Annotated in this window: 83 protein-coding genes and 9 pseudogenes; 69 read left to right on the top strand and 23 right to left on the bottom strand. The window is 53.8% G+C overall.

Annotated features, from left to right (window positions below; all coding sequences use genetic code 11):
- Positions 1-55: 55 nt before the first annotated feature.
- Positions 56-199 (bottom strand): annotated as a pseudogene (locus tag U0004_RS28985) (ATPase, T2SS/T4P/T4SS family); the annotation flags it as partial.
- Between the two features lie 539 nt (positions 200-738).
- Between U0004_RS28985 and U0004_RS28980 the strand changes: the two are divergent.
- The 7 genes from U0004_RS28980 (at position 739) to U0004_RS28950 (ending at position 9,534) form a co-directional block, all read left to right on the top strand.
- A complete protein-coding gene (locus U0004_RS28980) occupies positions 739-1,398 on the top strand; it encodes a hypothetical protein (protein WP_070258184.1) in 660 nt (219 codons plus the stop codon).
- 502 nt (positions 1,399-1,900) lie between these two features.
- Positions 1,901-2,221 carry a helix-turn-helix transcriptional regulator gene (locus U0004_RS28975; protein ID WP_231958618.1) on the top strand — a complete coding sequence of 107 codons (321 nt, stop codon included), beginning with the start codon at positions 1,901-1,903 and terminating at the stop codon, positions 2,219-2,221.
- 147 nt (positions 2,222-2,368) lie between these two features.
- On the top strand, positions 2,369-3,658 hold the full coding sequence (locus U0004_RS28970; RefSeq protein ID WP_070258188.1) for an EAL domain-containing protein: 1,290 nt from the start codon (positions 2,369-2,371) through the stop codon (positions 3,656-3,658).
- A gap of 232 nt (positions 3,659-3,890) precedes the next feature.
- Positions 3,891-4,556, top strand: a complete 666-nt coding sequence (locus U0004_RS28965; protein ID WP_070258190.1) for a response regulator transcription factor — start codon at positions 3,891-3,893, stop codon at positions 4,554-4,556.
- Positions 4,553-6,922 carry an ATP-binding protein gene (locus U0004_RS28960; RefSeq protein WP_070258192.1) on the top strand — a complete coding sequence of 790 codons (2,370 nt, stop codon included), beginning with the start codon at positions 4,553-4,555 and terminating at the stop codon, positions 6,920-6,922. Before U0004_RS28965 ends, U0004_RS28960 begins: the two co-directional genes overlap by 4 nt.
- 13 nt (positions 6,923-6,935) lie before the next feature.
- Positions 6,936-8,183: an MFS transporter gene (locus U0004_RS28955; protein WP_081345781.1), complete on the top strand. Its 1,248-nt coding sequence runs from the start codon at positions 6,936-6,938 to the stop codon at positions 8,181-8,183.
- A 112-nt stretch (positions 8,184-8,295) separates the two neighbouring features.
- On the top strand, positions 8,296-9,534 hold the full coding sequence (locus U0004_RS28950) for an MFS transporter (protein ID WP_081345782.1): 1,239 nt from the start codon (positions 8,296-8,298) through the stop codon (positions 9,532-9,534).
- Between the two features lie 14 nt (positions 9,535-9,548).
- On the opposite strand, the pseudogene U0004_RS28945 reads toward U0004_RS28950, so the two are convergent.
- Together U0004_RS28945 and U0004_RS28940 are read right to left on the bottom strand one after the other, a co-directional pair.
- Positions 9,549-10,395, bottom strand: a pseudogene (locus U0004_RS28945) (IS5 family transposase); the annotation flags it as partial.
- A gap of 129 nt (positions 10,396-10,524) precedes the next feature.
- A complete protein-coding gene (locus U0004_RS28940) occupies positions 10,525-11,388 on the bottom strand; it encodes a LysR family transcriptional regulator (RefSeq protein WP_327076265.1) in 864 nt (287 codons plus the stop codon).
- Positions 11,389-11,485: 97 nt separating this feature from the next.
- Between U0004_RS28940 and U0004_RS28935 the strand changes: the two genes are divergently transcribed.
- Together U0004_RS28935 and U0004_RS28930 are read left to right on the top strand one after the other, a co-directional pair.
- Entirely contained in the window at positions 11,486-12,082 is a 597-nt protein-coding gene (locus U0004_RS28935) for a GNAT family N-acetyltransferase (RefSeq protein WP_070258200.1), read from the top strand.
- Positions 12,083-12,194: 112 nt separating this feature from the next.
- Positions 12,195-13,682 (top strand): MFS transporter, encoded by a 1,488-nt coding sequence (locus tag U0004_RS28930; RefSeq protein WP_070258202.1) that lies wholly within the window; start codon positions 12,195-12,197, stop codon positions 13,680-13,682.
- 18 nt (positions 13,683-13,700) lie between these two features.
- On the opposite strand, the gene U0004_RS28925 is transcribed toward U0004_RS28930, so the two are convergent.
- The 3 genes and pseudogenes from U0004_RS28925 to U0004_RS28915 all read right to left on the bottom strand — a co-directional run bounded on the left by U0004_RS28925 (position 13,701) and on the right by U0004_RS28915 (position 15,297).
- The gene (locus U0004_RS28925; protein ID WP_167468743.1) at positions 13,701-14,144 is read right to left on the bottom strand and encodes a cupredoxin domain-containing protein; all 444 of its coding nucleotides are present in this window, start codon (positions 14,142-14,144) and stop codon (positions 13,701-13,703) included.
- Positions 14,141-14,359 (bottom strand): c-type cytochrome, encoded by a 219-nt coding sequence (locus U0004_RS28920; protein WP_070258204.1) that lies wholly within the window; start codon positions 14,357-14,359, stop codon positions 14,141-14,143. The genes U0004_RS28925 and U0004_RS28920 overlap by 4 nt, the downstream gene beginning before the upstream one ends.
- A 136-nt stretch (positions 14,360-14,495) precedes the next feature.
- A pseudogene (locus tag U0004_RS28915) lies at positions 14,496-15,297 on the bottom strand (IS5 family transposase).
- A gap of 165 nt (positions 15,298-15,462) precedes the next feature.
- Here U0004_RS28915 and U0004_RS28910 point away from each other — a divergent pair.
- Entirely contained in the window at positions 15,463-16,020 is a 558-nt protein-coding gene (locus U0004_RS28910; protein ID WP_081345785.1) for a sigma-70 family RNA polymerase sigma factor, read from the top strand.
- A 613-nt stretch (positions 16,021-16,633) separates the two neighbouring features.
- On the opposite strand, the gene U0004_RS28905 is transcribed toward U0004_RS28910, so the two are convergent.
- Positions 16,634-17,560: an EAL domain-containing protein gene (locus U0004_RS28905; RefSeq protein ID WP_070258210.1), complete on the bottom strand. Its 927-nt coding sequence runs from the start codon at positions 17,558-17,560 to the stop codon at positions 16,634-16,636.
- Positions 17,561-18,385: 825 nt separating this feature from the next.
- Between U0004_RS28905 and U0004_RS28900 the strand changes: the two genes are divergently transcribed.
- The 13 genes from U0004_RS28900 (at position 18,386) to U0004_RS28840 (ending at position 34,650) form a co-directional block, all read left to right on the top strand.
- On the top strand, positions 18,386-18,928 hold the full coding sequence (locus U0004_RS28900) for a fimbrial protein (RefSeq protein ID WP_070258212.1): 543 nt from the start codon (positions 18,386-18,388) through the stop codon (positions 18,926-18,928).
- A 69-nt stretch (positions 18,929-18,997) separates the two neighbouring features.
- Complete coding sequence (locus U0004_RS28895) at positions 18,998-19,762, top strand: fimbrial biogenesis chaperone (RefSeq protein WP_070258214.1); 765 nt, start codon at positions 18,998-19,000, stop codon at positions 19,760-19,762.
- Between the two features lie 11 nt (positions 19,763-19,773).
- A complete protein-coding gene (locus U0004_RS28890) occupies positions 19,774-22,395 on the top strand; it encodes a fimbria/pilus outer membrane usher protein (protein ID WP_081345786.1) in 2,622 nt (873 codons plus the stop codon).
- Between the two features lie 173 nt (positions 22,396-22,568).
- Positions 22,569-23,723, top strand: a complete 1,155-nt coding sequence (locus U0004_RS28885; RefSeq protein WP_070258295.1) for a fimbrial protein — start codon at positions 22,569-22,571, stop codon at positions 23,721-23,723.
- A 562-nt stretch (positions 23,724-24,285) separates the two neighbouring features.
- The gene (locus U0004_RS28880; protein ID WP_070258216.1) at positions 24,286-24,846 is read left to right on the top strand and encodes a hypothetical protein; all 561 of its coding nucleotides are present in this window, start codon (positions 24,286-24,288) and stop codon (positions 24,844-24,846) included.
- Between the two features lie 79 nt (positions 24,847-24,925).
- Entirely contained in the window at positions 24,926-25,237 is a 312-nt protein-coding gene (locus U0004_RS28875; protein ID WP_070258218.1) for a hypothetical protein, read from the top strand.
- Positions 25,238-25,302: 65 nt separating this feature from the next.
- A complete protein-coding gene (locus U0004_RS28870; RefSeq protein ID WP_231958617.1) occupies positions 25,303-26,328 on the top strand; it encodes a DUF7146 domain-containing protein in 1,026 nt (341 codons plus the stop codon).
- A 175-nt stretch (positions 26,329-26,503) separates the two neighbouring features.
- A complete protein-coding gene (locus U0004_RS28865) occupies positions 26,504-27,571 on the top strand; it encodes a DUF932 domain-containing protein (RefSeq protein ID WP_070258220.1) in 1,068 nt (355 codons plus the stop codon).
- Between the two features lie 557 nt (positions 27,572-28,128).
- The gene (locus U0004_RS28860; RefSeq protein WP_217495263.1) at positions 28,129-29,289 is read left to right on the top strand and encodes a hypothetical protein; all 1,161 of its coding nucleotides are present in this window, start codon (positions 28,129-28,131) and stop codon (positions 29,287-29,289) included.
- A gap of 9 nt (positions 29,290-29,298) precedes the next feature.
- Positions 29,299-29,895, top strand: coding sequence for a tetratricopeptide repeat protein (locus U0004_RS28855; RefSeq protein WP_070258222.1), 597 nt, complete (start codon positions 29,299-29,301; stop codon positions 29,893-29,895).
- Positions 29,896-30,032: 137 nt separating this feature from the next.
- Complete coding sequence (locus U0004_RS28850) at positions 30,033-31,877, top strand: type I secretion system permease/ATPase (RefSeq protein WP_081345789.1); 1,845 nt, start codon at positions 30,033-30,035, stop codon at positions 31,875-31,877.
- Positions 31,874-33,268: an HlyD family type I secretion periplasmic adaptor subunit gene (locus U0004_RS28845; protein ID WP_081345790.1), complete on the top strand. Its 1,395-nt coding sequence runs from the start codon at positions 31,874-31,876 to the stop codon at positions 33,266-33,268. Before U0004_RS28850 ends, U0004_RS28845 begins: the two co-directional genes overlap by 4 nt.
- Positions 33,269-33,303: 35 nt before the next feature.
- On the top strand, positions 33,304-34,650 hold the full coding sequence (locus tag U0004_RS28840) for a TolC family outer membrane protein (protein WP_070258303.1): 1,347 nt from the start codon (positions 33,304-33,306) through the stop codon (positions 34,648-34,650).
- Between the two features lie 334 nt (positions 34,651-34,984).
- Here the strand turns inward: U0004_RS28840 and U0004_RS28835 are convergent, their stop codons facing one another.
- Positions 34,985-35,677, bottom strand: coding sequence for a S24 family peptidase (locus tag U0004_RS28835; protein ID WP_139144233.1), 693 nt, complete (start codon positions 35,675-35,677; stop codon positions 34,985-34,987).
- 337 nt (positions 35,678-36,014) lie between these two features.
- Here U0004_RS28835 and U0004_RS28830 point away from each other — a divergent pair, with 337 nt between their 5' ends.
- The 5 genes from U0004_RS28830 (at position 36,015) to U0004_RS28810 (ending at position 41,491) form a co-directional block, all read left to right on the top strand.
- The gene (locus U0004_RS28830) at positions 36,015-36,350 is read left to right on the top strand and encodes a hypothetical protein (RefSeq protein ID WP_139144234.1); all 336 of its coding nucleotides are present in this window, start codon (positions 36,015-36,017) and stop codon (positions 36,348-36,350) included.
- Between the two features lie 15 nt (positions 36,351-36,365).
- Positions 36,366-37,007, top strand: coding sequence for a FlhC family transcriptional regulator (locus U0004_RS28825; protein WP_071653719.1), 642 nt, complete (start codon positions 36,366-36,368; stop codon positions 37,005-37,007).
- A gap of 198 nt (positions 37,008-37,205) precedes the next feature.
- A complete protein-coding gene (gene mobH, locus U0004_RS28820; protein WP_070258230.1) occupies positions 37,206-38,963 on the top strand; it encodes a MobH family relaxase in 1,758 nt (585 codons plus the stop codon).
- A 3-nt stretch (positions 38,964-38,966) separates the two neighbouring features.
- Positions 38,967-40,877 (top strand): conjugative transfer system coupling protein TraD, encoded by a 1,911-nt coding sequence (gene traD / locus U0004_RS28815; RefSeq protein WP_070258232.1) that lies wholly within the window; start codon positions 38,967-38,969, stop codon positions 40,875-40,877.
- Positions 40,874-41,491 carry a DUF4400 domain-containing protein gene (locus U0004_RS28810; RefSeq protein WP_081345793.1) on the top strand — a complete coding sequence of 206 codons (618 nt, stop codon included), beginning with the start codon at positions 40,874-40,876 and terminating at the stop codon, positions 41,489-41,491. The genes traD and U0004_RS28810 overlap by 4 nt, the downstream gene beginning before the upstream one ends.
- Before the next feature lie 300 nt (positions 41,492-41,791).
- Here the strand turns inward: U0004_RS28810 and U0004_RS28805 are convergent.
- Positions 41,792-42,439 (bottom strand): annotated as a pseudogene (locus U0004_RS28805) (IS5 family transposase); the annotation flags it as partial.
- Between the two features lie 646 nt (positions 42,440-43,085).
- On the opposite strand from U0004_RS28805, the gene U0004_RS28800 reads away from it, so the two are divergent.
- Positions 43,086-44,777, top strand: a complete 1,692-nt coding sequence (locus U0004_RS28800) for a ShlB/FhaC/HecB family hemolysin secretion/activation protein (RefSeq protein ID WP_071653720.1) — start codon at positions 43,086-43,088, stop codon at positions 44,775-44,777.
- A gap of 138 nt (positions 44,778-44,915) precedes the next feature.
- Positions 44,916-46,631 (top strand): two-partner secretion domain-containing protein, encoded by a 1,716-nt coding sequence (locus tag U0004_RS28795; RefSeq protein WP_081345794.1) that lies wholly within the window; start codon positions 44,916-44,918, stop codon positions 46,629-46,631.
- 126 nt (positions 46,632-46,757) lie between these two features.
- Here the strand turns inward: U0004_RS28795 and U0004_RS28790 are convergent.
- Positions 46,758-47,673 (bottom strand): annotated as a pseudogene (locus U0004_RS28790) (IS5 family transposase).
- A gap of 908 nt (positions 47,674-48,581) precedes the next feature.
- On the opposite strand from U0004_RS28790, the gene U0004_RS28785 reads away from it, so the two are divergent.
- The 28 genes and pseudogenes from U0004_RS28785 (at position 48,582) to U0004_RS28650 (ending at position 80,523) form a co-directional block, all read left to right on the top strand.
- A complete protein-coding gene (locus tag U0004_RS28785) occupies positions 48,582-49,151 on the top strand; it encodes a hypothetical protein (protein ID WP_139144235.1) in 570 nt (189 codons plus the stop codon).
- A gap of 156 nt (positions 49,152-49,307) precedes the next feature.
- Positions 49,308-49,868 (top strand): lytic transglycosylase domain-containing protein, encoded by a 561-nt coding sequence (locus U0004_RS28780; protein ID WP_071653722.1) that lies wholly within the window; start codon positions 49,308-49,310, stop codon positions 49,866-49,868.
- Positions 49,865-50,575 carry an OmpA family protein gene (locus U0004_RS28775; RefSeq protein WP_167468742.1) on the top strand — a complete coding sequence of 237 codons (711 nt, stop codon included), beginning with the start codon at positions 49,865-49,867 and terminating at the stop codon, positions 50,573-50,575. The genes U0004_RS28780 and U0004_RS28775 overlap by 4 nt, the downstream gene beginning before the upstream one ends.
- Before the next feature lie 161 nt (positions 50,576-50,736).
- Complete coding sequence (locus tag U0004_RS28770; protein ID WP_231958615.1) at positions 50,737-51,117, top strand: hypothetical protein; 381 nt, start codon at positions 50,737-50,739, stop codon at positions 51,115-51,117.
- Positions 51,118-51,161: 44 nt separating this feature from the next.
- The gene (traL, locus tag U0004_RS28765) at positions 51,162-51,461 is read left to right on the top strand and encodes a type IV conjugative transfer system protein TraL (RefSeq protein WP_070258240.1); all 300 of its coding nucleotides are present in this window, start codon (positions 51,162-51,164) and stop codon (positions 51,459-51,461) included.
- A 16-nt stretch (positions 51,462-51,477) separates the two neighbouring features.
- The gene (gene traE / locus U0004_RS28760) at positions 51,478-52,080 is read left to right on the top strand and encodes a type IV conjugative transfer system protein TraE (RefSeq protein ID WP_070258241.1); all 603 of its coding nucleotides are present in this window, start codon (positions 51,478-51,480) and stop codon (positions 52,078-52,080) included.
- Positions 52,031-52,837: a type-F conjugative transfer system secretin TraK gene (locus U0004_RS28755; protein WP_070258242.1), complete on the top strand. Its 807-nt coding sequence runs from the start codon at positions 52,031-52,033 to the stop codon at positions 52,835-52,837. The genes traE and U0004_RS28755 overlap by 50 nt, the downstream gene beginning before the upstream one ends.
- A gap of 6 nt (positions 52,838-52,843) precedes the next feature.
- Complete coding sequence (locus U0004_RS28750) at positions 52,844-54,226, top strand: TraB/VirB10 family protein (protein ID WP_081345797.1); 1,383 nt, start codon at positions 52,844-52,846, stop codon at positions 54,224-54,226.
- On the top strand, positions 54,210-54,986 hold the full coding sequence (locus U0004_RS28745) for a DsbC family protein (protein WP_070258245.1): 777 nt from the start codon (positions 54,210-54,212) through the stop codon (positions 54,984-54,986). The genes U0004_RS28750 and U0004_RS28745 overlap by 17 nt, the downstream gene beginning before the upstream one ends.
- Positions 54,987-54,988: 2 nt before the next feature.
- Positions 54,989-55,651 (top strand): TraV family lipoprotein, encoded by a 663-nt coding sequence (locus U0004_RS28740; protein ID WP_070258247.1) that lies wholly within the window; start codon positions 54,989-54,991, stop codon positions 55,649-55,651.
- Between the two features lie 26 nt (positions 55,652-55,677).
- Positions 55,678-58,245 (top strand): type IV secretion system protein TraC, encoded by a 2,568-nt coding sequence (traC, locus tag U0004_RS28735; RefSeq protein ID WP_081345798.1) that lies wholly within the window; start codon positions 55,678-55,680, stop codon positions 58,243-58,245.
- A 5-nt stretch (positions 58,246-58,250) separates the two neighbouring features.
- Positions 58,251-58,595 carry a hypothetical protein gene (locus U0004_RS28730; protein WP_115057685.1) on the top strand — a complete coding sequence of 115 codons (345 nt, stop codon included), beginning with the start codon at positions 58,251-58,253 and terminating at the stop codon, positions 58,593-58,595.
- Positions 58,592-59,116, top strand: a complete 525-nt coding sequence (gene traF, locus U0004_RS28725) for a conjugative transfer signal peptidase TraF (protein WP_070258251.1) — start codon at positions 58,592-58,594, stop codon at positions 59,114-59,116. Before U0004_RS28730 ends, traF (U0004_RS28725) begins: the two co-directional genes overlap by 4 nt.
- Before the next feature lie 14 nt (positions 59,117-59,130).
- On the top strand, positions 59,131-59,823 hold the full coding sequence (traW, locus tag U0004_RS28720; RefSeq protein ID WP_081345802.1) for a type-F conjugative transfer system protein TraW: 693 nt from the start codon (positions 59,131-59,133) through the stop codon (positions 59,821-59,823).
- On the top strand, positions 59,820-60,827 hold the full coding sequence (locus U0004_RS28715; RefSeq protein ID WP_070258253.1) for a TraU family protein: 1,008 nt from the start codon (positions 59,820-59,822) through the stop codon (positions 60,825-60,827). Before traW ends, U0004_RS28715 begins: the two co-directional genes overlap by 4 nt.
- Positions 60,828-60,876: 49 nt before the next feature.
- A complete protein-coding gene (gene trbC, locus U0004_RS28710; RefSeq protein WP_070258255.1) occupies positions 60,877-61,590 on the top strand; it encodes a type-F conjugative transfer system pilin assembly protein TrbC in 714 nt (237 codons plus the stop codon).
- A 2-nt stretch (positions 61,591-61,592) separates the two neighbouring features.
- The gene (traN, locus tag U0004_RS28705; RefSeq protein WP_070258257.1) at positions 61,593-62,906 is read left to right on the top strand and encodes a conjugal transfer protein TraN; all 1,314 of its coding nucleotides are present in this window, start codon (positions 61,593-61,595) and stop codon (positions 62,904-62,906) included.
- Positions 62,900-63,313: a hypothetical protein gene (locus tag U0004_RS28700; protein WP_070258259.1), complete on the top strand. Its 414-nt coding sequence runs from the start codon at positions 62,900-62,902 to the stop codon at positions 63,311-63,313. Before traN ends, U0004_RS28700 begins: the two co-directional genes overlap by 7 nt.
- Positions 63,310-64,164: a conjugal transfer protein TraF gene (traF, locus tag U0004_RS28695; protein ID WP_115057684.1), complete on the top strand. Its 855-nt coding sequence runs from the start codon at positions 63,310-63,312 to the stop codon at positions 64,162-64,164. The genes U0004_RS28700 and traF (U0004_RS28695) overlap by 4 nt, the downstream gene beginning before the upstream one ends.
- Positions 64,165-64,174: 10 nt before the next feature.
- Positions 64,175-65,596, top strand: coding sequence for a conjugal transfer protein TraH (locus tag U0004_RS28690; RefSeq protein WP_070258263.1), 1,422 nt, complete (start codon positions 64,175-64,177; stop codon positions 65,594-65,596).
- 24 nt (positions 65,597-65,620) lie between these two features.
- On the top strand, positions 65,621-68,485 hold the full coding sequence (locus U0004_RS28685; RefSeq protein ID WP_070258265.1) for a conjugal transfer protein TraG N-terminal domain-containing protein: 2,865 nt from the start codon (positions 65,621-65,623) through the stop codon (positions 68,483-68,485).
- A 449-nt stretch (positions 68,486-68,934) separates the two neighbouring features.
- The gene (locus U0004_RS28680) at positions 68,935-69,513 is read left to right on the top strand and encodes a hypothetical protein (RefSeq protein WP_139144236.1); all 579 of its coding nucleotides are present in this window, start codon (positions 68,935-68,937) and stop codon (positions 69,511-69,513) included.
- Between the two features lie 30 nt (positions 69,514-69,543).
- On the top strand, positions 69,544-70,542 hold the full coding sequence (locus U0004_RS28675) for a S49 family peptidase (protein ID WP_070258267.1): 999 nt from the start codon (positions 69,544-69,546) through the stop codon (positions 70,540-70,542).
- Positions 70,543-70,664: 122 nt separating this feature from the next.
- Entirely contained in the window at positions 70,665-71,906 is a 1,242-nt protein-coding gene (locus tag U0004_RS28670) for an RNA-guided endonuclease InsQ/TnpB family protein (RefSeq protein WP_070258269.1), read from the top strand.
- An 895-nt stretch (positions 71,907-72,801) separates the two neighbouring features.
- A pseudogene (locus U0004_RS28665) lies at positions 72,802-73,062 on the top strand (tyrosine-type recombinase/integrase); the annotation flags it as partial.
- Between the two features lie 62 nt (positions 73,063-73,124).
- Positions 73,125-73,397, top strand: a pseudogene (locus U0004_RS28660) (hypothetical protein).
- 4 nt (positions 73,398-73,401) lie between these two features.
- Positions 73,402-73,926, top strand: coding sequence for a helix-turn-helix transcriptional regulator (locus U0004_RS28655; RefSeq protein WP_070258315.1), 525 nt, complete (start codon positions 73,402-73,404; stop codon positions 73,924-73,926).
- A gap of 21 nt (positions 73,927-73,947) precedes the next feature.
- A complete protein-coding gene (locus U0004_RS28650) occupies positions 73,948-80,523 on the top strand; it encodes a hypothetical protein (protein WP_070258275.1) in 6,576 nt (2,191 codons plus the stop codon).
- 10 nt (positions 80,524-80,533) lie between these two features.
- Here the strand turns inward: U0004_RS28650 and U0004_RS28645 are convergent.
- A pseudogene (locus U0004_RS28645) lies at positions 80,534-80,876 on the bottom strand (helix-turn-helix transcriptional regulator).
- A gap of 178 nt (positions 80,877-81,054) precedes the next feature.
- On the opposite strand from U0004_RS28645, the gene U0004_RS28640 reads away from it, so the two are divergent.
- Positions 81,055-82,227, top strand: coding sequence for a hypothetical protein (locus tag U0004_RS28640; protein WP_139144237.1), 1,173 nt, complete (start codon positions 81,055-81,057; stop codon positions 82,225-82,227).
- An 879-nt stretch (positions 82,228-83,106) separates the two neighbouring features.
- Here the strand turns inward: U0004_RS28640 and U0004_RS28635 are convergent.
- On the bottom strand, positions 83,107-83,931 hold the full coding sequence (locus tag U0004_RS28635; RefSeq protein WP_070258279.1) for a phospholipase D-like domain-containing protein: 825 nt from the start codon (positions 83,929-83,931) through the stop codon (positions 83,107-83,109).
- A 1,512-nt stretch (positions 83,932-85,443) separates the two neighbouring features.
- On the opposite strand from U0004_RS28635, the gene U0004_RS28625 reads away from it, so the two are divergent.
- Both U0004_RS28625 and U0004_RS28620 read left to right on the top strand, forming a co-directional pair.
- A complete protein-coding gene (locus U0004_RS28625; RefSeq protein ID WP_071653724.1) occupies positions 85,444-87,162 on the top strand; it encodes an AAA family ATPase in 1,719 nt (572 codons plus the stop codon).
- Positions 87,155-88,216, top strand: a complete 1,062-nt coding sequence (locus U0004_RS28620; protein WP_139144238.1) for a hypothetical protein — start codon at positions 87,155-87,157, stop codon at positions 88,214-88,216. The genes U0004_RS28625 and U0004_RS28620 overlap by 8 nt, the downstream gene beginning before the upstream one ends.
- 710 nt (positions 88,217-88,926) lie before the next feature.
- Here the strand turns inward: U0004_RS28620 and U0004_RS28615 are convergent.
- The 5 genes and pseudogenes from U0004_RS28615 to U0004_RS28595 form a co-directional block, all read right to left on the bottom strand.
- Positions 88,927-89,172, bottom strand: a complete 246-nt coding sequence (locus U0004_RS28615; protein WP_070258283.1) for a hypothetical protein — start codon at positions 89,170-89,172, stop codon at positions 88,927-88,929.
- Positions 89,173-89,175: 3 nt separating this feature from the next.
- A complete protein-coding gene (locus tag U0004_RS28610; RefSeq protein ID WP_070258285.1) occupies positions 89,176-89,946 on the bottom strand; it encodes a hypothetical protein in 771 nt (256 codons plus the stop codon).
- 407 nt (positions 89,947-90,353) lie between these two features.
- Entirely contained in the window at positions 90,354-91,256 is a 903-nt protein-coding gene (locus U0004_RS28605; protein WP_070258287.1) for a DUF4238 domain-containing protein, read from the bottom strand.
- 202 nt (positions 91,257-91,458) lie between these two features.
- Entirely contained in the window at positions 91,459-91,806 is a 348-nt protein-coding gene (locus U0004_RS28600; RefSeq protein WP_070258289.1) for an OB-fold nucleic acid binding domain-containing protein, read from the bottom strand.
- A 385-nt stretch (positions 91,807-92,191) separates the two neighbouring features.
- Positions 92,192-93,040 (bottom strand): annotated as a pseudogene (locus U0004_RS28595) (NAD(P)H-dependent oxidoreductase).
- A 94-nt stretch (positions 93,041-93,134) separates the two neighbouring features.
- On the opposite strand from U0004_RS28595, the gene U0004_RS28590 reads away from it, so the two are divergent.
- From U0004_RS28590 to U0004_RS28575, 4 genes are all read left to right on the top strand, one after another.
- A complete protein-coding gene (locus tag U0004_RS28590) occupies positions 93,135-94,040 on the top strand; it encodes a LysR family transcriptional regulator (protein WP_115057682.1) in 906 nt (301 codons plus the stop codon).
- 594 nt (positions 94,041-94,634) lie between these two features.
- Positions 94,635-94,898 (top strand): hypothetical protein, encoded by a 264-nt coding sequence (locus U0004_RS28585; protein ID WP_139144079.1) that lies wholly within the window; start codon positions 94,635-94,637, stop codon positions 94,896-94,898.
- Entirely contained in the window at positions 94,895-95,677 is a 783-nt protein-coding gene (locus U0004_RS28580) for a hypothetical protein (RefSeq protein ID WP_139144080.1), read from the top strand. The genes U0004_RS28585 and U0004_RS28580 overlap by 4 nt, the downstream gene beginning before the upstream one ends.
- A gap of 688 nt (positions 95,678-96,365) precedes the next feature.
- A complete protein-coding gene (locus U0004_RS28575) occupies positions 96,366-97,505 on the top strand; it encodes a hypothetical protein (RefSeq protein ID WP_070254244.1) in 1,140 nt (379 codons plus the stop codon).
- 387 nt (positions 97,506-97,892) lie between these two features.
- Here U0004_RS28575 and U0004_RS28570 read toward each other — a convergent pair whose 3' ends face one another.
- The 4 genes from U0004_RS28570 to U0004_RS28555 form a co-directional block, all read right to left on the bottom strand.
- On the bottom strand, positions 97,893-100,892 hold the full coding sequence (locus U0004_RS28570) for a DEAD/DEAH box helicase family protein (RefSeq protein WP_071653625.1): 3,000 nt from the start codon (positions 100,890-100,892) through the stop codon (positions 97,893-97,895).
- Between the two features lie 22 nt (positions 100,893-100,914).
- Positions 100,915-102,714 (bottom strand): phospholipase D family protein, encoded by a 1,800-nt coding sequence (locus U0004_RS28565; protein ID WP_070254245.1) that lies wholly within the window; start codon positions 102,712-102,714, stop codon positions 100,915-100,917.
- Positions 102,711-103,907, bottom strand: a complete 1,197-nt coding sequence (locus U0004_RS28560; RefSeq protein ID WP_070254246.1) for a DUF6361 family protein — start codon at positions 103,905-103,907, stop codon at positions 102,711-102,713. Before U0004_RS28560 ends, U0004_RS28565 begins: the two co-directional genes overlap by 4 nt.
- 625 nt (positions 103,908-104,532) lie before the next feature.
- Positions 104,533-104,940 (bottom strand): hypothetical protein, encoded by a 408-nt coding sequence (locus U0004_RS28555; protein ID WP_070254247.1) that lies wholly within the window; start codon positions 104,938-104,940, stop codon positions 104,533-104,535.
- A 762-nt stretch (positions 104,941-105,702) separates the two neighbouring features.
- On the opposite strand from U0004_RS28555, the gene U0004_RS28550 reads away from it, so the two are divergent.
- The 4 genes from U0004_RS28550 (at position 105,703) to U0004_RS28535 (ending at position 108,852) form a co-directional block, all read left to right on the top strand.
- On the top strand, positions 105,703-105,951 hold the full coding sequence (locus U0004_RS28550) for a zinc ribbon domain-containing protein (protein WP_327076264.1): 249 nt from the start codon (positions 105,703-105,705) through the stop codon (positions 105,949-105,951).
- Between the two features lie 184 nt (positions 105,952-106,135).
- On the top strand, positions 106,136-106,699 hold the full coding sequence (locus U0004_RS28545) for a 3'-5' exonuclease family protein (RefSeq protein WP_070254248.1): 564 nt from the start codon (positions 106,136-106,138) through the stop codon (positions 106,697-106,699).
- A gap of 364 nt (positions 106,700-107,063) precedes the next feature.
- Positions 107,064-107,912 (top strand): pentapeptide repeat-containing protein, encoded by an 849-nt coding sequence (locus U0004_RS28540; RefSeq protein WP_070254249.1) that lies wholly within the window; start codon positions 107,064-107,066, stop codon positions 107,910-107,912.
- Positions 107,913-108,528: 616 nt separating this feature from the next.
- Positions 108,529-108,852, top strand: a complete 324-nt coding sequence (locus U0004_RS28535; protein WP_071653628.1) for a hypothetical protein — start codon at positions 108,529-108,531, stop codon at positions 108,850-108,852.
- A 798-nt stretch (positions 108,853-109,650) separates the two neighbouring features.
- Here U0004_RS28535 and U0004_RS28530 read toward each other — a convergent pair.
- Both U0004_RS28530 and U0004_RS28525 read right to left on the bottom strand, forming a co-directional pair.
- Positions 109,651-110,559, bottom strand: coding sequence for a hypothetical protein (locus U0004_RS28530; RefSeq protein WP_070254250.1), 909 nt, complete (start codon positions 110,557-110,559; stop codon positions 109,651-109,653).
- A gap of 770 nt (positions 110,560-111,329) precedes the next feature.
- Complete coding sequence (locus U0004_RS28525) at positions 111,330-115,334, bottom strand: tetratricopeptide repeat protein (RefSeq protein WP_139144081.1); 4,005 nt, start codon at positions 115,332-115,334, stop codon at positions 111,330-111,332.
- Positions 115,335-115,343 lie beyond the last annotated feature (9 nt).

Raw genomic sequence — 115,343 nt, 5'->3', positions numbered from 1 at the left:
AGTTGAAGGCTAGTGTGCGGGCGAAAGTCGAGCATCCGTTTCATGTCAACCAAAGCACGGTGATCTGCGCCGTTTCGTCTTCGCAGATTTTACCGATCACGATCTTGTCGCGGTCGTGGCGCAGGATGGAGCGCAGGCCGCGCGCGAACCTCAGCCCCTGTTTTTCGTTGACGGGGATCTGCAGCACGCGCGGCAGCCGCTACTCCCGTGCCAAGGGGCAAGTCAAAAAAATGTAAGAATGCGTCGGAAATGTAAAAAATGTTTTGAATGAACCATTCGTTTTTTTGCAGAGCATTTCCCTATCCTCGCACCTAAGATCAATAAAGTTCCCTGCAATAAACAAGTGTTGTGTTTCGGACGTTTTCATATAAAACGCTGTTGCACTTTCCCAATATTGCGTTCTACACTGGGCACTTGATTGGTGTTTTTTCAAGCCTAGATCAGCAAAAAGAGCGCAGGCGGCAAAGACCGCATTCTTCTCCGCGCATCAGGAAAAAATCGGGAGTATTTCATGGTATTCATTCTTTTTACTGGCGTGTTTTTCAGTAGTGTTTTATCTCAAACACTACTGGCGCCATGTCCAACCACATAGCGCACGTCGATTCGCGCGCCACTCTGCCAAGGTCACTTTCTACAGTCTCTCGGCCGCCTCCAACGGCGTCGCCGATGGTGAAATTCGATCTTTTTTTAAGATAGGCCAAAGTTGATAACCCTACCGAGGGGAGGACCATTTGCACTATGCTTTCTATAACGACCAAAGTTGAACAAATGGTGATGGAATCGGCTTTCCTGAGCGAGGGACTGGCTCGCGGATTGCTCAATCTTTCCGAGCTGGCGCGTCAACTTCAGCCGCAGTTAGAAAAAGCGCTATGGAAGCCGGTCAGTAAAGGTGCCGTTGTCACCGCGTTATGCCGAGTCGCCGAGCGGATTCCCCAGCAGCATTCGGAGGAAACCGTTCTTGAGCAGCGCACTAGCGCACTCAGCATGCGTAGCGATTTAGTTGTGTTTACCTACCGCTACTCCGACCAGACTTATGCTTGCCAGCGTCGATTGCTGGAATTACCTCAGCCGGAGCGTGGAACTTTCATCACGATCACGCACGGGGTGAACGAAGTGATGGTGATCTGCAGCAGGACTCTGCAGTCCACAGTGGATGAGATGTTCATCGACGAGCAGGAAGTGGCACGCATACATCGCGTCTCAGCGGTCACGCTGCACCTTGCACAAGACACTTGCTACACCCCAGGCATTTATCACGCCATATTGCGGCGTTTGGCCTGGGAGCGTATCAATCTGACCAACATCATCTGTACCTTCAGCGAGCTGACCCTGCTGCTGGAAGCGTCCCAGACACAAGCAGCTTACCTGGTGCTATCGAAAATTGCTGCGATACGCTAGAGCATGACCACAGATCGGAAGTAGCGCTGGCATTCCCTGTATCAGCAAGCCAATGCCGGCATCGAGCGCGCGGACTGTGTACTTCCACATAGCGTGGAGCAAGAATGACGTGAGCCCCTTGAGCAATCGCATTGCTCCAGCCGTTTGAGTGAAGGCGTTGGACAGCGGAACAGCAAGCCTCGTCCAAATATGCTGATCGCATATTGGCGCTGCCTATTTACACCGTCACTGCCAATTTTAGGAGTGGTCTGATTTCAGTCAGAACACAGTCTGACTACACTTCCCTTTCTCAACTGTGTCGTTCACGGGAGGACATTGTTGCCTCAGTTCGTCCGTTCTTGAGCCGCTGGATACCTATGTGCGGCCGAAGTGTACAAGCTGAGCTTGATAGATCAAGAATTTTTATCAACGCATTTCACCATGTAGTGTTAGCCAAAGAAGGCAACCAATACCACTTACAGTGCGCGTTCCATGGCGCAACTATTCTTCGAAAGATGCAGCAATGACACAGCAAACACAATCAATGCCAAAAAAAGTAATAGGGCTGCGCAATCGCCGGACCGTGCGAGATGGCGGTATAGGGGCCACACTCAGAAACGCGGACCTACTTGACGGGCTGATCGACATTCTGGGGCTTAAAAATGATGCCGCGCTGGCCCGGGCCTTGGACGTTTCCCCTCCAATCCTTTCCAAAATCAGGCATGGTGGGCGCAATGTGAGCGCGAGCACCTTGATACGCATGCATGAAGTGAGCGGACTGAATATTTACGAACTGCGAGCGTGCATGGGCGACCATCGACGGCGTTTTGGCATCCCGGACTAGTCATGTCATAAGCAATTCTTTGATCGATGCCGGACATGCCGCTATCGATGAGCCATGTATTTGACCTTGTCTCAATGCGTGAGGCAATTTGATATCGCCATATTTTCAATCTAAGGAAACAGCGTAGTGAAACTCATTAGGCCATCCATGGCTAGCCAATTCCACGCCCTGCGCGTGATGACGTTGACATCCAATCCGGACAATGCGCGCCGGCTGGGAGCTGCACTGGATGCCGCTAATCTGACGAAACGTGACAATGTGCCTTCGTTGGCCATGGCAGCGGCCCGACTGCAGGAAGGCAGCGTCGATCTGATCGTTGCCGATGTTGATCATGGTGGATTAATGGTACCAAGCTTGCTCCGTTCCATGGGCTTGACGAAACGCCTCGAACGTATTCCACCTATCCTGTGGGTCGGGCTGTCGGATTTGGTTGATAGCAAGCCAAGAGTCAAAAGTAAGACCTTCAGCAAAACAGAAGGACCTCGGATCGGCCTGGTCGATGCTGCCGCGCTCATGTCGCTTGTCCGTTTAGCGCATCAAGCGGGGGTCAGTGTAGAAATGGTTTTCGGCGAAGGCAAGGTTGCATTTACCGAGGCCGTAGAAAAGCTACTACTTGCCAGGTCAGTCAATAAAAATAGGCCTTCCAACATCACGCCAGAAGCGCCCTCTGAGTCCGATGTAATTGAAGCGCTAACGACAGGAAGAAATCTTCGTGTCATGCTGCAACCACAATATGATCTGCAAACACGATGTGTCGTTGGTGCAGAGGCACTTTTGCGATGGCATCATCCGACATATGGCGAGGTGCCGCCATCCGTTCTCATTCCGATGGTAAACCGGCTTGGCTTGCATTTGTTACTTTTTAGTTTTATCGAAGCGCGTGTCATCGATGTGCTGCTTTCTCTGAAATCACACCAGGCCGCCCTGTCGATTGCCCTGAATGCATCAGCCGAAACTGTGTCTACGCCGGGCCTTCCGGAGCGATTAGCGGAAAAAATGCAGCGGGCGGGGCTACCGCCAGCGTTGCTGAAAATTGAGCTGACTGGCGACCTGGCATCAGCCAACGAACTCGACTTAGCTGCGTCCGTCCAATCGCTGCGCAGCAAAGGGTTCTTGGTTTCCCTTGATGACTTTGGACAAGGTAGTGCCTCACTGAATCTACTGACGAAAATACCATTCGACGAGATCAAAATTGACGGTTCGCTCGTACGCGATATCGAGACGAACCCAGCTGCGCGAATTGTTCTTGCCGCGACAGTGTCCCTTGCACGATTGATGAACCTGACATTGATAGTCGAAGGGATTGAAGAAGAGTCTAGTATTGCTCCTTTGCTCGATCTGAGATGCGACATCGGGCAAGGTTATGCGCTAGCACGACCGATGGAGATTCGGGATTTTTTCGCACACGTGCAACGCAACGAGCCGGTTGCGGAGTAATGAACAAACCGACTTCGGCATTGAAAGCGATTATTTTGGCAACCATAAAAAATGTAAATCCGGCAAGGAAAATGGATGCATAGAAAAGCAACACACATAATTTTATTGTTTTGTTGGGGCATTTTTTGTTAATTAGTCACATCTGTACAGCCTACGGTGGTACAAATAGGAATAATTTGAGTAGTCGCCATTTCCCCTACCTATACCTAGCATATCGCTGCTACAAATACCTATGAAACGCTTACGTATCGCCTTGCTTGATGACCATGCGGTAGTACGCCACGGTCTTGTCAACCGTTTTTCAACAGAGCACGATATTGAGGTGGTGGGTGCCTACAGCACCAGTCGCGAACTAATCGCGGGTTTGCAGGTAACTCCGGCTGACATTCTGTTGCTCGATTATGCATTGAGTCCCAATGAACTCGACGGTGTGTCACTCATCCGTGCGCTGCGGGTAAAATTTCCCGACTGCCCAATTTTAATCCTGTCCACGCACCATGAGCCAGCGACGGTCGCACTGGCATTACGCGTTGGTGCACGCGGCTTCGTCGGAAAGGGCGATGAAATGGTGGAGTTGATCAAGGCATTGCGAACAGTCGCGTCTGGTGCCGTGTATCTCAGTGCCGACATGTCGTACCGAGTCGCGGAAGCCACAATCACCCACCATGCTGACACAGACACGAGCGATGCCGAGACGCTTCTCGGTGCAGCGTTATCGGCACGCGAGCGCGAAGTCATCCGTTGCTATTTGCATGGCATGACCGTAACGGAAATTGCGGAGAAATTCAAGCGTAGTATCAAGACGATCAGCTCACAGAAGGCTAGCGCCTTTCGCAAACTGGGCGTGACCTCCAACAACGAGCTGTTCAAGATTAGGCATACCATAGGCGAGTCATGAAAGTCTGGCTTTTTAGCCTAGGGGCCGTTCTGCTGGCTGTATACTGTTGCGCTGCGCAAGGTCAGATCGATGTTAATTTATTCAGCAAGGATGAACTAGCCTGGACGCGCGCGCATCCACTATTAAAATTGGGGCTGATGCCAAATCAGGAGCCATTTAGTTTTAAGCGGCGCGGCGGCGCCTGGATGGGTATTGGACCTGAGTATATAAAACTATTGAGGCACCAAAGTGGTCTGAAATTCGAGGTGATCACGTTAAACAGTACGGATAACGGCCTTTCTCAGTTGCAAGACAAGGATGTTGATCTCGTTCCTCTGGTACGCAGCATTGGAATGCCGGCGCCGCGGGCGGGAATTCGCTATAGCACACCATACTTTTCTGTCCAGACCATTGTTGCCACCACTGCCAGGGAGCTCGCCGGTGTTGATGGCATGAGCCTGGATGCAAAGACCATTGTGCTGCCTGCAGCGGAAGATGAGCTATATCGCCCCGTCCTGCAGAAACGCTTCAAAAACGTACGTATTGTCATCAGCCGCAATATGGAGCAGGCACTGGTTCTGCTATCTAAGGGTGACGCTGATGTCGCCATTGGTAGCGAAGCACAGTTGCTACCTGATCTACGACACCAACACGATAGCGCGCTGCATTTCGTCACGTTACCAGTGGCCATGACTTCCGATGTACGCATAGCAATGCGGGAAAGTGATACGCAGCTTGCATCGATAGTAAATAAGATCTTGGCAAGTGTTGCTCCCACAAAGGTGCGACTGGTACGGCAGGACTGGCTTGGCTTACCAGAGCAAAAGCTGTCGCCCTTCCAGTTAGTCGCGCAACGCTATAGCGAAGAAGCGACTTTGGGAGCGGCTTTACTCTTCATGATCGTAGGTTTGGCATTTCAAATCTATCGCGAACATCAACGTGCCGTGCGCAGCGAACGTAAGGCAGCCATGTTCCTTGCTGTCATGAGCCATGAAATCCGTTCGCCGATGAATGCGGTACTCGCCGCAGTCGAACTATTACGCTTCACGTCACTGGACGTACAGCAGCGGTATTTTGTTGATCTGGCAAACGGTGGGGCCACCACGTTGCTGCAACTGCTCGATAACGTACTCGATATCTCGAAGCTAGAAGCCGGTCAACTGACGCTGTCTTTGGACGCAATCGATGTCGTCACACTTGCTAATGATGTAGTCGCCCTACAGCAGTTGCGGGCACGGGAAAAGGGTATCACCCTGGAGGTAGTTGTACCACAGACACCGCCAGCTCTGATGCTCGACGAATCCAGGCTGCTCCAGGTACTGCACAATTTGGTATCGAATGCCATCAAGTTTACAGACAGCGGAGGCGTAACGATACAAATCACTCTGCATGCGTCAGAAGCGAGCACTGCACAACTGGAGATTGCCGTTTGTGATACTGGTATTGGCATCGCTCCACAGGCGCAAAAGGCGCTATTCCAGCCCTTCGCTCAAGTGGCGGGCACCTACAAGCGATCTGGCGGCACGGGGCTGGGACTGGTCATATGCCGTGAACTAGCAGATTTAATGCATGGCACGCTGTCCCTTGTAAGCACCCTGGGGCAGGGAACACGCGTGACGCTAATGCTGCCTGCGGACATTGCACAAGACCATGCCATCTCCATCGAGCAACCCTGCGCGAACAACATTGTGTCCCCCGAGCCTACAAGACGCCTGAGTGTCCTCGTGGTAGAAGATTTATTGGCCAATCAGGCGGTATTACGGGCACAGCTCTCCAGTCTGTACTGCGATACTGTGATGGCGGGGGATGGCGCCACAGCATTGGATTATTTTAGCCAACGGGAGTATGACCTTGTACTCATGGATTGCGACTTGCCGGATGTAGACGGCTACAGCCTTGCGGCCGAATGGCGCAGACAGGAAGCCGGGTTGGAACAAGCGCGCTGTCCCATCATTGCCATCTCAGCGTCGACCGGCCAAGAGCATGCAGAGCGGTGTTTTGAAGCGGGCATGGATGGCATATTGAGTAAGCCCATCCGCCTAGCCAAATTGCGGAACATTATCGAACTCTGGTGCGAAATTGTAATAGCGCCGAATCTGCTACCGGTTGAGACCACGGTAATGTTTGGAACGCCGCAGGTGCACAATGAGATCGGAGGAGATATTGTCGACTTGCTACAGGCCATGATCCTAAGCGACGATAAAGCTGCGTTACGCGCAGCGCACCGCTTGCATGGTGCAGCACTGGCAATGCAATGGTCTCATCTTGCACTACAGGCAGGGGGACTGGAAAGTTTGCTACGTAACGGCACGCCGAACAGTGACGCCCAGATTCAAAATGCAGTGCAGAACACGGTTAACGTCTGGCGTGAACACAAAGAATTTTGATAAAAATAATTGAATGAATATTAAGGGCAGCATGTCGCGAATAATGAACAAGAATAGAAACGTCGCTTTTGGAATGGCAACATCCATGTTGCTTGCAAATGCCTTGTTGGGGCTGTTGAACCTGATCGATGCAAAAATGCTGCCATTGGACTCACATACCTTGCCGTTTGAGCTGGCAGACCGCATGGGTAGCTTGCCTATTACCCATCTCATGTTGGGTATTGGTGCGGGTCTCATGGGACTGATTCTGTTGGCCCTTCCCGCTTCACTATCACGAAAAAAGATGCTGTTAGCTGGACTGACGTTGCTAGCGCTGGCTACATTGTTAACAATTTTCACAAATACGGCGCTGCAATTGCTTGCGTGCCGCTTGTTGGCGGGCGTTGGATCTTGCATGTATTTTTGTGCCTGGATTAGCATAGGAGTTGGATATTTCCCGCGCCAACCCGCAATGCTGATAGCGTGCCAGAACTTTATTTCATGCGTCGGTTTGATCGTCGGCACCAAGTTGGCATCGGTTATCTATGATTCGCAAGGTTGGCAACAACTTTTATCGGTGCTGGTGCTGGGTGGCTTGCCATTGCTAGCATCTCTTTTTGTCAGTATTTTGTTTCTATTTAAGCACGCGAATAAAACACGGATGCACCTCCTTGCGTCCCCTGAAGTAGTCGATCCAGCAACGTCGCCCTGGTCAAGTGGCCCGCTGTTGCTTGCAATGGCTGCCGCGTGCATGGCTTCGGCAAGCTACTGTCTCATCATAGGATACACACGCTATTTACGGGAAATGCAAGGCCTTCCTTTCAAAGCAATTTTGTTACTGGTCACTGTAGCGGTGGGAGGTGGCGCCCTGCTATCGCCGGTCGGTGGCTGGCTCGGCGGAAAATTTGGTTTCTTTAAAACACTATTGGTTGCCGCCCCCATGACAGGACTTGTCGGCATCCTGTTATTTACCAGCGATTCGACCTCACTTCCCCTGCTATTACTCCCCACGCTCCTAGCCGGATTTGGTATTCAGGGTGTTTTCTATGTGAATCTCCTCGCAGCAGCAGCAAAGTCCGTGACCTCGGTGCAGAGTATGCGGATGATAGGTCTGTTTTCTGCTGTCGTCGCGGTGTTCGAGCAGCTAGCTCATCCCCTGTTCTTACTTGTGCAGGAGCAAGTCGGCATGAGATCGGCAATCTTGCTACAATTTTCCGGAGGTTTGTTGTTGGCCACTTGTTTTGTATGGTTGGCGCAAAGAAAACTACGCCCTACTAGCTAGGCAGTGTTAAATTATTAATTGCTGGCCCGCTTCGCCATCAAACGTTCATAGCGTTTATTCCGCTTGCATTTCTGGCTGACCTGTATGCGGAGGATCGATTTTTAGGATTACCATGTCACGTATCAAACATAGATTTGCCGCGGTGGGCATGTTTTCGACGATCTTGCTGTCGAACATCATGGTGGGGTTGGTGCAATCGATCGACTGGAAGATGCCACAACTGGCGTCGCAAGCGTTACCGTTTGGACTTGCTGACAGCATCGAGGGTCTTCCTCAATTTCCTTTTGCACTCTTTCTAGGAATGGGGATAGCCGGAGTGATCTTGGCAGTGTTTCCCTTAGCTCTGTCTCGCACAAAGATATTACTGGTGGGATTATGCGTGCTGGGCGCCGCTACCCTGCTTATGGCCTTCGTCGAAACGCCATTAGCGTTGATCTGTTTGCGACTCTTAAGCGGTATTGGCTGGAATATGCATTTTTGTGCCTGGGTCAGCCTCGCTAGCCTGCGTTTTCCACGCCACTACGGCGTCGTTCTAGGAACGCTGGGTTTTGCGATTGCCGTCGGAGGCATTCTTGGCAACGAATTCGCCTTAGCGCTATATGATGCCAAGGGATGGTACGCAAGGTTGTTCTTCGTTAGCACAGTGGGTATCCCCATCTTGCTATTTTCATTCCTGTCAATCCTACATATGTTTAAGCGAACAAGTATTGCCGCGGGGGACGATACATTTCCTCCACTATTCGACGATGCAGCGTCGTCATGTTGGTCCTTGCGGCCCATGCTACTGCTCGTGGCTACTATTTTTCTGTCATTGGGCGCGTATGCATTTCAGGGGTCCTTTGGCACTTACCTGCGCGAAATCTTGAGTTTTCCGATATCAACAGCAACGTCTGTGATGAGTTTATTCGTACTTTCCTCATTGCTGTCGCCACTGGGCGGATGGTTAGGTGACCGACTTGGATTTTTCAATGTACTATTGATGGCACTGCCTTTGACGGGCGTAATCGCTGGACTGTTGTATATGGGATGGCAAATGCCGCTGCCTATACTGATGCTGCTGATGTTTTTGGCCAGCTTTGCATTAAATGCACTACTGCTTATCAGTATATTTGCGCTGATCCTGAAGTCGATCGTGCCGGAGCAGAACATGCGAGCTATCGCGTTATATTCGACGGCTCTATCGTTTACTGCACCTTTCGCTCATATTCTGTTTCCATATCTCCAGAGTCGGTATGGCTGGCAAGGGGCCGCACTGATCCAAATTTGTGGCTGCCTGTTGCTCGCGAACTTACTGGTCTGGTTTGTACGACAATCAGCAGCATCGCACGGCAGTGGCGATGTCTCAGTTTGAGGTACTGAGATACAAAACAGATTCGTGACCACATGGAACGGATGGTCGACTTTCGCCCGCACGCTGGCCTTCAGGTGTTCCAGCTTTTCCGTCAGGCGACCCCGCTTTCATTTTGGCAACGCCTTGCGTTTGGATTGCTTCATGGCCACATCCTACGTGACCGGTTTGCCAATGTTTTCTGGCCGCTTTTCTACACCCTGATAGCCGGCATTGCCAAACGCGGCGACTTCATCGTCGTGCAGCAGCGGGTGCGCCTGGGTCATGTCGGCGACATTGCCGGCCGTGCCAACGACCGTGTGCACCAGGCCTGACGCGGCATCCACTCCGATAGGGGCATTCATGTCAAAGTGCCAGTCGTTGCTCTTCGTCGACTTGTGCACTCTGCATCTCGCTCGCCATCCTTGTTTTTGATCGACGGTGGCGTAGCGATCAACCTGGCGTCCGCGATGATGCCTTCACGCATCATCAATCCTTTCTCAGACAAGTGTCCGTTGATGGTGTCGACGATCTGGTGCGCCAGCGCGTTTGTTGCCACCAGGTCGCGCAATGCCAGCAAGGTCGTCGCGTCCGGTGCCGACTCGCGACCCAGGTCAATACCAACGAAAGCGCGGATGGCTGGCTGTCGTAGACCGCCTCCTCAATGCCATCGACCGACAGACCAAAGCACTGCTGGGCAACGTACATGCGCAGCATGCGCGCCAGCCCGGCCAGCGGGCACCGTCGACTTTCGGATAGAACGGATCGATCAGCTTGTGCAGCTTGCCCTTGCGCCGTCATGCTGTCGATTTCGGCCTGGAAGCGGTCGCGCCGCGTCAGTTCTTTCTTGGCGGCGTCTTCGAGGTCGGGGAAGCTCTTTTGCATGGCCGATGGCGGGCGGTGGCGGTACTAATATTGTCTCAGGTCGGACCGCCGCAGAAAACGGTGCCAAACGCATAAATTAGTGCTTCCTAGGTAAAATTTTCTGCACCGCAATATGTTTACCCCCGCGGCTCATCCAACAACAATTCCGCCAGCCTGGTCGTCAGCCACAAACTCGTCTCGCTCAACTTCTTGCCATGGATCGACAAGCGCCGCACTGGCAAGCGAGACAGCGCCAGGGCAGGGCACTTCCTGCAAATACCCTTTGTAGTTATCGTAATTGGCGATGTTCAGGGGCAAAATCGCCCAGCCCAGCTCATCGGCGACCATTTCCGCGATGCTGTAGAAACTGTCGGAAAACCAGACGGCGGGGTTGAAGGCGTGTTCGCGGTTCAGCTCGGAATCCATGATCAGTTGGCGATAGCGGGTCAGTTCGTTGCGGGTGACTTCCTGGCCGTGCGCCATCGGGTAGCCTTTTCCCACGAATACGCCTTGCGCCACGCTGCCGATGTGCTGCTGCTCCAGTACGGGAGATATCGGGCCGCGGTCGAAGTGGAAGGCCACGTCGGCTTGCTGCTGCTCCACGTATTGCGCCACTTCTGACGCCGTGGCGTTGAGCATCACCAGTTCCAGCGCCGGGTAGCGCGCCGCCAGCTCATTCACCAGCGTGCTGATGGCCAGATAGGGCAGGGCTTCGTCCAGGGCCAGGGTCAGCTGCACTTCGGGCGCTTCGCTCAACAGCTGGGCGCGCAGCTGCAATCGCTCGGCCTGGCGCAGCAGTTCGCACGCTTCCAGGTGCATCACCTTGCCCGCTTCCGTCAGCACGGCGCTGCGGCGCGAACGGTCGAACAGTTCCACGCCGAATTCCGCTTCCAGCATGCCGATCGAGGTACTGACCACCGATTGGGCACGGCCCAGCCGGCGCGCCGCGCCCGAGAAAGAACCGGGCGCGACGGCCGCTTCAAAGTAGCGCATTTGTTCCAAAGTCCATTGCATGGCATCAATCTATCTGTTTTACAGATGGATTTTAACTTGAATGCCATCCAGGGGCGACATAAAATGGTTTTATATTTTTAACAATACAAGATCCGACGTGAAAAACGCCCAAGCCAATTCACCCGTCATTAGCTTCAACTGGTGTCACGATGCCACCGCCGAAGATACCTTGTGCAAGCTGTATCTTGATAACGTCAGCGCCGACTATATCTCCTATTCGGAGCTGCAAGGCGAGCGCGCCGATGCGTCCGGCAACTGGCGCGCGAACTTGCCTGAGGTGATCCGTGGCGAAATCCGCGCCGCCCTGTCGCATGACTGGACGCATGGCGATTCGACCCTGCTGGCCGTCGCTACTGCGGGCGAGGCCATCGTCGGCATGGCCCTCGTTTCCAGCGATACGCGTCAGCGCGCCTCGACATCGTTCGCCGCGCTGGACGACCTGGTCTTGCTGCCCTCCGTGCGCGGCAGTGGCATCGGCAGTTTGCTGGTGGAGTGGGTTGCCGATGAGCTACATAGCCACGGCATCGCCCGCTTGTTCCTCGAATGCGGCGCGCACAACCTGACGGCGCAGACATTCTTCCAGGGCCGCGGCTTCAAGCAAGTGTCCGTCGTCATGCTGCGCGAGCTCGATGCAGCGGCAGTGACTACGGCAATGTCCGCCGCAGTGGATGACAAGGATGGCGACCGAAGCTGACGACCGCCCCCCCCCCCCACAAGGCCAGGCCCGTGGCAGCCTGGAACATCAATATTTGCGCAGCACCAAATTCATTCAAACCGTTAGTTGTTAACTAATACGTGAGTTGTTTATGCATCCAATAAAAAAATGGCTGACGTTGGCCATCGTCTCCAGCGCCCTGTTCCTGATCGTGGTCGACATTTCCGTGCTCTACACCGCCTTGCCCGCACTGACGCGCGACTTACAGGCCACTTCCTCGCAAAAACTGTGGATCATCAACGTCTACGCGCTGGTCGTCTCCGGTCTGCTGCCCGGCCTCGGCACCCTCGGTGACCGTTTGAGCCACAAACCCGTTTTCCTTGCCGGCCTGGTCGTGTTCGGTATCGCCTCGCTGTGCGCCGCGTTTTCGCCCACGCCGGAATGGCTGATCTTTGCCCGCGTGCTGCTGGCCATCGGCGCCGCGCTGATGATGCCGGCCACCCTGTCCATCATCCGCCTGACCTTTACGGACAGCCGCGAGCGCTCGTTCGCCATCGGCGTGTGGGCGGCGATTGCCTCCGGCGGCGTCGCATTCGGGCCTGTGCTCGGTGGTTTCCTGATGGAGTACTACTGGTGGGGTTCCGTCTTCCTGATCAACGTGCCCATCGTCCTGCTGGCCCTGGTACTGGCTGCGGTCGTCCTGCCGAAACGGGCCGGTAACCGCGACAAGCCGTGGGACCTGGTGGGCTCTTTGCAAATCATGATGGGACTGTTTGGTGGCGTGTATGCGATCAAGGAGCTGGGCAAGTCGCAGCCGTCGTATGCGCTGGCCGCCGCCTCGTTCGCCGTGGGCGCCTTCTTCGTGCTGACCTTCGTGCGCCGCCAGAAGCGTCAAGCCCAGCCGCTGATCGACTTCTCCATGTTCCGCGAACTGCCGTTTTCCAGCGCCGTGGCCGCCGCCATGGTGGCGTCCGCCGCCCTGATCGGCATGGAACTGGCACTGAGCCAGCACATGCAGCTGGTACGTGAACTGTCGCCGCTGGAAGCGGGCTTGCTGCTATTGCCGCTGCCGCTGGCGTCCGTGTTTGCCGGCCCGTTGACGGGTCTCATGCTGCCGCGCGCCGATAAGGCCAAGGTCCTGTGGGGTTCGCTGCTGCTGTCCGGTATCGGCATGGCATCGTATCTGCTGCTGCACGACGCCGCCGTCTCGGCCCAAGTGGCCAGCCTGGTGATCGTGGGCCTGGGCTTGGGCGCCGTCATGACGGCCGCATCGAGCGCCGTGATGCTCAACGTGGCTCCCCAGCAAGCCGGTATGGCTGCCTCGATCGAGGAAGTGTCGTTTGAACTGGGTGCCGTGATCGGCGTGACGGTGCTGGGCACCATCATGTCGGCTGTCTACAGCGCCACCCTGGTGATCCCGGAAAGCGCGGGCCTGTTGCCGAATGCCCATGACACGCTCGACGCGGCGCTACTGGCCGCCGAGCAATTGCCGGCCGAACTGGGCTTGCAAGTGTCGGAACTGGCCCGCTCGGCCTTCGACAAGGCATTTATTGTTGTGCTGGCCACGGCTTCCGCTATCCTGATGCTGGCAGCGGCCACCATCCGCCACCTGCACCTGCGGGTGCACCGCGCGGTTTGAGCGGCGCGGGCAGGGCAGCTACGCCGTGACGATGATCTTCCCGTTCATCTCCTCGTGGCCGCTGCCGCAAAAAATTGTCGCATAAAAGGCGTACTCACCGACCTTGCCGGGCGTCAGCCGCACTTGCATGAGCTGGCCCGGCAGCAGGTCGGCGCGGATTTTCATGTCCGGGATGAAAAATCCATGGATGAAATCGATGGCCGTGAACGCCAGCACGACGGGTTCATCCTTCTTCAGGATGATTTCGTTCGGCGTGTAGACGAATTTCTTTGCCTGGATACCGATGATCCTTTCTTTTGCGGCAACCGCCTTGACGCCCCGGGCATTGATGGTGTCTAACGTCAGCAGCGCGCCGACACCACAGGCCAACCTGAAACATAGCTGTCTTCTGATCAGCTTTTCCGGGTTCGTCAGCCACTGTACCGGCGTTTTCTCGCCCCACCCGATGGGGGACGCCTTCACGCCGGCGAATAGCTGTAGCCGGCGGCGCTGCCAATTTTCCGGCCAAACTCGCCCTTGTGCGCGGGTCCCGCGCCGCTGTAGTCGATCGAGTGGCAGGACATGCACATGGTTTTGTAGAGCCCCTGGCCGCGCACGGCATCGTCGGCGGAAGCCTCGCCGCCGGCAGCCATCAGCATGGCCGCGGCCAGGGCAGGGATGAAGTACGGGTATGTCATGTCGAAGTCCCATCAATTTGCAGGTATCTGGCATGCACCCGATGCAATCGGGGCCTGCAAATGCCATAACGCCGGAGGCGGTAAAAATATTCCCGTCTATGCGGTTTTTTTTTGGGGCTTGGCAAATTAAGAACGCCTAACAAAACCGCCGAATGTATCTCCAACAGATGAGTATGCAGGCAAGCGAGAGGAATGCCTGATGGATATCGGCACGGCGCTCGTAGCGGATGCGTAATCGGCGAAAGCGGTGCAGCCAGCCCAGCGTGCGTTCGACCACCCAGCGCCATTTACCTAGGCGTTCGCGACTCGATGCCATAGCGGACTATGCGTGGAGCGATGCCACGACTGCGCAACTATGCCCGATGGGCGCGCGAAGCATAGGCCTTGTCGGCATGCAGTTTGGCAGGACGCTTGCGTGGGCGGCAAGCAAGACCTGCTACTGAAGGGGCGGCCTCAAGCAGGGGAACCAGCATGCGGGAATCATGTACCTGAGCTCCTGATATGCTCGCCACCAGAGGCAGGCCGCGTTGATCGACGAGCAGATGGTGCTTGCAACCGAGCTTGCCGCGGTCGGTGGGATTGGGGCCGGTATGCTGTCCGCCGAGGGGGGATGGCACGCTGGCCGAGTCGACACTAGCGCGTTCCCACTGAATCTGGTCGTATTCCCGCAAGTGCTGCAGCATGGCGTCATGGATGCGTTGCCAGCTACCTGCCTGTTGCCATGCATGCAGGCGCCGCCAGCAACTCATGCCGCTGCCGCTGCCCAGTTCACGGGGAAGATATTCCCAAGGCAAGCCTGTCTTGAGGACGAACAGGATGCCGGTCAAAGCGGCGCGGTCGTCAATGCGAGGGCGCCCGCCTTTGGGGGAAGGACGATATGCTGGTAGCAATGGCTGAATCAGCGCCCACAGGTCGTCAGGAAGAAGGGCTTTAGCCATGGTGCGGCTCCCAAAAACAATGTCAGGTGGGTTTGACCAGCTTCGGGGCCGTTTGTTTCTCTGGACGACGTTTTGTTAGGCGCTCTAAGTCCCTGCAGCGGGAATAGATGGCAGGCTAAGCGAGTCTTATGAAGTGAGACGGTCGACAGGCGGATGGGTGTTGATTTGAACGACATCGATAAAACCAGGTTGTTTGAAAAAATTGCCATGCTTCATCTGGATTCCGCCTACAACCTGGCGCGAAGGCTCACGCGCAATAACCAGGATGCCCAGGACCTGATGCAGACAGCGTTCCTGCGCACCTACCGCTTCATGGACGGCTACCATGGTGATGGCGACGGCGCGCCCGCCTGGCTGCTGACGATCGTGCGCAACACCTACTACACGTCCCTGCGCGACAGCCGCCCGCAACACGATGACATCGGCTTTGACGAGGAAATTCACGGGCACGGTGGGGACGGATGCGGCATGCCGCGCAATGATGTCGGCGCCAATCCTGAAGACGTACTGGCGGCGCATAATGTAAAGGAGACCATCAATCATGGACTGGAAGCACTGCCGCAGCTTTTCAGGGAGGTGCTGGTGCTGAAGGAGATCGACGCTTTGTCCTACGAGGAGATCGCGGACATCGTCGGCATCCCGGTCGGCACGGTGATGTCGCGCCTGGCGCGGGGACGCAAGCTGCTGTTGATATACCTAAAACAACATATTGATGAGAAATGAAATGGAGTGCAAGGAATCCAGCGACAGGATGTCCGTCTTTGCCGATGACGAACTCGATGCGGTGGCGCCAGTACTTGTATACGGGAACGGGAAAAGCCTAGGTGTACGGCGGATGCCCGGCGATAACCTACCTGCGCCAGTGTGACTTTCCGATGCATCTGTCCGCAAAGGTATTCACACACAAAACCATTGGGGCAACCTGCCTGCCGTGCCGCAGGCGATTGCGCATGGCGGTTTCAACAGGCTCCAAGCCCTGTGTGCGATCCATGAAGTCCTGCTCAGGCACGCGCCACAAATTCTTCAGTCTGCATGAGGCGAGCCGGCAGACGTGCGCGATGACGACGTCAAAGGCTGGGTAACTCAACCGCTGGGCACGCCCGAAACGGCATCATCGTCAGCCACCGCATTGGCTGTTTCACCGATACCCACCATCCAGCCAAACGTGCCACTGCCATCTACTCGCTGATCAATACAGCACAGCTGGACAGGGTTGATCCCGAACCTTGGTGACACCGGCACCATGCGCTGGCGCATCGCCGCTCATCCGGTTGCCTGGATGAGCGGCTTCCGGCAAGGTAAGTTGCCATCTGTTCGCTATTCTCCATTGGTCACGTCACTTAACATTGAGTCTTGAGACCACGGCGTTCCCGATTTGCTGCCTCAGGAAGTGATCGCGCTCCATGGGGCGGCTTAGTACATAGCCCTGCCCGGTGTCGCAACCCATGCGCAGCAGCGATGCAATCATGGCCTCGCTCTCGATTCCTTCCGCGATCAGCTTGAGCTTCAACAGCTGCGCCATGTCGATGATGGCCGCAACAACGGCCCGAGATTGCGGATTCGAATCCATGGCGCGAATAAAGGCACCGTCGATTTTGACTTCGTCAAATGGCATCTTGGCCAGCAAGTTCAAGGTTGCCGAGCCAGCGCCAAAATCATCCAGCGACAAAGGAAATCCCTTCGCCCGTAGTGCATGCAAGCAGGCAGAAAGATGAAGCTCGTCAAGCACGGGGAGCTCCTCGGTCATTTCGATTTTCAACAGCCTTGGTGACAGGCCGGCTCTCGCCATTCGGTTCGCCAGCAGTGGCGCCAATTCGGGGGTGCAAAGCGTTTCTATCGACGCGTTGACGGCGATCGACATCTGCGGGTGAAAGTGACGCTGGCAGTACAACACATCGATCACCCGCGTGACAATAAAATTAAACAATAACATGTGCAAGCCAAGCCGATTCACCATGGGAATCAGGACCGACGGGGATACATCACCGTATTGTGGATGATGCCAACGCAGCAGCGCTTCAGCACTGACGATACGCCTCGTCGTCAGGTCGTACTGTGGTTGATACACCATGCGCAATCCAAGACCACAGGTCACGGCATGGATCGCATCGGCGTCGCTTGGCAGCAAAGGACGAAGCCCCGAGGAAGTCCCCACTTCTTTAAGCCGCGCCGGCGGTTGGTCAGCTGGCAGACCGAGCCCGCCAAGAACGGGAAACCCAGCATCCATCATCATGGATGGCTGAATGTTCACGGAGGTTATCATGGAGTACTCCACAAGGTTGAGATGACCCGAGTATAGGGACCACCTCACCTTCGAGAAATCGGATTGCGCCTAAATGCGATGCACATGTCGCAGCGCAGGAAATGGCGTCAGACAAACGACAATGAAGGAATGCCCGCCGCCGCTACATTGAGCAGTGATGCCAAGCCGCTGCCTTCCTCCGACGTATCGACATGCTAATCTTCGTGCAGAGCGCCATTTCCGGGTCAAAGCGAATCCGCTCGCACGACTATGCGCTATATCGATGGTTCGTCTGGATCCGATATCCATCCATTGCCCCGCCACAAATTGCTTCCGCGAGTGCCCAGCAACACCCCCCGCCCTCGTCATCGCGAGATAACGCTATCCGGAACGTCATCCGGTGCGGGTAGACGATGCGGCGTCGCTTGAAGAATGCCAGTCATCAGGCGATATTTCAACGCAATATCCCAGTTCGACAAACGAAAACCTCCGATGCCACGTTGCGCCTTGCCTTGACCTGGCTTGCCGGGTTATTGACGGACTCGTAAGACCAGGGCTGACAACATGGTCAACTGACTTCCCAATTGCAGTGTGATCAAAGGATCGGAAGAAAAGACTGCCGGCACCAGGGCCCCCTGCAATTCCACTCTGCATGGGGCCTGGTCACAGGCCTGACATTATCCACCGCTCGCATGCTGCTATCTTGGTGCCCCCGGGCCGGTGCGCGTTTTTAAGAGCAGTCCGATACCGACAAAAATCTCCTTGACATACAGTTCGGCTCTGTTTCAAAAGCTGTGTTCCTGCAAGAGCCAGGACGCATTACCTTTCACCCTCAGGAGTAATTCAATGCATTTCCACACCCGTATCCTCGCTGTTCTGTTGGCCGCTGCAGCAACCCAATCCGCCTACGCATCTGATGGCACGATCAATTTTTCTGGCGAACTGCTGGACTCCACCTGCACCGTTACCGTCAACGGTCAAGTTGCTCCAAGTGCCGCGACCGTAACGCTGCCAAAACTGTCGGCCAGCATGTTGAAAACCGCCAGCACTGTTGCCGGGCAGACCCCCTTCAACATTACGTTGAGCGCCTGCTCCGGCGCCACCACCACCGCCGCTGCATTTTTTGAAGGCGGCGCCGGCGTTGATACGCTGACCAGTAATGTAAAAAATAGCGGCACCGCCACGTTTGTTGAGCTGCAATTGATCGACGCCAATAACGGTAGCGCGATCAAGGCAGGCGACATTGGCCAGGTTACCGGCACCACCCGCATCACCAAGAACGCCACCGGCAATACTGTCTTGCCGTATGCGGTGCAATACGTTTCGACTGGTGTCGCTACTGCGGGCACTGTACTGGGCACCGTTACCTATTCCATCAGCTATCAGTAATCCACACGCCAGATTAGCCTGACCTCGCTGCAGCGAGGCGGGTTTTCAGCATCACTCCGGAGTTTCCGCATGTCTCGTCACCATCCATTGCACTGTCTGCTAATCCTTAGTATGGCTTCGCTGTTTTCCACCTCATCGATGGCCAGCGTGGTCATCACTGGCACGCGTCAAATTTATCCAGCGAATCAAAAGGAGATCACGGTCAAGCTAAATAATGAAGGCAGCCATCCAGCGCTGGTGCAATCATGGATCGATACCGGTGATGTCACCTCTACTCCCACCACGTCCAAGGCACCTTTCGTCCTGACCCCTCCGCTCGCTCGCATCGATCCTGGCAAGGGCCAGAGCTTGCGATTGATGTTTATCGGCACTGCAATGCCAGCAGCGAGGGAGTCTGTGTTTTGGCTGAATGTGTTGGAAATTCCACCTAAGTTACAGGAAAGCGACTCGAACACCTTGCAAATGGCATTTCGTTCGCGCATCAAGATATTTTATCGCCCCGTGGGCCTGCCTGGAAGTCCGGGCGAGTCTATTGAACAGCTCCAATGGCGTGTCGTGCACCTCCCCCAAGGGGCGGGCTTTGCACTCGAAGCCTATAACCCATCGGCGTTTCACATTTCCCTAGTCGGGGTCAGCTTGGTGACCAATGCCCAACGCAACGACAGCGAGGATGGCATGGTAGCGCCGGGTGAAACGAAACAATTTGCACTGCCAACGCTGAAGTCCTCGCCGGGTGCCGATGCACAGGTTGATTTTAGTGCCATCAATGATTATGGCGCTCAAGTACCGACCCGGCGCCCGCTGTCTGTACCGGCCGTTCGGTCCGAGCCCTGAGGTATATCTTGATGAATGCGTATTTTTATTTCCATTGCAACCTGCTGCCGCAGGATCGCGTGGGCGTGCGCCCACATGTCAGCAAAATGGCCAAAGCCGTGGCGCTCAGCTGTTGTGCGCTGGCCATGCCGCTCGCCTATGCTGATGAGATCGAATTTAACGGCGCCTTTTTGCCGGAAGGTTCGCGTAGCCTGAACCTGGCTGCCTATCAGAAGGGCAATCCAGTCTTGCCAGGCGTGTACCGCGCCGATGTCGCACTCAACGGCCAGTTAAAAAGTCGCCAGGATATCCACGTCCGCGCCAATGCCGACGGCAGCAATGCGGTCGTGTGCGTATCACGAAAACTGCTCGAGCTGCTGGGTGTCGATCTGACCCGCCTGGCACCGGAGGCCTTGGTCTTTCTCGCTGCAGGGGAATGCACTGACTTGGCCAAACTGATCGACGGTGCCACGGCCGTCTTCGTGCCCGAGACACAACAAGTCGATATCAGTATTCCTCAGATATCGTTGCTGCGCAATGCTCGCGGCTACGTGAGTCCGGACGTATGGGACAGTGGTGTCACCGCAGGCATGCTAGCCTACAATTTCAACAGCAATCACAGCAGAAGCAGCAACACCCAATATGATTCCGCGTATCTTGGCCTCGATGCGGGCATCAATCTAGGCAGCTGGCGTCTCCGCCACAAGAGTGCACTGAGGTGGCAGCCACATCGCGGTAGCCATTATCAGGCACAGGATACCTATGGCCGGCGCGACATCACTGCATTGCAAAGTCAGTTGACCGTGGGGGACGCCCATACCAGCGGCGAAGTCTTCGATACCCAATCGTTCCGCGGTGTTCAATTGGCCAGCGATGACCGCATGCTGCCGAATTCTCTGCGCGGCTATGCGCCCGTGGTGCGCGGTGTAGCACGCTCCAATGCGCGTGTCTCGATTCGCCAGGCGGGCAGTATTCTGCTTGAGACGACTGTCGCGCCTGGAGCCTTTGTCATCGACGACTTGTATGCCACTGGCTATGGGGGAGACTTGACGGTCACGGTCTTCGAAGCCGATGGCAGCGAACAGCACTTTGTTGTACCGTATGCGGCCGTCAGTCAACTGCTGCGTCCAGGAATGCTACGTTTCGGCGCAACAGCAGGCATCACACGTAACAGCTATCTGAGCCAGCAAGCACATTTCTTGCAAGGTACAGCCCAGTATGGCTTAAGCAACAGCATGACCGGCTACGGCGGAGTACAGGCTAGCTCGGACTATTTCTCTCTCCTGGGCGGCATGGCTTTTGCCACGCCGATCGGCGCCATATCGGCCGATGTCAGTCATGCTCATACGAAGCTTGTCGCCGACACCTTGAGAGGTCAAAGTCTGCGCTTGTCGTACAACAAGAATGTCTTAAGTACCGGGAGCAATTTTGCCCTGGCGGCGTATCGCTTTTCCACCCGGGGATTTCTGGATTTTACCAATGCGATGCAATCGCTCAACGCCGAACGACGAGGTTATTCCACGAGCGTTCTGGACAGGCCGCGTAACCGCCTGTCGTTAACAGCCGATCAAAGCCTTGGACACTGGGGCAATTTGAGCATGAGCGGTTACACGCAGAATTACTGGAACCGCCGGGGTCAGGACTTGCAATATCAGCTCAGCTATAGCAAGCAGGTGGGACGGATTGCCTACAGCATTGCAGCCAGCCGCGGAAGAATGTCCTATGGCGGCATGGAAGACCGCCTGTTGCTGACCTTCAATATGCCCTTGGGAAGCCAGAATAGTCTGTCGACGCCGCAATTGTCCACTCAGCTCGCGCGCAATGCTAACGGCCGTTTCAATCAAATGGCGACCCTCAGCGGTACCACTGGCGATGAACGACAATTTGGCTATGGCGCATCGGTGAACCGCGATGCGAGCAGCGGCATCAGCAGCACAGTGAGTGGTCGCTATACGGGAGGACAAGCACTACTCGGAGGATCGTTGGGGCATGGCCAGGGGTATACCAGCGCCTCGCTCAGCATGAGCGGCAGCGTGGTCGCACATCCGGGCGGCGTCACGCTGTCGCCCTACAGCGGCGAGACCATGGCCGTCGTGCATGCGCCCGGCGCGGCCGGCGCCAGCATAGCCGGCTATCCCGGGCTCAAGCTCGACGCGAGGGGTAACGCCGTCGTGCCATATTTACGTCCTTATGAATTGAATGAAGTGGCAATTGATCCAGCCGGCACATCGATGGACATCGAGATGCTCGAAACAAGCCAGCAAGTGGCACCCCGCGAAGGTGCCGTCGTGTACCTGAAGTACGGCACGAGCAAGGGGCGGGCCGTGCTCTTCCATGTACAACTGGAGACCGGCGGTGCACTGCCATTCGGCGCCACAGTCATCGACGAGTTGGGCCATTCGGTCGGAGTCGTAGGCCAGGACGGCCAGTTGTATGCCCGGTTGCAAGAAAGCAGCCGCCAATTGTCGGTGACATGGGGCGCCAGAGCGCATGAACGCTGCACGCTATCCATCCCCGCGTCAGTCATGCAAGGTGACAGCAACCAATTGCGCCAGGTAAATGCAGTGTGTTCCTCTGAAACGGACATGCGACTGGCAGCGGCTGGTAGTGAAAATATACCAGGCGTTAAGGGCCTGAAGAAGGTGCAACCATGAAGAGGCATCTCCTTGAAAAAAGGTCATATCCGCTGTGCTGTCATTGTTTGAGCGCCTTGCAATGACGGGACGCTAAGTCCGAAATTTCTCCAGGATCGCGCGATAAGCGGCCACTATGATCCCACAACCCGCCCCGCCTGTCATTGTGCGCAAACCCGGCCAAGGGGCATTTCATGAAAATTACTGTAATGATACGTTTATTTCTCTTCACCATGATTTTATGGTTTGTGGCACAGACATCGCAAGGGGCGGTGAATTGCAAATACGAAAATCCAAACCGTCCCGCAACGGCCATCATGCCATCTCAAATCAACAGTCTTGTTGTGCCTCGCGATATGCCCATTGGTACACGCATCTATATGCAAGAATTTCACCAGACCCAATCTATGGTTCGGTTCCTTTGCGACGTGCCGTCAGCGACGACAATCCGTTCTTTTCGAGCGTATGGTATGGGTGCGAAATCGAATGTCAATGTGGGGCCGTATGCTGGAAAAATCTATGATACAGGTGTTCGCGGCATCGGCGTCGCCTGGATCGCCGGACCGCCCGGAGTTGTCGCCGTCATGGGCAGTTATACTGCAGCCCCCCAGGTGGCGAACAGTTGCAATGCATCTGCAGGGCAGAATATTCCGGCAGGTAGCTGTAGCACCGGTGATCTGCCATTCGCGTCAGCAGCTGCGATGGTCCTCGTCAAGACCGGAGAAGTGCAGGGAGGCGTGATTGATGCGAATGCCTTGGGGTCATTGTCAATGTCGATGACTCTCAACAACGACAGTCCAGCTTATGTTCTCGGATCGATTGGAGTGCGCGGGAGTATTCAGGTCGTTGGCGCCACCTGCAAGACTCCCAACGTGAATGTGCCGATGGGCCGGCATGGCACCTCCGCCCTGAAGGGAATAGGTTCTGGCACGCCAAAAATCGATTTCGTGATCCGTTTGACCGACTGCCCCGGGTTTCCAGGCTATTACGGCAACACCGACAACGGGGCAATTCCGGCATCGTCTGAAACGGGGGTAAGCAATGCCGGTATCGTGGTAAAGAACAGTGTAAGCGTGCGCATTGAACCAGCGTCAGCCGCAATTGATGCGCCCAGAGGGATTTTAGGTCTGGTGGCGGCCCCCGATTCGGCAGTCGGCATAGGCGTACAACTACTTGATAATAGCGGAACGCCCAGGGCCTTATCACAGAATGTGCCTCTGCCAGATGTACTGGGAGCGGATACCCGATCATTGAACATCTATCTTGGGGCACGTTATCTGCAAACGGCCGATACAGTTAGGCCGGGCAAAGCCAATGCAGTAGCCACTTATACGATTATCTACCAGTAGCGGCATCTTCAAAAAAAACAAGTGGTTCCGTCTGTACGTCCGTTGCGTTGAGTGGCCGCTCTAGCCGCTCAACGGCTAGCGCGGCCAGAACGACACCGCGCGCACCGGCATCAGGCACGCTTGGCAGATAGCCATCGATTCTGTGTATCTCTTTTCCGCTGCCAACACGGCGAGTACCGGAGGCCAATTTCGTTGTACCTCGGTTGACATCGGGTAGTAAGTGACCTACATTGATGGACATAGTTCTGCAGCAGCTGGCCCTGCAAGCATCGGCGAGCCACCATATTTGCGCGCAGCGCGGTCCCTTTACCCTTCGATCGCTGTCGCGTCACCACTGTCCTCCTGTCGCCATCCTTTCCATCTTGAGACCTTTCGTCGCGCCGCATCGCTGCCTCATGCGCCGCGTCAAAAGGTTTTTAGGACGGTAGCTGGCAGCCCGTCATTGCGGTTCATGCCGCATCTTTAAGCCAGTCTTGTCATTGCCGGCTCAGCCGGTATTCTTTCACCCCCAGGGTCAAACAATCCCGGGGGATTGATTGTCCCTGCTCCATGGGAGGCAATCATGCATAGCACATTTAACCATTCCGGCCTGACACCCGAATCAGGCCGAAGCCTGTCACAGCCAGACATGTTTCAGATCGACAAAGGTAGTCAAGGGGATCTGAGTAGCCAGGCATTACTGCAATCCATTGATGCTGCGCCAGATGTCCTATGGGACGAGCAAGCAGTGGTCAAACTTCACTGGCTACTCCTGACGAAAATCGACGGACTTCGCGATCCACTTGCACCGCTGGAAGAGAAATTTGAATTGCTGCGGTGGATCTTTACCGATCGTGAACACGACCGGATGCCCTTTTCCTTTGCCAGCTGCTTGGAAGTGGTGGGAACAAGTCCGCTTTCTCCTACTGCCTACTTCGGCAAGCTCAACGCTGACGATATTCGCGGCTGGATTCTCAGCCATTTGAAGGCATGGTTCAGCACATCACTGCACCACTATCCGGCCTGGATACAGGCCGAAATCCTGCACGACCCCGACTGGGTCGCACACCAGCTGGAGAAAAATCCGCAATGGATCAACCAGCAGGTCAAGCAATCTACTGTCCAAACTGACCTGTTCTCCTGACACAGGGACGCATCTCGGGGAGCATGGCTCAGTCAAGCCAACAACCACTGCCATCTATTACACATGAAAGGAGAGGAATATGAAAATTGCACCCAACGATGTCACCACAAGCCGTGGCCGCATGCTCCGCGTCACAGCGATGGCGGAACTGTCCTATCTCGTCAAAGAAAGGGAAGTGGTATCCGGCCGGCCAGGCCGGGATTTCTTTGTAGGGAAGCGTCGGAACCTGGCATTTGTGATCCATGCCGAAGGCAATGGCTTCGAGATCAGGAGAGCGGACAGCAATGCTGCGAACGAAGTGCATTACGTGACGGATCAGCAAGCCACCGAAACCGTCATCGGCAGCGCACTGCGCGACGGCAAGCTGTTCACGCCAAGGCTCGCCGATTAACCCATTTCATCCACAAGCGGGGTGCAGACCCCGCCGGTCGCGCCTCGCTGCAGGGGTGCTGACCAATGGAGGAAATGATGAGGAAAGAGGAATTTGACGAAAGAATGCGCAGGATGCTGCCGCTGGCACATGGCCGGTGGACCTCCATCCTGGCGCAATGTGGCGTAGATGAGCGGCTGTTAAATCACCGCAATGGTCCATGCCCCATCGCCGGCTGTGGCGGCAGAGATCGCTTCCAATACACCGATAAATTTGGCGAAGGAAACTATTTTTGCCGGCACTGCGGCGCCGGCGGCGGCTTCAAGCTGCTGCAGCATTGGCTACGCATCAGTGCTAGCGAAACACTGCGCACCATCGAACGCATACTCAACGTACTACCTGACCAGGCTCCCGGAGGAGCACCTCAGCGCGCAGTCCACGATACCCGGCGAAGCCGGGAGAAGATCTGGAACGAAACCATCCCGATCAGGGCTGGAGATGAGGTAGACCGCTACCTGGCCAATCGTGGCATCGCTCTGGAGCTGTATCCGGCGACGCTGCGTTTTCATCCCGCACTGCCGTATTTTGTACGGGAAGGCGCGGCAGACAAGTACGTGCATGTGGCTGATTTTCCGGCCATGGTGGCTTGCCTGCAGGGGAAGGATGGCGGCATCGTGGCGCTGCATCGCACTTACTTAAAAAATGGTGCGAAGGCCCCCGTCGAGGAACCGAAAAAGCTGCTGGGAGATGCGTGGTTTGGTTCGGCCGTCCGTCTGGGAGAGCCTACGACTGAACTGTCGGTGTCGGAAGGCATCGAGAATGGCATTGCGGTGCTCAAGCGCACGGGGCCACCGGTCTGGCCTGCGCTGACGGCGGGCAACCTGGAGCATATCTGGATCCCGGATTCGGTCACCAAGCTGAGAATTTACGCCGACAACGATGCAGATAGCTGCTTCGATGGCCAGGCATCCGCCTACTTCCTGGCACGGCGCTTGAAAAAGATGCGCCGTACGACACCCATCGAGGTCGAGGTGTTTGTTCCCAAGGTACCTGGATCTGACTGGACAAATGTATTTGCAGCGACATTACGCTGCACGAGCAAGGCGGCGTGATCGGCCAATATAAATCCGAGGAACGCGCGGTATCACGCTTGCTGATGGCGCCACTGAGCTTACCTGGTGGCGAATGGACGCCGCACGATGCGTCCAGGTAATGCACTACTTTCTATTTTCACCCTGCGGGGATGTTCCCGCCCGGGTGCATCTCCGCCTTATTGAGGAGATCATCATGAGAGAAGGCCGTACCCTGAAAAATCTGGCTGTTGAACTTGAGCGTCAGCTGGCCAGCAAGAAAGACATGATCGTTCCTGCGATGAAGATGCGCCTGTCCACCAGCACGACTGGGCAATGCACTTTATTGATCGATGAAGCCGGCGGCGCGCGCGAATACCCTGTCAATGCGTTCGCCTTGCAGCAGATTGCTGATAAACATGCGATCCCGCATGGCTACTTTGAGCGCATGCGACTGGAAATGCCCATGCTGCTCGACCGGAACGTGAATGCCTGGATGCATGCGCATCCGCACATCAACCGGCTGGTACGCACGCTCGACGGCAGGGCCCGTGCATTCCTGACCGACCGCTATCGCCGCATTGACCACTGGGACTTGGCAAACTACATTTTGCCGATCCTCGACCGCTTGCCCGGCGCACGCTTCGAATCGCTGGAACTGACGGAATCGCGGCTATACCTGAAAGTGGTGACCAGCAAGGTGTGCTGCGAAGTCGCACCTGGCGACGTGATACAGGCGGGTGTCGTGGTGAGTAATTCGGAAATAGGCAGCGCCAAACTGCGTGTCGAGCCGCTGATCTATCGCCTGGTGTGCAAGAACGGCCTGATTGCCGCAGACCGCTCGATGCGCAAGACGCACCTGGGGCGCAAGCTGATCAGTGATGAGGAGCATGTGGTCGTGTTTCAGGACGACACCTTGAAGGCGGATGATCATGCCTTGTTCCTGAAGGTGCGGGACATGGTCGAAGCAGCGGTATCGGCAGCGACCTTCCAGCTGATTTCCGCGAAAATGCAAAAGACCATGGGCATCCAATTGACGGGCGATCCTGTTAGATCGGTGGAAGTACTGGCCAAACGGCTTACTTTGAATGAGGATGAACGTGGCGGGGTATTGCGCCATCTGGTTGAAGGTGGGGAATTGTCCGCGTATGGCCTCATCAATGCCGTAACCGGCTATTCACAAAACATCGCCGACTATGACCGCGCCACGGCATTTGAGGAATTCGGCGGGCACATGCTCGATTTTGAACCGCCTGAATGGAAAGCCATTGCGGCTGCAGTGTAGCCGCACCTCTCTGCGCGATAACATTTTTTTATGTTATCGCGCATGAACTTTTCCCTACACTCCAACTCATTATGTATTGCTGGAATTTTTCTTGGTTCTAGTAACCCCAAGTTCCTAGATATTGTGAAAACAGAAGCAGGTCATGTGCAGGCATTCTTTCACTCCAGAAGCATTCCCCAAACGTACACCTTAGACTTGTAAAAAACGGTAACGTTTGCCATTCCAGTCAATTTCAAAAACGATGGTCGTTGTCGCACGAAGGCGAATGCCTCCTATAATTTACCTCTTATATAAAATTACCTAAGATTTGACATGGCTTGCATAAAACGCAAAACCCCCTCATAATGATAATGATTTTCATTCACTGAACAGCAATAGGAGAGCTGTCCACATGTACAGAAATCAGCCACGCCATCCATAATTCCAGCTTACTAACTTGACATGTGGAGCAAGCACGCTCGCCCCACATGTCAAAAAAGTAACGAAGACAGCCAGTGCTCACTCACATATCAACTGTTCTATGGTCTAGCCTTTGTGCTAGGCCATAGAACTATTTAATGAAAACTGGAGAAATTATGAGTGGTAAGGATCTTGGCCTGGTGGAAAAGGATCAGCTTAGGCAATTTCATGGCACAGAAAAAGACATTTTGACGGTAAAAGTTGCACCTGCTGGTACGATTTTCACTGATGCAGACGGCAACCAAAGTAAGTCGTTGTTTGGCCATGTCTGGATTGAGTTTCAAGGTGAATCAATTGGATGGGGGCTTGGCGATAGCAAGGGGGTCGGCGGAGCAGAAAATCTCACTTTCCGTGATTCACAGGCATATGATGCGGCAAATACTTCGAGCATTAGCTATCCGCTGTATTCGCAATCCGTGATCGGCAACATTTCCAACTACATAAGCGATCTGAAATCTGGCGTATTCAATCGCGATTTTTCTTCCAACTATAATCTTGTCACCAATAACTGCATCGACTTCGTCAACTCAGTCATTCGCGTCACCCATCACGACAATGACATGCATTTCATGGATCACGTCCTTGAACTGGATGAATTGACGCCGAATGGAGTAGAGGAAAATCTCGAAGAGACTGCTGAAGAGCAGAAAAACGCGGAAACACCGTTAGTTATCGACATGACCGGCGAAGGAATTCATACCACGCTTGAAGATGGATCCATATACTTTGATCATTCGGGTGATGGAGACTCTGGAAGCACCGGATGGATTAAGAACAATAGTGCGTTCCTTGTATGGGATAAGAACAACAATGGTCTCATTGATAATGGCAACGAGATGTTCGGGAACAACACCATTCTCCAGCAGAGTGGAGAAAAAGCTGCTGATGGCTTTGCCGCGCTTGCAGACTTAGATAGCAATAAAGACGGGAAATTTGACGCTGAAGACTCTTTCTGGATGTCTTTGGGCCTCTGGCGTGATGCAAATAATAACGGCATTACCGACTCAGGCGAGCTCACTTCGCTGCACGCCTCTGGCATAGAATCCATCAATCTTTCGTACTACAATGCTGATATTTTTGATGCCAATGGCAACCTGCATGGCCAAGCCTCCAGCGTCGATTGGAATAATGGCTCGACGACCAGCATTGAAGACATTTGGTTCACGGCAAATCACCACGTAGTCGATCCAATGCAGACCGAGATCCTTCGGGGTGCCTGGACGCCGGAAAACAAAGATGTAGAGCTCTATACTGCATGAAATTAGAATATGAAAAAATCGACATTCGTTGCAGTACTGGTTCCGCTCACGTTTGCCTTGAGCTTTCCCGTTTTAGGAGGTGAGATGTCCGGCAAACCTGTACCAAAAATCGTTTTTGAGCATCCTGCCGACTATTTATCCTCCTTCAGCGTTCCAATGCCATCGAATCAGGAAGGATTTTATGATTTAGTGGAAAAAGCCGATCGAGGCAACACTGATGCGAATTGGATGCTGGCCGTGATTTATACGGCCGATAAGCAGTTCCCAGAAGCGATGGCGCGTTATCGCCTATCCATTAGTCTAAATGACAATAGAAAAGCGGCCTCTTTGTCCAACCTGGGAATGCTATACCAGCAAAAAGGGGACCACTCTACGGCTAATCAATTATTCGAAGAGGCCGGCGCCCAAGGCAATTTTTTAGGGTATAAGAACATTGCGACGAATTACTTTCTTGGCAATGGAATACCAAAAAACTATGAAATTGCTTATGCATATTTCAAAAAATCGGCTGCTCTCGGATGCGCTGACTGTCAGTGGACCATCGATCACTGGGATGATGCAGTAGCGATGAATGAAAAAAATAGCCAAGCAGCCGCCAAGAAATAGCTTCCCTCACTGGTTGATAGTCCGCGCAATTTCCCTCGGTTATATTTGGGGGAAATTGTCGCATAGTCAACCACCTGGATCACAGCAGCTAGTTCAACAATAAAAATACGTGACTGAAATCATGCCGGGCTATCGACATGGCTGGCTATTCACGTCGCCGGTTTTCCGCAAGAACTATCTCGCTTCCTGCTCAAACCTCCACCAATTTTTCGACAACAAGGATTCGTATGAGCGAATCGCGTCTACTCAATTTACTCCACCATCGCTCCTCAAGTGCAATCAGTCCAATCATGGCTGCATTGTCTCATTACCGCGCGGCATTCATATCCATCGGGTGTTTCAGTGCAATCATTAACATCTTATTGCTGGCACCGTCGATGTATATGCTCCAAGTCTACGACAGAGTACTCGCATCAAAAAATGAGATGACGCTCTTCATGCTCACTGCCATGGTCCTAGGCGTTCTCGGCGTGCTGTCATTTCTTGACTACATCCGCAACATCATTGCCGTGCGCATAGGATATCAGCTGGAACAGAATCTTGACCGCCATGTCTACACTGGCACCTACCAAGCCAATTTAAACGGATCCAACTTATTGGCTGTCAATACCTTGGGCGACTTGAGCACTGTAAGGCAGTTTATGTCAGGCCCCGGCTTTCTTGGATTTTTCGATGCGCCTTGGTTCCCGATTTATCTGGTGGTTATCTTTTTGTTCAATGTCTGGCTTGGCGTCCTGGCGGTCATAGGATCAGCCACATTGCTAACAATAGCTGTCGTAACCGAGAGAATATCTTCGAATGCCGCCCGGGAGACGGCCACTCTGTCGATACGAGCCAATGCTACTGCCACTTCTCACCTGCGGAATACCGATGTGGTAGAAGCAATGGGCATGATGCCGGCACTATTTCACAAGTGGCAACATTTGTATGCCCATTTACTACAACAACAGTGTTGTGCCGCCGAACGCACAGTGAGACTGAATTCCGCGGCACGGTTTTTTCGTATGGCATTTCAGTCGATCGTCCTTGGTACAGGTGCCTTGCTTGCTATTGCTGAACAAATCACCCCAGGCATGATGATTGCCGCCTCCATTCTGATGGGGCGCGTACTCGCACCGCTGGAACAAATGATCGGAGGCTGGAAACAGTTTACTTCCGCTCAGACGGCGTGGCGCCGGCTTGATGCAATAATTATTGGAGTAGCCGACGAAACGGATCGCATGTCGCTACCGCGCCCTACCGGCCATGTGAGCGTAGAAAGCGTGAGTGTCTGCGCACTATCGACGACCGAGGGCTCTGAGGCGCGCATGGTGTTTTCTTCGCTAAGCTGTCAACTGGCTCCTGGCGATGTAATGGGCGTGATCGGTGCATCAGGATCAGGAAAATCTACGCTAGCCAGCCTATTGGTTGGCGCAAGAAAACCTGCCGCCGGAAAGATTAGGCTCGATGGAGCAGATATTCATCAGTGGGACAAGTCTGAACTAGGACATTCGTTGGGTTATCTGCCTCAAGACGTAGGGCTCCTCAGCGGCACGCTACGTGAAAATATCGCGCGGTTCCAAACCACAGACCCTGCAGAAGTCATACGTGCCGCGCAGTTAGCAAACGTACACGATATGATTTTACAAATGCCAATGGGGTATGACACCGTTCTGGGAGACGGCGGCATCGGTTTGTCCGGTGGTCAGCGACAACGTATTGGCTTGGCACGAGCGGTGTATGGACAGCCTGCGCTAGTCGTGCTCGATGAGCCAAACGCGCATTTGGACGCAGCAGGTGAACTAGCGCTTGGGCAAACCGTACGCCATTTAGCAGCGAACGGTGTCACCGTTGTTCTGGTGACGCACCGTAGCTCACTGCTCGACCTAACGAATAAGCTGCTGTGCCTTCGCCACGCGCAAGCCGCGCTATTTGGCCCGACCGCCACTGTGCTATCAGCACTCGCAAACAATGCCAAGAACCTCAAGGCAGTAGCCTCATGATGCCCAATGAACAAAAAAAAGCCGTGCCCGGTACCTCATCGATTCACTCGGAAAAGGCAAGGATGCATGCTGGTATAAGGCATCGGAAGGACGTCGAAAACGCCAAATCATACGTTCGGACTGAACACTTTTACATTTGCCTTGGCTGGCTCGTCGTACTGATTGGCGCGTTTGGTTCCGTGCTATGGGCTGCACTAGCACCGCTCGACAAAGGGGTGTCCATCCCTGGCACAGTGAAGGTAGCAGGAAGCAGCAAAGTTATCCAAACAGCACTCGATGGCAAGGTAAAACGTATCTTGACGCACAATGGCGCGGCCGTGTTATCGGGACAGGCTCTCGTCGTACTCGACGACACTGAACTCAAGGCGACGGTGGCATCACTTCAAACGCAACTGGCCTCCGCACGGACAAGTGCATTTCGACTGAGTACGGAGGGTGCCTCACAGGACGACATGCGGCCATTGAGGCCGACGGGTGTTACGGCGGATAGCGGATCCGAATTTACACAGTTACAACGGCAATTAATGGACGCTCGGCAACAGGCACTTTCCCGTGAGCTTGAGGTGCTAGCTGAGCTATCCGCGGGATATGAAGCGGAGCTCGCAGGATTGCAGGGATCCCACGCCGCGCGCCGGCAGCAGGAAGCTGGACTACGGGAGCAGGTAGATGGACTGAGGGCACTTGCCGATGATGGATTTGTGTCCCGTAATCGTTTAATTGATAGCGAGAGGCTGCTCGCACAAACCAATGCGGCGCTGGCACAAGATGTCGGCAGAATCGGACAGCTGCAGCGTCAGATCAACGAACAGGGACTGCGCAAAAAACTAAAACGGGAGCAATTTCAAGCGGAAGTGCAAGGCCAACGGGCCGAATACTGGCTTCAGGTGGAGTCCTTGAGTGAGCGACTCAGGTCGGCGCAATACAGCTTACAAAACTCTGTTATACGGGCAGCGGTAGACGGCATCGTCGTTGGTATGTCTGTTTTTACCGAAGGTGGCTATGTGCGCTCTGGTGAGCGCTTGATGAGTCTTGTTCCGGCAGGGCGGCACAATATTATCGAAGCCCAGTTGCCGGTGCACCTGGTAGACAAGATAAAGAAAGGACTACCAGTCACCATAATGCTGACCGCATTGAATCAAAATGTGACGCCGCGCATCACCGGAATCGTGAGTGTGGTCGGTGCAGACCGTCTACTGGACGAGCGCTCAGGAAACGCCTACTACAATGTGGAAGTCGACCTCACCCCAGCATCTTTCGCGTCACTGCGATCGCAGGAGCTTCGCCCTGGCATGCCAGCAGAAGTTTTCATTCGCACAGGCGAACGTTCCCTGTTGTCGTATTTATTCAAACCCATACGTGATCGTGCGCGAAGCGCGTTGTCTGAAGAATGAAACCCATACCCAATCACAAGCGCATGGTGCGCACTATGTCATTCATCGGAGCTATTCTATTTGTGCAGGCAGTATCCGCCGCGGACTTGCTTACCCTTTACGCGATGGCGGTGGATAAGGATCCGGCTTTTCAGGCCGCTCGGGCTGATTGGGCTGCGGAGCAAGAACGCAAGCCAATTGCGCGCGCCGCATTGCTGCCAAAAGTATCGCTGAACTATCAGAATTTCCCTATCAATCATCAAGCAGCCAAGCAACCGAAAGGCAACATTGAGCCAGTAAGGACGCAACGCTCATATACAAGCTTCTCAGGAAAACTCGTGATGACACAGGCGCTATACGATAGCGGAGCCGTAGCGCGCTTCGGGCAGGCGGAAAATCAAGCATTGGCGGCAGATGAAAAATGGAAGGCAAAGCAGCAAGAGTTGCGTCTCAAAGTGACGACCGCCTACGTGGAGGTACTCTTGCTTACTGAGCAGTACAAGCTCGCCAAGGCTCAGCGGAATGCACTGGCGGAGCAGCTAGCACGCAATTCAATGGCACTGATACGAGGGGACGGAACCAGGACCGATATTGCTGATACTGAAGCCAGGTTAAGTTCCGCGGATGTTCATCTCATTGACGCCGAAGACAACATCGATATTGCCTTGCGCGCACTTCGGTCACTTACCGGTGCCGATCAGCTTGAAACGGCGAACCTGCATCCTTTACGGCCGGATTTTGCCGAAAAAATCGCCCCTGGGTTGCAAACGGAGGCATTGGAAGAATGGCAACGTATTGCGTTATCGTCGAGCGCGGAACTGGCGTTGCAACGTTACTCCATTGAAATCGCACGATTGGAAATACGCTCTCAGCAAGCTGGACATCGGCCTACTTTGGAACTGATGGCGCAGCACTCTCGAAGTGAGTCGGAGTCCGCATCGACATATAACCAAGGATTTTCCTCCAGCGGTATCGGTATCGCATTGAATATTCCATTATTTTCTGGAGGTGGTATTAGCGCTTCCGCACGGCGAGCAGCATACATACTACAAAATGCGTCCTCTGTATTTGACGTAACGAAGTCCGAATTATTTCTCGAACTGAAACGTCAATATCGGCTGAGCCAAGGTGGTCCTGCTCGCATTGCCGCGAGTCTGAAAGCTGTCGTGGCGGCCCAGATTTCATTGGCCGGCAACCAGCGGGCGATGGCGGTTGGAGAGCGCGTAAATCTGGATGTGTTGAACGCATCACAACAGCTTTACACGGCCCAGCGTGACTTGGCAAAAGCCGAATTCGACCTAATCAAGGCAAGACTTGCTCTGCGATATAAGGCCGGGGTGCTTCATGAGGCAGATTTACATGAAACAGCGACCTACTTTCAACGGGGATTAGTCGACAAGTGAAAAAAATAGCGTGGTCCGTAGTCACTCACCTAACATACCGCAACCATTAACGTTGGGTATGCCGCACGACATCCTCCCCGTCCTCAAGGACGGGAATTCCTACGGCGCTGTACGGTGATTTGCAAATCGCTTCGATGGGATTCCTGTTGTTTTGAGTGGTCAGGCCGCACCATCTCTCCACGGGCTATCAAGCGCCATCCCACTCTTAAATATTCCTCGCATCTATCACATCAGCGTGATTTGCTTAACCGCAATCGATGCACAGGAATTTCGCTTGGGCCTGGTGGTTATCTTGCGACACGTGGCTGCAACCCTGTCGTGCCAATTGGCAAGATCAGAAGTGCACTGGATTAAACACCTGTTTCACTCTTCCCATGATTGTCAAACCAGCCAAAGGACGCGGGATGCAGATTGCTGTATAGCGCGTGTTCTCACATCGCAACAGCAGATCGCGTTCAAGCTGAACGTCAACGTGCCGCACCAGCATCCGCCCCAGGTAGTCGAGTACATAGGTGCCGTTGACATCCGTGCGCGCGTCGACCATGTCAAAAAAAACGGCCGCGCCCGGGTTAATCAAAGGGGCCATGTCATCCCCCTCCATCACAAGCACCTGCCATGCGTGCAATTCGGATGACGCTTGAGCAATCAAAGCGCCGATCCAGTCCGGGCGCTGCTGATCCTCGCCGCAAAAGTGTGCGGCGACACCGTCGACCAGGTCATCAAATGGAAAAGCAATACGGTGGTTGGTCAGTCCCAGCAGCCAGTTCGCATCCACACCGAACTGGATGCACAGGATGGCCAGCGAGCGCAAGTCCGGTAGGCCAGGCATTACCGGTTCAATCCAGCGGCTGACCGTTTGCAGCGCGCGACCGGTAATGTCGCTCAGAAAACGTTGACGTTGCGTTACAGGAATATTCAATTTTGAGAGCTCGACATTTAATCTGTTGCGAAAACCTGGCACGAGATCAATGGCGACAGTGCTTGCTGTCTCTTTTGACAACGGTACAATTTTTTTCAGCGTATTCATTTTTGTGCTACTCCCCAGAGTCAAAAATCGCGGAGCGAATTTATTTGTAAGGCATTTGCAGCATTTGCTATTTCCTCCCATCACTAATTACATGTTACATTTTTGCAGCTACCACAAAAATAATTATAATCAAGCCGAGCCTCCGGCATTCTCTAACTTCTAACAAAATGAGAACATGCTATTGACTCTCGGTTTTTCGTGGTGTAGCCTAAAAATTAAATAAAGCCACCTTTTATTAATCGAAATTTGTTTAATGGCAGAGATTGCTATTTTTTCCAGCAACCACCCAAGTTATTACCCTTATTCAGTTTCAATATGGAAAAGATCGAGGATGACCATGGATAACGACCACGTATTTAATAGTGTGCAATGGATGAATTTTCAGTTATTGACGCTCATTCATTCCAACCTCAAAACCAACCCGGCGGCAACTGCGTACAGCTTCAGGCTGACGAAAGAACAATGCACGCGCCTGCTCAAGATGAGTTTCACCGACATCCAGGCAATCGCGGCCAACATGACGGGTGAAAGCCTGTTCTTGCCACGTGACAACCTGCTTCAGCTGCTCGATGCCCCAGCGGGACTGGCCAGCATCTTGTCAGCGGTGCGCAAACATACACCACCTGGTGTACCGCCTGGCAACAGGACGACACCGGACATAGCGATGTCCTGATAGTCGAGGTGCGTCATGGGACATATCCAGGTGAATCGCCATATCAACGCGTTTATTCTTGCCGATACCTGCGCGCAGCTGGGCGCCACCATTGGCACCGCATCGTGTATCAGTGGCTTGAGTCTGTCGGTCTTGCGCCGTCTCCTGTATGACCAATCCGGCGAGAAGCGTGGCCGCGGGATAGCCTCGGCCATTTTCTGGTATGAACGGACGAATAACATGGCCAAAGCAGATGCCTGCATGTTTGCGGCCATTTTCTTGCGCATCTGCGAGTTGAACGAATTTGGAGCAAGTTACACACCAGGCAATGCGCTAATCGACAGTTTTAAGTTGTATGCAGAACGGTGCCGGCGCGATCCCTATGTGTCGATTGATCGGGCATTTTTATTGGCCTGTCATTTAAAAGGCATCTGGACACAGCGATCGCCATCGCTACTATTAAAAACATGCCGCCATTGCACATCGCAATATATTACCCATCGAAAAAATGTAATGAGTTGCAATAACCCATGCGTTTTCTGTCATTTAATTAAAGCTTATGCAACCGATCCGCGTATTCGCCGGCACTTTCCACAACCTGAGCCACCCATTTCCCTGGAGGCACATCAACGGAACCGCTCCTACGAATACGCTTTCCAACGTGCAGGCCATGCCTAGCCCCCAGGAAAGATCGGCTCCCATGGACTGCGACCCAATGCCGAAGCACTAAGGGATCATTAAGTCATGCGCCTGCCTGCCTGGCTCTATTGCATTTTGCGGCGTGAGCCATGCAAAGGCATGGCAACAGCATCCGGGGCCAGCCCGACACAGCGCCCCGAACAGAGCAGTGCCTATCCACCCTGCCAGCAAGAGGGCATGGCCATCCGTTCCGCGGAGGCAATCATGCAGAGCCAACATGCGTTCATCCAGCGCATCAAGTTGTCATATGGCAGCGATCACGAGACCTTTCAGAAAGAGCTCGTTCCACCAATCCACAAGTTCGTCGACTATGTGCTCGACTTGCCAGCGACACCGAGTCAGCACTTTTGCGCAAGCGGAGGGATGGTCGACCTGGGCTTAAGAACGGCATTTTTTGCCCTGCAGGCCACCGATGACCAGATTTTTGAAGGCCGCGCGACCATTTCGGCCCGCCGCCACCTGGAGCCCCGCTGGCGCCGGGCCACCTTTATCGCTGGCCTGTGCGCCGAATTGCACCGGACACTGAGCCATATCCAGGTCAGCGATGAGCATGGCGAGCAATGGCAGCCCTTCCTCATGCCGCTGGCACAGTGGGCCGCGCGGCAAAAAGCAAAACGACTGGTGGTGCGCTGGGAGCCCGGCGCGCAGGAAACACGCTCCGTCGGCCTGTTTGCGCTGCCGATGATTATTGCGCCGGAGACGATGGCATATCTGGCTGAGGGCAACAGCGTGGTGGTGCCGCACATGCTCGCCGCGATCAGCGGCAGCGTGACTCGCCAGCAGCACAATTTGCTCGACGACCTGGTACGCCGCGCGGCCGCCTTTGTCATCGACAAGGATCTGCAGGAAAGTGCGCGGGTGCAAGGATCCGTGAAACCCGCACTCCATCTGGGCCGCTATTTTCTCGACACCATGAAGGAACTGGTCGATGCACATCCCGCGTGGGTGCCCAATGGCGACAAGTCGCGGATCTGGCTAGGCCCGGATGGCCTGTTTCTCATTTGGCCGAATGCGGTCGCCGACATTCTGCAGGTGCTGGAGGAAGCATTGCTGCCGGGGCTGCCGCAGTCGGACAGCGAGGTATTGGACATCCTGCTGGCCAACGGCATGGCGCAGCCGCAGGACGAGGTGCAGCTCACCTGGCTCATCAAACCGCCCAACGTCGCCAGTGCATTGGAGGCAGTTAAACTCGATAGTCCGGGGCTGCTGTTCGAAGGCATGGTGCCGCCGCCAGTGCCGCTGGCGATGCCGCTGATCGTGCCCGGCAAGCCCGCCCGCAGGCCTGGCCCAGCAATGTCCGAGACGGCGTCTCCGGTTCGCACGCCTCAGGGGCCGAAGTCGCCCCACGCACATGGCGCGAAAACCACCGCATCGGTTCACCATTTGCGGCTCGCCGCCGACAACACAACGGCGACGCCAGCGCCCGCGGTGCCGATCACATCTGGAAGTAAAACAGCCGGCTTGGAGGATCTGTTCTCCGGGATCGCCCCCAGTAGGGAAAGCGGTCCGGGCGGCATGCATGACATGCCGCCCGGCTCAGGGGACGGGGAGGCACCGCCTGCCGCTCAGAATGACTTGCCGGGACGGGAGATCGAGGTGTTGTCGCTCGCCGCGCCCATGCGCATGCACCCGGCGCTGGTGAAAGCGCTGGCCGACATCGTCCATACCCTGAACTTGCCGGCCTCGCGGATGGCCTGCTCGACCACCTCGGACGGAATCTTCATTCCGCTCGGCGAGCTGGCGAAACGCCAGATCGATATACAGACCGCCATCCGCAGCATGACAGAACTCGATATGCTGGTACGGCAGCGTGGCAAGGGGACGACCACCGACTTGCCATTCCGCGGCAAGACCGTGCCTGGCGTGGTCCTCAAGCCGGCATACGTCAACGGGCTGCATGTCGAGGATTTCAAAGATCCGGGTGCAGAGGAGTGACCCATGCTGCTGCGCAAATACGAAATGCCGTGGCGCCGGCCGTCGGAACTGCTGGCAGGCACAGCCTGGACGGCTGCGGCGGCGGCCTTCGTGTACATGACGCCGGATGGCATGCCAGTCAAACTGGGCCTGTGTTCTGCTGCGGCCTCTGTGCTCATGGCCGCCTTCCGCATGCGGCAGGGCCTGCATATCGTCAAGGTACGCGCCGCGCTGTCAGGACGCGCCATGGAAATGATCAGCACCAGGACCCTGGCAAAGTACATCCAAGAGGACGACCAGCTTTTCCTGGGCTTTGGTTTCGAATGGACGCCGGTGCATTCGCAGCGCCTCTACGAGCTGTCGAAGATCGACTACAAGGACTACCTGATCTCGCCGCTGCTGCAGAAGGTGCTGGGTTATGCGATCGGGCGCAGCTATGTGATCCAGCCGCAGCCCGACGCCGAGATCGGCTTACCAATACTACACGGCGTCAGCCCCGTGGAGCGGCCACTGTACCGGCCACTGCAAAACTTCGAGGGTGGCACGGTCATCGTCGGCACCACGCAAGCTGGCAAGGGTGTCATGCTGGGCAACTTGCTGACCCAGGCCATCAAACGCGGTGATGTCGTGATCATCCTCGATCCCAAAAATTCCAAGCGCCTCAAGCGCATTGTGATGCGCGCCTGCCAAGATTATCGCGATCCAGACACGTTTCTCTGGTTTCATCCGGCGTTTCCGGAAAAAAGCGCCCGCATTGACTTCACATTCAACTGGCAGAAGCCAACCGAGATCGCCTCGCGCCTGGAATCGATCCTGCCCCCCGATACGGCCGGTGCCTTTACGGCCTTTGCCTGGAGTGCCGTCAACGTGGTATGCCAGGGCATGGTGGCCCTGGAACGGCGCCCGAATCTGATGAAGCTGATGCGCTACATCGAGGGCGGGATCGAACCGATCCTGGAAGCGTGTTTACGGCGGCACTACCAGACCTTGTTCGGCGCCGGCTGGCGCAGCCGGCCGGACATGGCGCACCTGCTGGACAAATCCAGCCGTGGTCTGATCAAAGCGCCGAGCCCGTCTGCCAGTGCCGACCTGCTGGCGTTCGTCGCCTACTATGAGCTGCTCCTGCCGGAAGCGCAGCACGACAAGGTCATTGACTCCCAGGTCGGCGTCTTTCGCCACAACCGCGAGCACTACCAGAAGATTACCGCCAACCTGCTGCCGATCCTATCCATGCTCACCTCGGGTGACCTGGGCAAGTCGCTCTCGCCGAATCCCTTTGATCCCGATGACGAGCGGCCGATCATGAACTTCGAGAAGATCGAGCGGGGAGGCCATGTCCTCCTGATGTGCCTGGACTCGCTGCCCGATCCCTCTGTCGCCAGTGCGATCGGCGCCCTGGCACTGGCCGACCTGGCGGCGCGCTCGGGCATGCGCTACAACCTGGGCGGCTATCGCCGCATTACCCTGGCGGCAGACGAAGTGTCCAACGTGATCAACCAGCCCCTCATCGAGATACTCAACAAGGGCGCGGAGGGCGGCATCTATTCGATTGTGGCGATGCAAACCATTTCAGACCTGGTGAACCGCCTGGGCAGCCAGGATGCGGCCAGGATGGCACTGGGCAATCTGAACAACCTGATTGCCTTCCGCTCCAAGGACCAGCCCACCCAGGAATTCATTTGTGAGACGTTCGGAAAAACCGGCATCCATAGCATGAAAGTGGGGCGCAACACCGCCTCCGATGGGCACCTCTCCGATTTCACTTCCGTCACCTCGCAGCAGGTGACGGAAGAGTTGGACGACGCGATTCCGCCTTCGATGCTGGGAAAACTTCCGAATTTACAGTATTTTGCCTCCGTTTCCGGAGGCCGGCTGATCAAGGGGCGCTGCACACTGCTCGATCCAGGTCCGGAGGATGCGGAGGAGAAAGCATGATCATCCGCATCGTTGCCGTCGTGTCATTGTGCCTGATGCTGGTACTGGTGCTGTATCTGCCGGCAGCCTATACCACGGCGCAATTCCTGCAGCAGATCCGCGTGGAGCACGCTATCTGCAGCCAGTACTGGCAAGGAGGTGCTGCGGCACGCATCCTGGAGCGGACCTTTGCGTTCGTTGAAAGCAAACCTACGCACGCGCCGCTCATCATCCCGGACAAACCGCCGGCATCGCCGGGCACCGCCGTAACGCAGGAAATGGCGAAAGTCGGCACCCGCATGTTCGACAACGCCTACATCCGATCGCTCAACGGACTCTTCGCCCTGGGTGCCTACCGTCTGGCAACGTTGGTCGAATGGCTGCCGCCGTTCGGGATACTGCTTGGTGCCGCCAGCATCGATGGCATCATCATCCGCGCTGTCAAAAAACATGAATTCAGGCGGCACAGCCCGGAAATCGTCAGCTTGTCCGTCTGTCTGATGATCATGACGGCATGCGCCATGGTACTCCTGCTGGTCATGCCCTGGACCCTGCATCCGGTTGTACTGCCAACCATGCTCCTCGGTATCAGCATATTGATGAATCTTGGCATAGCCAACTATGCCAAGGCGTAAGGCACATCTTGGTCATCTACCCCACCTGCACGAGCCGCCGATCAATCTGAAAGCTCTGGACACACTGCTCAATGCGGGCGTGCGTCATAACAGAAGCATCGGCTTCAAGGTCTACGTACCGGCTTCCACCTTAAATCCGAACAAGTGCATGTTGCACGACACTTTCAAGTACATGGCCCTGGACTTCCTAACGTTTGGCAATGGCAACCTGGACGACCTGCCCAACTGCCGCGGCAAGGCACTGGCATACACCCGCATGCCCTTGCTAAGTACCCGGCGAGAGCCTCTTTCGTGAACGACTTCCGGGCTGTGTAACAGCCTCGACTCTCGTCGCCTGTGCGCCTGGATCATGTCGGCGACATTGCCGGCCGTGCCGACGACCGTGTGCACTAGGCCTGACGCGGCATCCACTCCGCTAGGGGCTTTCATGCCAAAGTGCCATGCATTGCCCTGCTTTGACTGGTGCATCCTGCATCTCGCTCGCCATCCTTGTTCTTGATGGACGGTGGCGCAGCGATCAACGTAGTGCCCACGATGCTGCCCTCACACACCATCAAGCCTTTCTCGGCCACGTGTCCGTTGATGGTGTCGAAGATCTGGTGCGTCTGCGCGTTTGTTTCCAGCAGGTCGCGCATTGCCAGCAAGGTCGTCGCGGCCCGCGCCGACTCGCGGCCCGGGCCAATGCCAACGAAAGCGCGGATGGACTGGCTGTCGTAGACCGCCTCCTCGATGCCTTCGTCCGACAGGCCAAAGCACTGCTGGGCAATGTACATGCGCACCCGCCCGGTCGGCGGGCGCCCGGCGCCTTCGACTTTCGCATAGAAGGGATCGATCAGCTTGTGCAGCTTGCCCTCACGGCGTCACGCTGTCGATTTCGGCCAGGAAGCGGTCGCGCCGCGTCAGTTTCTTCTTGGCGCCGTCTGCGAGGTCAGAGTAGCTCTTTTGCATGGCCGATGGCGGGCGGTGGCGGTAATGCGATTGTCTCAGGTCGGACCGCCGCAGAGAACGGTGCCAAATAAATTAATCAGTGCTTCCACTTTAGGCGCTTTGACGCTGTAGGCCTATGAAGATCCCTCCTGATTTCTCTACCTCACACCAGTCCCAGCTACTCGCGTCCTCCCGAAAAAAAGGCGGCGTCCATTTCAGTCCCTAGGCCTTGAATGCCGCTATCCGATTTCTTCTCGTAGGTTTCTTTCCTGCTCATATTGCATGCATCGCGCGTCCTCATTTGAGCCAAATTTCCACTTGGGCGCCGGTTCTAACCTTCAGTGCCACTTCTCTTTTATCCCATGCGCTTCTTGCCCAGTTGCCTGCGAACAACCCGGTGAAATATACATTTTTAGGAGCAGTCCTATATCGGCGCAAACCATTTCCCTATATCGTCCGAACCTGAATCAGAAGTGGCATTTCAGATTGAAATAATTACTTATATATTGTCATATCTTTCAAAGTATCATTACTTTACGTTATTGATCGAAAACCAGATTCCAGAGGCAGCTAAAAACAATACAATTAACTTTTTATATATTTTTTCAATAAATTAAAAATTGCAAAAAGTAAATTATTTATACAGCAAACTCATAAAATAAGCAGTATGGTTAAATCAAAAAATGTTCAAAGCACAGTAGGTGTACTTTTTTTTACACAGTCTCTCTTCATAACGCTTAATGTCTCTGCGCAGACAGTATCGCCAATTCTTCCTCCTATAGAAGTACAACGTTATCAAGAACAGCAATTTCAAGTGGCAAAGGAACGTGCAATTAAGTTAATTGACGTTCTAACTCCTGACAGAGCAGGGCCGCTTACCCAATTTGAATTACCCGTTGAAGTACCTTGCTTCAAAATTAATGAGGTTGATTTGGTAGGAGGGGAGTCGTTCCCTTGGTTATCTCAGTATCTGCACATCGAAGGCGCTTGTTTTGGCGGACAAGGCCTAAAGAAACTGAAAGGATGGATCACTCAGTACTTAATTAATCGCGGCTATATTACAGCGCAAGTCAACATACCAGAGCAAGACCTTGCAAAAGGGCATCTGATTATTGAAATTATTCCTGGCCGTATCGGTGAAATACGAGAGGAAGGTTTTAATATTGGAAAATCATTCGGAATATTTCCGGGCAATTCAAACAAGCTACTCAATATACGCGATCTCGACCAAGCACTTGAAAACATTCGCCGACTGCCAGGACAAGCCGGCACCATCTTTGATCTTATACCTGGCATAGCGCTTGGTGAAACTGACATTGTGATCCGACATCCAAAGAATACGAAGCGGATACATGTTGTTCTAACCGCAGATAATTCGGGCATTGATACGACAGGTCGTAACCAGTTGGGAGTAATCGTTGCAATCGATTCTCCGCTTCATTTGTACGATCAGTTGATTTTCACTTTCAATAGCGATGCCGAGTTTGGCAATCATACTCTCGCGTCTAGCGCAAAAGGCGCCGTTTGGAACGTACCTATCGGTTATGCATCGTTTTCGTTCGGTGTGAACGAATGGTCTTCAAGGCAAAAACTTTCATATTCAGGTACAGCGATACCTTATACCGGGCGTACGCGCCGCTTTGAGGTTGGCATGAGTTACGTTCCATATCGCTCCAGTCATAACAAGGGCCTCCTCCAGATTAAGTTAGTTCGTCGGCAGGATCAAGCTTGGCTTGGAGGGGCAGAGCTTGATGTGCAGAAGCATGATATTAGCAGCTACGAGATTAGGCTCAAGCATCGGGAAGAAGTTACTCAGGCATCGTTCGATGCAAATATTGGGTTGCAAGGCAGTTTGGCTGGAATCAGTAGCTTCCCAGGCAGTGTCAACGGGCAATCTACCTGGAATGGTCGTTACCAGATTATCACTGCGAACGCAGGTACTGACGTGAAATTCCAGGTCAACGCACGTCATTTTGACTATCGCGGCAAGTTCTCTCTGCAGTACGCCCTGATGCCAACACCGTCCACTGAATATCTACAGATCGGAGGACTTTATACAGTACGTGGCTTCGATGGTAATCGAACACTAGCTGCACAAAGCGGATGGACTTGGCGTAACGAGCTATCGACAGTACTCACTGCTGCCAACGAAACCTATATCGCACTTGATGCAGGACGGGTTAGTAGCATGTCGACCGTGCCTCAGAGTGGGGGCACCCTCGTTGGTACTGCATTGGGCTTACGCGGCAACTACAAGTGGCTCGGCTACGATATATCTCTTGGCTTGCCGCTTGCCAAACCAAAACACTTTCAAAACAGCACAACTTCGCTAAATATTCTACTAACCAAAAGCTTTTGAGTCTTCGTTATATGTTGGCTTCCCGATATTTATTGCTGTTTTTTATAGGGAGATGATTTGTAGTTATCCAATTGCTTGCTATGCATTTATTCTGGCTCAATATTTTTATGCCAATGTCTTTTTTAAATAGAGGAAAATATGAATAACATTACTCAACAGAATCGTCGCAATACAGTCACTTTCACTTTCCGTAAAATGGCTGCCGCCCTGGCGGCCGTTATGCCAATGCTTTCAGCAGTTACTGCCCATGCGCAGCCAACATTGTTGGTTGCTTCGGGCGAAAAACAACAACCCGGCATCAGTGCTACAGCAAAGGGTATCCCCGTAATCAATATTGTTGCGCCAAATAGTGCAGGCGTATCACTCAACAAGTTTACCGCCTACAACGTCGGGACAACTGGCCTGATTCTTAATAATAGCAAGGCCGCAGTACAGACGCAACTCGGTGGAAAGATTTCCGGCAATACGCAGCTTGGCAATATACCTGCGAAAGTCATTGTGAACCAAGTAACTGGCGCGACGGCATCATCCTTAAATGGTCGTACTGAGATTGCAGGTCAGTCCGCACACCTGATCGTTGCCAATCCGAATGGAATTAACGCCAATGGTGCGGGCTTCATTAATGTGAACCGCGCAACATTAACTACTGGCAATCCAGTATTTAATGCCGCAGGCGCTGTTGCCGCAATTGACACAACAAAAGGTATTATTACGATTGAAGGTATCGACGCAAGGAACGTCGATCAGGTAGATCTTATCGCTCGAAGTTTGAAAATTAATGCTGCGTTGCAAGCAAAAAAATTGACTATCGCAGCCGGCGCAACAAATTACAATCTTGGTACCGGCGTGGTGACCAAGAACACAAGTATTGGACTAAAGGGTGATGGTCCAACACCGACAGTTGCCATCGATGTATCGCAACTGGGTAGTATTCATGCTGACTCGATTCGCCTCATTGGTTCGGAAAGTGGTGTTGGGGTGAATGTCGCCGGTAAAATTGCGGCGCTGACAGGGGACCTAGTCATTTCCTCTGATGGGAAAGTGACTCTTGCTCAAGGCAGCACCATAACAGCAGCCAAAAGTGTCTCCCTTAATGCCAGCGTTATCAACCGGGGGATGGTGAACGGAGATAAGACTACAATCAACGGAAATTTGAACAATCTGGATTCTTCAAGCTCAGTCAATGGTACAAGTCTCGTTACAGTAAACGGCAGCGTTACCAACCAGGGTAAAGTCAGCGGAGACAAAACTACAATCAACGGAAATTTGAATAATCTCGGTACTTCAAGCACCATCAATGGTACAAGTCTCGTTACAGTAAACGGCAGCGTTACCAACCAAGGAAAAATCAGCGGAGGCAAAACTACAATCAACGGAAATTTGAACAATCTGGGGTCTTCAAGCTCCGTCAATGGTACGAGTCTGGTTACAGTAAACGGCAACGTTACCGACCAGGGTAAAATCAGCGGAGGCAAAACTACAATTAACGGAAATTTGAAAAGTCAAGGTTCTTCGAGCGTCGTTAATGATACAAGCCTCGTTGCAGCAAACGGTAGCGTTACCAATCAAGGTAAAGTTAGTAATCCCAAGGTCAGTATCAGCGACAACCAGGTCAATCCGGGGTTTATCGGTGACATTGCAAATAATAGTGCCGGCAACAGTAGCCCCACTGTCAACAGCGTCAATGGCGACACCGGTGCATTTACCTTCACCTATGCCTATAAACCCGCAAGTGGCCCGACTATTACAGACAGCAGCAATGGTTTCCTCAACTTTACAGGCAACAGCAACTTCTTCCCGACCTTCAATGCTGGCAACAGCAACTTTACTTTTAATCTGACTGGTTCCATGTAATAGGGAAGGGCTGATCAATTCGCTTGCTTAGCGAGGTTCAAGGTTGGCGCACCAAAAAGCCGACCGGAGAGTCAGTCATGCCCGTTTTTCGTTCGATTGGACGCGATGCTTCACGTCTTTCTGTCATCAGGACGGACTGCGGGATTCAGTGATCGTAAAGCGCCTTCCGGCCAGCACCAGACTGGCGAAGGCGAACAACGTAAAGAGCCGTGCATTGTTTTGGCAAGGCCGCGATAGCGCGTTTTACGATGACAGAACAGGTTCCTAACGACATGGCACGGATGCTTGACTTTCGCCCAGTCCGCTGGCCTTCAGGTGTTCCAGCTTTTCCGTCAGGCGATCCAGTTTGTTTTTGGGCAACGCCTTACCTCTGGAGCGCTGCATGGCCACATGCCAGATCACCGATTTGCCGATGTTTTCCGGCCGCTTTTCCACGCCTTGGAAGCCGGCGTCGCCGTGCAGCAGCGCGTGCGCCTGGGCCATGTCGGCGACATTGCCGGCCGTGCCGACAACCGTATGCACCAGGGCTGACACGGCATCCGCTCAGATAGGGGCTTTCATGCCAAAGTGCCAGTCGTTGCCCTTCTTCGACTGGTGCATTCTGCATCTCGCTCGCCATCCTTGTTCTTGATGAACGGTGGCGCAGCGATCAACCTAGAGTCCACGATGGTGCCTTCACGCATCATCAAACTTTTCTTGGCCACACGTCCATTGATGGCGTCGAAGATCTGGCGCGCAAGTGCGTTTGTTTCCAGCAGGTAGCGCATTGGCAGCAAGGTCGTCGCGTCCCGCGCCGACTCGCGGCCCGGGCCAATGCCACGAAAGCGCGGATGAACTGGCTGTCATAGGCCTCCTCCTCAATGCCTTCGACCGACAGACCAAAGCACTGCTGGGCAATATACATGCGCAGCATGCGCGCCAGCCCGATCGGCGGGCGCCTTCCACTTTCGGATAGAACGAATCGATCAGCTTGTGCAGCTTGAGCTTGCCCTTGCGGCGTCACGCTGTCGATTTCGGCCAGGAAGCGGTCGCGCCGCGTCAGTTTTTTCTTGGCGGCGTCTTAGAGGTCGGGGAAGCTCTTTTGCATGGTCGATGGCGGGCGGTGGCGGTACTGATATTGTCTCAGGTCGGACCGCCGCAGAGAACGGTGCCAAGTGAATAAATCAGTGCTTCCTTGTATAGAACCCCTTAGAATCCGAAGAATGTCGCGTGCTTTCCCGCTAGATGACTCTCGCTATTTTTTCTCTTGCACCCTTCGCGCGCCAGATAGGGCATGCAATTCGCTCTGGTCGTACTTTGACAGGTTGACCTGACGTAGGCGACCGAACTCTACGCATTTTGAAACCTGAGTAGTTTTCTCCCCAAACACAAAAGCCGCTAGATGGATGGCTCCATGTACGGCCGCTACATTCCCCGCTTTGCGGAGCAGAAACGAGCTGCAAGCCCATAGACGATAAAGTACTTTATCGGTTTTCCCAAACTGACGCGGGCCCTCTGCCAGCATCCGTTCTTGGCAGGGCCGTCAACGGCACGTCGCTTCCTAGGTGTCCACTTCTACAGTTCCCGCACCGCTCAACCTGAGGCTAGATCTCCCGCCCCAACTACCGTCCGCGTGCGGCGGCCTAGGGCGGAGCATTGGCATGGCATACAGGGAAAATCGAGCAGGAAATAATGACAGCCTTTCTATCGAACATCGGGCGCATCCTGACGCAGGAATACACCGATATCAGGAACCAAGCGCATCTAAAACAGGAGCTACCCGATCCTCGCCATTCCGTCATGAACACCAGGGTTCACGCATTCCAACCTTGACGACGCTAAACACAAACACCTGCCAATGCGGGGAAGCGGCCGCACTGCAAGCTGAGACAGGCCGACGTCCGCCTGCTGTAGGAGTAGAGTCCAGCTAAACGAAATGCCTGTATAAATCCACATTCTGTTGGCGACACAATGCGCGACGACACGCTTACGATCCTCTTCATGGATCACTTTTCGCTCCCAGAGAATATGTCTACGCCACATCCGCCTTCACCGCTGGGTTTCACTACGCCATGCACCAAAGCCAGCCAAGCGCAGATGGACGATCCCAGGCAAACCGTGGCGACACGGGTATTCCACGAAGAGTTCCAGTGCGTAAAAGCGCTCTACATGGATACCGAGAACTATGCCCCCCAGTTCAGCGCGACGGATCTGATCAGCGCCTACATTTCACTGGCCTTCACCTTCGACAACGCGGAAAGCCTGATTTTTACCTATTTGCATACCGAACTGCTTCTGCGCGATCAACGCACCCCGCGCCGCCAGGAAGCAATCTGGAAACCACAATACCTGCTATTAAGGGCACTGCAGCGCTCACCCCTGAACTGCGATCCGCATCCCCATTTCACGCTGGACCATTTCACGACAGCCTGCATTGCCATTATGGTGAAAAAAGAAATCGCAAAACACAACATCTTTGGGCAAGCCCGTAAAAATACTGTGGCCCGCTCCATTGGTTTGAAGAATACCCAGCAATCCTAATGACCACCAAGCAACAACCACTGCATTACTACCGCTTGCATCTACCTGGAAACACCCCTGCCTCGCGCTCTGCGCACGCGGCACCGGCTGACACCGAAACGCCCTGTTCGCTACGCGACAGGCTACTGACTCCCTTTTCAGGTCGTTTTTACGCTCATGCAATCGTTCCTTTCATTCGCCGTTCTGACTTGCGCAGTGCTGCCATGTGCCGCGCATGCCTGCTGGGACGCCGCAGGAAGGCAGTACGGCATCTCTCCCGCACTGCTATTTAGCGTGGCGCAGGCTGAATCGTCCTTGAACCCGCGCGCCATCAACCGTACGCATTTCCATGTCACGCATACAGTCGATATTGGCTACATGGGGATCAATACGAACAGGGCCATGCTAAAAAACCTGGGGCTGAGCGAAGAAGACTTATACAACCCCTGCAAAAATATCCATGCCGGCGCGCGCATATTGCGCGAGAAATTCCAGCGTTTTAATGTCACCTGGGAGGCCATCGGGGCCTACAACGCTTCATGCGTCAAGCTTGCACCAGCGGCGTGCCAGGAAGCACGCAGACGGTATGCCTGGCGCGTGTATGGTTTCCTCACCAATACCAGGGCGCCAGCAGTACGCCGTTCTCCGTCAGCTGCCAAGCGCAACATCCTCAACAACGCGCGTTCCGAACGGGTAGTGCCGGTGCCGGCTGCGCTTGTCTCTGTGAGTTTGTCATGAGCCGCACACTCACACACGCTGCACTGGCAGCCACCGAAATCGCTGTCGCCTGCCTGCTGCTGGCCTCCTGCAAAAACACACCGAATCAGCCTCGGCCTGCAGCACTGGCTTCCCACGCAGCCGCGCCGGGGCCCTATATGCAGCGCATCGTCCAGCTCCACTACGGTGCGCAGGCGCTCTACGGCCTGTGTATCACGCCGGTGTGCCCTGCGCGCACGCCCAAGACACTGGCAAGAAGCGATGCGCACGTGGAGGAGGCGGTGCACACCGAATTAGCGGCAGACGGCGCCCTGCGGACACCGGCGGGGATACCGGTGGCAACCACGGCAGCGAACGGAAATGACCTTGCCGATGCCACCGAACTTGCAGTGTACTTTGCCCCGGGCTCTTCCCGCCTGGATAGGACGGCGCAACACGTTTTGCAGCAATTCCTCGCGCTGGTGCAGCCAGCGTCCCGTATTCGTATCGCCGGAAGAACCGACAACACAGGCACGCCTGCCTTGAACGATGCCATTGCCCGCCAGCGCGCGGCCAGGGTCGAGCGCTATCTGCGCCGCCACCTGCGCGCACCTGCTGTCCAGCTTGAGGTAGGAAGCAGCGGCACCTGCTGCTATGCCGCCGGCAATGCGACCGAAACGGGCCGCCAGAACAACCGGAGGGTGGAGCTCAGCCTCACCGCCGACGCACCTCGGCAGGTCCAGCGATGAGGAGCGAAGCTCGCCTCACCAACCTGACTTCGGCATGGGCAACGTGCCGGCCGGGCAAGATCGCGTGGCACTGCCCCGTTCGTGGTCCCCCTATGCCGCCATGCCGCATGACCTAGCCGCCCGCACAGACAATTTTCTTCACTATCACGATTGGAATGCACATGAACACCCTGCAATACGTTACCGTTCTCCCCTTCAAACAACACGGCAAGCGCCCTCTTGGCCTGCGTGTTTCCGCCGCAGCCAAGGTCCTGGCACTGCTGACCTTGATCACCCTGGGGCTGCTTGCCGCCATTCCCGCCACCGCCATCGACCTGGTCGCGTTCACCGGCATCACCGGCCCGCTGACATCGGCACTGACGCAACTGGCCGCACTGGCACCTGGCGTGAAAGCACTGGTCGGCTTCATCGGCTTCGTGGTAGCCCTGATCTCGCTGACTGCCCTGCGTAATTTCAGTCCGGTGCTGTTCTACATCGGCATGGCGATTTTCGGTGCGGTCGGGCTGATCATTGGCGGCTCCATCATGGGTGCCACGATCTGAACCAGGCCAGCGTAGACACCGCACATTGAGAAAAGGAGGACGCCATGCAAGCCGACACCTATATTCCCCGGCGCCTGGACGACCAATGGAAGATTGGCCTATGGGACTTTGATGTTGCCTTTCCCGTCCTCCTTTCCGTCTTTGTTGGCTATCTGGCCAGCAGCAAGCTCGGATTTTTCCTCGCGGTCTGCGCCGGCGTTGCCGTGTCGCGCTGGCTGAGCCGCAAAAAGGCGGACAAGCATCCGGCCTTTGTCCTGCACTGGGCGTACTGGTACCTGCCTGTCAGCCCGCTGACGTCCATGCGCTCGACCCCGCCCTCGCATATCCGCAAGATGGTCGGGTAGCACCAAGGAGAGCACCGTGAAACTGGAAACCTATCAGGATGACCTGGGCGCACTGCGTCGCCGCGTCTTCGACCAGCGCCTGGCCATTGGCATCCTTTCCGTCTGCCTGATGCTGGCGTTGACCATCATTGTCCGCATCGCAGGCACGGAACGCACTGTCATTGTGCCGCCGGCTATCCATAAAACATTCTGGATCGAGGATGGCAAGGCCAGCAACGACTATCTGGTACAGATGTCCGGCTATATCGCTTATCTGATGCTGGACGTCACGCCGAAGTCGATCGAATGGAAGAAGGACATGCTGCTCAGCTGGTGCCTGCCGGAGAACGCCGGCAGCATCAAGACCCGCCAGGATCTGGAGGCGGCAAGACTGAAGAAGCTCAATGCGAGCACGTACTTCCAGATGCAGCAACTGGTACCTGACGAAGAAACGCAATCGGTCACGATGACCGGCTACCTCAAAACCCAGGTGAACGGGGCCAATACCTCTGACAACCTCAAGACCTACCGTGCGGACTTCGTCTTCCGCGGCGCGCGCGTGCATCTGAAAGATTTTAAGGAGTTGAAAGATGGAAAACCGGATACTGCCACTGGCGTGGCTGCTGCTGGGGCTCGTTGAGCTCCCCGCTTGGGCCGACCAGACCAGAGAGGTCAGGGACGGCGCCACCATCGAGGCGGTCATCGCCGCACATGAACCCACGCGCATCCGCATCGAGGGTGCCAAGATCATCGACGTCGTTGGCAACATCTACTCGAGCAGCAATTGTGCTCCCAAACCGGCTGACGCCAGCCTGCCCGCAGCGCCTGGCGCCGGCACTGCCGTCAATCCCGGCGGCCAGCTGTCGCTTGCCTGCGACCTGGCCAAAGGCGAAATCTATATTCAGCCGGTGGGCACTGCTGCAAAGCCGATCAATCTGTTTATTTCTTCCGCCACAGCCACTTACACCTTGCGTCTGAACCGCGCGGAGGTTCCGGCAGACACGATCGTGATCTCAGACAAGTCGGCCAGACGCCAGGTCAAGACAGCCAATACCGGCGGCGCGGCGCCGGCGAGGTCCGCCACATTCATCCGCTCCCTGAAATCGATGCTGATGTTCATGGCTTCCGAGCAGGTGCCCGACGACGTCCGGATGGAAGAGCGCGACGAAGCGCGCCTGCTATGGGCGGAAGCGGAAATGAAGCTCATCCGCCAGTTTGAAGGCCGTGGCCTCATCGGCGAGACCTATGCACTCAGCAATATCAGCGGTGCGCCGCTGGTGCTCGCAGAACAGGAATTTGACCGCGACGATGGCGATGTCCTGGCCGTCGCCATCGACAACCTCAACTTGCGTCCGAATGAAAGCACGCGGGTCTACGTCATTCGGACAGGGGAGTGAGCCGCCATGCGCATCATGCAAACATTGAAATCCTGCACGGCACGGTTGACGCCCAAGCAGCAGCAGTACCTGGCCGCCGCCAGTATCGTGACAGCCTGCATAGGCGTGCTGTGGGCGGTATTGGCCTATTCCGAGTCCGGCAGCCCCGCCCGACAGCTTCCCAAGTCGACCGACAAGCGCGCCACCGTCAATGTGGATGGTGCCAGCATGATGGTGCCCGGCCAGATTTCGCCGGAAGACCAATGGGTCGGCAACGCCGGCAAGAAGCTGGCGCAATATGACAGTGACAAGGAAGCGCAAGACAAAATCAACAGCGATCACAAGGCCGTCGAAGCCGCCTTGCTCAAGCGCCTGGCGGATCTGGAAGCAAAGACGGCCGCGACAGCAGAACAGAGCCCGCCGCCAGCGCCGCCCGCCCCCGTCACGCCGCCAACACCCCAGCCAGCTGTGGCGACCCCGTTGCAGTACCCTCCAGGCACGCCACCGGGAGGCAGCGCGCCACCAGGGCAACCCGCCACCGATCTAGCCAGTGGCAACACCGGCGTAATGCGGCCAAGCGAGCCGCCGGTAACATCCGCCCCGATGATCCGCGTATCCCTAAGCGCTGCGGCAGAGACCAGCAGGAGCACTGGATCCACCGGCGAGATCGGGGCAAACCTGGGAAAAACAGCGAATACCCTGGATGACTTCCTGCCAGTCGGCATCCTGCCGGGAGAACTGCTCGGCGGGATCGATGCGCCGACAGGCGGCCAGGCCCAAAGCAATCCCCTACCGGCGTTCATTAAAATTTCTGCCGCTGCCATCCTGCCGAATCAGTTCCGCGCGGACGTCAAGGAATGCTTTGTGGTCGCCTCCGGCTATGGCGACATCAGTTCCGAACGCGCCTATCTGCGCACCGACGTACTCTCCTGCATCCGCTACGACCGCTCGGTGGTCGAGGTCAAGATCGAGGGCAACATTTTTGGGGAGGATGGCAACCTGGGGCTGCGCGGCACGCTCGTCTCCAAACAGGGGCAGCTGCTGGCCAACAGCCTGCGCGCCGGCATCGTCAGCGGTATTGGCCAGGGTTTTGCACAAGGCAACACCTCATTTACCACTTCGCCGTTTGGCACCCTGTCGACAACAACCGGCGGCACCGGCGATCAATTCCGCCGCGGCATTGGCAATGGCATGGGGAGCGCGCTCAACAACCTGGCCAACTATTACATCCGGCTGGCCGAACAGACGTTTCCCGTCATCGAGGTGCATGCGGGCCGCAAAGTGGATGTGGTGCTGACCCGTGGCGTGCGCATTCCCGCGCGGCCCATGTCACGAAGCGACGCGAACCGGCAGGATCAGCTCGGCCTTGCCGAGCGCACGATGGAGGTTTCCAATGACGAAGCTGACTAGACTGGGCCTCGCCGCACTCGCCTGCGCCGCCACATGTGCCGCCCACGCCAGTACGGCCGAGGACACGCTGCTCGCCACGCTGAAGCAAACCTATCCCGGCACGGCCTTTGATACGGTCACGGCGACACCGATCCCCCACGTCTTCGAGGTGTGGATGGGCGACAACGTCGGCTTCGTCGCCGATACACACTCTGACTACATGATTTTTGGCCGCCTGGTCGATCTGCGCGCCATGCGCGACCTGACAGCACCGAAACTGCAGCAGCGGAGCAACGCTGCCAGCCCGGCAGCACCGACGGCAGCGGCTATCGATGTCCGCCAGTTGCCGTTGACTGATGCGATCGTCTCCACACAGGGCAAGGGCGAACGCGTCCTTTATCTTTTCACCGATCCACATTGTCCGTATTGCCGCCAGCTCGAACCTGAACTGGTGAATATCCCCAACCTGCGCATCTACAACTTCATGCTGCCATTCCAGGACCAGGCTTTACCTATGCGCATCTGGTGTGCTGCCGACCGCCTGGCTGCCTGGCGCAGCGCCGTCAGCGGCACGTTGGACGGACAGGGCGCACCAGCCCAATGCGCCCATCCGCTCGACCGCAACCTGGCCCTGGCCAGCAAATTAGCCATACAGGGCACGCCGACCCTCGTCTTTGCTGATGGCGCACGGGAAACCGGTTTTATCAGTGCCAGCGAGATCGAGGCCCATCTGGCGCAAGCCGCGTCCAGCCACCAAGCCAGCAAGAATCCAAAGGAGTAATCATGCAACTGAATCCATCGATTTCATTGCGCATCAAAAACCTGTCGGCCACAGCGGTTTGCCTGACGATCCTGGCCGGGTGCGGCGACATGACAGGCCTGGGCGGGAAGTCCGAATATGCCTGCAAGGCGCCGGAAGGCGTGCGGTGCAACTCCGTCTCCGGCAATTACTACAACTCGTTTCCATCGGGCGGCGGTGCGGCGGCCACAGGGGTTCCCACAAAAGGAACGCCGCGTACAGCCCCGCGCAGCATGTACACGATGCTAAAAGCTGCATCCAGCGGCAGCGCCATGCAGGGATCGCCTGTGTTCGAGCCCGCCGCACTGCGCTCGCCGCCGCGCGTCATGCGGCTCTGGATCAAGCCGTGGGAGGACAGCGACCATGATCTCCACGATCAGTCCTTTGTCTACCTGCAGACAGACTCTGGCCGGTGGCAGATCGCCCACGCGCAGCGGCAGATCCGTGATGCCTTTGCTCCCCTGAAACCGCCCGCACCTCAGCAGGCGTCATCTTCGGGTACTGCGTCTCCCTCTGGACAGGCCAACTCCGGCGCCGAAACACGGCCAACCTTGCCGCCAGCGGGAGCGCTTGCCGATCCTCCCATCGGGACCGTCACGACGGTTCCAGAAGGCGCGCCGGCTCCAGCGTCGGCGACAAGCCAATAGCGGTATTGCATTCAGAGAGGACAAATATGCTCAAGTTCTTCACGTCAGAAAACGATGGCGAAGGGATCCGCGCTGGCCTCTGGGATCTGTTTGGATTAAGCCGAGGTGAGGCGTTTTCCAAGGATCAGTTTTCCAGCTGGCTGCCGTACGGTCCCTATGTCGACAGCGAGCACCTGTTCATCAATCGCCATCACCGGCTCGGCTTCATGCTGGAACTCATGCCCCAGGCCGGTGCCGACGAACGTATGGTGGAGGTGCTGCAAAGCCTGTACACCAACTGTCCCGCGAACACGGGTGTGCAATTTCATCTGTTTGGCTCGCCGGACATCCGCGCCCCGCTGATTCAATATGCCAACATGCGCATGGAAGACGAGGATCAATATGAAAACTCGCAGCAGTGGGGCCGGCCGGCTCGGAACAGTAACCTGTACCGCCAGCTGGCACGCCAGCGCGTGCAACATCTGCTGGCCGGGAGCCAGAAATCCCTGACCAAGGGATTTCATTTTACGCTGCGCGACTTTCGACTGATGATGAGCGTCACGGTGGACGGACGCGCCGATGATATCGGCAAGCGCGAAGCGGCGATTGGTTTGCGCGACTCGATGGCAAGCACCCTTGACGCCGCCTCTATACCCAGCAAAGAATGCGATGCGGCCGCGTTAATCAACTGGTGCGCACTGTTCACCAATCCGCACCGGCTCGCAGACGGTTTCACCCCATGGATTCACTACGATGAGGGTAGGGAATTGCGGGATCAGATTGTGGACTTCGATACCGTCCAGGAGCCGACCAACGAAGGTATCCGGTTTTCGAAGCCAGGCAAGCCGCAGCAGGTGGAAGCACGCTTCTTCTCCATTAAATCGTTTCCGGGACGTTTCCCCCTCTGGCAGATGGGTGCGCTCATCGGCCACGCCATGCAACCGGCACTGCAGTACCGTGCGCCGTTCCTGCTCACCATGGGCGTGCACATCCTCGATACGAATACGACGCGGACATTGATTACGGCGAACCATATCCGCGCGACACAGAACGCGGGCAGCAAGATGGCCGCCATCATGCCGGACGTGCAGAAGAAGCAGGAAGACTGGAGTGCCGTCGCCAACGCCATGGATGTCGGCGGCAACCTCGTCTCGATGTACCACCAGCTGGCCATTTTTAGCCCGCCCGCCGAGGCGACGGCGGCGGCAGAAGCGGCCAAGGCCATCTGGCGTGCCAGCGGCTTTGAACTCAATGCCGATGTGTACATGCACCGCCAGGCGCTGCTGGCGAGCTTGCCCATGACCCTGACGCCCGCATTCCACAATGACATGAAGAAGATGAAGCGGGTGACACGCAAATCCATGGCGAACGCCATCCATCTCGCGCCCCTGCTGGCGGAATGGCGCGGAACCGACACGCCAACGCTCATCTTCGCCGGCCGCCGCGGCCAGCTCGTGACGCTGGACCTGTATGACAACGACCTGGGCAACTACAATTTTGCCGTCGTCGGCGCTCCAGGTTCCGGCAAGTCCGTCACCCTCAACGAGATAGCCTGGTCATACCGTTCCGGCGGTGCGCAAGTGCGCCTGCTTGATCTCGGGCGCTCATTTGAGAAGCTGTGCAAGAAAGCCAATGGCACGCACGTGGAGTTCAGCGCCCGCTCGAAGATCATTTTGAACCCGTTTACGGCGGTCAATGATATTCACGAAGACATCGATATGCTGTTGCCCGCCCTGGCGAAGATGTGTTCCATGAGTCAGCAATTGCAAGAAGTGCAATACAAGGCCATTTCAACGGTCCTCCTGAAACTATGGAAGTCGTACGGCAATGATCTGACGATCACCGCCTTGCGCGACGAATTCAAGACCGGCAATATCGCGGAACTCGAAATCAAAGGCGATGACCGCATCCGCGATCTTGCCATCATGCTCAATCCGTACTCGAAAGACGGGCAATACGAACGATTCTTCGAGGGCAAGAATAACGTCGATTTTTCGAATGACTTCGTCGTGATCGAAAACGAAGAGCTCAAACGTAAGCCCGATCTGCATGCTGTCGTCAATATCCTGCTGATGTACCAGATCACCGGCGAGATGTACCTGAACCGCGATCGCAAGAAGCTCCTGATCATCGATGAACTCAAGCAACAGCTTGGCGAGATCGGTGCGGACGACCCGGTCAAGGCCGCCGTGGTGGAAGAAGCTGCCCGCCGCGCGCGCAAATACGGTGGTGCACTGGGCACCGCGACGCAGGGTGCCGATGACTATTACGGTTCGGTGCAAATGACAGCCGCTTTCAACTGCTCCGACTGGGTGTTCTTGCTGCGGCAAAAACCGGAGTCGATTGACATCCTGGAAAGCAACAAGCGCATCGTCATGGATGCGGCCAAAAAGCGGCTGCTCAAATCGCTGCGCACGGAAGCGGGGGCCTTTGCGGAAATGTACGTCTCGTCGCCCATCGGCGAAGGCGTCGTACGCCTGGTCATTGATCCAGCCACGCAGCTGCTGTTTTCCAACAAGCTGGACGACAACAAGCCGATCGATGCCTTGCGTGCCCAGGGCTACTCCATCGACGAGGCCATCGCCCGGGTACTGGCCGACAGGGGACTCCAATGAGAATCATGCTGATCAACATCTTCGTATCGGCCTGCTTCGTGGCGATCGGCATTGCGGCATATGACCGGCTGGTGCTGCGGCCGATGCTGGTCATCGGGGTCGTCGACGTGGCGAACGTCTTCAATGCAAAGCAGGAACAGGTCTTTAAAGCCATGACGAACAGCCGTACCGACATAGAGCGACGGCAGGCGATATCCGATGCTGAACGATTCGTTCCCGGCTTTGCTGCTGCGTTGGCGCAATTGCCGCAAGAGTGCGCATGCCTGGTGGTCGACAAAACGGCGGTGATCGGCAGCCGCGCGACGCTGATCGATCTCACTCCATTGCTCAGAAAAAAGGTGAAACTGTGACCCGCGATTTTTTTCAGCATGCGCGCAGACGCTGGTATCTGTACTTGGTGCTGCTCGCGATCTGGACACTCGCCTATGTGCGTTTGTTTATCGATACCACACCGCGCTTGCCGATTCTGTTTAACGTGACCCCCAGCTTGCCCTACACGGTCGCAGTGGTCGACTACCGGGCGAAGGGCATCCATCGCGGTGATTATGTCGTCTATGCATTCGAAGGGGCGGCGTACCGCATCTTCCCCGGCCTGCACCACCAGCCGTTCTTCAAGATCGTGCGCGGCGTGGCCGGCGACAAAGTGACCGTCCGGGATCGCCATGTTTTCGTCAATGGCGAGGAGGTCGGCATTGCCAAGACCCATACCACCGTTAAACACCTCCGGCTCGAACCCATCGCCGAGACCGTGATTCCGCCCTCGTATTTTTATGTACAAGGCACCAGCCCGGACAGCTTCGATTCACGCTACAGCATCAATGGCCTGGTACGCGCCGACGCGGTTCTGGGCGTCGTCATTCCGATCTTTTGAAGGAAAAGCAAATCATGCCATTACTTGAACCCGCACCCACGACACGGGGCTTTCACTGCCTGCCATACGGTGAGCTGACCAGGCGGATTTTGTCCGTCCTGTTGCTGGCCAGTGGCCTCACGGGAGCACTGGCAGAGGCCGAGGAACTGGCCGCGATCGGGCCGACGTATCCGATTGCCGAGCAAAACCTGCTCGACATGATCGCCCAGCGCCTGCGTGCGCTGGAAAAGAGCGGCCAGCTTCACGCACTGCAGGAGCAGGCGATCGCCAAAGGCAGGGCGGCCGTGGCCAATCCGGCCCCGGTGGCAGGTTTGACGCCGGCGAAGGCACCACGGACTCTGTATGTTGAACCCACCTATGTGCTCGACAAGAACATCCTCGACGCACAGGGTCACGTCCTGTTCCCCGCAGGCACCCGCACCAACCCGCTGGCGATCACGTCCATGTCCAAGAGCCTCCTGTTTTTTGACGCGCGCGATCCGATACAGGCAAAGATGGCGCGCAGCCTGCTCCAGCGCGATGGCGCGCGGATCAAGCCGGTACTCGTCGGCGGCTCGTATTTGCAGCTGATGAAACAGTGGAAGACGCGGATCTACTTCGATCAGCAGGGCACGCTAGTGCGGCGCTTTGGCATCCGACACGTCCCGGCCTTGGTCTACCAGGAAGGCATGCGCCTTCGCATCGACGAAATCGTGGTGGCCAGATGAGCCTACTAAAACACACCATCGGCTTGATCCTGCTCCTCATCGGGGCAGGCCATGCCCAGGCGGCGCCGGTCGGAACCTGCACTGGCGCCTTCCCGAACCCGATCACGGATATCTGCTGGTCATGCATCCTGCCGATCTCCCTGGGCAGTGTCACCCTGGGCAACCTGGGCGGCCAGGAAGACACCGCCAATCCGTCCAGTCCGATTTGTTCGTGCAAAGTCAATCCGCTGATCGGCCTGTCCATTGGCTTTTGGGAACCCGTGCGCCACGTGGAAGTGGTGCGCAAACCGTTCTGCCTGGTGTCCCTGGGTGGCATCGATCTCAATCCGGGCATCCCTGCGCCGGAATCCGCCCGGGCCACGGACGCAGGCGGCGCCCAGGATGCCTTCTACCAGGCGCATTTTTATGTCAATCCGGTCATGTACTGGCTCAAGGCGGTCGCCGATTTCCCCTGCCTGGAAGTCGGCTCCTTCGATATCGCGTACATGACCGAGGTCGATCCATTGTGGAACGATGATGAGCTCACCTTAATTATCAATCCGGAAACGGTCCTCTTCGCCAATCCCGGCGCCGTCGCCGCCTGCGCTGCGGACTGCGTTGCCGCCACGGCGGGATTTGGCCGCCCGGAATTGTTCTGGTGCGCCGGCTGTCAGGGAGGTCTTTTCCCGCTCGATGGCCACGCGGCCTACCACGTGGGCGGGGTGCGCACCGCCGAATTGATGATGCAGCGCCTCACCGCCAAGATGCACCGAGAACTGCTGACATGGGGCATGCATGGCCAGAAAGGTCTGTGCGGTCCGTACTTCCTGCCGGAAATGGACAAGACGGCCTACAAATCCCAGCTGACGTATCCCATTCCGGCCACCGACAAGGAACTGGGCAAATGCTGCCAGCCTTTTGGCCGCACCACCATCGCCTGGGGATCGGGCAAGGAATACCCCGTCAAGGGCGAAGATTTTGCGTTTATGTTATTTCGAAAAAGGAACTGCTGTGTTGGCTACTAATCCGATCCAAGTGCCCTCTGCAGGCGCCAGGCCTGCTGCACTGCGTACCATGGCAGGGCTAAGTTCTCTGTTCCTGGCCCAGGCCGTGGCGGCGCAGGCGATACCAACGATCACTGACGCGGACATCGAACGTGCCAAAAAGCTGCAGCCGGTCATCACCGAGCAGGATATCGCCCGCGCGGTACGGGCCAATCCCATGCCGCAGGACCCGCCGCCAGGGCCAACTCCCACTACGCCACGGATGCGGATCGACGCCTTGCCGCAGCCTCGCCCAACGCCACCCGTTGATCTGGGCGCCATTGCCAAAGGCTATGAAGCGGCATCCAATCCAATCGCGCTTGCCGCGTTGAATGGCGACCGGCTGCTGGTCTTTGTGACCTTCGCCATGCCGGAAGCCGCGCTGAATAAACTGGCGATGCAAGCCGCGCAGCTGCAGGCGACCCTGTTACTACGGGGCCTGGACGACGGATCACTGGTCAAAACCGTGGTGCATGTCCAAAAAATCATGGGCGAGCGCAAGGTGGCATGGCAAATCGATCCGCAGGCATTTGACCGCTTTGCCGTACGCCAGGCGCCGACCTTCGTTTTACTAAGTGCCGGCGCACCCGCCCAGGCCTGCGGGGCAGGGAGTTGTTTCGCGCCGGATGCTTATGTTCGCGTCGCCGGCGACGTCTCGCTTGAATACGCGCTCAAAACCATCGAGCAACGCGCACCGCGCTTTGCCGGCAGCGCCGGCCGCTTCCTGGAGAGGATGAGGAAATAGCCATGCGCCGTTTGATCTCCCTGACGACCGCCTGCTGCTTGAGCAGCATGCAGCCTGCCATTGTCCTGGCGCAAGTCAACCAGGATCTGGCCGGCGCCACGGCTGCCAACCAGGCGGCCCGGGCCAGCGTCACCACCCAGAGCGCCACTGCCCACGTGCCCGGCTATACGCTGTCGCCACCCGAAACCGTCTACCACGGCAAGAGTAACCTCAAAAGCGATGCCAGTACCCACCTGGCGGCCTGCGCCCTGACACCCGGCGACCCGGCCTGCGCGGCGCAAGTGGGCGCCCTGAACTCGGCCAACACGCCGCGCCCGCCCGTGCTGGCCACCGATCCGGCTATCGCCGCCGCGCAAGCCATCGCCCGCGATCCCTTGAGTGCCGAGACGGCGCTGGCCGCGTACACCACCGGCTGCCCCGCTGGCGCTACATGTGCGCCAAAAACGTTCTGTCTCGGTACGCAATGCTTCAGTACGAGTTATACGAATGACGTCGATTTTGCGCAGGTCATGACCTACATGGAGGCCGTGCGCGAGGCTGGCGTCTATCTCGATCCGAAGAGCATGACTTTGTTCAATGGCGAGGGTAATACCTGCCGCAACCGGCTCCTCAAAAACTGCTGCTATACGGATGGCGCCGGGGCCCACTTTACTAACCAGTCCCTGTTTGGCATCGGCTCGCGCCTGGTATTCGACATCCTGATGAACAGCGGCAACCGCGAGTTCATCACGCAAGGCGCCAAGGCACTGCTGACCAGTGGCGGTTTCAGCGGCAGTTATACGACGTTTGGTGTGACGGTGGCCGTCAATGGCACGGCGCTGCCGGCAGGTTCCATCACGCTGGCCACCACCGAACACCTGGCGATCGCGTTCAATCCCTGGAGTCTGGCGATGACTGCGGTGATGTACATCGCGGTCTCGATGATGTCCTGCAACGCCGGTGAGGGAAAGCTGGCGATGAAGGAGGGCGCCCAGCTATGTCACACCATCGGCACCTGGTGCAGCTCCTGCATCCGGGTATTAGGGAAATGCGTGTCGTGCATCGAGCACACGACCTCTAAATGCTGTTTTAACTCGCGCCTGGCCAGGATGATCAACGAACAGGGGAGGGCGCAGCTCGGCATGGGCTGGGGAGCACCAAAAAATCCAGCGTGTTCCGGCTTTAGCGTGGATCAATTGCAAAGCATCGACTTTGCGAAGCTCGAGCTGACCGAGTTCTATGCCTCGATCGTACCGACGCTGCCCAACGTGGCGGCAGTCAAGGATGCTGCCGCCCAGCGTGCGCCAGCGTGTTATCTGGGGAGAGGGAAATGCTGAATCGAACCACCATGCGCAGGGTTTCGCTTGCCCTTTGCTCTGCCATGCTCTGCGCCGCAACCTGTGCGGCCCCGGAAGCCACACCACGCGTGGCGGTGAACGATCCGAAAGTACTGATGTTGGCGGCCATCGATGCACCCGACGGCCGTGCAGCCGGCATGCTGACGGGAGAAGTGGCGGATGCGATCACCCAGCGCTTTTCTGCCACCTCTGCGCTCTTCATGGATGTGACGACACTGGCCCGCTACGCCCAGGACGGTTGCCGCCGGCTCAACGTCCGCTTTTGGCAGGAAGGCGTCAGGCTCGCACCGGGGCAGGCACCAAATAGGCAAACGATCGATATCGGCATCAATTACTGCCGCAATGGCCAGCCGCCCACCCATCTGCGCCTGGAGAAATCGCTATGAGAATGCACCAATACTGTCTGGCAGTGATGCTCGCATGCGGAGCCGTACACGCCCAGGTTCCCGCCAGTGTCCCTGCACAAGGCCACGCTGCTGGCGCGCAGGCCGCTGTGCGGCGCGGCTGGCATTTTTATGACGACCCGGCAAGGTACGAACCGCAGAAGGAAATAGTGTCGCCTGCGCCAGTCGCGCTACCAAAACCCACCACGCCGCAGCCGCCGCCTGAAGTCAAGGCGCTGCGTGAGTTGCAACTGCAGCTGGAACAGCTCAAGGCCGTCGCCGTCATGAACCCGACTGTCGCCAATGTGCGCCGCTACATGGAGCTCGAATCGAAGATCGTCAGGAATGCCTCGCTGTTCGCCGACCTGTCGCAGAAAGTGGCGTGGGCCAATCCGGACCTGGACCCCACCACGCAGGGCCGGCCCGTCAATGCGCAGGCGCTGGAGGTATTTGAACAGGTACAAATGCAGGAGAGATCTTCCGCCCTCGCCAACATCGGGAGCGACCACATCCTGATGTTCTTCTTCCGTGGCGATTGTCCGTACTGCCATGCCTATGGGCCGGTATTGCGGGCGTTCTCCACGAAGTACCGTATCCAGGTGCTGCCAGTCAGCCTGGATGGCGGCGCGGTGCCGGGTTTTACCAATGCCCGCACCGACAACGGTACCGCCGCCACGCTCAACGTCAAGCAAGTTCCGGCGCTGTTTTTGGCACAGCCCATCACCGGCAAGATCATGCCGGTCGGTTTTGGTGTGCTGTCGGAAGGCCAGCTGGTGGAACGGATCGACGCCCTGCGGCCGCGCGCCGCAGAAGCCGTCGAAACACTTTTTGGAAAAACACTTTCATCTCGTTAAGGAGCTCATCATGCCTATGCGCAAACTCATCATCGCACTATCCCTGTCCAGCAGTACCCTTTATAGCCATCTGGCCTTCGCCGGTGACCTGAATGCCGAAGTCAACAAGATGTTCAACGACCTCGGCGCCATCGGCAACTACTCGGCCCCGGGCGCTTTCCGAGGCCAGGTCTACAACACCTACAGTGGCGGCAGCCTGATACTGCGCGCGCCGAACAAGACGTATCAATTAATGGCAATTAACTACCCGACGGCCAAAGCCGGGTGCGGTGGCATCGATCTTTTCGGCGGCTCGTTCTCCTACATTTCGGCGGCCGAATTCAAGAACATGCTCAAGAACGTCACCTCCGCGCTACCGGGCGTAGCGTTTCAACTCGCGCTCGAATCGGTATCCCCGATGCTCGGCGGTATCACCAAGTGGACCAAAAACCTCGAATCGATGATGACGAATGCGCAAATCAATTCCTGCAACACCGCCAAATCCCTGGTCTCGTCGGCCGCCGAGGCCACGGGGTTCAGCTCCAGCAAGGCATGCGAGGACATCGCCGTCTCGCTGGGCCTCGAATCGGACTATGCCGCCGCAGCCGTCCGCTGCAAATCCGACAAGGGCTCCATTCTCGATACGGCGCGCAAATCCTCCGATCCCCTGGTCAAAAACAAGGCGCCGTTCGTCGGCAACCTCACCTGGGAATCGCTCAAGCTCGCTGGCAACTACCTGGACGACAAAGAGCGGGAAATGGTCATGAGCATGGTCGGCACCGTTATTTTCTATCCGGAAGGACGAGACGACAACCCAATTGCTCCGACCTTCACTTCCATCTCCCAGCTGCTCTATGGCCAGTCGGACGCTGGCGGCGGGAACGTCCACCAAACAGTGTTGCGGTGCAACAATTTTACAACGTGTGACCAGGTTACCGTGGATCCCGCCTACGTCCACACGCCATTTACCGCCAAGGTTGAAAAACTGATGCGTTCTATCGCTTACAAAATCGAGACGCGCACACCGATTCCCAACATGTCGCCGGAGGTCGGTTTTGTGAACCAGACCAGTGAGCCTGTCTACCGCATGCTGTCGATCGGCGCATCGTTTCCTTCTGCCACAGCCAATGAGCAGCTGATTGCCACCTATCGGGATGTGATTGCCGCGGATTACGCCTACATGTTTCTCGAGAAGAACCTCAGGTTGGGTATGGGGGCGCTCGAAAAGGATTTCACGTTAAACGCCCAACAAAAGATAAGAGCGCAAGAAATCCGGCTGCGTGCCAAAGACATGCTGGCCCAGCTGTCCCGCGAAAAGGCCCTCGTCTACCAGAAAGTAGGCTCTATCACGGTGGTGTCCAACCACCTGGAACAACTGTCACGGCAAATGCGCGCCAATATGCCGCAGCAGGTACTCGATCTGCTGGGACGCCAGGCCGCCTATCTGCGTTGATAAAAAAGAAGGAGGTAAATAGTCATGTGGGAAATTTTCGCTTACCAGAACTCGGACAGTTTGTACGGGCTGATGAATGCAGTGGCCGCCATGGTCGGCGCCAACACCTACCGAAATGCTCTCGGCATCGTCGCCGTGTGCGGCTTCGTGGCCGCACTGGTAGGCTATGCCTTCGCCCCGGAAAAGATGGTGGGCTGGAAGTGGCTCGCCTCGGTCGTCCTGGTATTTTCAGTACTCGTAGTGCCAAAGGTCACTGTCGGTATTGTCGACAAGACGGGAGGTTCGGCCGAAGTATTCGTCGACAACGTCCCGTTCGGCCTGGCGGTGCTTGCTTCGCTGACCAGTACGGTCGGCAATAGTCTGACGGAACTCGAAGAAACAGCCATGCAGGTGATTCCGGGGCCGGCCGGCATGCCGGATAAGCTGAGCTATCAGAACAATGGACTCATGTTCGGCAGCCGGCTGGTGCGCGAAACGTCCAAGGTCGTGTTCCAAAGTCCGTACTTCAGGAACGATCTGATTAATTTTCTGCACCAGTGCACGATGTTCGATCTGGCCTCTGGCTACCTGTCACCGGAAGCATTTGCGACCTCTGGTGACGTTTGGGCGCTCATGGGGGATCCCAATCCTGCCAGGTTTACCGGCGTCACGAATGCGGCCGGTACCTCGGAAGTGCTCACCTGTCCTCAGGCATATACAAAGCTATCGGCGAAAATGCCGGCCGAAGTTCAGCGCATCCAGGGCACACTGGCATTCCGCATGAATCCGACGCTTCCTGGGGCGGTAGCCTCGGCCCTGATCGCGGACCAGATACAGCAAGCCTATCTGAAAGCAAAAATTGCCGATGCCTCGGCCAGCGCTGCTGATATCATCCGCCAAAACGCACTCATCAATGCTGTGAACGACACTAGCCTTCTGGCTGGCCAAAAGGACAACGATCCGGCCACGATGCTGCTGGCTGTCGGCCGCGCGCAGGCGGTGGTTCAGACCAATGCGGCGTGGATCAATGCTGGGAAAATAGCTGAACAAGCACTGCCCGTCATCCGTAACGTGGTCGAAGTGGTGGCGTACGCGATGTTCCCGCTGCTGATCCTGCTCCTTATGCTGGCTAACGGCAAAGATACCGTGGCTGGCTTCAAGAACTATGCGTCTGTGCTTATTTGGATCCAGCTTTGGCCGCCGTTGTATGCCATCCTCAACTACGCTGCGACCATGTATGCAATGCGCGATTTGGCCGCCGCGGCCAGCGTAGGCAACGGGGTCAACGCCCTGTCGCTGACTACTTCCTCGACCATTTTTTCCAGCGCCATTTCTGGCGAAGCCGTCGTCGGCTATATGACCATCAGCATTCCCTTCATTGCCTGGGCTGCCCTCAAGCGCATGGAGAACTTCGGCACCGCGCTCGTCGATGGCATGCGCCTGTTGCAAGGCAATGTGACCACTGCCACCAATTCGGCGGCAACAGGCAACGTATCTATGGGAAATGTCGCCATGGACCAGATGACCTTGGCGCCTGTCCGCTCGTCACCGTTCTTCAGAAGTCGGCAAAATGATTTTTCGGGGAACACGTATACAGGTGGTGAACTGTCTGGAATCACGGCAGGAAAAGCATTTGCCAATGAGGGGCCTGTTTCGAAGATCGTCGACGCCAAGATTACGCAACAGCACGTTGCAGCCGCTAGGAAGTCCGCTAGCGCGGCAAAGTCTGAGGCCATCGCAGCCACCAATGATAAAGCCGCAGTCCTGTCGGACGCGCTAACACATTCGCAAGGAACCTCTGGTATTCAAAACGCGTCTAAAGGTACAAACAGGGCTAGTACAGAAGGTTTTGGACAACGTACGAACGAGCTCCGCCAAGTGGCCGAGAATGTGGCCAAAGCAACTGGGGCCACCGAGCAGCAAGTAGCAACCGTCGCATTTGGCGGCGCTGTTGAGTTTAAGCCCGGCATACCTGGAGTCGGAAGCGTCGGTATATCTGCTCGTGGTGCCAAGGATTACGTCGCATCGATTGACCAACAACTAAAAGAGATCAAAAACAAACTAAGTAGTGAAGAAGTAACAAAATTTAAGGAATGGGGAGAAATGCTTGCCAAAAATACTAGCTTATTGAATTCGGTAATATCGGACCATAGAAATGGGCAAGAGATTGCTGCAAGATTGACAAATTCTGTTTCTAGATCTGAAAGAGCGGATGCAACGCTTCGAGAACAAGAAGAATATTCAAGAACTGTCTCCGGGGCATTTGAACGCGGTGAAGTAATGAGCATCGATCTTGCAAAAAATCCTAAAAACATCGACTTGTTTGAAGCGCTACTCTCACATGGCGAGAGTAGCGCTTCCGCTCAAATACTATTTGATTCGCATTTAGGTAGTATCGCGAAGTCACCGATTATTCCTAGCGCAAAATCTAATCTTCCGAATTCATTTAAAGCTGTTCGAGAAATTTATCATCGTGATAAATCCGACTTGTCTTTGAATCCGGATTTAATAAAAATTCACAAAAACAACAAATTAAAGGTGAATCAAAAACCTTCCGGGAAAATAGGGGGCAGCGGGGAGGTTGCCGATGCAAGCGGCACAAGCTTACAGCGAGAAGGAAAAAGCTGGGTTGAAAAGGAACAAGTGAGAATCAAAGAATCCCCATCGCCATTGCAGAAGGAAATTTCTAACAAATACGACGCTTTAGACCGAGAAGTAAATCAATCAAAGAAGGATTTTTACAAATCTACAGGCATTAAAGAAAACCCATCAGGGCACATTGCGACAGATAAATCTCTTTTTGGAAATGCAAATGAACAAGTTACTGAAGATCCCGATGTCGTTGCCAAACATTTCCAATATCTAAAAAGAAAGGCGAAAGATAATTTGAATAAATTATTAAATAAATAGACGCACATTAATTCTCCCTAGATAACCATCTAGCATCCAAACTTGAATTGCCATGCTCATCGATTCTGTATGACGGATTTTTTATGAGATTTCCATCATAAAAATCGGTATCGTATCGATGAGCATGAGAGCGTAATGTGGTTTCCCCACTGCATTTGTGAAATTTCGTAATTATATAATGTATAAGGTAAATCAATTCATATAGCATTACAATAAAAATGAAACCAATTATCGAAAAAATGGCTGTTACCGTTGTAGATTCGCCATATCCGAGAACGCCACCGAAAATCGATCCGACGATTCCACACATCAATACTTTCTTTAAATGAATCATGAACTTCCTCCACGAACAGGTGACCAAGAAAGGAAATAATAGTGATATTTTTTCTTTTTTCAAGTATGTAAATATAAATTCAGACTGAATAACCTTACGGAAGGACATTAAAATCATGTATGGCTGGAAATTTTTATCAATTATGATTTTCCTTTCTTTAAGTCTTTTTTCAACTTCGTCGCATGCTGTAGCCTTCGCAAAAAAACCGACGGATGACTCGGTCTGCGATTTAGCGCCGAAGACCACGAGTCGGTTAGGGCAAAGGACCTTCGTTGAAGCCGGCACGCGCGATGAGAGCGAAATTTATGCTCGGCTCGCCCTTCGCTTCGTCACAAAGGCGTGTACAAATGGCCAGGTTTTGCTTTTGCACTCCGAGGATGGAACAGAATTCGACGAGCAATATTTTCGCGCCGTTACAGCTCAGCTATGTAGCGCCTCTGCGGTAAAACGAGAATCTGCCGCTACTCAAGAACGCCCACATGCTTTCATGCTGGAATGCCCGATCTCGAAGATCAAAGAAGCCACCGCAGCATTAGCCGAAATGGAAAAAGCAAAACCGACGGAAGCCATGATCGCGGACGGTGCGCCGATGCGAAGTGCACAGCCAAACCGGAGAGAAGAAGAAAAAAAAACGTGTGGTGACAAGATGACCTGGGAAACTGTCGTACTGGGTTGGGGGGGCAGTTGTCGCTAACTTATCGCGCCTAGCCCCCAAGGAAACGCCATGGAAAATAAAGACGATAAGAGTCAAGCTGAACTGCAGGCCGGCAATCTCGCACTACTTATGTTGGCCGAGATGCGCGAACAACGCGCGGGATTCAGGGAAGAACGCCTGGCGCTTGAACGGGATCGAAAATTTGCTCGCCGCCTCACCTTGACGCTGAAGTCGTTGCTCGTTCTCATGCCACTCCTGTTCGGCCTGTACTTTTTCATGCAAATGTTGCAGTTTAAAATAGGTCCCTTCGGCCCGGTCATAGGCATAGTGCACATCGAAGGCGAGATCGCTGCAACCTCACTCGCGTCCGCAGACAAGATCGTGCCGGCCCTGAAGCGGGCGTTTGAGTCCAGCAACGTTACGCAGATAGTTCTGGCGATAGACAGTCCCGGCGGCGCTCCCGTCGAGGCCGAGCGTATCGGAAGCGCGATTCACTCTTTCAGGAAAAAACACCCGAAACCGGTAGTGGCGGCGATCAGCAACGTCGGCGCATCGGCTGCCTACATGATTGCCTTGCACGCCGACAAGATCATCGCCGGGAAATATAGTCTGGTGGGATCGATTGGCGCCATCATCGCGCCATGGCAACTGTCGCGTGCGCTGGACCGCCTGGAAATCTCGCAGCAGGTATATGCATCCGGTCACCTGAAGGCGTTCTTGAATCCGTTCACACCGCCTAGCCAAGACGCGCAAGCCAAGGCGCAGGATTTGGTGGACAGGGTAGGGCGGACATTTTTGCGCGAACTTGAGGAACGGCGCGGCCGCGCCCTGAGGCACGACGTTAACTACGCCAGCGGGGAAATCTGGAGCGGGTTAGAGGCAAAGGAAATCGGCCTGATCGATGCCATCGGCACGGTGGATGACTTCGTGGATGCTCAAAAGGAGGGGACTGCATTCAACTTTGGACCACATCCTGGTGGATTTGGCCAAATGGGTGCCCTGGTCTCAACATCGCTCATTTCTTCGCTCGACGACATCATCGCGAGGCAGAGGTTTCAGCTCAGGTAGATGAGGGAGAGCGGAGCTGCAATTCCGTACGGTATGCGACCCATGTCAAGCCAAAATACGGCGCAAATTGGCTAGCTTTCTTGTGGCCGATACTGCCTTCACACGAGTAAGCTTGAAGAATCATGGAAAGATATCAAGCCTACAGGTTCGAGTTGAGACCAACCGGCGAACAGGAGCGCGCCATGCGCCGCTTCGCCGGTTCTTGCCGGTTCGTCTACAATAAAGCGTTGGCAATGCAAATAGAAAACTATGAAGCTGGAGGAAGGTACATTGGTTTCGCCGGCATGTGCAAAGTGCTCACAAGCTGGCGGCACGACCCCGCCACACCTTGGCTGCCGGACACACCATGCCGTTCCTTGCAGCAAGCTTTAAAAGACCTAGAGTCGGCATTTAAAAACTTCTTTGAGAAACGTGCTGGTTTCCCCAAGTTCAAACGCAAGGGTACGGGTGATGCCTTCCGCTACGCGAGCTCGAAGGAGTTCAAACTCGATGAAGGTAACGCCCGTATCTTTTTACCCAAGCTGGGCTGGATGCGCTACCGCAACAGCCGCGAGGTCCTCGGCGAGTTGCGCAAAGTCACCATTAGCAAATCATGCGGCAAGTGGTTCGCGTCGATTCTGACCCGTCGCGAGGTCGAACTACCCTTGCATAAAGCAGCGACGGCGATCGGCATTGACGTTGGGATCGCCCGCTTTGCCACCCTGAGCGACGGCAGCTTCATCGCGCCGCTCAACAGCTTCAAGAAACACCAGCAGCGCCTGGCGCGCTACCAGCGCCGCATGGGCCGTAAGGTCAAATTCAGCAGTAATTGGAGGAAGGCGAAAGCGCGCGTCCAGAAAATTCACCGCGACATCGCCAATGCTCGGAAAGATTTCCTGCACAAAAACACAACGACGATCAGCCGAAATCACGCGCTCGTCTGCATTGAGGATTTGCAGGTACGGAATATGTCCAGGTCCTCTAAAGGCACCATCGAACAGCCGGGCAAGAAAGTCAGCCAGAAGTCGGGGATGAACCGTGCCATTCTCGATCAGGGATGGGGCGAGTTCAGACGGCAGCTAGACTACAAGATGGCATGGAACGGCGGCATGTTGCTGGCCGTGCCACCGCATCACACCAGCCAGACATGCCCGGCTTGCGGCCACGTGTCGAAAGACAATCGGCAGACGCAGGCGTCGTTCCTGTGTGTCGATTGTGGCTACGAAAAACACGCCGATGTCGTCGGCGCGATTAATGTGCTCGAGCGGGGGCACCGCTTGTCAGCCTGCGGAGAGATGGCGCAGTCAGGCCGCTCGAAGAAGCAGGAACCCATCGAAGCGCGTCGTAACTCATCGCGCCGCGCAGTAGAAATCTCCGTCCTTTAGGCGGGGAGGATGTCAATGGCAAAAGGCGAAAGCCCGCGTCTAAAAGATTCACAGCCGCAATGCCAATACTCGGAAAGATTTCCTACACAGCTACCCATGAGGCAATCCCTGGCTGGCGGTCAAAGATCCCGAGGTCGATATCGAGACCGCCCCGATCCAGGTAGACATGGCGATGACGGCCGAGGCTTGGAAAGTCTTGATCGCGGCGCTAGAGCGATGTGTCCTGCAAGCCGACAGCGGGCGGGGCCGGATCGCCCTCACGATGCTGCTGTTGGTGGGAGATTCGGGAGTGCGTCGCGCGGAAACCGTATCGGCCCGCAGCAACGTGCTCACGCCCAGTGGCATGTGCTGAAGGTGCCGGGCAAAGGTAGGAAGAAACGGCGGCTGCACGTCATTCCCCGTACCGTCGATGCATTGCGCGCGCATTGGGTTGATCTCGGGGCAGATTTTGACTAGTCCGGCGACGATAGTCCGCTGTTATCTCCCTAAGTCATACCAGCTACGCCGGCACCGTGGACCTAATCGACCATCTGCCCGCGCCGCTGCAAGATCGACTAGCAACGCAGCACCTGGTCGCGATGTGGGCGACACCGGGTTCATCAGTTGGTTGATGCCGGTAGCCGGGCAAATAGGTCAGGCAAAAGTCGGGGCTGAACCGCGCCATCCTCGTTCAGGGATGGAGTAAATTTCGCCATCGGCTTGGCTATAAGGTTGCATGAAACGGCGGCATGTCGCTGGCCACGCCACCGTACCACACCAGCCAGGCGTGCCTGGACGACGGGATAGGAGGGCCAGTAACGGCGCGTACGTCACCGCTTCAACAACAAGCTGCTCCAAATCCTACAAAAAGCCGCATTTCAAACGACTTGCGAGTGTCTAGTGAATTCGTGGCAATTCAGTCCATGATTTGGGCCTCACTGGGGCGACGCTGTTGAACGAGATCGGCTTCAACCGGGACCGGATCGAGAAGTCCTTAACGCATGAGGAGGGACGTTCCTCCCGGTCGGTCTACAACAAGGCTGAGTATGCCGAGCAGCGGAGCCACATGCTGCAAGAGTGGGCCAACATGATTGATGCTTGGGGCGATGGATAGGTTTATGTGCCGAAGCTGATGCCGGAAAACGTGGTCGTTCCGGCACTGAGCGCAATAGCCTAAAAATGGCGGAATGATTGTCTCTTGACAATCATTCCAATCCCCCCCCATACTGAAAATCATTGATGGCCCGTCCTTTACATCCGAAGAAAGAGATTGAGGAAGCTCTGAAGTACGGCGCAGAGTAGGGGGCGTGTAGAGGTTGTGGCGACCACGCTTGAGGGTGTATTTATTGCCCGTAAAACGACGAACAGTGCCGTTGTGGAGAGTTTTGCATCGCCTCGATATGGAATACACCCAAGAACCCCGATATTCACGCTCGCGCCTTGCGGCGCGTGGCGAACAATTGCACCACGCATCGTAAGCAGCATGAGACCGATGACGGAGCAAAGGAGTAGCACGATGGAACACACCCTCACATTGAAATACCAGCTTGCCGATGATGCTCACGGTTCGGATGTGCTGGTCGAACGCTTGGGCGAAGCTGGTTGCGACGATGCTATGGTAGGCATCGTGCAACCAGGGCGGTTGGTGCTAGAGTTCGCTCGCGAGGCGACGGATGCGGACGAGGCTGTGCGTAGCGCGCAGGCAGATGTACACCGTGCCACGCCGTCGGCACGGCTGATCGAAGTGACACCAGATCTGGTAGGGCTGACCGACGTGGCAGACATCGTAGGGGTGTCGCGGCAGAACATGCGCAAATTGATGTTGGCTCACCCGGGTAGTTTTCCTGCGCCAGTGCATGAAGGGAATGCGTCGATCTGGCACTTGGCGGACGTACTGACCTGGTTGCAGGCCAAGGGCAACTATGTGTTGGACAAAGACGTTTTTGACGTGGCGCGGGTGGCCTTGCCGGGCAATGTGGCGAAAGAGGGGTGGCGCTTGCCACGTTCTGCGTTCAAAGCGCTGGAAGCCTTGGTAGGATGACGCAGGTACGACAAGCCGATCATGAGTGACCACGATACTGGCACAACGCCGATAAAAATCGACAAAGTTCGAGCATCAAAGGCGGGCCATGCCTTTCATGAAGCTTGGGCGGCGCGTACCGCCCTTGAACTCCTGCCACCGCTGACAAACCTTACAGCGATCACGCTTGAAGGTTTCGACGCGCAGGACGAGCAGAGTTTGGAAATCGGCGCGGTCGAGATTGCTGATCTTGTTCGGTATTACGGCGCCACGGATGTTGCACAGGCGCATCGGGTCGAGGTTGTCCAGTTCAAGTACTCGATCGCGAGCGCCTCAAAGGCAGTTCGAGCTGCTGACCTGGCTTCAACTCTCTGCAAGTTTGCTGTAACCGATTCTGAGCTGCGGGCGACCCATGGCGATGACCACGTTCTTGCCGTAGTCCGCTATGAATTCGCGACAAACAGACCCATACACGAGAACTTGGGGAAAGCGATTTCTGCGTTCATCGCAGGCACGCAAGAATCCGGTGATATTGCTAGTCAAACAGGCCAGATCGCGGAAGCCATGAAAGACTATCCTCATCCATTTGCTGACCTGCTGCGACGCCTGGACTTGGTGGGCAGTCAGGGGAGCTTGACAGAGGCTGAGCGTGCGATTTCCACAACTCTTGCCGCATGGAGCGAACCAGGAGACCCTGATGCGGAGAAACGCCTGCTCAAGTTGCGGAACCTTATCAGGATCAAGGCCGGTCCCGGTAGCGAGACGGACAAACGAGTTGATCGGGTAGCGGTCCTAGCTGAGTTGGAAGTGGAGCACGAGGATCGGCTGTATCCCACCCCTGACGCGTTTCCCGAAGTTGAAATCGTCATTCAGCGCGACGTCCTTGGAGACATTGCAACCTTCGCTCGAGAAACGGGCCTTCCTCTCGTTGTCCATGCTGCGGGCGGGATGGGAAAGACGGTTCTGATGCAAGGCCTAGCCGACCGATTGCAAGCCGATGGCCCCGTGGTGCTCTTCGATGGTTTCGGCGCTGGTCGCTGGCGGGATCCTGCCGACGGCCGACATCTCCCGGAAAGAACGCTTGTCCATCTTGCCAACCTTATGGCCGGGCAAGGCCTGTGCGACATTCTATTGCCGGTAGTTGATGTAACGAGCTTGCTGAGAGCATTCCGCAGACGGCTTGCCCAGTCGGTGGAGACAGCTAGGCAAACTCGCAGCGATGCATGTGTTTCGCTGGTGCTGGACGCGATCGACCACGCTGGGCTTGCCGCGCGGGATACCGTGACATCATCGTTCGCACACCTTCTCATGCGTAGCATCAGCGTAGATCCGATCGACGGCGTACGCATCGTCGCATCGTGCCGAACCGAACGGCTCGCGCTGGCAACCGGTGGTGCTTCGCACCGACCTTACACCATCCCACTATTCACTAACTCCGAAGTACGCTCCCTTGTTGAGCGGCGCGTGCCGAATGCGTCGGCTCATGAGATTGCCGCTTTGCAGACTCGGTCGGGCCTTAACCCACGCTGTCTGGACAGCCTGATTACCACTGGGCGACCGTTTGATCCCGTGTCTTTCCCAGACACACCAGCAGAGCCGCAAGATTTGCTAAACGTGCTGATTCGCAAGCGCCTTACCGAAGCGCGCGAAACTGCACGCGCTCGCGGTGCAAGCGATGCAGACATTGATCTCTTGCTCACAGGCATTGCCTTGCTGGCGCCCCCTGTTCCTATTGCAGAGCTGGCGGCCGCACACGGCTTGATCGCGGAGCAGGTTGAAAGTTTCGCTGCCGACCTCGCCCCTTTGCTTGAGCGAACGCCCCACGGTCTGATGTTTCGAGATGAACCGACCGAGACCCTGATCCGATCGAGCTATGGCGCGAGCCAGGTTGACCGAGACCGCGTAATTGCCACACTCCAAGAACGCCAGCTCACTTCAAACTATGCAGCTCGGGCACTGCCTGCGTTGCTCACCTCCCTGTGCGATGCCGATCAGCTCATTGAACTGGCCTATGATCTGCGTGTGCCACGAGGTGCTTCACAGGTAAGCGCACGCGATATCCGTCTATCGCGGATCACCGCCGCGATAGCTTTGGCGGGAGAACTGAGCCGGCCCGACGATCTTCTGCGCCTGCTGTTGGAAGCGTCACTCGTTGCCGCGGGACATGAGCGATCTGACCGCTTCCTCTACGAACATCCTGACCTCACCGCAATAGCGGGTGACCCCGAAGCCTTGCGGCGTCTTTCCGCGACCAATGTTGGCTGGCCTGGGGGGAAACACGCTGCGCTTGCACTCGCGAACGCCTTCGCAGGCGACCGAGACGAGGCCCGCCGCCACGCACGGCGATCAATCGATTGGCACAATTGGGCCGCGCATAGTAAACGCAGTGAGCGCTTTAGCAAATCGAGTGCCTCAAGGCAGTGGGACGATATTGGCTTCGCCTATGTCGAGATGCTGGCGGGCAATGACGTGCGCGTTGCAGAGTTTTTCGCTCGTCAAGACGACGATGTGGCCTTCGGCAAATTTCTGAATTTGTTCGATCTTCTGGATCGACACCAGCGTTCGGCGCATCCACCCAAAACCCGCATCGGAATGCGGTTGTTGCGTTGTCGCCTGCCATCTCGCGCACTCTACTCTGCCGCGCTTTCATTCGTTGGTCGTGACTTATCCTACGCCAGAGGACTTGTCGCGGCACTTGCTGCAGCACCTTCTGCGAACGGCAAAAGCGAAGGCTTGGCAATGGCTAGTGTGCTGGCATCGGCACTTGCCATAGAGCTCGGTATGGAGAAAGAGGCGGCAAGCATCCTCGCTGGAACTGCACTTACACCGCCAAGCGTTTATGACTATTCCAGTCACTATCCGAGCGACCGTGCGATCCATGTGATCGTACTGGCCGCCGGTGTTCGAGCCGCTTTGAGCCGGAAGCGCCCCGTCCTAATTGACATAGCACCAGCGGAATTAATCGAGTTGGTGCCTGCAAGTGCTCGATCGCGGGACGCTGCGACCTTCAGCCGGGTGCTTAACCAGAAGCTAGCGGCTCCGAAATTCGATGGAACTCGACTCCGACGGAAGCGGCGGTGTGGTCTCGACGAGGAAAAACGCTCAGACTACTCGCGTGCGCTGGGCGACCGGATTCTTCCGATGCTGACCTATGCTCAGGATGTCGCCGACATCATTCGTCCGCCGAGTGGAAAGACACGAGATGAGATGGTTGTTGCAGCGTTCGAACGACTTATCCGTGATGTCGAGCAATCGTCCAACTATCCGTATCGTGATGGGAAGGCGTATCTCACACGGAACGGTTTCCGAGTGATTTTTGATCTTGCCGATGCGTTAGGTGCGTTCAATGCCTCGCTTGCGAAACGCATGGCCGACTGGATCGCGAGTGCGCCAGGCCTATTCACGCCGGAGCTGACCAATTCGATTGCTCGACTATCGCGCATCTCCCCGTGCCATGATGCTGCGCTCCTTCTTGCCGGTCTTGTCGAGCGTAAGATCCAGCTCGATACCGATGTCGGATCTAGAATATCATCCTACGGTGATCTCGCTCGCGCAGTCTGGCGAGTAAGCACTGAAGAGGCTGCGGCCTATTTTCGTCGTGCGCTTGATCTTGCCGAGGCAATTGGATCGGATGATTTTGATCGTACCAACCACTTGTTGGAGCTGACCGGCCGCTATTCGGGTCCTGAACTGCAGCCGGCGTCGGCGCACACCATGGCGCGTATCCTTGAGCTGAATCAGAACGAGGATGGCAAATTTCCTTGGACTGAATACGCGAAAACGATGGTACCGACTGCTGGTCGAGCGACGTTGGCTACGCTGGCACGACTGGACGATCGTGACGCGGCTAGGCTCGGACTGTCACTCGGTCCCGCGTTAACTATCCTCGTTCGTGATTCGAAGCTTTCGGTGGAAGCCGCCGTCGCGCTATTCGGCTTGGCTGCTCCAGTCGAAACGTGGACGTGGCACATATCAGACTTCGCGTCAGAAGTCATTCGCCGTCTACCTCAAAAACGATGGGAATGGTTCTTCGATTTCCTTCTGACCGAGATCGATCGTGAGGATCAACTGTCTCCCGCACGAGAGACCATCCAGCGGCTACATGACCTATGTGAGCAGGGTCTTCCTGCCACTTCTCATGCGCTATTACGAATCGAGGGCTTGCTTGCGCGCCTTGGCCCTCAATCAGAATCGCGAACAGTCATGCCTCCGTCAGCTGCGGCGAAGCCGCCGCCCGTCTTTCCTGCGGATCTCACGGACGCTGATGACATTGATCGTCAGATCCTTAATGAAGAAATTGACCAGTCAGGGCGGCGTTGGCCAGTTCGAACACTAATCGATTTGGCTAAGCAAGCGAACTCTCCCACCGAGCGCCTGGGGTTCGTCCGCGCAGTCGTTGAAACAACGGCCGCCACGCTTGTTGACAAAATCCACGCATTGGACGGCTACCTAGAGGAGTGGGGGAGGTCGTCAGCGGCTATGCGTGATGCTTTGCCTGACTTGGGGCTGCGCCTGGCCACCAAGCATGCCTCCGAACTTGCCAGTTCAAGCAACGACGCGTGGGGCGGCTGGCGGGGGCTGGAGCTGAGTTTTCATTCCAAACGGGCCACCCTTGTCGAGCATGTAGTTGCCGCGCTTAGGAGTACCTCGGACAGTCTTGGTGGTAATGCTTGGCTCGCGCTCGCCGCAAGACTGGCACCTGACGTCAGTGCCAGTGCTCTCGCGGAAGGCCTCGAACGGTTTCTGGCAAACACAGATGAAAAGTTGCCGTCCGAAGTTGGTGACGGACCGTGGAACGTGCGTTTTACAGTGCCGCCCGATGAGGCAACATTTGTAGCGGGATTCGTGTGGGCGAGGCTGGGCCACCCGGTCGCAGCAATGCGTTGGCGTGCCGCCCATGCTGTTCGGCGCTTGATGACGGCTGGCCGATCAGATGTGATTGATAGGCTGATTGACCGCTTCGGGGCAACTTCGAATTTGCCTTTCGGCGATGCGAAGCTGCCTTTCTACGTAATGCATGCGCAGCTCTGGCTGTTGATGGCGCTCGCCCGCATAGCGAAGGACGCCGCTACCGTATTTATACCCCATCGCGCATTTTTTGAACAGATCGTCTGTTCTACGAAGTTCCCGCACGTTGTCATGCGTGCGTTCGCGATAGACATACTTCGCGCGCTTGCGCCTGCACTCAGACCCGAAGAGCGCGAAGCTATGCTTGCTAAGCTTGGCTCCGCAAACCGGTCGCCCTTCCCATCAGCGCCTGGAACCGATTATCGTGAGTTCCGGTATGCAACCAGGCCCGGCTCCTCGCCGCGACCAGAAGATGGCTTTCACCTCGACTACGACTTCAACAAATATCAGGTCGAGCGTTTGTGCCACATCTTCGCTTGTCCAGGCTGGGAGGTGGAAGACCGCATCAGTGCGTGGGTGCGGCGTTGGGACGCAACCGTGCGAGGAATGTACGTTTGCCCACGCAGTAGAAGCAATGACGAATCCTGGTCTTCGGGGTATGTTCCAGACCGAGATAGGTATGGGGGATATCTCGGATGGCATGCACTTATGCTTGTTGCCGGCGAGTTGCTGGCGACACGGGCAATTGCAGGCGATGACTGGAACGGCGATGCTTGGGCCACGTTCCTGAGGGAATACACACTATCAAGAAACGATGGCCTCTGGCTTGCCGATCTCACCGATCCCTTTCCGCTCGACCTTACCAAGGAGCTGGACATGCCTATGCCGGAGAGTGGAGAGAGAAGCACCGTCCGCGAGGACAGCAATCTGCTAACACCGTTGCTCGGTTTGCAGGACGGTAAGGTGGCAGCCGACTGGCTTCAGATTGCGGGACGTTGGTCGATCGGGAGGGACACAACAGTCACGCTTCGAAGCGTAGTGGCGAATGCGAGTGATGCGCGAGCGGTGTCCATGACGGTGCTGTCATCTGAAGCATTCTTCAAATGGTTGCCTGACGATGAAGATGAGATTGTCCGTCACTTCGGCGGCGGCCACACGGTTCAGCCATGGGTGGAGACGACGCCAAACGCCGAGCGCCAACTTGATCGGCATGATCCTTATGGTGCCGCCACGGCACTCGACAGGCCTTTTCCGTCACAGTGGACGAGAGACCTGTTGGGTACAAGTGCGGACGATCAGGTGGGCCGCCGCTGGTCAATTGACGGGAGAACAGCGTATCGTGCCGAAGCCTGGGGTGCCGAGGGTGGGCGGGGGGACTATGCCTGGAGCGAGACTGGATACCGCTTGTTCATCGGTCGTGGCGAATTGCTTTCCCTGCTCAAGGTATCCGAGCGTAGCCTTGTCATCGTACTCACGCTCCAAAAATACCATAGAGGTAAGTCGAGCGGGCGTGCCGGTGACACCAGCAGCTTTACTAATCGTTCGCTGGTGGTCGTCATTGATGAGCGAGGCCAAATTTGGTCGCCGCGAGGCCTTTCTCGACAAGTTAAAGAAACCCTTGCAAAGATCGAGGCTGACCGGCGGCGCGATTTGTATCCGCGGTTCCGTGCGATCGCTGGCCTGCCTGATGAAAGGCTATCTCGGCGCAACGATCCACCGTTAAGCGAGGAGCAGTATCGATTAGATATCGAACGTCTATGGCCCGAATAACGGCATGGGCTCACTCCTCAATCGTGCCCGGCCGGCCAGGGCGAGTTTTTCGTAGGCTTACATCCGGTTTTGAAATGCCGGCGCGTCGGGATTGTTTGCGGACCTCGATCCACGCCTCCACTTAGGCAAAATCCCACACGACGCGGCGCGGCGTCAAGTTGAAGCGACGCGGGAACTCGCCGCGACGCTCCATTTCGTAGATCGTTGTTTCCGCCAGGGGGAGGATCTGTCGCAGTTCTTGGCGGCGGATGGTCCGACGGAAGGGAAGGACGCTGCGCTTTGGACATTGCAGTAGCGCCTCGTACGCATTCGTCCCGGGCTTGAGGGGGCTGATCGGCGTTAATGTTGGTCATACTGGATGCTGGCGGTAATTGCTTCATCTTGGGCTCCATCAGGATGTTGCATTGAGGCATGATGAGGTTCAGTACCTATCGAGGCAACTTGCTGGAGCGTAGAGCAGCGAAGCCTCTCGGCCGCCGAACGTATGAATAACTTACACTACTGCCAATATCTGGATATCCGTGACTCCTAATGAAGAAGACTGATAAAAAATTATTCGACAATGAAGCTGCAATGCAGCAATGGATTGAGGGTGTACTAGAGCATGACAATATGGCATTTGAAGCCTTAGTTAGTAATTCTCTCTACCTAGAAAATTTCAGGCCCAAAGGCTACGCGGAGGAAAAATTCGTCGAAAGCTATGAATTGGCATGGGGAGCGTTGACCTATGTGAAAATATTGACGGCGGACAGGAACATATCGCTGAAAAAGATGGAAGCCCTTAGGCCTGATTTCATCTTGTACGACCAAGAGAAGGAATCAATAATCATCGTTGAGTTGAAGAATCGCGTTCAAGCCACTCGGGAAGCTGGTACCGAAATTGGTGCCTATGCAGCTGCGATTCGAAAATATATGCCGCTACTTGCCGACAGCGACATAGTAAATGTCATAGTGTCAAGCGCTTGGCCACCACTATTAAGGCACTTCATCTTCAACGAAGTTGTCTGGCTGGGGCGTTCTGTCATTTGTATGGAACCATGGATAGAGAACGGGGAAAAGCGACTCCGAATAAAAGATATTCGATTCTTTACCGATACCGAACAAGCCGCCAAAATTCCGATGGATGCTCTTGGGGGGCACTTGATCGGGCTGGAGTGTTTAGGTCCGCAAGACGAATCGTTGTCAAGATATGTGCCTCGAATGCGTTTGGCGGGGATGGCAATGGCGCGAAAAGGAACAGCCCTACGGAGTCACGGCTTCGCCTTTCTATGGCAGACCGACAATGAGCATGTCCCCTATTGTTTCACGCTTGTAAATGCGGCACCGCTGCTGGACCTCGGACACCTAGCAGAGCAAGATCCTCCGTTTTCGCCCGTTAATGCGTTTGCTAAACGACTGCATCATATTGTTAAATACTATGATCCGGGAGGGCACACCCGATCTCTTTCGTTGATTGATAAGCACGCACGCATATTCATGAATCAGTGGTGCAAACCATCCAATGAAACATATTGTGACTGGGAATCACTTGAAGAGGATATTCGCGCTCACAAAGTAAAAATGCTCGGCTTTTACCCTTGGGGAGTATTTGCGGAAGCTTTTCATCGTAAATTGGCGCAGCGGATATCGAAAGGCCAACACGCTACTCATGACGACTGCAAAACTGGTTGGAAAGTTATCTCCGATCTGGTTGCTAGCTCCTAATTACTTTCCCAAGTGAATAAAGTAAGGGGGGATTGGACGCCTCAATGCCTGACATGGGCTCACACATTTATGTGTCGCTCGACCAACATGGCGAGATCGTGGTTCAACCTGCGCGCCGGGCATATGCCCCCGTCATCACGGTCGCCGCTTAGCCATCTTACGGCTGTTTGGCTTTGGCAAGCTTTGTGAGGTCGCTCGGCATCTTGCGTCGGCCTAGAACCTTCACGATCAGGACCAGCCGTGACTGGGATTCGCCATGGCGGCGAACGTGGCGCATCTCGAATAGGCATCGTCAGATGCGGGGTACTGTTACGGTTAGAGCTTGGTCCGCAATAGGATAGTAGAGTGAATTGCCACGAGTTCGCTAGACGCTCAAATTACCGCTTTTCGCAATTGAGCGGGCTGGGATGCTCATGATGACCAGTCCACCGCCAGCGCGTGGCCGAGCGCACGAAGCAGAAGACGGGCTAGTTTATCGTAGCCAACTGTGCCGCTATCGCGCGCAAAAGCAGGCGCACTGCTGCTGCCTCGATCGGATAAACGATCCTTCGCCGACAGTTATAGGCAGGGACGGTCCGCTTTTGCTAGCGCGCGGTAGGAGTTTTTGCAGGGCAGGGGAGATAGACAGGCCAGCCCCGATCTCGTCGGTGGATTAGGCTGCTACGCGATCGCACACCAGATGCTTCTCAGGACGCCCAGGCCTCAACACGATCATCGGCTCTTCTTCTTTCAAGAACCATGGATCAAGGATCATGAAAGTAAGCTACTGGCAGCGCCTCAGAGCGCTAATCGGCTCCATCCGCTTGCGCCCCGAAATCGACGTCGGGGAAGATCGACAAGTAGACTTCTACGTTTGACATGAAGTGTTGTGCTTAACGTTTACACCTCGGACAAGCGGAGCATTCGCGTTTCGTCTACTGGTAGGTCTGCGCCGTTGCCAGTGCGCACGGCCACAACGAATAGCTGTAGCAGGTCGTCCTTTGCTCGCTGCTTCGGCAGGGAGAAATAGTCGACGCCCCGCGGTGTTAGTACGTAACGGTCACCGACTTGTTGCAATCGCCCTTCCTTCTTGTGTTGCCTGAAATCCGCTCCGGGCCAGAGCCGAAACGCGCGTTGCGCTTGAACTGTACCGAGCTGAGCGATGATCAATGCTAAGAAATAGGCTCGCATGTTGTTCGAGAGAGCATTCGGGGCGGTCTTCAGGTACCAAAGACCTGTGAGGCCCGGTTTTTCCTGCGGAGGTACTACTGGTTCGACAGCGATTGACTTTATCTGATTCACGTAGTCCCGATCAATTTGTATTGAGCGCGAGGCAAGCTGCTCAATCCAGTTTCTGGCTTCCACGACGAGCAGGGGGGAGCGTGAGAGGATGGCGCATTCAATAAGTGTGCTTCTGGAACTCGAAGAAAGATTCGGTGAACCGACGACGACCGAACTTCCAAATGCGTATATCTTGGCATGAAGATTCGGACAGGAATAAAGCAATACGCCTTTGTCGAAAAGCCGCTCGACAACGAGTGCGCTGGTCTTGCCGGCTTGGATTGAAGCGGGAGATGCATCGAGCACGAGGGTATCGTTGGCCCGGAACTGGAGCTCGTCAACATTCGTGACGTAGGCGACCGCAGCAGTCATGCCAGTGGACTTAGCCGACTCAGACGCTAGAGTCGCCCAAATGTCTTGGCTTAACAGACTCAGGTTCGACATGGCAGTGACTCCCAATTGACGCCAAACGTTATCGTGCTAACCGGCGCGCGCTATCGCGTTCAGGTTGGATGAATGGTTCGGTGATTCACTAATACAAACTCAGAAATCCTTATTTGAGCTTTCACATTTTCCGACATAGCGACGAATGGGTTCTTTGCTGTCGGCCATCTCAAGTTCCCCAGTTGTACGATCAATGGATATATGCGTCCCAAGATCTCCGTCTACGGTTCCTTTGAAGAACCTACCATCAAGTTGACCACGAATAATCCATGTGGATAGGTCTTGAGTCTTGGTAACCCAGACCAAGGTCGCTGTCTGCCCATTCGCCGAAATAGTGATATGCGCGTCCATCGGATGGTTACCGTTGAAAATCATTGAGCATGACAGGCTTGCGGCTGGTTTCTCACTGCAGCCCACTGCAAGGGTGGCTATGATCAACACTATACATACAAGTCTTTGGCACATGTGGTCTAGCTCCCCGAAATGATGAAGTTCGCGAGGCTGGGTACAACCTGCTGAGATCAGTATATTTCAGGCAGCGCTACTGGGCGCGAATAATACTCTCGTACCTATAATCTACCGTCTGCTCAGGAAGCCAGCCAGCTTTCCAATAACAAGAACAACCGCATCAGAAAATGAAGTGGCGATCGGCTGCTATTGGCTGCGGACTCAATCTATCAACGGAACACTTTAACTTAAATGCATCGTTGCAGAGCGGAAATGATGCGAGAGATAGCTCGAATCGACTGCTCCGCGCACCGCGGAACCCGAGATTACCGTCACAAGGCGTTTTGCAGCGGGAACGTTAATGCGGGAACCCGCCGAAGCTCAGGCAGCTCTTGCTTGAGCGCGGCATGAGTCTCTGCAGGGCAGGGGAGATAGACAGGCCAGACCCGATCTCGTCGTTGGATCAGGCCGCTACGAGATCGCACACCTGGTGCTTTGCAGGACGCCCATGTCCAACATGATCCATCGGTTTTCATCTTTCAAGAACCATGGATCAGGGGAGCCTAAGCTACTGATGGCGATTCAGTCATCCGGCCAATGGGACGAGCGAACGCTGCACGATCCCAAGACACCCCCTGAAGATGCTGCAGCTGCGCATGCCGGGTTTAGGGTCCTGCCCATGCGTTGGGCCGCCGAACGGACACACGCGTGGATGGAACGCTGGTGCCGCAGAGTGACGCATCACGACCGCAAATTCACTGTTTCGGTAGCCTGGGTGTGGTTGGCTGAAGCACGTATGCTACTCAACAGACTCGCTTTTAAGCGTTGATTTCGTCTACACCCTCTAAGTAGAACCTAAAATCAGGAAAGCACGCCCATGAAACAGGATCATATACCTGAGTCCAGTCTGCGTCACTAGGCGGAACTGTCGTTGACTTCGCTTCAAGAACATGAAAAAACTAGACGCGATTCAGGAATAATGACTGTTGGCAATGCATACATATTATAATTGCGACACCTCTGAAATTTATATTTATAAAAATTTAATAGCAACGAAAGAAATTCATGGAAATAATATACATTTGGGTTAAAGAATACAAAAATTTGAAAGATTTTGAATTGAATCTTTCATCCACGGTTCAGTTTAAGTACAGCAAAGAAAAGAATTCTGTTCAACGAATAGGGACAAAAAAAATACCAGCAAATTTTTTTCCCTACAACGTAACTGATGTCGTAGCCCTAATTGGAAAAAATGGCTCTGGAAAAAGTAATGCATTGGAATTGATTTGCAATTCATTAAAAGGATCAAAAACATCGATATTGCAGGATTTTTTTGTCATAACAAAGCAGAGTGGCAAGAAAAGATATATCGGATACTACAACTTTACATCGCCGACACCTCCAACTTCGAGGTGCGTAGATTTTGAAGAACACCGAGGCAATATATCCTCATTAGACGTCGTATTTTTTTCCAATGTCAATGATCAGAGGCGTAATAATTTCAGTAAAGAAGTCTTCGATCTTTCTGAAAATTCAAAAAATCTTCGCTCAGCACTTCGATGGGATTTGGATTTTTCAAAACAAATTTCGTTTCTTGAATCTCCTTATTTCAGTGAATTGGAAATAGAAGAGCCGATCGCAGCTCATATCACTGTAAACGTATTCAACACATTTACAGGTATACGTCAAAACCTTCTGTCATCAAAAAATCTATCGGAACTACATAAATTTATCCGTCGCCGAACTAAAGATTTGCAACCTAGGACCAGATTTGCGCTGTTGTCCCAATACTTATACTATGTTGGATTTTTAAATGCTTACTTAGGTAGTGTGAGATTTTCAGATCGTGGTGAGAATCACTTAGTTGATCTTGACTTTGATGTCGGTTACGTCATGGACAGATTTACTTCGACTGAGGAAGTTCTGGCAGAATTAATACGTGAATTAAAAAAAAGATGTATGAAGTTTGGGATTTTTAAGAGTGAGAAATTTGATATATTTTCACACCCACGCCTTGCCGACGGGATCCTGCTTAAGCAACAATTTGATTTCATTGAGAATCTTCCAGCAATGTGTTCGGACTTAGACATGGAATATTCAAGCGATGCAATTCGAGAAAGGTCGCAACAAAGTTTTATCATAAGATATAGTGGGTATAGCAGGAATTTTCTGCAAAGCTATGCTGCAAATATGAGCTTCATAAGATTTATCAACTTAGATTGGCTTGGATTGAGTTCAGGCCAAAAAGCATATCTCAATCTATTTTCAACTCTTACTTCCGCTTTGGATAAGGTTGCTGAGGATAACGTAATCCTTTTAATTGATGAGGGAGATCTATATCTGCATCCGAAATGGCAGGTTGATTTTTTATATCGCCTACTCACAATATTGTCAATAGCTACTAATCGAAAGATTCAATTAATTTTAACATCCCATTCACCTTTACTCATATCTGATCTACCAAGGCAAAATATCGCGATACTGGGTGATCGCGAATCTGATGCACAAAATTTCAACCACTCGCTGGAGACTTTTGGTGCTAACTTGTACGATTTATATGCAGGTCCTTTATTCTTAGAAGGCATGACCAGTGGTTTATTTTCATCTCTGAAAATTCGGGATTTCATGAAACTCTTGGACAATAAAAGCTACACAGCTATTGAAAAAGAATACATCGAAGATTTTCTAAATATACTTGGGGATAAAATATTTAAATTTAAATTCGAAGAAATTTACAATAATAAGAATGTTAATAGCCTTAAGGAAATATTTAATCGTGATTAAAATTCTTGAACATTTGAGCAATACCACGGTTAATCCCCAGAAATACCTCGAAACTCAGGCCGACAATTATTGGAATTCTTTAAACCCACAAACCGCTGGGATTTATTCGGAAAAGTCACTAATTTCGGTTGTGAGGAAATATCGAGAAAAATCCAAGAACTTAGATCAAGAATATCTGGGGAAATATGCGAGAAAGAGTGCGAAGATTGCAGGGGAACAATGTGCATTCTTTGATTTTCTTTTGAGTGATAATGAAAAAAATTTAAAGCTGATTATCGTTTCCGCCCCTGATGAGTTAAATTTGATGCGATTAGAGATAATTAAAAATTCTCCGGCCAATTTATTTTGCACCAATGGAGTGAAGGGTAGAAAGAAAAATAAATTTGGCGCATTGATTTCTGAGGAAATATTTAACTATACGAAATACCGAAGCTCAAAATTTTGCATCGACCTATTAGATAAAATTACGCAGCCTACGACCTATTGTCCATATTGTGGAGAGCTTCCAATTAAGGTTGTGCCGGTAGATCCAGGTGCTCAAAAAGTAAGCAAAAGGGCATTGTTAGACTTGGATCATTTTTTTTCGAAAGTGACTCATCCCTATTTTTCCACTTCAATATTTAACCTGATTCCTTGCTGTGGAATATGTAACTCTCGATACAAAGGGGCAAAGCAGTTTGATCTCGCCACTCACATTAATCCGTATAGCGATTCCTTTGATTCATACTTTCAATTTGAATTGTCAACTGACATTTCTGGAAAGAGAATTGTAGAAATAAAAGAAAAATCTGCTGCAGGGAAAATGAATGCGGTTGTGGATTTTGGATTGCCAGGAAGATATATTGCAGACCATAAGTTATTAGAACTGGAACGGGAGTACCGTGGGCTAAAAAGACATGATTCGCGTGAATTGAGCTGGGGCGTTCGAATGATCTTAAAAGATGTTCCATTAGACTCAAGGAAAATCCTTGCTGAGTATCACGGGAAAGCTAAGCGCGATATATTAAAATTCCTTGATATGGCAGATAAAGTATTTAATAATCATCTCTTTTAGTTGTAAATTAGTCAATAATTCCATGTGTAGCTAAATCTTGTACCAATTTTCAATTCCAATTCAGACTTTTCATCTTATTTCTAAATTTTCTGAATAATTTTTCCACTATTGCAATTTTATATAACCATCTTGAGCGCGGGGGAGTCTATGCAGGACAGGGGCGATAGACAGGCCAGAGTCGATCTCGTCGTTAGATGAGGCAACTACGAGAATGCGTACCAGGTGCCTAACAGGACACCCAGGCCTTAACACGATCCATCTTTTTTCATCTTTCTAGAACCATGGATCAGGAGAGTCTAAGCTGCTGGTGGCGATTCATACATCGCGAGCACGAAACCCGGTGCAACCACGCCAACGGGCTTTTGGCACACTAAAGTCCGAGCGATGCTACTGCACATGGATCGTGTTGTGACGCCAGAATGGACGTGAGCCGGCGAAACGGCGCAAGCGGAGGATATTAAAAATATGACAGCGAAAAAAACTGGAGCGCCAGGGACGAAGTGACCTACCTGGCTGGTATACAGAAGTACTGGATCGGCTATCTGTTGAGCTTATTCGGGAAGACGATGCTCCTCCTTGGAGGAGTTGTCTGCGCGGCAGCGAGCGTCGCTATTTGGCTTCCTTGGATTCTTAGCCGTCTTGGAGCATGACGGTTGTGCACTGCCGGAGGGGTGTCGCGCGCGAAAAAAAAGCGACCACTGGCCACTTCATCATGCTGGCTTGGGCTTCCGGACGCTGGAAAATTCTGGAATTTCGATCGAAGACGGTCCGAACACGCCCGAACGGGCGGCCCGGCTGATGGCTTTGCCACCCAGCGTGACCCGGATCCGGCCCTGGGATGGCTTGACTTCACCGATGATCGGAGTACGCATGGAAGCGACCTTGGCGCGGCGAGCAGCCGCTGCCAATTTGTAGGCACTGTTTTGGGTGGGAGGCGTTTTCTTCAAAGCGGTCATGGTTCAATCTCCGGCAGGGGGGAGTGATTGATACAGGTAGTTTAGCAGAATCGTCCAACTTCGACTGTTGGCGCTCAAGTCAAAGCGCATATCCCGGCCCCGGCCGTGTACATTCCACCAGTCTTGGTCCACAGCAATAACCTCCTGGACAGTCCGGCAAGCACGCAGGGGCTCGGATGGTGCCATGTTTAGTTCGGCAGGTTCGAGTGGCGCGTCAAACCCGAATTTCGGCCACACAGCGAATCCAACGAAACCGTCCGGGTCGTCTGGATCGATCGGTCCGTTTCCAGCTGCGAAAAGCGAAATGTGGCCAAAGCCTAGCCGGTAAGCCGAGATAGCCATCAGGCCGAATGCAACCGTGGCCATGCGTTCAGGCGCGTCGACGGCGAGTATCAGTCGGCGGATATAGAGCGCGTCGACGCGCAGGGATGCACCCTCGTCATCCCTGTAGGCGATGACACTGGTTTTCTCGTCTTCGGCCATGAAGAGGTTGTTCGACACGACCTCCAAGCCGGCAGGCGCCTCGCCGTGCTCCCTTACTTCGAGCGCCCATACAATGGAGCCATCCGGGATCATGAACAGCCTGCCGGTCTCAGATTCGTCGAGGTCCAACCTGGCGCCGTCGAGTTGATCGATAGTGATTCCCTCGAGGCGGGAAACGCCATCGCGTTGATACAGCTCGCCCTGAAAATAGTCGCGGGCAATCTTCTGCCCGGCAAGAAGGGTTTCTGCAGGGGTCAAGTTGTCGCGGTCGAAGGGATCGTTCGCATTCATCGAGGCATTGTACTGAGATCGGCAGGCGTCCAGTCAATATATTGGAATCCCGATTAAGCCAGGGGGCGGCTCTACCGGTAATCCCCCAGTCTTAGAGCGCGCTAAAGGTAGAGGTTAAGCGGCCGTGGCAAGCTTCTGTTTTAGCGTAATACCGTCCGCCGGCCGTGATCGCAAGTCCACCTCCAGCGCGCAAAGCCCCCCGATCTGGCCGAGCGCACGAAGCAGATGACGGGCTAGTTTATCGTAGCCAACTATGCCGTCATAGCACACAGAAACAGGCGCTCTGCTGCTGACCCATTTAGATATGCAGTTCTTCGCCGTCGGTGATTAAGGGGGACAAGGCTAGACGCTTTGTTGCAATGTGACCGACCAAGGTGTTGGCGAACAGCATGACGAGAATCTCAAGTTCATTCTGCGAGCACGCTTAGGACTTCCCCTTGAAGGCGCAGAATCCCGGGCAAGTCTTTATAGTTCGCGGCTAAACCGATTACTTCGGTCAAATATGCCTTATTCGACCCAACTATGTATCGATTAGCCTGCAAGAAGGCGAGTATCGAAATTTTCGTCGAAATGATGGGCTCAAGGGAACTGAAATCTCGCGAGCGATACCCTCCGATAAGCAGTTTCGAGTTCGTTAACGGGAAGATAAATGGGGCTGAAAATGTCAGGATGTCATTTGGCTGAGAAAAAATAAAAGGAGCATCCGTGCAAAGATGATTTGACCATCCACTTTCAGGCGCTGCCTCAAGGATTTTCCACTCCATATGGTCTGGAATCGGTCGATTTAAATCAAATGTAGTCATTGGAAGCAAAAATGCCTTTGCAAATTTTCGGTACCCCTCGTCACTTTGTAGAAGCTTGTACATCTCACTGGGAGATAATGGTGGAACAGTAATCGTACACATGTGCGCGACCTGCTCGATCGTGCGCGATTTCAGGAATTCATTCGCAAATTGATCTAGCCGAGGCAGCCGCCAAAACTGGAGAGCCATGTGAAACTTCAGTAAGCGAACGCCATCTGGATTTAGCAGAGTTTTCATTGACGCCCCGTTCCGAATCAACTTAAATAACTCTGATAGGGAAGCCTCTATGCGTGAAAATTGTTGTTCGATAATGTCCGTTGTTTGTCCACGATACTTGATATTGTTTCGCTTAGGTTCAAAGAAAACAATCGCTGGGGTCTGTGGCGACTTCTTGAATTTTCCAATTCTCTTGTCGTAAACGTCGAACGTACCGTCATCACGACAAAAGCCCTTTAGGTAAAACTGCGGAATGTAGTGATGATTAATTGAGCCATTGTGTGGAAACATTTCGTAAAATTCCTAAATTGAAGTCGGAGAGTTCGGCTCACTGATCATCATTTTAATATGCTTAGCGTGCGCGTGTTAGTGATAGTTTTAAAACTTCATAGCAACTTTCAGGTCAAAGCATCTTTGATGTTTTGGAGGGGTTTGAATCGCCACGATTGCTGTAGGCACTTTGTTGCCATAATTAATTGCGAAGGTGCACTCGTTAGTGAAAATTCCGGCTCTTCGTATCCAGCTGTCCAAGCAGATGTGAGCAATCGACCAGCCGCTTGGCAATCAGGTTGCGCACGCCACTCTTCGATTGCGAGATGCCGTACACCCCCAAGAGTGAGGCATTCATCAGTTCGGCCCGCTGCTTTTCCACCAGCGTGGGCCAGACAATGATGTTGATGGTGCCAAATTCATCTTCCAGGGTGAGGAAGATCCCCCCCTTGGCCGTTTCCGGCCGCTGCCTTACCGTGACGATGTCGTAGCCCCTGGCCAGCTGGGCATCGCTGAAGGTGTCCAGGATGTCCGACGGCACAAAGCGCATCTTGTTGATGCGCTCGAGCAAGAGAGCGAGTGGGTGACGGGCTAGCTTATCGTAGCCAACTGTGCCGCTATCGCGCGCAAAAGCAGGCGCACTGCTGCTGCCTTGATCGGATAAACCATACTTCGCCGGCAGTTGCGGCTAGGGAAGGCCTGCTTGTGCTAGTGCGCGGTGGGAGTCTCTGCAGGGCAGGGGAGATAGACAGGCTAGACCCAATCTCGTCGTTGAATCAGGCAACTACCCCTGTGCCGGCAAACCACACGGCAGGTGGCTTAGTTTAACCGGTCGCCGGACCGTTGCTTGATTGCTGAACACCATTTGTGTCAGCAGTCATTGGCATTTGGCGCGGGAAGGTTGTCCAGTGCGTCGCCAGAGGCGTCCGTACTATGCGTGAGGATGGCACTCGTCTTTACTTTAGTCCTTCAAAGGCGGTTGGGACAGGGGCGCTGAATTCCTCGGACGCGGCGGGTCGCGAGGACTCGGCGATGTGAGCCGCCAAACCAGTCTGAGTTGGTGCGATGTGGTCAGCCAACACGTGGTGGTCTGGATAGTCGCCACTGCTCTGTTGACGGAAAGCAATCGGTACGTCCTCGAACAGTCGCTTCACTCGGATGCGCCAGGCCATAGTTGCTTCAGCAATGCCGTTGCCATCGATTCGAGCAGTCCCATATACCGCGAATGTGGGTAGCACCTGCATGCCGGGAAAGAACAAAGTGCCGTGCGTGATTGGAAAGAGCAGCTGCTCCAATGGCCCATTGATGCCACGGGAAGAATAGTCGTCCGCCGGCCCACCAACTGACACCGCCAGCAGTGCGCGCTTTCCGGCAAAGCCACCCTCACCGTAACGATAGGCATTGCCAGCCCCTTTGTAGCCGTAGGCCAAACCAAAGGCCCACACGCGATCTATCCACCCCTTCATGATTGCGGGCATGCTGAACCACCATAGTGGGAACAGCAGAATCACCGCATCCGCCGCCAGGATCTTTCGCTGCTCTTCTTCGACGTCGGGAGTCTGGCAACCGTTGGAAAAGGCCTATCCAGATTCGTCAATGAAAGACAGGCGCTTCTGGTTAACTCGTTTGGGAAAGTCCTGGCCGTCAAACACTGCCTTCCATCCCATGGCGTATAGGTCCGATTGCATTACCTTGTGGCCTTGAGCCTTCAGTACCTCGGCAGATATCTCGGCAAGTTGACACGTTACGGATGTCTGTTCGGGATGAGCATGGACGATAAGAATTTTTCTATTCGTTGACTGCATGGCGTGGCTTTCACAGAGTATTGAGAGTGGAGACAGTTTGCATTGCCTCAAGGTATCTGTGAAATCAAAAAAATTTTCTGCTACTATCCATTTCATGGATAGCAAAAAGCGTTTGGACCTCAATCTCCTGGTCACACTGGAAACCCTTTTGGTTGAACAAAACGTGACCCGCGCGGCTGAGCGCCTGTACCTTAGCCAGCCAGCAGTTAGCGCACAATTGAGCCGCCTGCGCGAACTGTTCGATGACCCTTTACTGATACCAGTGCAACGTGGCATGCTGCCAACTGCCAAGGCTCTCGAACTGCTTGATCCGCTTCGCCACGCGTTAGATCAGGTGCGCGCCACATTGACTGGACACCGCCACTTCGATCCGATAAAGGCCCGACTTACCGTTACCATCGCTTGTACAGACTACCTGCAGAAGACGGTGATCCAGCCATTGGTAGTTGCGCTGCGAAAGCGTGGGCCCGGTGTGCGATTTGCTTTGCGCCATCTTGATCCGTTACAGTTGGAAGTGCAGATGGCTAGCGGCGAAGTGGACCTGGCGCTGATGACACCCGAGCATGCTCCGGTCAGTTTACGCAGCCGGCATCTGTTTGACGAGCACTATGTGCTCATCGGCAGACATAGGCATCCCGGACTGCGACGAGGACTTTCTGTTGAACAGTTCGCACGACTGGACCACGTTATCGTCTCGCTGCGTGGGGGCGACTTCACGACGCCTGTGGACGACGGACTCGCAGCGCTAGGCTATAAGCGTAATGTTGTGCTTTCAGCGGCGTCGTTCCTGCTCGTACCTGAAATCGTCGCGCACTCTGACTTTGTCGCCCTGGTACCGGAACGACTGGTGCGTAATTGCGGCGAAGTGCTCAAGGTGGTCGGATGTCCTTTCCCTGTGCAGGGCTTCGCCGTAAGCATGCTGTGGCATGAGCGCAACCATGACCACAGCGGACAACGCTGGGTACGCGAAGCTGTCATTGATCTGATGGGCAAACTGTAATCTAAAAAGGGTTATAGTTTTTCAGATGATTTTTCGCCCTCGCGTGGATCGCAGTTCACACGATATTTGAATCGCTACGAGTTTGCCAGACGCTCTTCAGATGCTCAAAATACTGTTCTCGCAATTGAGCGATCTGGGAGTCACGTGATGAGCACTCCACTACCAGCGTGCAAAATCCTCGACTTCATCGACCACTTCAAGCAGATTATGGGCCAGGCTGTCGTAGCCAACTTTGCCCTTAGCGCGCTCAGAAGAGGGCACTTTGCCGCTGCCTCGATCGGATATGCCATCCTTCGCCATCCATTATGGCGAGGGAAGATCTGCTCTTGTTTGAGTGCGGCATGAGCCTCTGCAGGGTAGGTGGGATAGACAGGCCAGACCCGATCTCGTCGTTGGGTCAGGCAGCTACGAGATCGCGTACCAGGTGCCTAGCAGGACACCCAGGCTCCTAACAAGATCCACCGTTTTTTCATCTTTCAAGAACCAAGGATCATCTATGTCAAACCGTACTCATCACTCAAGAATTCTGTATATTCATGCAGCGTCGTCAAAGTTGAGGAGACGACGATCACTATAACAATAGAAAGTGTGGATATGATGGGAGCTAAAAAAATGAAAAAGAACAAGCCCGCTGGCAGTGGCTTGGATACGCTTGAAGTCACCAGGCGTTCAATTCGGGCCACCGGGATACGCACTGCCGTGCTCGTTGTCGTAGCTTTGGTTATTCTTGGGATTACTTATATCTTTGTTAACTTTGGAAAGCCGACTACAACAAATTTTATATCGGGGGACAACGGCACGGCTATTGGGCAGGCCAGGGATGTAACGATAAGTAATGGCCCAAAGGAAAGTGAATGATTCGTCACAATATAGCTGCGCTGGCCATCGCATTCTGGTGTGGACTCGCTTCTTGCGCTAATACGACTACAGTTTCCGGAAATAACCGAATGGCTTTTGGCCAGGCCCGGGATGTAACAATTAAGAATGACAATAGGTCTACAAACATTTTGCAAACGCAATATACGGTCTATAATCTGGCTGACGTTTCTAAACTGAACACCTTACAGCGGCACCAGAACGCACTCCTGATCGCCGAACATCCGACGAAATTGATTGTCGCATCTGCAAATTTCGTACAGTGGACATCAGACCCTGAGCTATTTCTAACCATCACGTTCAGCAATGTAAGCAAACTCCCCGCACTTAAGGTTGAATATGGATTTTCCGACCAAATGCACGTAGGCCCCTCAAGAGTTCCCCGATTCGTCGCAATAAAGCACAGTTCCACAGTGCCAAAAAACCGGAAGTTGGAATATCAAATTGATCCGACCGAAGAAATCCTTACTCCGCTCATCAGTATGTCCGATTTACGTAAACTCCTCAAACTGAAGAACGATTATTGCATTGTCATACCTCGCGTCTTAAACGAAGCAGGAAAATTTCCCAGTCTGCATTTCAAAGAAGGCGTCTCAAGCACAGCAATAGATTATGCTTTGCCGGTAGCCTACATATATCGGTCCATATTCGAACAAAAATACATTGTCAACGCTGTACTGTCAGTCATTGTCGCCCAGCGCGACACACTTATGCCACCTGGCCCAAGCGATGGCGATTCCTATCCGCGATGCCGCGACTAATTTCACAGCCTGCTACAGCTGGCCGACTGTTGCCGCTATGGTGCTCAGAAGCAGGAGCTCTGCAGCTAACTCGATGAGATATGCCATCCCTCGTCGTGCGTTCCTGCGAGGGATGGCCAGCTATTGTTTGAGCGAAGAATGAGTCTCTGCAGGACAGGGAGATAGACAGGCCAGCCCCGATCTCGTCGCTGGATAAGGCAGCTACGAGATCGCACACCAAGTGCTTGGCAGGACACCCAGGCCTCAGCATGATCATCGGTTCTTCTTTTTCAGGAATTATGGATCAGGAGAGTCTAAGCTAATGGTGGCGATTCAATCCCCGCTGGGAAGGCGGGAGCTGCATTCGGAGCCATGGCAACTGTGATGTGACAGGCGCCGCACCGCGGTGAGGAACGATCACGGCCACCGTAGGTTCGGGATTAAGATGACTGATCAGACGTGTTCAATCAACATGGCGACTCCATGACCGACGCCGCTGCACATTGGTACGCGGATCTAGCTTTCATCTCGTGTCCGAACGACATTACTAGTCGGAGGCTGAGTAGACACTTACGTCGGCGTGACAAAGTGAGTATTTCTTGCGTTTGCAAGATGTTACTCTGCACGGTTTTGGCGGCTCGCGCGAAAATTCGATATCCCATTGAGCTAGCCATCTACTCCACTGCAGCGTCACAAACCTAGGATAGCGATGCGCACCATTGAACTGGCCCTGGACCAATTTCCCACTATTCCCAATACTTTGCTTGATGCGGGAGGGGGGGTACTGAAGTCGCTAGAGGTCCCCTTGATGGACTTGTTCCGGCATTATTGGGCAGCCAAGTATGGCGATGATTTACCCAAATCAAGCAGTTTTGAGTACCTGAGTCAAATCACGTCAGGAACCGACTGGAGAACCAAGGGGCGCGGAATCGGCTCGGATACCGAATCGAAGCGTAATATATCGAATGAACTCGGCAAGGCTTTTGCGCGCTGGTTTATGTATACCCATGTCGGGTACACCTATTTTTGCCCTTTCAGCGATGCCATTACAAGAAGCAAAGATGGCGGGCCACGCTGGAGCCGGCGCACCAAAGGCGACCTGCCCGATTATGTGTGCGGAATCGATAGCCGCAGGGGTATCAGCCTGCTGGAGGCTAAAGGGCGGTACAGCTCCGTGACGTTTGCCACCAAAGAGTTCGAGTCTTTTCGAGAACAATTAGGCCGGGCCTGCCTACACGATGCGAATGGGGTCGAACTGGCTGTAAAGGGCTTTATCTGTGCTGCGCGCTGGGGAACCGAGAGTCAACCTCGGGTGAATTCAAAGCTGTGGGTTGAAGACCCGTGGACTGAAGGCCGGCGAACAGATAGTTATCCGGAGGAAATCGGTGTATCGATGGTGCTGGGGCATTATGCGGCGGTATATCAGAAACTTCAGTTGCCGGTGATTGCTGACAGCTTGCGATTCGCATTCCCGCTTCGAGCTGCAGCAGCAAGGCAGCGACGTGGAATCTGGCGTTGCAATGCTGGCCCGCTTGCGGGGCGAGAGTTTGTCGGCGGTATCATTCCTCCTACTGGCGTCATCGACGGCAGATTTATAATTCGCAATTATTGGGATGTCGATCCGTTTGTTCTTTCTCCGCCGCTTCAATTTTTCGGCATCGAGCGCAAACGGTTTCACATCATTGTCCGTGCGGCGGCGTTCCAAGGAAATACGGTAGAGCTGGACCTCGATGACATCTACATTCCCGAGAATCTTGGCGCGATCAGTTTGCTGCGCGATGGCACGGTGCTCGCACCGGCCGATTACTTTGATCGTACCGGTATCGTCGATGTGGATGAACTGATTTGATGATAAGGGCACGGCTAAAGACAGGCGGTGCTTGGACGGCGCTTATCACATGGTGGCCTCGACGCTCCTTATCCATACTAGGCGCATTGCATATTTTTGAGGAGGAGGCCACACACCCACCATTGGTTGCAGCTGCCTGGGTCTGCAGTAGCGTGGCGCGCGTGGGCGATTTCAGGGGAACGAAGCCGAGGGGCGCTGCCTTTAGCGATGTAGGTCAGGCGTTTTCCGTCTGTTTCCTCGAAGAAATGGTGCCGTCATATATATGTAGACCAACCGTCTCGGATGAGGAAAGAGTCCCCCGTTCTACGCTCCGAACATTCTTACTAAAGCCATTCCTCAATACTCCCCTGTAAATCGAAAGTGAGCGTATTGACGGATAGGTAATATCTAACGCTTCCTTAGCCCCATTGCTGAAAGATCCAAGATAAGAGGGCGTAACAGTTCGCGCGTGTCTTTCCCTCCTTGCGAAAGCACCTCCAGAAAATCCTCTTGGTTTGGTTGGCCTAAGGCTAACCGATAAATCATGCGTTGCTCCTTGATCTTCGCGAATTTCTCGGCGTCCCGCCCAAACGGACGTTCGAATATGTGCCTGACAATCTCGGCACCCTCCAATACCCACCAGGGAGACATGCCACTGCGGTCAGAATGTGGTTCTGCAAGTTCTTTGATGCGCCTCCAAGGTGAGGACTGGGACCTATTCGCCTTCAAAAATACTTTGCTCTTCAAGTTCTCTGCCAGCTTCCTACGCACGGCTAATCCGGCGTAACGCTGCACTCGTCCTTCTCTCTGCTCCAAATCTAATGGATTGGACGTGAGATCCCAATGCAGAATGCGCGAGCACCAAGGGTGGAAATCTAATCCTTCTTGGCCGACAGATGTGGTTGTTAACACGTGCGGCCAAAACGGACTATTGAAGCTCTGGCGGATCTCCTCCGGTCGAGTAGCGGCTTTTTGGGGGGCTCCGTTTTTATCAATAATTTCAGCGGACTCCGATTCTGTCCCCCCGAACGCCACGGCGGCATGACATCTGATTGGTACCTTGGCTGATTTTCCCTTGTCCAGCCCGTAAAAACTAAAGCTACCCGCGCGAAAGTTTAGTGCTTTGAGCAAGTCGTTAGCCAAGCCAGCTGGGCCAGAGTCCAAACTTTGTGTACGCAACCAAAAATGTTCGTCGAGCATACTTTCGAAGCCGCCCTCTATGACGGCAGTCATGACTTTGGCGACTGCATTTTCACCAGGTAAAGACGATAAAAATATAGGGTTATCTATGTAGTTTCGGAACCCCTGCCAGCACAGCTTGACGAGGTCAGCATAGCGGTTGGCGTGCAAAATTGTCGGGTCATGTCGCCATAGTGCTCGTCCCAACGCAACCCCTGGAGCAGAGAGGGCATACTCAACGAGATCGATAAGTTCAGCCTCGGAAATTGAGGTCATCGGCCCGAACTTGTCCCATTTATTGATCGCGCTCTTTGCGGCTTGATCATCGCCTATACAGCTCGACCACGCCGTCGCCGAAATATGTCCGAGTTTACACTTGCGCTCTAATGAACCGATGGTATGCGCAATGGAACGTCGGCGCCGAGCCAGCCTCCCGATTTCGATATGCTCGACATCGTGGGGGAGTGAAGACAATACTTGACGTCGTAATGCTTCCCGGATGGCCTTCAATGACTTACCTCCCGCCGTCAAAGGGTCAGTATTTTCTATTAACCAACGAGAAGGGTGGAATGCCATCATCACAGGGCCTGGTGAGCCCGATAATTTGAAATGTCGTTGCTTGTAAGCCTTTTTATAGCCCGCTTTCTTCGATAGGAATTTTGCCTCTACACCAAAGCTGAGCAGAGCGGCAACGCTTGGTGGAGTTACCCTGAATCGGCTAAACATTAGTAGCTTTGGAGCTCCATTATTTTGCTGCCATTCACTCGAAAGCGGCCACCAAGGCAGGGAAGGTGCAACCCAAGGGATTGCAAGTCTCTCGGACGGGACTATTTTGCTGAGCGCACGGAACTTTGCATCGGCCCATTCGCGTGGAGGCCTTAGAGAGTTTCGCACCTCTTCTGTCATCCTTTGTAGCTTCGCTGGCGGGTGGATAATTCGATTTTTCCAGGCGCTGTATTGCGGTCCTAGCGCCTGCGAAGGTAGGGGAATCGATGACCAGTAAGGAAGCGCTTCGTGCTTAACTTTTTCTTGGAAACTATTCGCTAAATATTTGTATACGCCGAAGTCCTCCTTTGTCGAGGTTGCCGTCAGAGGTTGGGTTTTAGCTTGTGTATTCCCAAGCTCGATACTGTCACGCTCCGTACGCGACATCATTGGGATGAGGAGGCTTCGCAACTTGTCTCGTAATTGTTCAGCATCGGCAACGCTCTGAAGCACAGCTGGTGTCACACTTCTGTGCGTCGCAATTTCTTTCAATTTTGATCCAAATTTTTCAAATAGCACCTGCGCGCGCTCCTTCTTGGCGGAGCCGCCAAGGAACTCAATTAGGTCTAGCAGTTCAGTGTGCGCCAATGCGGCACGGCCGTCGCCCCATTGCGTAGTGTGCATTCTATAAGGTGTCGCGCTGAGAAGAAGAACTGCCGGTGGGTTTTCGGTACTGTTTTTCCCGAACAGAACTTCGACTAATGGATCAGTTTTTCGAGCTGCTAGTAGACCGCTATATTTCTGAAACTCATCCAATATGACCAGGTCAGGAGGCTGATTTTGCAGCGTGGCCAAAGCTAAAGCACGACGAAGTTTGCCAATAAATTCTCTTGGCTTTCCCGTAGATAACGTCTGAAGGCGACTGGCTCCTTCTGGTCCGAATTCGACTTCTATGGCCTCTCTGAAGCGTGCCAACAGATTTGGTGGAGAGCTCTTTAGCGTTGTGTTACTTGAGGCGAGAAGACTTGCCCAGCTTTCCTTTTTAGCGGTCAGTATAAGTAACTCGGGTGGCAGCGTTTTGGCGATTTTTGGATACGCCTTATGGAGAAGTACTTGTAAAAATGCGCGTTCCTCTTTGCGTCCTCCAGTGAGGCGCGCGTTTGCGCCGGGGAACGACGTCGATGGCGTCAATGCGTATATGATGATTTTCGCCTTTGACTGTTTTGCGACAGCAATCAGCGAAAGTCTGTCAGGAGTCTTTACCGCACAGCTACGCTCTACGTCATCTAAGAATCCAACCACTCTCTCCTTGTTCTGATTTGAGACAGCCTGGCCGTTTGCTATGTAGTAGATCGTAAACTGCCCGGTGCTCTTTTGAGCCATAAGTTTGGCTACTTCCTTGGCAACCACTGTTTTTCCCAATCCGACCTCATCGGCGACTAGGAAGTTTCGCTTGCGTTTCTTTTCGAAAGCCTTCAATGCTGCATCCACAGCGGCTGCTTGAAACGGTTTAGGTGTGCTCAATGTTTTCTCTCTTCAGAAATTTTCATCCCAGTCCTTCCTGTATCATCTTCCAAAGTTTTGAGAACCTTTTCAGCTCATCAATTAACGTGACATTGGTTTGGTCTGACTGAGCCAAGATTGCGGGTAAAAAAGACTTTACTCGCCTGTCGATCTCGGCGAATTTTTTCGGATCCTTCGTCCACGCCGCCAAAATTTCCTCTAAGGCCGGAAAATGAATTGCCTCATTAGGCTCTCCTTTTACTGACCCAGATCCTTCTCCTTTTTTCCAGTCGGCTTCGTCGCCGTCATGGTTATCCAGAAGAGCCATCAGCCAAAGAAGAAAGCCCCGCATTCCAAGAAAACGGGCTAGCGCCTGCCTATCGCGTTCTAGTTCAAATGGCGGAATGGCCGGCGCCCTTTGTATCCAAGTTATACCTAGATCGCCTCGGCTCACCCGTAGTCGCACGAACTCTGTTAGTTCATCTTTTATCGCTGGGCCAAGATTGATAAATTTGTCGCCACGGGACCAAGTAAAAAGTGGGCCGGCGAGTGTCGCGACTTGCAAATGTATGTCCGACTCAGTTGGATGCGGTCCGGGATGATTGTGATCAGAATGGGTAAGGGTAAGGAAGTCGGCCTGAATGCTGAGCGTCGCCGCCCACTTCGCCGCAACCTGTGTTCTCGCCTGTTCGAGTTTTTCCTTCTCGAGCATTGTCGGATCTGGTATTCCTACAGATTTTGGCAACTCGACCAAGCTGGAAATTTGCATCAACGTCGTCATGCCACGCGCGATATCGTCGCTGACAGCTAGCTCTGCCACAACTTCGACGTTGCGACCTGCCCAGGCCCTCGATGTAGCGTTTGCGCTACCGATCCACATACGATTCTCTGTGTTGTTTTGGGCGAGAATCAGTTTCGCGTGCAATCCGAAATGAACATGCTCTTCCTCTCCTGGGCGCGTTGCGTCCTCTGGGTCGTCGTCCAGTTCTGCGTCTGAAACAGGATATTCAGGGGCTGCAAGTACTCGTAGCTCATTGAAGCCAGAAAGTGAAGGACCGAGACGCTCGATCTCTTGCATTGTCGTAACAAGAACACGGCATCGATTTTCTGCGTTTTCTAAACGCTGGCTGTCGAGAAAAGTCTTGTCAACAAAGGGACTCACAATCACAAGATGATTTGTGCCACTTTCTGGTTTTGTTAACTGGGCATTACCAAGTCCGTCCATCCAATGGATGCGGTTAACCTTTATACCTAAGGGAGACTTCCACTTGACTTTACTAACCTCGTCGGCCAGTCGAAGAGGAGCTATCTTCGGCAGGCCTGCCTGCTCAGCAATAGCAATGGCTAGCTGATGCACTCCATCTATAGCGGTGCCAGATTGTTCGTGAGACACCAGCAGCAATCCGAGTTCGAGATTTTCGCCCTCCGTAAGATTACGGCTGCCTAGCCAGAGTCGCCAACTTAGGGTCGCATCGGAATTACGATAACGAATCAGCGCGACTTTGGGATGCCAGCTCCCAAATGCTTCATCACGGGCTACCTCCCTAACGAATTGGTCCAGAATGCTGGCAATCTTTGGTGTTTTTTTAGATTTCGCCAAGCGACCGCGTTGGATCACTATCCTGACTTTTCCTCTTAATAGTTCAACTGCGTCTGCGAATTCTGCCGCATTACCACTACCCCCATCGTTGTCATTACCTGCCAGCGCAAGTAGCGCTGCACCGATCGAGCCAATGTCAGCGGAGTAAGAGGCCAAGAGCGCTACTTCTACTTTTTGCTCCTGAGTCGGATGCAAGCCTTCGAGGAACGATACGTAAGGCCACCCTAACGAAGTTTCTTTCATTGTGCGTCCGCCAGGTCATTCAGCAATGTGGACACTTGCGTCCATCGATAGTGCAGCGGTGTCGCAGTCGCATGTTCGTCTAGTGCCCATTCTCGTCGGCGCAATCGACCTTCATTGCTATCAGACAAACGTGCGCGAATTCCCTTCCTGGCTTCTGCAATTCGGTAAAACGAGAGCAGCTTCTCGGGAGCGTGTTTGCCTGCCACGATCCACTTTTGCGTCTCAAGTAAAACAGTCTTTAGCTGCTTAGGAAGCACCCCAACGTCTTGCTCCAGCTCGCCAATGTCGAGTTGTACAGCCGCGCTACCATATTTGCTCACGATCTCAGGAATATGATTGGTGTGCCTTGACGATAGCAGGGGGGATTGATCGTTAGAACTCAGCAGCTCTACTAAACCGTCGTATATGGCTCGACCGATGCCGGCAAGATAAGCTGCTTGTTCTGCTCGCCTCAGTACGGCGCTATTATTTGGATCAAGCGTAAAAACCTCTTCGCCCCACATGCTCGCGGGGGCAGGGGACTGTGTCTTCACCAAGAGAGCCAGTAGCGACAAGTCGTTACTGCCATCTAGACGCGGCAAAATTGAAAGCCTGTCTCGTAGAAAAGCTGCTTCTTTTTTCGTTAGTCGTGGAGTCAGCTCACCTTCAAACCAAGTTGCTGGCCGTTTGGGAAGGCGTATAAACGGGTGCTCTGCCAAAAGCAACGGCAGCCCATCGTCGTCCTTCGCTCCAGTAGCCGAGTTAAGCATTTTGTGAGCCTGCCTTCGTGAAATCTTTCGGTTGTTCGCGCCGTGTTTTAAGATTCCCCAGACGGAAAGTGCATTCCAATATATTGTCGACGGGGCCTGGCTAGCTGGTTTTGGGTAAACTCGCTTTCCTATGATACCTTCGCCCTTAAGCCTTCCCGCGAGTTGCCGCTCCCTCTCAATAAGTGCTTTCCTTGCTGCATCGCCGTTAAGCTTTGACAGATCTTCAAACAACCATGGCACCATTACTGCATAGCGTGCCCGGCTATGTAAAACCGATGTGCCAGGGAAAAAGTAGTCAGCATATCGCTGGTGTAGGGTTAGAAACCCTATTTCGTCTCGCACACCAACTGACTCTTCTTCCATCTGAGATTTTGCCCTAGCGAGGGCATCTCGGGATAAGTAGGACCAACCAAATGATGGATCTACTGTCTGATTCTTTTTCATATCTAGGTTACCTACGTTTATCAATAGAGTCGAGCGAATCCGGCAAGCACTAAATCATGAATTGCAGCTTATCTTGCTGGCCACTCCGACGGAATAAGTCGCTCCGTTCCGTCTTTCCGCCAGCGGTAGCGGACGGCATTTTTATATCGCTCATCATCAGTAAAGTACGCATGTTCAATTGGTGAGGCTCCACTCCTTACTGCGGATACAATCGAATCATGCAACACTTTAACTTAAATGCATCTTTGCAGAGCGGAAATGATGCGAAAGAGAACTCGAATCGATTGCGCCGCGACCCGCGGAACCCGGGATTAACGTTGAGGTTTAGCTACGGAAGCGTGCATGGAGAACTTCACCGAAGGCCAAGCAGCTTTTGCTAGCGCGCGGTAGGCGCTTGTGCAGGGTAGAGGATAGACAGCTCGGACCCGATCTCATCGCTGGATCAGGCAACTACGAGATCGCACGCCAGGCGCCGGGCAGGGCTTCCAGGGCACTAACACGATCCATCGATCTTTCATCTTCTGAGAACTATGGATCAGGAGAGTTTAAGCAACGGGAGGCAATTCATCCCTTCCAAAATGAGTATCAGCAACTGGATTGCGAACTAAACGGTGGTCACGAGACGCTACCTTAGCCGTAAAAAATAATCCCCTTGAAAATTCATCTTAACATTTTCTTCGGAGTCAAACATGAAAGTGATCTCTGGAAATTCAGTAAAACTATAGCGGCCTTTGGTGGCATTCAGTTCATTAACGAATTTTCGCTGCAACCATTCATTAATGCCGGTTTCTTGATTCCATTGCAAATCAGTGTTATTTTGATAAAAAAATAAAACCACAAGTTCTCTATCCCACTCCTCTGACGTAGTAATCAATTCAGTATTCTTGAAGCTTACTCCTTTCAAGCGAGCAGCTAGAATAACTTCGTTCAGCGCAAGCTCAATGGCAGAATACGGTGGATACGGATGCTTCATATTGCTCCAAACTACGACGATGGCAAGTTGCCAAATAAGAAAAATTGGAATGCGGCTCACTGCTGTATACCACACCTTACACGGTTCAGTCTCATTAACCAATATCGATGCCAAGACAAGATAGACTAAGAAGGCCTAAGAAAATCTCCGAATATATCGCCAGCAGATAAGTATCCAGGCAATCGAGAGAAACGTTTGGTGGATATCAGCACGACGGGTAATCCCCCATTTTTAGAGCGCTCTAAAAGTAGAGGTTAAGCGACCACGGCAAGCTTCTGTTTTTGGCGTGATACCGTCAGGTGCCATGTCGCGCCGGCCGTGATCGCAACTCCACCGCCAGCGCGCAAAGCCCCCGATCTGCCTGAGCGCACGAAACAGATGACGGGCTAGTTTATCGTAGCCAACTGTACCGCTATAGCGCGCAAAAGCAGGCGCTCTGCTGTTGCCTCTGCCAGCTATGCCATCCTTCGCCGGCAGTCATATGTAGGGAAGGTCAGCTTTTGCTTGAGCGCGGCAAGAGTCTCTACAGGGCAGGGAGGATACCTGTCATCCGAGGCCTTCGCCACATCGGCGAATGACTGGGAGTTGATCGGCCGACCGCGTTGCACGATCTGCTCGGCAACACGGCCGATCCGCATGGGTGACGCAACATTTACCGAAGCAGTCTCAGGGGAATAGTTAACAGCCGGCCACGCCGGCGCCGTGGCCCTGATCTACCATCTGTCGGCGCCGCCGCAAGGTCGACTAGCAACTGCGCAAATGGTCGCGATGTAGGCGGCATCAAGTTCATCAGTTGGTTGATGCCGGCAGCCGGGCAAGAAGGTGCGCCAAAAGTGGGGGTTGCACCGCGCCATTCTCGACCAGGGATGGGGCGAGTTCAGGCAGCAACTCGCCTACAAGATGGAATGGAACGGCAGCACGTTGCTGGCCGCGCCACCGTACCACACCAGCCAGATTTGCCCGGACAAGGGGATAGGAGGGACGGGAACGGCGCGTACGTCACCGATTCAACAACAAGCTACACCCAATCCTACAAAAAAAACCAATTTCAAGCGACTTGCAAGCCTTTAGTGAACCCAAGCGGATCATCCTTGAAGTTGCTATGCTTCACCCGAAAAAATAACGATTACATAGCTTGATTAGTAGTGCCATAATCGGCTAGAGGCGGCCAGGGTGCTTTAGACATCGCAAGCCTGGGTACAATTATCAGAAAATCTTTGCAGTTAGGCGCTGCAGATCACAACAATTCAATCACATGACCGAGATATACATAAGCACAGACGTTGAGACTGACGGGCCAATCCCAGGTCCTCATTCCATGTTGAGCTTCGGCTCAGCCGCATATACACCAGACAAGAAGCTCGTCTCAACTTTCTCCGCGAACCTTGAAACGCTGGATGGCGCATCGCCTCATCCAAAGACAGCCGACTGGTGGGCCACGCAGCCAGAAGCGTGGGCTGCGTGCAGAGGCGAATTACAGAAGCCCGAAAGTGCCATGCGAGCCTACGTTGATTGGATCAAGTCGCTTAAGGGAAAGCCTGTATTCGTCGCCTATCCGGCAGGCTTCGACTTCTTATTCGTGTATTGGTATCTCATTCGCTTCGTCGGCGAGAGTCCATTCAGCCATTCAGCACTGGACATGAAATCTTATGCAATGGCAATTCTGAAGACTGAGTATCGCGAGAGCACGAAGCGCAACATGCCCAAACAGTGGTTCGACAATTTTCCCCACACGCACGTTGCACTTGATGATGCGATTGAGCAAGGAGCACTGTTCTGCAACATGCTTAGGGCAAATCATGCAGAAATCGGCACCTAATCCGTCAATCGAGAGTAAGTAGATACCGCAGATTGATTTGGTCAGACCCGAACACTGGTGAAGGGCGCAAGCCCTATTCTTGGCAGTCAATTAGCTGGGGAAGCTTGAAGATTTTCGAAGTAGCCGGAAAAGTTGCAGAATGCAGTGTGTCTATCCCATCCAATGGTCATTGAGGAAGAAAAAATCTCGGTTGCGCCAATGCAACCCGGTCGACAGTTGCGTCGACGGTGGAACCTCTACGCAAAAATCCGTGCGACATCACCTCTGAAGGGGGATAATACGCACATTTGACTTCTCGGTCGTAGCCGCTTATCAAAAGACACGATTTTAGCGAATATGAGCCAACCCAATTACGAAACCTAAAATGACTGACGATAACTTGTCTGCGATACCGGCCGATTATTCTCTTGGGAATAGACAGAACATTACTGACCACTACGTCGCCAAAAACATTGCGGACGAGGCCGTTACATTCAAATTTAAGAACTTCACCCGCCTCAACGCGAGCAAAATTACATTCAAGAACGTGTCGTTCGAACATAGCGTATTTGACGGCTGCTATTTTAAAAACTGCGTTTTTGACTCCTGCGATTTCACGGGGTGCCGATTTATCGGATCTAACCTGCATCAGTCGAGTTTTCCCGGTTGCAAATTTGACTATGCGACCTTCGAGCGTTGTCAAATTGACTCTGATATTCTGACTGCTTGGAACCCCAGCCGGCAGAACCTCAAGATGCGTTTTGCGCGCTCATTGCGTATGAACTTCCAACAAGTTGGCGATGCAAAAGCGGTGAATGAGGCAATCACACAAGAACTTGATGCTACCTCACGTCATCTACTTGAGTCCTGGCAATCTGAGGATGAGTTTTACCGTAAGAAGTACCCTGGCTTTCTGCGCGTCCGCCAGTTTTTGGCCTGGGTTGAGTTCTGGGTGCTTCATTTTGTTTGGGGGAATGGTGAGAGTATTTCCAAGCTGCTGCGGACGATCATTATTGTGATGATGATCATTGCTGCCTACGATGCAAATGCTTCCAGCGGCTCGGCCACGATCCTGGAGTACTGGGAGAGTCTAAAGGCCGCTCCGGCAATATTCCTCGGGACACTTTCTCGTCCATCCCACACGATCGCAGCCGCGTCGGCGATCACTGCTGCAAAGCTTATTGCGTTATCGTTGCTCACCGCGCTCCTAGTCAAGCGCTTTGGCCGCCGATGAACATGCACTTTTACGCGTTTGGCTCGATTTGCCGGGGTGAAGTTGATAAGTCATCAGATGTCGACCTCCTTGCCTGCATCACTGGGCCCAATTCTGACATTGATACTGAAAAGTTCTCGGTATATCAGCATGATCGATTGCGCAACTTATGGGCAGAGGGAAATCCGTTTGCTTGGCACCTCCATTTGGAATCTAAGCTCCTGTTTTCGTCAGATGGTATAGACTTCATCGCGTCGCTGGGAGCTCCAGCAGCCTACACGGCTGGAGCGGAGGACTGCGAAAAGTTCGCTAACCTTTTTTCTGATTCGTTTAATCAACTATCGAAAACTCGAGTGAACGCCACTTTCAATCTGTCTTGTATGTTCCTAGGTATTAGAAACTTTGCCACCTGCTATTCGATCTGGCGTGGCCATCCCGTTTTTTCAAGGAGATCCCCCTTGTTGATCAATGTACCGCTAAGCGTGGACGCAGAAGCATTTGGCGTCCTCACGCGCGCGCGAGTGCTGTCAACGCGTGGGATAGGCCTTGCGCTGTCAGACGAAGAGGTTATGCTTGTACTCAGGGCGGTTCCTTCCATCCAAACCTGGATACGTCAACTACTCGCAGAGGTAAGAGGATGACTGAATTTAACAATCGCATTGTCGCTCAGCGAGAAGTGCTTCTCGCTGTGAACAGCGCACTTTGGCGCGAGGAACTCTACGGAATGTCTAGTGGAGCACTCGACCGCTGGGTGCAAGCCAACAGACTCAATCGAAGCTCTAAATTGGTCGGTCTGCTACTAGAGGTCGCTGGTAAGCTTTTTTTTCTTGCCAACAAGAGCCAAGAGCAGGTAACAGCTGAATACCGACTTCATTCCTCTGAAGTTTCCGAACTTACTGAAGCAATTCGACTTGAGGTTCAGCAATTAAGAGTTCTCGGTACCGATACGGACAAAACCTAAAAGAACTTCGGTCTAGTTAGTTGGATTGACTTGGTCAATCTGTGCGGACTCACCTACTCGGCACTTGGCAGTCCAGTGCAGCTGGACTGGTATAGTCGTTCGAATTTACGCTACGTGGGGTAATCCGCCCATTTTTTACACGCTCTAGAAGTAGAGGTTAAGCGGCCATGGCAAGCATCTGTTTTGAAGTGATACCGTCAGATGCCATGTCGCGCCGGCCGTGATGCCAAGTCCACCGCCAGCGTGCAAAGTTCTCGATCTTATCCCGCGCTTCAAGCAGATGACGGGCTAGTTTATCGTAGCCAACTGTGCCGCTATAGCGCGCAAAAGCAGGCGCTCAGCTGCTGCCTCGGTCAGCTAAGCCATCCTTCGCCGGCAGTGATAGGTAGGGGAGGTCAACTTTTTCTTGCGCGCGGTAGGAGTCTCTGCAGGGCAGGGGGAGGTAGACTAAACAGACCCGATCTTGGCGTTGGAGCAGGCAGCTACGAGATCGCGCACCAGGTGCCTGGCCGGACACCCAGGCTCAAACGCGATCCATCGGTTTTATATCTTTCAAGAACCATGGATCAGGAGAGTCTAAGTTACCGGTGGCGATTCAGGCTGTCCATTCGCCTGTGAAAAAGATGCGGCGAAATTTCGGGAATGGCTTCGTTTTGGTAAGACTCTCGGTTCCGCTTCCAGGATTTTCAGAAGGGTAGCTAATGGTAACGCCAACGTCATCTCGGATGAGCACCTTTTACTGTACCTGAGGTGAACGAACTGCGACATGCTCATCCACCTCTGAGTGGTGCTGACTAGCTAGCTGTTTTGCGCTCTGATGGAATGGCGCTTTTTGCGGCTTGCATTGCGCAGGCGAAACATGTCACCCAGGCTACTAACGCCCATCCCAGTTAGTCCTAGTGTTGGCACCTCACTCCAGCGCTCAAGAAGGGCCTCATGAGGGAGCTTCATACCTATCGCTCGAAAGCACCAGGTCATGATACGTTCAACATCTTCGAAGTCTTTGTCGGACATCGCGACCAAGTGAGGCCAAAGCGAACAAAGTCCATAGTTCCAACTGATCATTGGGGGCAACGTGATCTGGCCGCATCGAAAAGCCCTCCGCAACGCTGCGAATGCGGGGGATTTTAGAAAGCAGAATTCCGAATACTCGCTTTGCGAATAGGACGCATAGCGTCCGAAGGTTTTTGGCGCGAAAGGAATTCCGAAGTGGTACGACAGCGCCTGCGCATCCTCATCGGAAAAGAATTCCAGTGTGTGTGCTCGATAGTGGCCATAACGGGTCACTACCCACCCATCCCTAGGGTAGTCCCCATGACCATCACGCATGTTCACACCCCTGACGAAAACCTGGAATAGGCCTAGGTCAGAGGTGCGCGAATCATCTTCGAATTCACAGTATGGACGATCCTCGATGTAAAGATTTGGCCCATGCTTTGACACCCTCAGCGACCAGGTGCTTTTACCGATACGAATCCTATAGATCGTTTGCATTAATCTTGGACAAGGCAGTATTTCGGCCGCACCGATAGCTGAGGTGAGGGCCTCAGATTTTACAAGACACTGGAGCCTGTGAAGATCTTCGATATTGTTTTGACGGACTAAGCTTTCCAATGCCCTCATGTAGCTAACTTGGTTGGTATTAGCGAGGAGCATCGCTTGTTTCTTGAGGCAAGCAAGTAACTCAGAGTATGGACTTTTTTTCATGCAACTTCTCCAAACGCGCGCTTCCCGGCGTCCACCTTAACGAGAGCTGCGTTGGAAAAGGTAAGTGAAGGACTTCACTGTGTGTTTGCCGTTGGTGGACTGGCGGGCCCATACAAGCCGACCAAAATCATATCACAGCCCTTTAGATATTCGCTATTAGCACAAAGAACAAAACATGGTTGAAGCTTCGCCGGAGGTCCTTTGGCAAGTCTATAGGTAATCCCCCCCCCCATTTTTAGAGCGCCCTAAAAGTAGAGGTTAAGCGACCATGGCAAGCTTCTGTTGTGGCGTGATACCGTCAGGTGCCATGTCGCGTCAGCCGTGATCGCAACTCCACCGCCAGCGCGCAAAGTCCCCGATCTGGCCGAGCGCTCAAAGCAGAAGACGGGCTAGTTTATCGTAGCCAACTGTGCCGCTATCGAGCGTAAAAGCAGGCGCTCCGCTGCTGCCTCGATCGGATAAACGATCCTTCGCCGGCAGCTATGGCTAGGGACGGCCGGCTTTTGCTAGCGCGCGGCATGAGTGTCTGCAGGGCAGGGCGGCTAGACAGGCCAGCCCCGATCTTGTCGTTGGATCCGGCTGCTACGAGATCGCACACCAGGAGCCTGGCAGGGCACCTAGGCTCCTGCAGGTAGCAAAGGCTGAATCAGCGCCCACAGGTCGTCAGGAAGAAGGGCTTTGGCCATGGTGGGCTCCCGAAAACGATGTCAGGCGGGCTTGACCAGCTTCGGGGCCGTTTGTTTCTCTGGACGACGTTTTGCTAGGCGTTCTTAGTTTCGTTCAGGAATACTAGATATTATTCCATCTATATTTACGCCAGAAGCAGCAGACGCACACTTTAACAGTTGCTTTAGGCCCGCTTTTTTTCGCCTAACATCCCGAAAGACTTCGTTTAATGCAGGCACCGTCCAATCGGGATTTTTTAGTTGAGCCGGAGCAAGAACTACGGGGCGCCAAAATTCGATAAATTCAGCTGCAAGTTGAAATTCTATATCGCTCGATTTCATGGCAATAATAGCACGCATCGATACTAATGCAAGTAGCGCTTGGGCGGCAGTTAATGCGTCTGCTCGGCTCCCTCCGCTCTTAAGAATAACCATTGCCGCCCCGGCACGCGTGGCAAGCGCTGCATTTTCGTCCACTAAAGTCTCTCCCGCCATTTTCGGAGTTTTTTTGAATTGTTTCATAACTTCTGTAAGAGCTACAGAGGACGCTTTTGTGTCAATCAGGTTTTCTTTAGAGTTGCACAGTTTAATGAAATCTTGAATTTCGATTTTTTTTAATAGAAGCGGCAAGATGAGATGACCAATAACCAAACTTTCCTCACTGTATGAGAGGGTAGAGTATGGACTTTGCGAACGCATAGCTTCAGATGCATCGACGAATTTCGCAAGATATTCAAAATATGAAGCTTTGATACCCTGCCTAAGCTGAAGTACCAGCATATTGTTTGTCGCTAAAAATGTAATTTGCGGGTTGATGAGAGATAAAGTTTTGATTTGATATAGCGAATTTTTATTTTCCGTATGCACGTATAGATAGGATGTATGGACTTCAAGCTTGAAAATCGCTAATCGAAATTTCTGCAGCTTATCAGTCTTTTGCATATTTAATTCAGGGTTGCTGCTAAATCCGGATTTTAGCGTGAAGGATTCTCCTGTCGGGGTTGATGGAGCATCGCCACGAATTTGAATTGCGGCGGCTGCTAACACTCGCAAGGTTGCTTCCCAGCGCGCATCTCCGTCAAGCGACGCAGCTTGGGGAAGTTCTTCTTCGCACTGGCGCATCAGTTCTACAGCTTTATCGAGTAACCCCGCTTTACTGTGTGCCAGAGCTGCCTCAGCGTACAACGAGCTCCTGGTTGGTAGCGGAGTGCCGACGGGAAGGCATCGAGCTCCAGCCTCAAAATACGCAGCTGCCTGTTCCCAATTTTTAATCTCTGCTGCCGCAATACCTGCTCGACGATAGGCGAATGGGTCTATGACCTTTTTTTGAAAAAGTATATCTATGTTACGCCATACGATTACCACATTGTCGTACTGTTTGCTGTGGAAATAACAGTTCGCACGCTGTTCTTCTAAGATAACAGATGCACCAAAGTCTTTGGTAGCAGCATCTAAAATTTGGAGCGCAATGAACTGCTCATTTTTATACTCTGATTCGATTAGAGAAATTGCTTTGGCTATCTCAATGCCGAAATTCCTCATACCTCGGTTTTTCGATAGTTGCCAAGCCGAATAGAACACATCGAGTAAATCTACCCAAGTTACATTTTTTTTGCTGTAATTAACCCAAGCACTGTGAACAAATGCTCCGCAATGCTGTGAAATTGGCCATCCAATGATTTCGTCGAATTGCAATACAAGCGTATCTTCTTCCACTTCAAGCCATGATACCAAGTCGACAAATGTTTCTATACTGGTAGAGATATTTTGTTTCAAGGCTAAAAAAATCTGAAAAGGCGTGCTGTCATTTGGGATTTCACCAAAATTTTTGTCGCTGAGGAGGTTTGATTTTATATCTAAACTAATGGGAGAATCGCCATTTTCAAATAGCTTTGCACTTTTTGCCACCAATTTCATTGGAACATGTATTTGTGCAGTCAACACCGTCACGTGAAGTATTTGCGACATTCGCACCTGTAGTTCCTCAATAGAGGATTCTAACTCATACCACCAAAGAGAGAGGATTTTTTCAATATTCTCGTTTTCCTCATGCGCAGCCATCTGAAATTGCAAATTTCGGAGAAACAGAGCGGCCAGCTTTTGTTCTGGAAATATACTTTTTCCAATCTCATGACCTATGCTAGAAAGCCAAGTTAAATTACGAAAAACTAACACTTTCAAACTAGAATCTTTGATTGCAAGCGTATTAACGACTGCTTGGGTTAATCGCTCGCCATCCTTGCAAATATATCCATGAAATATAAGGCCGGAACCCTCTATTGGGGTTATGCTATTTTGCTGAGATATGGCGTCAAATAATCTCTTATGAGCAAGGCGAAATTTTCCCTCACTCCAATTAACTCCTGCTTCAGCTTTTATGAGTGGTGTTACTCGAAGCCGACCACCGGTTGCTGCCTCTAGCCATTTACCTTCAAGGCGGGAAACTAAATCACCGGCTGATGAGATACCTGGAAATAAATCTCCAAGATTTAATAGTATTGTCCTTGATGGAGAGAAGTTCAACTCGGCCGCAGTATAGACAAACTCTACCTCATCTCCATTCGCATTAAGTGACTCCGATAGTAATGCTCTTGCAATATATCTTTCGTTTTGCAAAGCCTGTGAGGTTCCCAAAAAATCGTCAGCTGTGGGTTGAAGCCATCCCTTAACACAAAGCTCGTTCAATCGAACTTGTACTAACTTTGCGTGGCCTGATGTTTGCATTTCAACTATAGCGCCCCATTGCGTGGCACGCGAGGCGTCACAACCTAACTCGATTGCTTCTACTTCAATGTCTTTGAGTGACATTGATTTTACTTCCACCGTCTCAGCGTTGAGTGCGTTGAACTGCGCATCTACCGCTTCCGAACTGCCGCGCGCGGTTAGAAGAAGTGATTTTCCAAGATTGTTAGCTTTGAATATTAGTTTTTGTAGAGCACGCGAGTAGATTGCTTGCTGACTTGGGTTGGTGTTTATATCATCAAAAACTATAAGATTCGGGAAGTCTGGCTTCTCAATGAATAGCGAAAAGAAATTGAAAATTTCACGAATCTGTCCGGCGGGACGATCAGCTAAATCAACCCAGAAAGCATTCCGATCGAGTGCATTTGCAACGATGCTCGCGATTGTAGTTTTGCCTTGGTGGACAGTGCCAGTTAGCAATACCGGGATGTATGCGTCTAGTTTTGATTTGACGGACGCGGTGAGGCTTTTTCGGAGTAACGTAGGCGCAGGAAGGATAGGCACGGATTCAACCAGCATGGCAATAGTTAGTGCACTGCCGTGTAGGTTTAGATGGGTCGCCATCCCGAGAATAGATGCGGATGCGTGTAAGGGGAGAGTTACAGTGATAGTTGCAGCTTTTTGCAACTCAGTTAAAAGTGATTTTTTTGTAAGTATTCGTTCTGACAAGTCATTTTTTCGAAGTTGTTCCCAACAATAGCCGTGAAGTTGTGCGCGGATTTGTTCCAGACTTGCTTTTGGATAATCATGCTCATAAATTTTCTTTAGAGCTATTTGAATTTTATCTAAAACGATTTCGCTAACGATATCAATGCCGGGCTGACTGGTTAGCCATGTAAACCTCAAAAATAATTTTGACTGAAGTTGTTGAGGATCTTCTGATTTTAAAAATTCCAGCAACGATTGGGGTGCGGAAATTCCCATAGCCAAATATTTCGCAAGGTGTAATGCGTGCTCTTGATTATGTTTGGCTGTATCCCAAAAATTTATTCCACTAATTCCGCCAAAATTTGCATTATTCTCAAGGGTAACTTCAGACGTAGTCAGATAAAGGTATTTGATATCACGGCCATGTTGCTCTCGTTGCAATAAATTCCAAAAATTTACTATTGCCTCTCTTGCATAGGAGGTATTTAAGGAAATTTTTGCCTGAGTATGCCTAATTTGTACTGTTTCGGCGGAGTGCTCTTCGACGTTATCCAAGTCCTCAGCGCCTTCCATGAAGAGCACGGCATTATCAGAAAGATCGAACCACTGACTCATTGCTACCCATACTTGGTAGTCATATCCGGTGAGGGCTGGAATAGCTTCTCTCTTCTTATTTCTGGGGAGGGTCGGCTGCCCTGATGCGTTTTGTGTGTTAGTCACGGTTGACAT

The sequence above is a fragment of the Janthinobacterium lividum genome, assembly GCF_034424625.1.
Taxonomy (GTDB): Bacteria; Pseudomonadota; Gammaproteobacteria; order Burkholderiales; family Burkholderiaceae_D; genus Janthinobacterium; species Janthinobacterium lividum.
The sequence above is the reverse complement of the archived record's forward strand: the minus strand, read 5'-3'. Positions and strand labels throughout refer to the sequence as shown.

Bases quoted from the DNA above. Each gene is read 5' to 3' on its own strand.
- traL (WP_070258240.1), top strand. From the start codon at position 51,162: ATGCAAGCCGACACCTATATTCCCCGGCGCCTGGACGACCAATGGAAG.
- U0004_RS28825 (WP_071653719.1), top strand. From the start codon at position 36,366: ATGGGACATATCCAGGTGAATCGCCATATCAACGCGTTTATTCTTGCC.
- traN (WP_070258257.1), top strand. From the start codon at position 61,593: ATGCGCCGTTTGATCTCCCTGACGACCGCCTGCTGCTTGAGCAGCATG.
- U0004_RS28685 (WP_070258265.1), top strand. From the start codon at position 65,621: ATGTGGGAAATTTTCGCTTACCAGAACTCGGACAGTTTGTACGGGCTG.
- U0004_RS28540 (WP_070254249.1), top strand. From the start codon at position 107,064: ATGACTGACGATAACTTGTCTGCGATACCGGCCGATTATTCTCTTGGG.
- U0004_RS28940 (WP_327076265.1), bottom strand. From the start codon at position 11,388: ATGCAATGGACTTTGGAACAAATGCGCTACTTTGAAGCGGCCGTCGCG.
- U0004_RS28610 (WP_070258285.1), bottom strand. From the start codon at position 89,946: ATGAATGCGAACGATCCCTTCGACCGCGACAACTTGACCCCTGCAGAA.
- U0004_RS28770 (WP_231958615.1), top strand. From the start codon at position 50,737: ATGAACACCCTGCAATACGTTACCGTTCTCCCCTTCAAACAACACGGC.
- U0004_RS28750 (WP_081345797.1), top strand. From the start codon at position 52,844: ATGCGCATCATGCAAACATTGAAATCCTGCACGGCACGGTTGACGCCC.
- traC (WP_081345798.1), top strand. From the start codon at position 55,678: ATGCTCAAGTTCTTCACGTCAGAAAACGATGGCGAAGGGATCCGCGCT.
- U0004_RS28675 (WP_070258267.1), top strand. From the start codon at position 69,544: ATGGAAAATAAAGACGATAAGAGTCAAGCTGAACTGCAGGCCGGCAAT.
- U0004_RS28845 (WP_081345790.1), top strand. From the start codon at position 31,874: ATGATGCCCAATGAACAAAAAAAAGCCGTGCCCGGTACCTCATCGATT.
- U0004_RS28865 (WP_070258220.1), top strand. From the start codon at position 26,504: ATGAGAGAAGGCCGTACCCTGAAAAATCTGGCTGTTGAACTTGAGCGT.
- U0004_RS28930 (WP_070258202.1), top strand. From the start codon at position 12,195: ATGCATCCAATAAAAAAATGGCTGACGTTGGCCATCGTCTCCAGCGCC.
- U0004_RS28700 (WP_070258259.1), top strand. From the start codon at position 62,900: ATGCTGAATCGAACCACCATGCGCAGGGTTTCGCTTGCCCTTTGCTCT.
- U0004_RS28625 (WP_071653724.1), top strand. From the start codon at position 85,444: ATGGAAATAATATACATTTGGGTTAAAGAATACAAAAATTTGAAAGAT.
- U0004_RS28635 (WP_070258279.1), bottom strand. From the start codon at position 83,931: ATGTCGAACCTGAGTCTGTTAAGCCAAGACATTTGGGCGACTCTAGCG.
- trbC (WP_070258255.1), top strand. From the start codon at position 60,877: ATGGCAGGGCTAAGTTCTCTGTTCCTGGCCCAGGCCGTGGCGGCGCAG.
- U0004_RS28955 (WP_081345781.1), top strand. From the start codon at position 6,936: ATGAATATTAAGGGCAGCATGTCGCGAATAATGAACAAGAATAGAAAC.
- U0004_RS28580 (WP_139144080.1), top strand. From the start codon at position 94,895: ATGATTCGTCACAATATAGCTGCGCTGGCCATCGCATTCTGGTGTGGA.
- U0004_RS28605 (WP_070258287.1), bottom strand. From the start codon at position 91,256: ATGTTTCCACACAATGGCTCAATTAATCATCACTACATTCCGCAGTTT.
- U0004_RS28875 (WP_070258218.1), top strand. From the start codon at position 24,926: ATGAAAATTGCACCCAACGATGTCACCACAAGCCGTGGCCGCATGCTC.
- U0004_RS28855 (WP_070258222.1), top strand. From the start codon at position 29,299: ATGAAAAAATCGACATTCGTTGCAGTACTGGTTCCGCTCACGTTTGCC.
- U0004_RS28835 (WP_139144233.1), bottom strand. From the start codon at position 35,677: ATGAATACGCTGAAAAAAATTGTACCGTTGTCAAAAGAGACAGCAAGC.
- U0004_RS28920 (WP_070258204.1), bottom strand. From the start codon at position 14,359: ATGACATACCCGTACTTCATCCCTGCCCTGGCCGCGGCCATGCTGATG.
- U0004_RS28905 (WP_070258210.1), bottom strand. From the start codon at position 17,560: ATGATAACCTCCGTGAACATTCAGCCATCCATGATGATGGATGCTGGG.
- U0004_RS28830 (WP_139144234.1), top strand. From the start codon at position 36,015: ATGGATAACGACCACGTATTTAATAGTGTGCAATGGATGAATTTTCAG.
- U0004_RS28560 (WP_070254246.1), bottom strand. From the start codon at position 103,907: ATGAAAAAGAATCAGACAGTAGATCCATCATTTGGTTGGTCCTACTTA.
- U0004_RS28960 (WP_070258192.1), top strand. From the start codon at position 4,553: ATGAAAGTCTGGCTTTTTAGCCTAGGGGCCGTTCTGCTGGCTGTATAC.
- U0004_RS28755 (WP_070258242.1), top strand. From the start codon at position 52,031: ATGGAAAACCGGATACTGCCACTGGCGTGGCTGCTGCTGGGGCTCGTT.
- U0004_RS28885 (WP_070258295.1), top strand. From the start codon at position 22,569: ATGAAAATTACTGTAATGATACGTTTATTTCTCTTCACCATGATTTTA.
- U0004_RS28715 (WP_070258253.1), top strand. From the start codon at position 59,820: ATGAGCCTACTAAAACACACCATCGGCTTGATCCTGCTCCTCATCGGG.
- U0004_RS28785 (WP_139144235.1), top strand. From the start codon at position 48,582: ATGCGCGACGACACGCTTACGATCCTCTTCATGGATCACTTTTCGCTC.
- U0004_RS28590 (WP_115057682.1), top strand. From the start codon at position 93,135: ATGGATAGCAAAAAGCGTTTGGACCTCAATCTCCTGGTCACACTGGAA.
- U0004_RS28680 (WP_139144236.1), top strand. From the start codon at position 68,935: ATGTATGGCTGGAAATTTTTATCAATTATGATTTTCCTTTCTTTAAGT.
- U0004_RS28970 (WP_070258188.1), top strand. From the start codon at position 2,369: ATGGCTAGCCAATTCCACGCCCTGCGCGTGATGACGTTGACATCCAAT.
- U0004_RS28670 (WP_070258269.1), top strand. From the start codon at position 70,665: ATGGAAAGATATCAAGCCTACAGGTTCGAGTTGAGACCAACCGGCGAA.
- U0004_RS28900 (WP_070258212.1), top strand. From the start codon at position 18,386: ATGCATTTCCACACCCGTATCCTCGCTGTTCTGTTGGCCGCTGCAGCA.
- U0004_RS28890 (WP_081345786.1), top strand. From the start codon at position 19,774: ATGAATGCGTATTTTTATTTCCATTGCAACCTGCTGCCGCAGGATCGC.
- U0004_RS28870 (WP_231958617.1), top strand. From the start codon at position 25,303: ATGGAGGAAATGATGAGGAAAGAGGAATTTGACGAAAGAATGCGCAGG.
- U0004_RS28535 (WP_071653628.1), top strand. From the start codon at position 108,529: ATGACTGAATTTAACAATCGCATTGTCGCTCAGCGAGAAGTGCTTCTC.
- traD (WP_070258232.1), top strand. From the start codon at position 38,967: ATGCTGCTGCGCAAATACGAAATGCCGTGGCGCCGGCCGTCGGAACTG.
- U0004_RS28895 (WP_070258214.1), top strand. From the start codon at position 18,998: ATGTCTCGTCACCATCCATTGCACTGTCTGCTAATCCTTAGTATGGCT.
- U0004_RS28795 (WP_081345794.1), top strand. From the start codon at position 44,916: ATGAATAACATTACTCAACAGAATCGTCGCAATACAGTCACTTTCACT.
- traW (WP_081345802.1), top strand. From the start codon at position 59,131: ATGCCATTACTTGAACCCGCACCCACGACACGGGGCTTTCACTGCCTG.
- U0004_RS28775 (WP_167468742.1), top strand. From the start codon at position 49,865: ATGAGCCGCACACTCACACACGCTGCACTGGCAGCCACCGAAATCGCT.
- U0004_RS28975 (WP_231958618.1), top strand. From the start codon at position 1,901: ATGACACAGCAAACACAATCAATGCCAAAAAAAGTAATAGGGCTGCGC.
- U0004_RS28740 (WP_070258247.1), top strand. From the start codon at position 54,989: ATGCAACTGAATCCATCGATTTCATTGCGCATCAAAAACCTGTCGGCC.
- U0004_RS28965 (WP_070258190.1), top strand. From the start codon at position 3,891: ATGAAACGCTTACGTATCGCCTTGCTTGATGACCATGCGGTAGTACGC.
- U0004_RS28565 (WP_070254245.1), bottom strand. From the start codon at position 102,714: ATGAAAGAAACTTCGTTAGGGTGGCCTTACGTATCGTTCCTCGAAGGC.
- U0004_RS28585 (WP_139144079.1), top strand. From the start codon at position 94,635: ATGATGGGAGCTAAAAAAATGAAAAAGAACAAGCCCGCTGGCAGTGGC.
- U0004_RS28980 (WP_070258184.1), top strand. From the start codon at position 739: ATGCTTTCTATAACGACCAAAGTTGAACAAATGGTGATGGAATCGGCT.
- U0004_RS28850 (WP_081345789.1), top strand. From the start codon at position 30,033: ATGGCTGGCTATTCACGTCGCCGGTTTTCCGCAAGAACTATCTCGCTT.
- U0004_RS28780 (WP_071653722.1), top strand. From the start codon at position 49,308: ATGCAATCGTTCCTTTCATTCGCCGTTCTGACTTGCGCAGTGCTGCCA.
- U0004_RS28575 (WP_070254244.1), top strand. From the start codon at position 96,366: ATGCGCACCATTGAACTGGCCCTGGACCAATTTCCCACTATTCCCAAT.
- U0004_RS28880 (WP_070258216.1), top strand. From the start codon at position 24,286: ATGCATAGCACATTTAACCATTCCGGCCTGACACCCGAATCAGGCCGA.
- U0004_RS28650 (WP_070258275.1), top strand. From the start codon at position 73,948: ATGAGTGACCACGATACTGGCACAACGCCGATAAAAATCGACAAAGTT.
- U0004_RS28745 (WP_070258245.1), top strand. From the start codon at position 54,210: ATGACGAAGCTGACTAGACTGGGCCTCGCCGCACTCGCCTGCGCCGCC.
- U0004_RS28545 (WP_070254248.1), top strand. From the start codon at position 106,136: ATGACCGAGATATACATAAGCACAGACGTTGAGACTGACGGGCCAATC.
- traF (WP_115057684.1), top strand. From the start codon at position 63,310: ATGAGAATGCACCAATACTGTCTGGCAGTGATGCTCGCATGCGGAGCC.
- U0004_RS28655 (WP_070258315.1), top strand. From the start codon at position 73,402: ATGGAACACACCCTCACATTGAAATACCAGCTTGCCGATGATGCTCAC.
- U0004_RS28690 (WP_070258263.1), top strand. From the start codon at position 64,175: ATGCCTATGCGCAAACTCATCATCGCACTATCCCTGTCCAGCAGTACC.
- U0004_RS28615 (WP_070258283.1), bottom strand. From the start codon at position 89,172: ATGACCGCTTTGAAGAAAACGCCTCCCACCCAAAACAGTGCCTACAAA.
- U0004_RS28730 (WP_115057685.1), top strand. From the start codon at position 58,251: ATGCTGATCAACATCTTCGTATCGGCCTGCTTCGTGGCGATCGGCATT.
- U0004_RS28950 (WP_081345782.1), top strand. From the start codon at position 8,296: ATGTCACGTATCAAACATAGATTTGCCGCGGTGGGCATGTTTTCGACG.
- U0004_RS28640 (WP_139144237.1), top strand. From the start codon at position 81,055: ATGAAGAAGACTGATAAAAAATTATTCGACAATGAAGCTGCAATGCAG.
- U0004_RS28860 (WP_217495263.1), top strand. From the start codon at position 28,129: ATGAAAACTGGAGAAATTATGAGTGGTAAGGATCTTGGCCTGGTGGAA.
- U0004_RS28530 (WP_070254250.1), bottom strand. From the start codon at position 110,559: ATGAAAAAAAGTCCATACTCTGAGTTACTTGCTTGCCTCAAGAAACAA.
- mobH (WP_070258230.1), top strand. From the start codon at position 37,206: ATGGCCATCCGTTCCGCGGAGGCAATCATGCAGAGCCAACATGCGTTC.
- U0004_RS28800 (WP_071653720.1), top strand. From the start codon at position 43,086: ATGGTTAAATCAAAAAATGTTCAAAGCACAGTAGGTGTACTTTTTTTT.
- U0004_RS28810 (WP_081345793.1), top strand. From the start codon at position 40,874: ATGATCATCCGCATCGTTGCCGTCGTGTCATTGTGCCTGATGCTGGTA.
- U0004_RS28840 (WP_070258303.1), top strand. From the start codon at position 33,304: ATGTCATTCATCGGAGCTATTCTATTTGTGCAGGCAGTATCCGCCGCG.